95 protein-coding genes and 4 tRNA genes (2 of these 99 cut by a window edge) are annotated in these 115343 nt (G+C 57.5%); 57 read left to right on the top strand and 42 right to left on the bottom strand.

Translation table 11 applies throughout. From position 1 onward, the window contains the following. From GJU83_RS02090 to GJU83_RS02080, 3 genes are all read left to right on the top strand, one after another. Nucleotides 1–316: the final stretch of a glutamine--tRNA ligase/YqeY domain fusion protein gene (locus GJU83_RS02090; RefSeq protein WP_136631965.1), read on the top strand. 1364 nt of this gene lie to the left of the window's left edge; 316 of the gene's 1680 nt are visible here — the last part of the coding sequence; its start codon lies beyond the left edge, outside the window; it ends in the stop codon at nucleotides 314–316. Next, nucleotides 313–1701 (top strand): cysteine--tRNA ligase, encoded by a 1389-nt coding sequence (gene cysS, locus GJU83_RS02085; RefSeq protein WP_153633558.1) that lies wholly within the window; start codon nucleotides 313–315, stop codon nucleotides 1699–1701. Before GJU83_RS02090 ends, cysS begins: the two co-directional genes overlap by 4 nt. Before the next feature lie 150 nt (nucleotides 1702–1851). Beyond that, nucleotides 1852–4032, top strand: coding sequence for a malate synthase G (locus GJU83_RS02080; protein WP_153633557.1), 2181 nt, complete (start codon nucleotides 1852–1854; stop codon nucleotides 4030–4032). A gap of 83 nt (nucleotides 4033–4115) precedes the next feature. Here the strand turns inward: GJU83_RS02080 and folD are convergent, their stop codons facing one another. Next, nucleotides 4116–4973: a bifunctional methylenetetrahydrofolate dehydrogenase/methenyltetrahydrofolate cyclohydrolase FolD gene (gene folD, locus GJU83_RS02075; protein WP_069183299.1), complete on the bottom strand. Its 858-nt coding sequence runs from the start codon at nucleotides 4971–4973 to the stop codon at nucleotides 4116–4118. A 233-nt stretch (nucleotides 4974–5206) separates the two neighbouring features. On the opposite strand from folD, the gene GJU83_RS02070 reads away from it, so the two are divergent. From GJU83_RS02070 to GJU83_RS02025, 10 genes are all read left to right on the top strand, one after another. Then, a tRNA-Pro gene (locus GJU83_RS02070) sits at nucleotides 5207–5283 on the top strand. Nucleotides 5284–5315: 32 nt separating this feature from the next. Beyond that, a tRNA-Arg gene (locus GJU83_RS02065) sits at nucleotides 5316–5392 on the top strand. 76 nt (nucleotides 5393–5468) lie between these two features. Next, nucleotides 5469–5544 (top strand) — tRNA-His (locus tag GJU83_RS02060). Nucleotides 5545–5623: 79 nt separating this feature from the next. After that, nucleotides 5624–5708: transfer RNA gene (locus GJU83_RS02055), tRNA-Leu, on the top strand. 222 nt (nucleotides 5709–5930) lie between these two features. After that, nucleotides 5931–7235 carry a trigger factor gene (gene tig, locus GJU83_RS02050; RefSeq protein ID WP_153633556.1) on the top strand — a complete coding sequence of 435 codons (1305 nt, stop codon included), beginning with the start codon at nucleotides 5931–5933 and terminating at the stop codon, nucleotides 7233–7235. Nucleotides 7236–7406: 171 nt separating this feature from the next. Next, complete coding sequence (gene clpP, locus GJU83_RS02045; RefSeq protein ID WP_069183301.1) at nucleotides 7407–8042, top strand: ATP-dependent Clp endopeptidase proteolytic subunit ClpP; 636 nt, start codon at nucleotides 7407–7409, stop codon at nucleotides 8040–8042. A gap of 76 nt (nucleotides 8043–8118) precedes the next feature. Continuing rightward, the gene (gene clpX, locus GJU83_RS02040; RefSeq protein ID WP_008174598.1) at nucleotides 8119–9402 is read left to right on the top strand and encodes an ATP-dependent Clp protease ATP-binding subunit ClpX; all 1284 of its coding nucleotides are present in this window, start codon (nucleotides 8119–8121) and stop codon (nucleotides 9400–9402) included. Nucleotides 9403–9563: 161 nt separating this feature from the next. After that, complete coding sequence (gene lon, locus GJU83_RS02035) at nucleotides 9564–11981, top strand: endopeptidase La (RefSeq protein ID WP_153633555.1); 2418 nt, start codon at nucleotides 9564–9566, stop codon at nucleotides 11979–11981. A 238-nt stretch (nucleotides 11982–12219) separates the two neighbouring features. Continuing rightward, nucleotides 12220–12492, top strand: a complete 273-nt coding sequence (locus GJU83_RS02030; protein WP_008174603.1) for a non-specific DNA-binding protein Hbs — start codon at nucleotides 12220–12222, stop codon at nucleotides 12490–12492. A 156-nt stretch (nucleotides 12493–12648) separates the two neighbouring features. After that, on the top strand, nucleotides 12649–14493 hold the full coding sequence (locus tag GJU83_RS02025) for a SurA N-terminal domain-containing protein (RefSeq protein WP_069183303.1): 1845 nt from the start codon (nucleotides 12649–12651) through the stop codon (nucleotides 14491–14493). Nucleotides 14494–14571: 78 nt separating this feature from the next. Here the strand turns inward: GJU83_RS02025 and GJU83_RS02020 are convergent, their stop codons facing one another. From GJU83_RS02020 to GJU83_RS02005, 4 genes are all read right to left on the bottom strand, one after another. Then, nucleotides 14572–15000, bottom strand: a complete 429-nt coding sequence (locus GJU83_RS02020; RefSeq protein WP_083231773.1) for an early set domain-containing protein — start codon at nucleotides 14998–15000, stop codon at nucleotides 14572–14574. A gap of 72 nt (nucleotides 15001–15072) precedes the next feature. Next, nucleotides 15073–18237: a pullulanase-type alpha-1,6-glucosidase gene (gene pulA, locus GJU83_RS02015; protein WP_153633554.1), complete on the bottom strand. Its 3165-nt coding sequence runs from the start codon at nucleotides 18235–18237 to the stop codon at nucleotides 15073–15075. A 217-nt stretch (nucleotides 18238–18454) separates the two neighbouring features. Beyond that, nucleotides 18455–19783, bottom strand: coding sequence for a carbohydrate porin (locus GJU83_RS02010; protein ID WP_228715142.1), 1329 nt, complete (start codon nucleotides 19781–19783; stop codon nucleotides 18455–18457). 275 nt (nucleotides 19784–20058) lie between these two features. Continuing rightward, nucleotides 20059–20931 carry a MurR/RpiR family transcriptional regulator gene (locus tag GJU83_RS02005; protein ID WP_069183306.1) on the bottom strand — a complete coding sequence of 291 codons (873 nt, stop codon included), beginning with the start codon at nucleotides 20929–20931 and terminating at the stop codon, nucleotides 20059–20061. Nucleotides 20932–21142: 211 nt separating this feature from the next. Here GJU83_RS02005 and zwf point away from each other — a divergent pair, with 211 nt between their 5' ends. From zwf to GJU83_RS01990, 3 genes are read left to right on the top strand one after another with little or no spacing between them, the layout of a single operon-like run. Next, entirely contained in the window at nucleotides 21143–22618 is a 1476-nt protein-coding gene (gene zwf / locus GJU83_RS02000) for a glucose-6-phosphate dehydrogenase (protein ID WP_069183307.1), read from the top strand. After that, on the top strand, nucleotides 22611–23324 hold the full coding sequence (gene pgl / locus GJU83_RS01995; protein WP_083231793.1) for a 6-phosphogluconolactonase: 714 nt from the start codon (nucleotides 22611–22613) through the stop codon (nucleotides 23322–23324). The genes zwf and pgl overlap by 8 nt, the downstream gene beginning before the upstream one ends. Nucleotides 23325–23353: 29 nt before the next feature. Beyond that, nucleotides 23354–24001, top strand: coding sequence for a bifunctional 4-hydroxy-2-oxoglutarate aldolase/2-dehydro-3-deoxy-phosphogluconate aldolase (locus GJU83_RS01990; protein ID WP_069183684.1), 648 nt, complete (start codon nucleotides 23354–23356; stop codon nucleotides 23999–24001). A gap of 609 nt (nucleotides 24002–24610) precedes the next feature. On the opposite strand, the gene pyk is transcribed toward GJU83_RS01990, so the two are convergent. Both pyk and gap read right to left on the bottom strand, forming a co-directional pair. After that, nucleotides 24611–26059 (bottom strand): pyruvate kinase, encoded by a 1449-nt coding sequence (gene pyk / locus GJU83_RS01985; protein ID WP_069183309.1) that lies wholly within the window; start codon nucleotides 26057–26059, stop codon nucleotides 24611–24613. A 68-nt stretch (nucleotides 26060–26127) separates the two neighbouring features. Next, nucleotides 26128–27132 carry a type I glyceraldehyde-3-phosphate dehydrogenase gene (gene gap / locus GJU83_RS01980; protein ID WP_069183310.1) on the bottom strand — a complete coding sequence of 335 codons (1005 nt, stop codon included), beginning with the start codon at nucleotides 27130–27132 and terminating at the stop codon, nucleotides 26128–26130. Nucleotides 27133–27301: 169 nt separating this feature from the next. On the opposite strand from gap, the gene edd reads away from it, so the two are divergent. Both edd and GJU83_RS01970 read left to right on the top strand, forming a co-directional pair. After that, the gene (gene edd / locus GJU83_RS01975; protein ID WP_069183311.1) at nucleotides 27302–29122 is read left to right on the top strand and encodes a phosphogluconate dehydratase; all 1821 of its coding nucleotides are present in this window, start codon (nucleotides 27302–27304) and stop codon (nucleotides 29120–29122) included. Continuing rightward, nucleotides 29119–30084 (top strand): glucokinase, encoded by a 966-nt coding sequence (locus GJU83_RS01970; RefSeq protein ID WP_069183312.1) that lies wholly within the window; start codon nucleotides 29119–29121, stop codon nucleotides 30082–30084. The genes edd and GJU83_RS01970 overlap by 4 nt, the downstream gene beginning before the upstream one ends. A gap of 21 nt (nucleotides 30085–30105) precedes the next feature. On the opposite strand, the gene GJU83_RS01965 is transcribed toward GJU83_RS01970, so the two are convergent. Beyond that, nucleotides 30106–30846, bottom strand: coding sequence for a nitroreductase family protein (locus tag GJU83_RS01965; RefSeq protein WP_069183313.1), 741 nt, complete (start codon nucleotides 30844–30846; stop codon nucleotides 30106–30108). 92 nt (nucleotides 30847–30938) lie between these two features. Here GJU83_RS01965 and GJU83_RS01960 point away from each other — a divergent pair, with 92 nt between their 5' ends. Next, nucleotides 30939–31559, top strand: a complete 621-nt coding sequence (locus tag GJU83_RS01960) for a uracil-DNA glycosylase family protein (RefSeq protein WP_069183314.1) — start codon at nucleotides 30939–30941, stop codon at nucleotides 31557–31559. On the opposite strand, the gene glpD is transcribed toward GJU83_RS01960, so the two are convergent. The 5 genes from glpD to GJU83_RS01935 form a co-directional block, all read right to left on the bottom strand. Then, complete coding sequence (glpD, locus tag GJU83_RS01955) at nucleotides 31560–33062, bottom strand: glycerol-3-phosphate dehydrogenase (RefSeq protein WP_069183315.1); 1503 nt, start codon at nucleotides 33060–33062, stop codon at nucleotides 31560–31562. Nucleotides 33063–33154: 92 nt separating this feature from the next. Then, the gene (locus GJU83_RS01950) at nucleotides 33155–33919 is read right to left on the bottom strand and encodes a DeoR/GlpR family transcriptional regulator (RefSeq protein WP_069183316.1); all 765 of its coding nucleotides are present in this window, start codon (nucleotides 33917–33919) and stop codon (nucleotides 33155–33157) included. A gap of 107 nt (nucleotides 33920–34026) precedes the next feature. Next, nucleotides 34027–35277, bottom strand: coding sequence for a substrate-binding protein (locus GJU83_RS01945; RefSeq protein WP_069183317.1), 1251 nt, complete (start codon nucleotides 35275–35277; stop codon nucleotides 34027–34029). A 176-nt stretch (nucleotides 35278–35453) separates the two neighbouring features. Then, nucleotides 35454–36332 (bottom strand): aldo/keto reductase, encoded by an 879-nt coding sequence (locus GJU83_RS01940; protein ID WP_069183318.1) that lies wholly within the window; start codon nucleotides 36330–36332, stop codon nucleotides 35454–35456. Nucleotides 36333–36339: 7 nt separating this feature from the next. Beyond that, nucleotides 36340–38163 carry an alpha-amylase gene (locus GJU83_RS01935; protein ID WP_069183319.1) on the bottom strand — a complete coding sequence of 608 codons (1824 nt, stop codon included), beginning with the start codon at nucleotides 38161–38163 and terminating at the stop codon, nucleotides 36340–36342. 261 nt (nucleotides 38164–38424) lie between these two features. Between GJU83_RS01935 and malE the strand changes: the two genes are divergently transcribed. The 3 genes from malE to malG all read left to right on the top strand — a co-directional run bounded on the left by malE (nucleotide 38425) and on the right by malG (nucleotide 42180). Continuing rightward, entirely contained in the window at nucleotides 38425–39624 is a 1200-nt protein-coding gene (gene malE, locus GJU83_RS01930) for a maltose/maltodextrin ABC transporter substrate-binding protein MalE (RefSeq protein ID WP_069183320.1), read from the top strand. Nucleotides 39625–39737: 113 nt separating this feature from the next. After that, the gene (gene malF, locus GJU83_RS01925; protein ID WP_069183321.1) at nucleotides 39738–41279 is read left to right on the top strand and encodes a maltose ABC transporter permease MalF; all 1542 of its coding nucleotides are present in this window, start codon (nucleotides 39738–39740) and stop codon (nucleotides 41277–41279) included. Nucleotides 41280–41289: 10 nt separating this feature from the next. After that, nucleotides 41290–42180, top strand: a complete 891-nt coding sequence (gene malG / locus GJU83_RS01920) for a maltose ABC transporter permease MalG (RefSeq protein WP_069183322.1) — start codon at nucleotides 41290–41292, stop codon at nucleotides 42178–42180. Nucleotides 42181–42377: 197 nt separating this feature from the next. Here malG and malK read toward each other — a convergent pair whose 3' ends face one another. Together malK and GJU83_RS01910 are read right to left on the bottom strand one after the other, a co-directional pair. After that, nucleotides 42378–43493 (bottom strand): maltose/maltodextrin ABC transporter ATP-binding protein MalK, encoded by a 1116-nt coding sequence (gene malK, locus GJU83_RS01915; protein ID WP_069183323.1) that lies wholly within the window; start codon nucleotides 43491–43493, stop codon nucleotides 42378–42380. Between the two features lie 31 nt (nucleotides 43494–43524). Beyond that, nucleotides 43525–45138, bottom strand: a complete 1614-nt coding sequence (locus GJU83_RS01910; RefSeq protein ID WP_069183324.1) for an alpha-glucosidase family protein — start codon at nucleotides 45136–45138, stop codon at nucleotides 43525–43527. A 218-nt stretch (nucleotides 45139–45356) separates the two neighbouring features. On the opposite strand from GJU83_RS01910, the gene GJU83_RS01905 reads away from it, so the two are divergent. Then, a complete protein-coding gene (locus tag GJU83_RS01905; RefSeq protein WP_227514486.1) occupies nucleotides 45357–46370 on the top strand; it encodes an FAD:protein FMN transferase in 1014 nt (337 codons plus the stop codon). Nucleotides 46371–46392: 22 nt separating this feature from the next. Here the strand turns inward: GJU83_RS01905 and GJU83_RS01900 are convergent, their stop codons facing one another. From GJU83_RS01900 to GJU83_RS01890, 3 genes are read right to left on the bottom strand one after another with little or no spacing between them, the layout of a single operon-like run. Beyond that, the gene (locus GJU83_RS01900; protein ID WP_069183325.1) at nucleotides 46393–47952 is read right to left on the bottom strand and encodes a general secretion pathway protein GspF; all 1560 of its coding nucleotides are present in this window, start codon (nucleotides 47950–47952) and stop codon (nucleotides 46393–46395) included. Between the two features lie 12 nt (nucleotides 47953–47964). Continuing rightward, complete coding sequence (locus GJU83_RS01895) at nucleotides 47965–50430, bottom strand: LamG domain-containing protein (protein WP_227514487.1); 2466 nt, start codon at nucleotides 50428–50430, stop codon at nucleotides 47965–47967. Between the two features lie 31 nt (nucleotides 50431–50461). After that, a complete protein-coding gene (locus GJU83_RS01890) occupies nucleotides 50462–51697 on the bottom strand; it encodes a hypothetical protein (RefSeq protein WP_069183686.1) in 1236 nt (411 codons plus the stop codon). A 197-nt stretch (nucleotides 51698–51894) separates the two neighbouring features. Between GJU83_RS01890 and GJU83_RS01885 the strand changes: the two genes are divergently transcribed. From GJU83_RS01885 to GJU83_RS01815, 15 genes are all read left to right on the top strand, one after another. Continuing rightward, nucleotides 51895–54558 carry an HzsA-related protein gene (locus GJU83_RS01885; RefSeq protein ID WP_227514488.1) on the top strand — a complete coding sequence of 888 codons (2664 nt, stop codon included), beginning with the start codon at nucleotides 51895–51897 and terminating at the stop codon, nucleotides 54556–54558. 22 nt (nucleotides 54559–54580) lie between these two features. Beyond that, entirely contained in the window at nucleotides 54581–55333 is a 753-nt protein-coding gene (locus GJU83_RS01880; RefSeq protein WP_069183328.1) for an SH3 domain-containing protein, read from the top strand. Further along, complete coding sequence (locus GJU83_RS01875; RefSeq protein WP_069183329.1) at nucleotides 55303–55947, top strand: outer membrane beta-barrel domain-containing protein; 645 nt, start codon at nucleotides 55303–55305, stop codon at nucleotides 55945–55947. The genes GJU83_RS01880 and GJU83_RS01875 overlap by 31 nt, the downstream gene beginning before the upstream one ends. 11 nt (nucleotides 55948–55958) lie before the next feature. Beyond that, nucleotides 55959–56462, top strand: coding sequence for a TlpA family protein disulfide reductase (locus tag GJU83_RS01870; RefSeq protein WP_136631838.1), 504 nt, complete (start codon nucleotides 55959–55961; stop codon nucleotides 56460–56462). 18 nt (nucleotides 56463–56480) lie between these two features. Then, nucleotides 56481–56717: a DUF4266 domain-containing protein gene (locus GJU83_RS01865; protein ID WP_069183331.1), complete on the top strand. Its 237-nt coding sequence runs from the start codon at nucleotides 56481–56483 to the stop codon at nucleotides 56715–56717. Then, nucleotides 56704–57864 (top strand): DUF3570 domain-containing protein, encoded by a 1161-nt coding sequence (locus tag GJU83_RS01860; protein WP_069183332.1) that lies wholly within the window; start codon nucleotides 56704–56706, stop codon nucleotides 57862–57864. The genes GJU83_RS01865 and GJU83_RS01860 overlap by 14 nt, the downstream gene beginning before the upstream one ends. 19 nt (nucleotides 57865–57883) lie before the next feature. Beyond that, nucleotides 57884–58435: an AraC family transcriptional regulator gene (locus GJU83_RS01855; protein WP_069183333.1), complete on the top strand. Its 552-nt coding sequence runs from the start codon at nucleotides 57884–57886 to the stop codon at nucleotides 58433–58435. 20 nt (nucleotides 58436–58455) lie between these two features. Beyond that, nucleotides 58456–60390 carry a hypothetical protein gene (locus tag GJU83_RS01850; RefSeq protein WP_227514489.1) on the top strand — a complete coding sequence of 645 codons (1935 nt, stop codon included), beginning with the start codon at nucleotides 58456–58458 and terminating at the stop codon, nucleotides 60388–60390. Then, entirely contained in the window at nucleotides 60383–63268 is a 2886-nt protein-coding gene (locus tag GJU83_RS01845; RefSeq protein WP_174805001.1) for a tetratricopeptide repeat protein, read from the top strand. The genes GJU83_RS01850 and GJU83_RS01845 overlap by 8 nt, the downstream gene beginning before the upstream one ends. After that, nucleotides 63255–63824 carry a tetratricopeptide repeat protein gene (locus tag GJU83_RS01840; RefSeq protein ID WP_069183334.1) on the top strand — a complete coding sequence of 190 codons (570 nt, stop codon included), beginning with the start codon at nucleotides 63255–63257 and terminating at the stop codon, nucleotides 63822–63824. Before GJU83_RS01845 ends, GJU83_RS01840 begins: the two co-directional genes overlap by 14 nt. 15 nt (nucleotides 63825–63839) lie before the next feature. Then, nucleotides 63840–64145 (top strand): hypothetical protein, encoded by a 306-nt coding sequence (locus GJU83_RS01835; RefSeq protein WP_069183335.1) that lies wholly within the window; start codon nucleotides 63840–63842, stop codon nucleotides 64143–64145. 139 nt (nucleotides 64146–64284) lie between these two features. After that, the gene (locus GJU83_RS01830) at nucleotides 64285–64992 is read left to right on the top strand and encodes a MotA/TolQ/ExbB proton channel family protein (protein WP_069183336.1); all 708 of its coding nucleotides are present in this window, start codon (nucleotides 64285–64287) and stop codon (nucleotides 64990–64992) included. Between the two features lie 25 nt (nucleotides 64993–65017). Then, nucleotides 65018–65530: an ExbD/TolR family protein gene (locus GJU83_RS01825; RefSeq protein ID WP_023009970.1), complete on the top strand. Its 513-nt coding sequence runs from the start codon at nucleotides 65018–65020 to the stop codon at nucleotides 65528–65530. Beyond that, on the top strand, nucleotides 65527–66027 hold the full coding sequence (locus GJU83_RS01820; protein WP_064228964.1) for an ExbD/TolR family protein: 501 nt from the start codon (nucleotides 65527–65529) through the stop codon (nucleotides 66025–66027). The genes GJU83_RS01825 and GJU83_RS01820 overlap by 4 nt, the downstream gene beginning before the upstream one ends. Nucleotides 66028–66032: 5 nt before the next feature. Continuing rightward, a complete protein-coding gene (locus tag GJU83_RS01815; RefSeq protein ID WP_069183337.1) occupies nucleotides 66033–67031 on the top strand; it encodes an AgmX/PglI C-terminal domain-containing protein in 999 nt (332 codons plus the stop codon). 24 nt (nucleotides 67032–67055) lie between these two features. On the opposite strand, the gene GJU83_RS01810 is transcribed toward GJU83_RS01815, so the two are convergent. The 4 genes from GJU83_RS01810 to GJU83_RS01795 form a co-directional block, all read right to left on the bottom strand. Next, entirely contained in the window at nucleotides 67056–68420 is a 1365-nt protein-coding gene (locus GJU83_RS01810) for a sodium:solute symporter family transporter (protein ID WP_069183338.1), read from the bottom strand. A gap of 63 nt (nucleotides 68421–68483) precedes the next feature. Then, a complete protein-coding gene (locus GJU83_RS01805) occupies nucleotides 68484–70178 on the bottom strand; it encodes a diguanylate cyclase domain-containing protein (protein ID WP_228715179.1) in 1695 nt (564 codons plus the stop codon). Nucleotides 70179–70278: 100 nt separating this feature from the next. Further along, nucleotides 70279–72081 carry a PHA/PHB synthase family protein gene (locus GJU83_RS01800; RefSeq protein WP_069183340.1) on the bottom strand — a complete coding sequence of 601 codons (1803 nt, stop codon included), beginning with the start codon at nucleotides 72079–72081 and terminating at the stop codon, nucleotides 70279–70281. Between the two features lie 9 nt (nucleotides 72082–72090). Continuing rightward, nucleotides 72091–72423, bottom strand: a complete 333-nt coding sequence (locus GJU83_RS01795; RefSeq protein ID WP_069183341.1) for a phasin family protein — start codon at nucleotides 72421–72423, stop codon at nucleotides 72091–72093. Nucleotides 72424–72566: 143 nt separating this feature from the next. Here GJU83_RS01795 and GJU83_RS01790 point away from each other — a divergent pair, with 143 nt between their 5' ends. The 7 genes from GJU83_RS01790 (at nucleotide 72567) to GJU83_RS01760 (ending at nucleotide 81247) form a co-directional block, all read left to right on the top strand. Beyond that, the gene (locus GJU83_RS01790) at nucleotides 72567–72887 is read left to right on the top strand and encodes a TraR/DksA family transcriptional regulator (protein ID WP_069183342.1); all 321 of its coding nucleotides are present in this window, start codon (nucleotides 72567–72569) and stop codon (nucleotides 72885–72887) included. Nucleotides 72888–72931: 44 nt separating this feature from the next. Continuing rightward, nucleotides 72932–73627 carry an ABC transporter ATP-binding protein gene (locus tag GJU83_RS01785; protein WP_228715141.1) on the top strand — a complete coding sequence of 232 codons (696 nt, stop codon included), beginning with the start codon at nucleotides 72932–72934 and terminating at the stop codon, nucleotides 73625–73627. A 21-nt stretch (nucleotides 73628–73648) separates the two neighbouring features. Further along, on the top strand, nucleotides 73649–76018 hold the full coding sequence (locus tag GJU83_RS01780; protein WP_153633552.1) for an ABC transporter permease: 2370 nt from the start codon (nucleotides 73649–73651) through the stop codon (nucleotides 76016–76018). Nucleotides 76019–76050: 32 nt separating this feature from the next. Next, a complete protein-coding gene (locus GJU83_RS01775) occupies nucleotides 76051–77256 on the top strand; it encodes an efflux RND transporter periplasmic adaptor subunit (protein WP_153634392.1) in 1206 nt (401 codons plus the stop codon). 98 nt (nucleotides 77257–77354) lie between these two features. Next, nucleotides 77355–79103 (top strand): N-acyl-D-amino-acid deacylase family protein, encoded by a 1749-nt coding sequence (locus GJU83_RS01770; protein WP_153633551.1) that lies wholly within the window; start codon nucleotides 77355–77357, stop codon nucleotides 79101–79103. A gap of 20 nt (nucleotides 79104–79123) precedes the next feature. Continuing rightward, nucleotides 79124–79729 (top strand): DUF2238 domain-containing protein, encoded by a 606-nt coding sequence (locus GJU83_RS01765; RefSeq protein WP_153633550.1) that lies wholly within the window; start codon nucleotides 79124–79126, stop codon nucleotides 79727–79729. A 51-nt stretch (nucleotides 79730–79780) separates the two neighbouring features. Continuing rightward, entirely contained in the window at nucleotides 79781–81247 is a 1467-nt protein-coding gene (locus GJU83_RS01760) for an SLC13 family permease (RefSeq protein ID WP_153633549.1), read from the top strand. 11 nt (nucleotides 81248–81258) lie between these two features. Here the strand turns inward: GJU83_RS01760 and malT are convergent, their stop codons facing one another. After that, on the bottom strand, nucleotides 81259–84015 hold the full coding sequence (malT, locus tag GJU83_RS01755; protein WP_153633548.1) for an HTH-type transcriptional regulator MalT: 2757 nt from the start codon (nucleotides 84013–84015) through the stop codon (nucleotides 81259–81261). A gap of 250 nt (nucleotides 84016–84265) precedes the next feature. Between malT and GJU83_RS01750 the strand changes: the two genes are divergently transcribed. From GJU83_RS01750 to GJU83_RS01735, 4 genes are all read left to right on the top strand, one after another. Continuing rightward, nucleotides 84266–85066: a C39 family peptidase gene (locus tag GJU83_RS01750; RefSeq protein ID WP_153633547.1), complete on the top strand. Its 801-nt coding sequence runs from the start codon at nucleotides 84266–84268 to the stop codon at nucleotides 85064–85066. A 54-nt stretch (nucleotides 85067–85120) separates the two neighbouring features. Beyond that, on the top strand, nucleotides 85121–86131 hold the full coding sequence (locus GJU83_RS01745; protein ID WP_069183349.1) for a flagellar protein FilC: 1011 nt from the start codon (nucleotides 85121–85123) through the stop codon (nucleotides 86129–86131). 38 nt (nucleotides 86132–86169) lie between these two features. After that, on the top strand, nucleotides 86170–87795 hold the full coding sequence (locus GJU83_RS01740; protein ID WP_153633546.1) for an OmpP1/FadL family transporter: 1626 nt from the start codon (nucleotides 86170–86172) through the stop codon (nucleotides 87793–87795). A gap of 63 nt (nucleotides 87796–87858) precedes the next feature. Continuing rightward, the gene (locus GJU83_RS01735) at nucleotides 87859–88887 is read left to right on the top strand and encodes a MalM family protein (RefSeq protein ID WP_153633545.1); all 1029 of its coding nucleotides are present in this window, start codon (nucleotides 87859–87861) and stop codon (nucleotides 88885–88887) included. A 4-nt stretch (nucleotides 88888–88891) separates the two neighbouring features. Here the strand turns inward: GJU83_RS01735 and GJU83_RS01730 are convergent, their stop codons facing one another. The 3 genes from GJU83_RS01730 to GJU83_RS01720 are packed head-to-tail and all read right to left on the bottom strand — an operon-like array spanning nucleotide 88892 to nucleotide 91308. Continuing rightward, nucleotides 88892–89923 (bottom strand): polysaccharide deacetylase family protein, encoded by a 1032-nt coding sequence (locus tag GJU83_RS01730; RefSeq protein ID WP_153633544.1) that lies wholly within the window; start codon nucleotides 89921–89923, stop codon nucleotides 88892–88894. Nucleotides 89924–89969: 46 nt separating this feature from the next. Continuing rightward, complete coding sequence (locus GJU83_RS01725; protein WP_153634391.1) at nucleotides 89970–90635, bottom strand: DNA-J related domain-containing protein; 666 nt, start codon at nucleotides 90633–90635, stop codon at nucleotides 89970–89972. Nucleotides 90636–90663: 28 nt separating this feature from the next. Further along, nucleotides 90664–91308 carry a TetR/AcrR family transcriptional regulator gene (locus GJU83_RS01720; protein ID WP_136631822.1) on the bottom strand — a complete coding sequence of 215 codons (645 nt, stop codon included), beginning with the start codon at nucleotides 91306–91308 and terminating at the stop codon, nucleotides 90664–90666. A gap of 72 nt (nucleotides 91309–91380) precedes the next feature. Here GJU83_RS01720 and ttcA point away from each other — a divergent pair, with 72 nt between their 5' ends. Continuing rightward, on the top strand, nucleotides 91381–92295 hold the full coding sequence (ttcA, locus tag GJU83_RS01715; protein ID WP_136631821.1) for a tRNA 2-thiocytidine(32) synthetase TtcA: 915 nt from the start codon (nucleotides 91381–91383) through the stop codon (nucleotides 92293–92295). Nucleotides 92296–92299: 4 nt separating this feature from the next. On the opposite strand, the gene GJU83_RS01710 is transcribed toward ttcA, so the two are convergent. The 9 genes from GJU83_RS01710 to ccoN form a co-directional block, all read right to left on the bottom strand. Continuing rightward, nucleotides 92300–92989, bottom strand: a complete 690-nt coding sequence (locus GJU83_RS01710; RefSeq protein WP_153633543.1) for a sulfite exporter TauE/SafE family protein — start codon at nucleotides 92987–92989, stop codon at nucleotides 92300–92302. Continuing rightward, nucleotides 92986–93246 carry a cbb3-type cytochrome oxidase assembly protein CcoS gene (gene ccoS / locus GJU83_RS01705; RefSeq protein WP_069183354.1) on the bottom strand — a complete coding sequence of 87 codons (261 nt, stop codon included), beginning with the start codon at nucleotides 93244–93246 and terminating at the stop codon, nucleotides 92986–92988. Before ccoS ends, GJU83_RS01710 begins: the two co-directional genes overlap by 4 nt. Nucleotides 93247–93284: 38 nt before the next feature. Next, on the bottom strand, nucleotides 93285–95732 hold the full coding sequence (locus tag GJU83_RS01700; protein ID WP_153633542.1) for a heavy metal translocating P-type ATPase: 2448 nt from the start codon (nucleotides 95730–95732) through the stop codon (nucleotides 93285–93287). Then, nucleotides 95729–96244, bottom strand: coding sequence for a FixH family protein (locus GJU83_RS01695; protein ID WP_069183356.1), 516 nt, complete (start codon nucleotides 96242–96244; stop codon nucleotides 95729–95731). Before GJU83_RS01695 ends, GJU83_RS01700 begins: the two co-directional genes overlap by 4 nt. 44 nt (nucleotides 96245–96288) lie before the next feature. Next, nucleotides 96289–97719 carry a cytochrome c oxidase accessory protein CcoG gene (ccoG, locus tag GJU83_RS01690; protein ID WP_153633541.1) on the bottom strand — a complete coding sequence of 477 codons (1431 nt, stop codon included), beginning with the start codon at nucleotides 97717–97719 and terminating at the stop codon, nucleotides 96289–96291. 127 nt (nucleotides 97720–97846) lie between these two features. Further along, a complete protein-coding gene (gene ccoP, locus GJU83_RS01685; RefSeq protein ID WP_153633540.1) occupies nucleotides 97847–98737 on the bottom strand; it encodes a cytochrome-c oxidase, cbb3-type subunit III in 891 nt (296 codons plus the stop codon). Further along, entirely contained in the window at nucleotides 98734–98919 is a 186-nt protein-coding gene (locus tag GJU83_RS01680) for a CcoQ/FixQ family Cbb3-type cytochrome c oxidase assembly chaperone (RefSeq protein WP_064230202.1), read from the bottom strand. The genes ccoP and GJU83_RS01680 overlap by 4 nt, the downstream gene beginning before the upstream one ends. 4 nt (nucleotides 98920–98923) lie before the next feature. Continuing rightward, a complete protein-coding gene (gene ccoO / locus GJU83_RS01675; RefSeq protein ID WP_153633539.1) occupies nucleotides 98924–99532 on the bottom strand; it encodes a cytochrome-c oxidase, cbb3-type subunit II in 609 nt (202 codons plus the stop codon). 15 nt (nucleotides 99533–99547) lie between these two features. Beyond that, on the bottom strand, nucleotides 99548–100978 hold the full coding sequence (ccoN, locus tag GJU83_RS01670; protein ID WP_153633538.1) for a cytochrome-c oxidase, cbb3-type subunit I: 1431 nt from the start codon (nucleotides 100976–100978) through the stop codon (nucleotides 99548–99550). A 220-nt stretch (nucleotides 100979–101198) separates the two neighbouring features. Between ccoN and GJU83_RS01665 the strand changes: the two genes are divergently transcribed. Next, the gene (locus GJU83_RS01665) at nucleotides 101199–101846 is read left to right on the top strand and encodes an alpha/beta family hydrolase (RefSeq protein WP_174805000.1); all 648 of its coding nucleotides are present in this window, start codon (nucleotides 101199–101201) and stop codon (nucleotides 101844–101846) included. Nucleotides 101847–101849: 3 nt separating this feature from the next. On the opposite strand, the gene GJU83_RS01660 is transcribed toward GJU83_RS01665, so the two are convergent. Then, nucleotides 101850–103691, bottom strand: coding sequence for a sensor domain-containing diguanylate cyclase (locus GJU83_RS01660; RefSeq protein ID WP_153633537.1), 1842 nt, complete (start codon nucleotides 103689–103691; stop codon nucleotides 101850–101852). A 112-nt stretch (nucleotides 103692–103803) separates the two neighbouring features. Here GJU83_RS01660 and rlmM point away from each other — a divergent pair, with 112 nt between their 5' ends. Beyond that, nucleotides 103804–104880, top strand: coding sequence for a 23S rRNA (cytidine(2498)-2'-O)-methyltransferase RlmM (gene rlmM, locus GJU83_RS01655; protein ID WP_153633536.1), 1077 nt, complete (start codon nucleotides 103804–103806; stop codon nucleotides 104878–104880). Here rlmM and GJU83_RS01650 read toward each other — a convergent pair. Next, a complete protein-coding gene (locus tag GJU83_RS01650) occupies nucleotides 104877–105167 on the bottom strand; it encodes an antibiotic biosynthesis monooxygenase family protein (protein ID WP_069183365.1) in 291 nt (96 codons plus the stop codon). The two genes, rlmM and GJU83_RS01650, sit on opposite strands and share 4 nt — an antisense overlap. Before the next feature lie 86 nt (nucleotides 105168–105253). Between GJU83_RS01650 and tusA the strand changes: the two genes are divergently transcribed. Next, a complete protein-coding gene (tusA, locus tag GJU83_RS01645) occupies nucleotides 105254–105493 on the top strand; it encodes a sulfurtransferase TusA (protein WP_069183366.1) in 240 nt (79 codons plus the stop codon). 16 nt (nucleotides 105494–105509) lie between these two features. Here the strand turns inward: tusA and dsbD are convergent, their stop codons facing one another. After that, nucleotides 105510–107402 carry a protein-disulfide reductase DsbD gene (gene dsbD, locus GJU83_RS01640; protein WP_153633535.1) on the bottom strand — a complete coding sequence of 631 codons (1893 nt, stop codon included), beginning with the start codon at nucleotides 107400–107402 and terminating at the stop codon, nucleotides 105510–105512. Nucleotides 107403–107589: 187 nt separating this feature from the next. Here dsbD and GJU83_RS01635 point away from each other — a divergent pair, with 187 nt between their 5' ends. Genes GJU83_RS01635 through pdxB form a run of 3 tightly spaced genes read left to right on the top strand, consistent with a single transcriptional unit; the run spans nucleotide 107590 to nucleotide 110603 of the window. After that, entirely contained in the window at nucleotides 107590–108144 is a 555-nt protein-coding gene (locus GJU83_RS01635) for an elongation factor P hydroxylase (RefSeq protein WP_153633534.1), read from the top strand. A 6-nt stretch (nucleotides 108145–108150) separates the two neighbouring features. After that, the gene (locus tag GJU83_RS01630) at nucleotides 108151–109434 is read left to right on the top strand and encodes a DEAD/DEAH box helicase (RefSeq protein WP_069183369.1); all 1284 of its coding nucleotides are present in this window, start codon (nucleotides 108151–108153) and stop codon (nucleotides 109432–109434) included. Nucleotides 109435–109451: 17 nt separating this feature from the next. Continuing rightward, nucleotides 109452–110603 carry a 4-phosphoerythronate dehydrogenase PdxB gene (gene pdxB, locus GJU83_RS01625; protein WP_153633533.1) on the top strand — a complete coding sequence of 384 codons (1152 nt, stop codon included), beginning with the start codon at nucleotides 109452–109454 and terminating at the stop codon, nucleotides 110601–110603. A 46-nt stretch (nucleotides 110604–110649) separates the two neighbouring features. Here the strand turns inward: pdxB and htpX are convergent, their stop codons facing one another. The 3 genes from htpX to GJU83_RS01610 form a co-directional block, all read right to left on the bottom strand. After that, the gene (gene htpX / locus GJU83_RS01620; protein WP_069183371.1) at nucleotides 110650–111531 is read right to left on the bottom strand and encodes a protease HtpX; all 882 of its coding nucleotides are present in this window, start codon (nucleotides 111529–111531) and stop codon (nucleotides 110650–110652) included. A 95-nt stretch (nucleotides 111532–111626) separates the two neighbouring features. Then, complete coding sequence (locus tag GJU83_RS01615; protein WP_069183372.1) at nucleotides 111627–112097, bottom strand: hypothetical protein; 471 nt, start codon at nucleotides 112095–112097, stop codon at nucleotides 111627–111629. 11 nt (nucleotides 112098–112108) lie between these two features. Next, nucleotides 112109–113323 (bottom strand): pyridoxal phosphate-dependent aminotransferase, encoded by a 1215-nt coding sequence (locus tag GJU83_RS01610; protein WP_136631795.1) that lies wholly within the window; start codon nucleotides 113321–113323, stop codon nucleotides 112109–112111. A 251-nt stretch (nucleotides 113324–113574) separates the two neighbouring features. Between GJU83_RS01610 and GJU83_RS01605 the strand changes: the two genes are divergently transcribed. Beyond that, the gene (locus GJU83_RS01605; protein ID WP_153633532.1) at nucleotides 113575–114066 is read left to right on the top strand and encodes a glutathione peroxidase; all 492 of its coding nucleotides are present in this window, start codon (nucleotides 113575–113577) and stop codon (nucleotides 114064–114066) included. On the opposite strand, the gene GJU83_RS01600 is transcribed toward GJU83_RS01605, so the two are convergent. After that, nucleotides 114055–115343 carry the 3' portion of a hybrid sensor histidine kinase/response regulator gene (locus tag GJU83_RS01600; protein ID WP_174804999.1) on the bottom strand. Its footprint extends 1060 nt past the window's final position, so 1289 of the gene's 2349 nt are visible here — the last part of the coding sequence; the start codon falls outside the window, past its right edge — the gene reads right to left on this strand; its stop codon occupies nucleotides 114055–114057. The two genes, GJU83_RS01605 and GJU83_RS01600, sit on opposite strands and share 12 nt — an antisense overlap.

The following is a 115343-nucleotide window of genomic DNA, read 5'->3' as shown; positions in this document are numbered from 1 at the left end:
CGGTGTTATCCACTGGGTTTCTGCCACCGATAGTGTGGAAGCAGACATCAATCTATACGACCGTCTGTTCAACCATGAATCCCCGGACAGTGACAAGGAAGGTGATTTGATGGATCACCTGAACCCGGAATCACTGGTGGTCCTGAAGGGTGCCCGGGTAGAGAAGAGTCTTGCCGCGCCCCGTACGGATCTTCCGTACCAGTTCGAGCGGGAAGGCTATTTCTTCTGCGATCAGGCCCATACCGAGGCTGCCGGTCGGCCGGTGTTCAACCGCACGGTTACGCTCAGGGATTCCTGGGGTAAGGGGGGCAAGTGATCCGCATCTACAACACGCTGACCCAGCAAAAGGAAGAGTTCCGGCCGATTGAGCCGGGCAAGGTGCGGATGTATGTCTGCGGGATGACCGTCTACGACTACTGCCACCTGGGCCATGCACGGGTGCTGGTGGCCTTTGACGTGATTACCCGTTACCTGCGCCACCGCGGCTATGACGTAAACTACGTTCGCAACATCACCGATATTGACGACAAGATCTTGCGCCGTGCGGATGAGAACGGTGAGCCCTACAACGAGCTTACCGACCGGATGATCAGGGCGATGCACGAAGATGAAGCCCGTCTTGGTGTGCTGTCTCCGGACGAAGAGCCCCGGGCGACTGCGTACATTGACGAAATCATCGCGATGATCCATAAGCTGATTGCCAGTGGCCACGCCTATGCGGCGGATAACGGTGATGTCTATTTTGCCGTTGATTCCTTCGAGGAATACGGCAAGCTCAGCAAGAAAAAACTGGAGGATCTGCTGGCGGGCGCGCGAGTTGACGTGCAGGAAGCCAAACGCAGTCCGGCGGATTTCGCGTTGTGGAAAGCGGCCAAGGCAGGGGAGGTCAGCTGGCCCTCGCCCTGGGGCGATGGTCGTCCCGGCTGGCACATCGAGTGTTCGGCCATGTCTACCTGCTGCCTAGGCGACACCTTCGATATTCACGGCGGTGGTCCGGACCTGCTGTTCCCTCATCATGAGAACGAGATCGCACAGTCTGAATGTGCCACCGGCCACACCTTTGTTAATACCTGGATGCACGCCGGCGCTATCCGGGTAAACAAGGAAAAGATGTCCAAGTCCCTCGGCAACTTCTTCACAATCCGGGAAATCATGGAGAAGTACCCGGCAGAGGTGGTTCGCTACTTCCTGGTGTCCAGCCACTACCGCAGCCAAGTGGATTACTCAGAGGAAAATCTGGCCGAGGCTGGCCGCACGCTCACCCGGCTCTACCATGCGCTGAGGGGAGTTGTGCCTGCCAAGGCTGCTGATGTGCCGGAATCCGAGCACGACGAGCGGTTTGCCGAGGCGATGGACGATGACTTCAATACCGCCGGTGCCATTGCTGTCCTGCACGCGGTTGCCAACGAGATTAATCAACATCGCCGGGATGGCCGTGAAGAGGACGCCAAGTACAGCGCGGCGATTCTGGTCAGGCTGGGCGGTGTTCTGGGTTTGCTGCAGCAGGACCCCGAGGCGTTCTTCCAGGCGGACACGGGTAGTGAACTCAGCGCAGAAGACATTGAAGCGATGATCCAGGCCCGGGCCGATGCCCGAAAGGCGAAGAATTTTGCCGAGGCCGACCGGATCCGCGACGAGCTACTCGAGAAGGGTATTATTCTGGACGATTCCCGAGAGGGGACGAGCTGGCGTAAAGCCTGAATTTCCGGGAGATGCTGGTTGGTCAGACCAGTTTTGCGCGTGCAGGCATGATCTTGTAAGGATTTTCCCTTACAATGCGGCGCTCAAATTAGAATGCCCCCTCAAGATGAAGGGGGAGTCGGGAAACGTAACCCACTGAGGCAGACAACGATGACAGAACGCGTACAAATCGGCGGCATTCAGGTCGCAAAGAATCTGTATGATTTCGTGAACAATGAAGCGATCCCGGGCACAGGGGTCGGTGCCGATAAATTCTGGGCAGAATTCGACAAGATCGTGAACGAGCTGGCGCCACGCAACCGTGAGCTGCTGGCCAAGCGTGATGCGATCCAGGAAAAAATGGACAGCTGGAACCGTGATCACAAGGGTCAGAAGCTGGACATGGCCGAGTACAAGTCCTTCCTGAAAGACATCGGTTATCTCGTTGACGAGCCTTCCGAATTCAAGATCTCCACCTCCAATGTGGATCCGGAGGTGGCCACCATGGCCGGCCCGCAGCTGGTGGTTCCGATCATGAACGCCCGGTTTGCGCTCAACGCGGCGAACGCGCGCTGGGGTAGCCTGTACGATGCCCTTTACGGTACCGATGCGATCTCCGAAGAAGGCGGCGCCGACAAAGGCCGTGGTTACAACCCGGTTCGCGGGGCCAAAGTTATCGAATGGGCCCGTAACCTGCTCGACAGCTCCGCGCCTCTGGCCTCAGGCAGCCATAAAGATGCTGCCAAGTATCTGGTTGAAGGTGGCAAGCTGGTCGTCAAGCTGCAGAATGGTGAGACCACCGGTCTGAAAGACGAAGCCGGCTTTGTCGGCTACACCGGTGCTGCCGACGCGCCCACCGGCGTGCTGCTGGTCAAGAACGGCATGCACTTCGAAATCCAGATCGACGCCAGCCACCCGATTGGCAAAGACGACGGCGCTAACGTCAAAGACGTGCTGATGGAGTCTGCTCTGACCACCATCATGGACTGCGAAGATTCGGTAGCGGCCGTAGACGCTGACGACAAGGCACTGGCTTACCGCAACTGGCTTGGCCTGATGAAGGGTGACCTGCAGGAAACCTTTGAAAAAGGTGGCGAGCAGCTGACCCGCAAGATGAACGCTGACCGCACCTACACGGCAGCCGACGGCAGTGAGCTGAGCCTGAAAGGTCGAAGCCTGATGTTTATCCGTAACGTCGGCCACCTGATGACCAACCCTGCCATCCTGCTGAAGGACGGCAACGAAGTGCCGGAAGGCCTGATGGACGGTCTGATCACGTCGCTGATCGCCATTCACGACATGAAGGGCAACGGCAAGTTCCAGAACAGCACCAAAGGCTCCATGTACATCGTGAAGCCGAAGATGCACGGACCGGAAGAGGTGGCGTTCACCAACGAATTCTTCGGCCGTGTTGAAGATGCGCTTGGTCTGCCGCGCTTCACCCTGAAGGTCGGCATTATGGACGAGGAGCGTCGTACCACGGTTAACCTGAAAGCCTGTATCCATGCCGCCAAAGAGCGCGCCGTATTCATTAATACCGGCTTCCTGGACCGCACCGGTGACGAGATCCATACCTCCATGGAATTGGGTCCGTTTATCCGCAAGGGCCCGATGAAGCAGGCAACCTGGATCAACGCCTACGAGCAGTGGAATGTGGACATTGGCCTGGAAACCGGTTTCCGTGGTGTTGCCCAGATTGGTAAGGGCATGTGGGCCATGCCTGACCTGATGGCCGGCATGCTGGAAGCAAAAATCGGCCATCCGAAGGCCGGCGCGAACACAGCCTGGGTTCCGTCTCCCACGGCGGCCACGCTGCATGCAACTCACTACCACCAGGTGAACGTGGCTGATGTCCAGAAGCAGCTGGAAAGCCGCACTCGTGCAGCACTGGAGGACATTCTGACAGTGCCTGTAATGGATGATCCGGCCTCCCTGAGTGCCGAAGATATCCAGCAGGAACTGGACAACAATGCCCAGGGTATCCTCGGTTACGTTGTTCGCTGGATCGATCAGGGCGTTGGCTGCTCCAAGGTACCTGACATCAATGATGTGGGCCTGATGGAAGATCGCGCCACGCTGCGTATCGCTTCCCAGTTGCTGGCCAACTGGCTGCATCATGGTATCTGCTCCGAAGAGCAGATCATGGAAACCATGAAGCGCATGGCTGCGGTGGTCGACAAGCAGAACGCCGGTGATTCGGCCTACCGCCCAATGGCCGGGAACTTTGATGACAGTGTCGCCTTCCAGGCAGCGCTGGATCTGGTTCTCAAGGGCCGCGAGCAGCCCAACGGCTACACCGAGCCGCTGCTGCACGCCTACCGTCTGAAGGCGAAAGCCAAGTACGGACAGTAAGCGCTAAGCATAAAAAAACCCCGCCTCGGCGGGGTTTTTTGTGGCTTGCTGGATTAGGCGGAGCCGTAATCCAACACCTCGGCTCAGTCCTTGTGCAGAACATCCGCGGCATACAGTGTATTCTGCAGCAGGGTGGCAATGGTCATCGGCCCGACGCCACCGGGAACCGGTGTGATGTAGGCGGCGCGCTCTGAAGCCGCTGCGAAATCTACATCGCCATGCAGCTTTCCGTCTTCCATCCGGTTGATGCCCACATCAATCACAGTTGCTCCCGGCTTTACCCAGTCGCCCTTGATCAGGCCGGGCTTGCCGACTGCAGCGACCAGGATGTCGGCTTCCCGGACAAACTTCTCAAGATCTGGTGTGAAGCGGTGACAAACCGTTGTCGTGGCACCTTTCAATAGCAGCTCCATGCTCATGGGGCGACCGACAATATTGGAAGCGCCGACAATCACGGCATGCTGGCCCTTGTAAGGCGTGTCAATGCTGTCGAGCAGGGTGATAATGCCAGCCGGTGTGCATGGGCGCAGGGTGGGCTTGCGCTGCATCAGGCGGCCGATGTTATACGGGTGAAAGCCGTCGACGTCTTTGTCCGGGCGGATCTTGACCAGAATCGGGTCTGCATCCAGATGAGCAGGCAATGGAAGCTGTACCAGGATTCCATCTACGGTCGGGTTTTCATTCAGCTCATCAATCAGCGCCTCGAGTGCTTCCTGGGAAGTGTCTTCCGGCAGATCGTATGAGAGGGAGAGGATTCCGGCCTGGTCGCACGCCTTGCGTTTGTTGCCTACGTATACATGGGATGCGGGATCGTTGCCGACCAGTACCACGGCCAGCCCGGGGGCTCTCAGGCCTTGCTGGGTTCGTGCTTCCACCCCTGCGGCGACTTGCTGTCTTACTTCGGCGGCAATCTCTTTTCCGTTGATCAGTTTGGCGGTCATGTCTCGTCTTGTCGGTTGGGCATCGGTAAATTGGAGGTGGGGCATTGTCTCATGCTTCCAGGCGAACTCCAATTGAACGGGCGCCTGACCGGGCGCGGAGGAACTTTCGGCACCGCACTTTGTCATTGAAGAGGCTGTTGTTTCAGGGAATTTGGAAATCCGTGTTGACGGAACCCTCCGGCGCCGGTAATATGCGCGCCAACTTTGCTGAGGCACTTGTTGTTCAGTTCAAACGGGGTATAGCGCAGTCTGGTAGCGCGCCTGCTTTGGGAGCAGGATGTCGGGAGTTCGAATCTCTCTACCCCGACCATTTTCTGAATGTTCAGGTGGGCGAACGGTCAAGCGCCCGTAGCTCAGCTGGATAGAGCATCCGCCTTCTAAGCGGATGGTCGCAGGTTCGAGTCCTGCCGGGCGCGCCATCAAGTCGTCGGCTTGGTCCGCGCCGGAGCGACCGTAACCAGCAAAGTTGAAAAGTAAAAGGCATGTCCCGATGTGGTGGACGTAGCTCAGTTGGTAGAGCTCAGGATTGTGACTCCTGCGGTCGAGGGTTCGAACCCCTTCGTCCACCCCACTTTTCTTTCAGAGTTGATTCCGCGTTTGTTGAATAGGTTGATGGCAGTCTGGCCATCGGGCATTCTTCATTCTGTTGTGCGCGAGTGGCGGAACTGGTAGACGCGCTGGATTTAGGTTCCAGTGGGGCAACCCGTGAGAGTTCGAGTCTCTCCTCGCGCACCACCCCTTTCTTTTTTTTCGTTCGTCCCCATTTATGTCTTCAAGATTCGGCCGGTTCCGTGATTGGGCAGCATCAAACTGCTTTGCAGGGTGATTCTCTCGGCGGTGCAAAGCATGATAAACTACCGGCTTTTAATTTTCGGTCCTTTCTTGGGAATCGCCCCGAAATCGGACTTTTAGGTTTAATTTCATTCACATACCGAACCTGTAATTTGAGGATCTTCCATGCAAGTGTCTGTTGAAACGACCTCCAACATCGAGCGTCGCATGACGATTGGTGTGCCCGCCCAGGAAATCGACCAGGCGGTCCAGAAACGCCTGCAGGAAACCGCGCGTACCGTGCGCCTGAACGGTTTCCGCCCGGGCAAGGTGCCCATGAGCGTCGTCAAGCGTCGTTTCGGTGACAGCGTCCGCCAGGAAATCGTTGGCGAGGTTATGCGCGACAACTACATCAAGGCACTGCAGGAGCAGGATATCAACCCGGCGGGCTGGCCGAAGTTCGAGCCCAAGACGATGGAAGAGGGCAAGGATCTGGAATTCGTTGCCATCGTCGAAGTGCTGCCCGAAATCGAACTGGGCGATCTGAGCAAGATCTCCGTTGAAAAGCTCACTTCCGAGATCACCGACAAAGACGTCGACAACATGATCGACAACCTGCGTCGTCAGCAGGCCACCATGAAAGAAGTCAAGCGCAAGTCCAAGAACAAGGACGTGTTGACCATTGACTTCAAAGGTTTCATCGATGGTGAAGAGTTTGAAGGCGGCGCCGCTGAAGGCCATCGCCTGACTCTGGGCTCCGGCCAGATGATTCCGGGCTTTGAGAAAGCCATCGTTGGTGGAAAGGCCGGCGAAGACATGGAAATCGAGGTGACCTTCCCGGAGGATTACCACAACGAAGAGCTGGCAGGTAAGCCGGCCAAGTTCGAGATCAAGATTCACAAGGTCGAAGAGCCGCAGTTGCCCGAACTAGACACCGAATTCTTCAAGAAGTTCGGTATCGATGCTGAAGACGAAGCGACCTTTCGCGAAGAAGTCAAAAAGAACATGGAGCGTGAGCTCAAGCAGGCGGTTTCTAACAAGGTCAAGAACGACGTTGTTGACGGACTGCTGGAAACCACCGAGCTGGATATTCCGTCTGCTCTGGTTGACCAGGAAATCGATCGCCTGCGTCAGGATGCCGTTCAGCGCTTTGGCGGCCAGGTTGATTTCCAGCAGCTGCCGAAGGAAATTTTCCAGGAGCAGGCGGAGCGTCGCGTGAAGACCGGCCTGCTGTTCCAGGAAGTGGTCAAGAAGAACGACCTGAAGGCCGATCCGGCAAAAGTAGACGAAAAGATCCAGGAAATCGCGTCTACGTATGAACAGCCTGAAGAGGTTGTTGCTCACTTCAACAGCAACCCGGAGCAGAAGAGCCAGATCGAGTCTTCTGTTCTGGAGGATGCGGTTGTTGACCATGTGCTGGAGCAGGCGAAGGTCAAAGAGAAGAAGGTCAAGTACGAAGAGGCCGTTCAGGCCGGTCAGCCCCAGCGCTGATTTTGCCCGGGATCGGTCAAAAGCCGGTCCCGATGGCCGACCCAGAGAACAGCCGGCATGTCCGGCTGTTTTCATCTGGGGCCGCTGCTGGCAAAGTATAAGGTGCAATACTTTTGAAACTGCCGTGGAGCGAGTCCACGACCCATTGTCCATAAGGAGTTCAGGCGCATCATGACGCAGAAACCAATCGATGGTCCCGCAATGGTTACCAATTCAGGACTGGTGCCGATTGTTATCGAGCAGACAGCTCGCGGCGAGCGGTCGTTCGACATTTATTCCCGCTTGCTCAAGGAGCGGGTAATCTTCATGGTGGGCCCGGTAGAGGACCACATGGCGAACCTGATCGTGGCCCAGCTCCTGTTCCTCGAGTCTGAGAACCCGGACAAGGACATTCATCTTTATATCAACAGCCCGGGCGGTTCGGTCACTGCGGGTATGTCCATCTACGACACCATGCAGTTCATAAAGCCGGACGTAGCGACCCTGTGTGTAGGTCAGGCTGCGAGCATGGGTGCATTCCTGCTCGCCGGCGGTGCGGCCGGAAAGCGGGCCTGTTTGCCCAACTCCCGCGTGATGATTCATCAGCCGCTGGGTGGTTACCAGGGGCAGGCAACGGACATTGAGATTCACACCCGGGAAATCCTGAAGATCCGGCATACCCTGAACTCCATCCTGGCCCATCATACCGGGCAGGATCTGGAGACAATCGCCAAGGATACCGACCGTGACAACTTCATGGATCCGGGCCAGGCAAAAGAGTATGGGCTGATTGATTCAATACTTGATAAGCGCGTACCGAATAAATAATACTGGAACTAATCGCATCATACTTGGCCGGCGTATCAGGCAGTGACGCCGGCAAAACGAGATCAGAGGTATTTCAATGGCAGATGAAAGAAACGGCAGGGGCGACGATAACGGCAAGTTGCTTTACTGCTCGTTTTGTGGAAAGAGCCAGCATGAAGTCCGAAAGCTCATTGCAGGGCCCTCGGTGTTCATCTGCGACGAGTGCGTCGACCTGTGCAACGACATTATCCGGGAAGAGATCCAGGAGAACGCGCAGGAAGAGCCGAGCGATCGCCTTCCTACACCGGCCGAGATCCGCAATACCCTTGATGAATACGTCATCGGTCAGGACCGGGCCAAGGTTGTGTTGTCTGTTGCGGTCTATAACCACTACAAACGTCTTCGTTACGGCGAGGGCAAGGGTGATGTCGAGCTCGGCAAGAGTAACATCCTGCTGATCGGCCCGACCGGCAGTGGTAAGACGCTGCTTGCAGAGACCCTGGCGCGGATGCTGAATGTTCCCTTTACCATTGCCGACGCCACCACGCTGACGGAAGCCGGTTACGTGGGTGAGGATGTCGAGAACATCATCCAGAAGCTGCTGCAGAAGTGCGATTACGATGTCGACAAGGCCCAGCGCGGTATTGTCTATATCGATGAGATTGACAAGATCTCCCGCAAGTCAGACAACCCGTCTATTACTCGGGATGTCTCCGGCGAGGGTGTTCAGCAGGCACTTCTGAAGCTGATCGAAGGCACCGTTGCGTCGGTCCCGCCACAGGGTGGTCGCAAGCATCCGCAGCAGGAATTCCTGCAGGTTGATACCGGCAACATGCTGTTTATCTGCGGTGGTGCTTTTGCGGGCCTCGACAAGGTGATTCGCGAGCGTACTGAAAAGAACAGCATTGGTTTCTCTGCATCGGTCGCCAGTCAGGATGATGCCAAGAATACGGGCGACGTCATCAAGGACGTGGAGACTGAGGATCTGGTGAAATACGGCCTGATTCCAGAGTTCGTGGGCCGTTTGCCGGTCGTGGCAACCCTCAACGAACTGGACGAGGAAGCGCTTGTTCAGATTCTGACCGAGCCCAAGAACTCCCTGACCAAGCAGTACCAGAAACTGTTTGATATGGAAGGTGTTGAACTGGATTTCCGTGAAGACGCCTTGCGGGCGGTTGCCCGGAAGGCCATGGAGCGCAAAACCGGCGCCCGTGGTTTGCGTTCCATCATGGAAGCGACGCTGCTGGACACCATGTACCAGATTCCCTCCGAGCATGACGTAACCAAGGTTGTGATCGATGAGAGCGTAATCAGTGGGGATTCCGAGCCCTTCAAGATTTACGCGAGCAGTGATCACGCCAAGGCTGTGCCCGAGGATTGAGTCTGGCTCATCGGTTGAAATGAAAAGGGGCGGCGACGCCCCTTTTCGCGTTTTGTATCCCGAGTTTCCTGCCCTGTTTCGTTTGGTAAAAAGATTGCAATTTTTGCGGGCGCCCCAATGAAGGGTGATATGCTGAAAGAAATACCGTCAGAGGATTCCCAATGACCCGTATACCCGAAAATGCCGTGCAAGAATACCCGCTGCTTCCGCTGCGTGACGTAGTGGTGTTTCCGCACATGGTGGTCCCGCTGTTCGTGGGCCGAGAAAAATCCATTCAGGCTCTGGAAGCCGCAATGGAAGGAAGCAAGGAAATCCTCCTGGTAGCCCAGAAAGACGCTTCCACCGATGAACCCGGCCCGAAGGATGTGTTCGAGATGGGCACCCTGGCCACGGTCCTGCAAATGCTTCGCCTGCCCGACGGCACCGTCAAGGTGCTGGTGGAGGGTAACGCACGGGCCACCATCAGCGATATTACCGAGGGCGAATTCCTGTCCGGTGGCGCAGTCCTTATGGATGAAGAAGGCTTGCCCGAGCGCGAGCAGGAGGTTCTGGTAAAGACTTTGATGGATGAGTTTGAAAAGTACGTAAAACTCTCCAAGAAGGTACCCTCTGAAGTCTCCAATGCGCTTACCGGTATTGAAGAGTTGGAGCGCCTGGCCGACACCATGGCCGCGCACCTGGAAATGCGTATTCCTGAAAAGCAGGAGCTCCTGGAAGCTCTGGACATCCGCAAGCGCGTGGACCTTCTGCTGGGCAAACTCGACGGCGAAATCGATCTGATTGAGGTCGAGAAACGCATCCGTGGCCGCGTCAAGAAGCAGATGGAGCGCAGCCAGCGCGAGTACTATCTGAATGAGCAGATGAAGGCTATCCAGAAGGAAATGGGTAACCTGGGCGAAGGCAATAACGACTTTGAAGAACTGGAACAGAAGCTCGAGGAAGCCGGCCTTCCGGAAGAAGCCCGCAAGAAAACCGAAACCGAACTGAACAAGCTCAAGATGATGTCGCCGATGTCTGCGGAGGCGACCGTCGTTCGGGGGTATATCGACTGGATGCTGGCCATTCCCTGGAAGAAGCGGAGCCGTGTCCGTCACGACATCGAAAAAGCCCGGGAGATCCTCGATAAGGACCACTACGGCCTGGATGAGGTCAAGAAGCGTATTCTGGAATACCTGGCGGTTCAGAGTCGTGTGAAGAAGGTCAAAGGCCCGGTGCTTTGCCTGGTGGGACCTCCTGGTGTTGGTAAGACTTCACTCGGGCAGTCCATCGCCCGCGCTACCAATCGGAAATACACCCGCATGGCCCTGGGCGGCGTTCGCGATGAAGCTGAAATCCGTGGTCACCGGAAAACCTACATCGGTGCGCTACCGGGCAAGCTTCTGCAGAAGTTGTCCAAGGTGGGCGTGAAAAACCCGCTGTTCCTGTTCGATGAGATCGACAAGATGGGTATGGATCACCGTGGTGATCCGGCATCAGCGCTGCTTGAGGTTCTGGACCCGGAGCAGAATCACACGTTCAACGATCACTATCTGGAAGTGGATTACGATCTCTCCGATGTGATGTTCGTGTGCACCTCCAACTCCATGAACATTCCGCCGGCGCTGCTGGACCGGATGGAAATCATCCGGATCCCGGGGTATACCGAAGACGAGAAGGTCAACATCGCCCTGCGGTATCTGTTGCCCAAGCAGATCAAGGCGAACGGGCTGCGCAAGGACGAGTTGAAGCTGCCCGAGGATACTCTCCGCGACCTGATCCGCTACTACACCCGTGAAGCCGGCGTGCGCGGCCTGGAGCGTGAGATCGCGAAGATCTGCCGCAAGGTGGTACGCGACCATGTGGAGAGTGGTGAAAAGGCGTCTGTGACCCTGACTCAGGACATGCTCGAGGACTACTCGGGGGTCAAGAAATTCAAGTACGGCCTCGCCGAGGAAAAGAACGAGATTGGTCAGGTGACCGGTCTGGCGTGGACCCAGGTGGGCGGCGAACTGCTGCACATTGAATGCGCGCTTACGCCTGGCAAGGGCCGGGTGGTCAAGACCGGTTCCCTGGGTGATGTGATGCAGGAGTCCATCCAGACAGCCTTGACGGTGGTACGCAGTCGCGCGCCCGGTCTGGGTATCGCGGATGACTTCCACGAGAAACACGATCTGCACGTCCACGTACCGGAGGGTGCTACACCGAAAGACGGTCCGAGTGCGGGTATCGGTATGTGCACGGCACTGGTTTCGTCTCTGACCAAGATTCCGGTTCGCGCCGACGTTGCGATGACCGGTGAGATCACTCTGCGCGGTCGTGTACTGGCCATCGGCGGTCTGAAGGAAAAGCTGTTGGCGGCGCATCGGGGTGGCATCAAGACAGTGATTATTCCTGATGAAAATGTCCGGGATCTCAAAGAGATACCGGAGAACATCAAGGAATCGCTGGAGATTCGCCCGGTGAAGTGGATTGACGAAGTGCTGGATATTGCGCTGGCGTATCCACCCGAGCCCAGGGCCGAGGATTCGTCCCCGGAAACCGGGTCTGGTAAGCCGCGTGACGAAGACGGTGACGCGTCAGAACGCATAAATACACATTAAAGCCTTGATGAGTTGTTGACATGCCTGAGAGCCCATTGGTATAACTGTTTCGCCGTGAAGCAGCCAATACCAAGGGCTCCCGCGCAGTTAGTGCCTATTCCGAATGCCGGTATAAAGCCGAAAGGAATAAGAAAACTGAAGAATGGAATTCTCTGACCGCTTATGCGATAGTCGAGAACGTCCGAGAAAAAACAAACCAACCTATAACATCTTCAACCTGAAATCGAAGGGGTTTAGTGTGAACAAGTCCGAACTTATCGATGCAATTGCAGAGTCCGCAGATATCTCCAAAGCCGCCGCTGGCCGTGCTCTGGACGCAATGACCAACTCCATCACCGGTGCCCTGAAAAAAGGCGATCAGGTAACTCTGATCGGTTTTGGTACCTTCTCCGTTAAAGAGCGTGCTGCTCGTACCGGTCGTAACCCGCAGACTGGTGCCGAGATCAAGATTCCGGCCTCCAAAGTGCCTGGGTTCAAAGCAGGCAAGGCCCTGAAAGACGCCGTTAAGTAACGGTTCTTTCTCCGGTGGCTCCTGTCACAGGGGGCCACCCAAGAAGAATTCAAGGCGCATTCCACTCAGGGTGCGCCTTTTTACGTTAGGTCCGCCCGTAACAGCGCGCTGAAACGAATAACACTGCACGACCTTGAACAGGGATCCGGGAGAAACATGCTTCAAGATATTCGGGAAAATGCCCAGGGCACGATTGCCAAGATCATCATTGGTCTTCTGATTGTGTCGCTATCCATCTGGGGAATGGACGCCATTGTTGGCGGCTTCTCTGGCGAGCCAGAGGTGGCAACGGTCAACGGCGAGGATATTACCGAGCGGGAGTTTCTCCGCGTGGTGCAGATGGAGAGTCAGCGCCGGCTATCCAGAATGGAAACCCCCGATCCTTCCATGCTCAACGAAGACCAGATCCGCACGGATGTACTGGATTCCCTGATCCAGGAGCAGGTCCTGATCCAGGACGCCAACGCACAGGGTCTGGAACTCAATGATGCGGATATCGATGCCTTGATCACCCAGATGCCGCAGTTCCAGGTGGATGGACAGTTCAACCGTGACCGTTTCGTTTCCACGGTGCGCAACATGGGCATGGGTGTCGGTGAGTTCCGGGAAGCCATGCGCAAGCAGTACGTGGTTAACCAGATCCGTGCCGGCATCGTCCAGAGTGGTCTGGTTGCCGATGAAAACGCCGAGCAACTGCTCCAGATCCAGAATCAGACCCGGAGCTTCCGGGTACTGGATATTCCCGCCAGTTCCGTGGCGGATAGCATCTCGGTTACGGACGCCGACATCGAAACCTTCTATGAAGAGAATTCAGGGGCGTTCCAGAAGCCGGAGCGGGTCGATGCCGCTTATATTACCTTGTCCCAGGGTGCCCTCGCTGAGAGCATCGAAATTGACGATGCGGAGCTTCAGGCCTATTACGAGCGGCGGTCGGCTGATCTGGCGAGCGAGGAGCGTCGTGCGTCGCACATCCTGATCGAAGACGGCAGAGAAGCAGACGAAACCATGGCGACGATCCAGGAGCGCCTGGCGGCCGGTGAATCCTTTGCCGATCTGGCCCGGGAGTATTCGATTGACGCCGTCTCTGCGGAGGACGGCGGCGATCTGGGTTACGCTGGCCGCGGTATTTACGCCGAGGCCTTTGAGGAGGCGTTGTTTGCCCTTGAGGAAGGGGAGATTTCCGAGCCGGTTCGTACGTCCTTCGGTGTCCATCTGATCCGTCTGGAAGATGTTAGAGAGTCCGAGGTGCCGTCTCTGGCTGAAATGGAAGAGCAACTCCGTCGTGAACTGGCTCGCGAACAGGCCAGGGAGCGTTTTGCGGAAGTCCGTGCCGAACTTGCCGACTCTGCCTATGCAGCCGATGACCTGGCCGGCCCTGCGGAAGAACTGGGTCTGGAAGTGCGAGAGGCCACGGGCATCACCCGTGACGGTGGCCAGGCTCCATTTGATCATGCCGGCCTGGTTCGACAGCTGTTCTCCGAGGATGTCCTGGAGGCCGGCTACAATACCGAGCTGATTGATGTGGGTGACAACGTCTCCGTTGTCGCGCGGGTTCGTGAGTACCACGAGGCCGAGCAGTTGCCGCTGGACGAGGTTCGTGATCAGATCCGTGCCACGCTTGAGCAACGCAAGACCCGTGAAGCGCTCTCCGAAAGGGCCGATACGATTATCGCTGAGCTTGAAGCTGGCAATACCCCCGAGGGTATTGGAGAGTGGGCGAGCTATGAGGGTCTTGCCAGGAACGCCTCGGATGTTGGGCCTGCCATCATGCAACAGGTTTTCTCTCTGCCCCGTCCTGCCGACGATGCCCGTTACGGCAAGGCTGTGACGCCGAATTCAGCCGCAGTGATCGCTTTGGACGAGGTTACCGACGGTCAGGTGGCCGAAGAAAGCACCGAGCTGAACCAGCTCCGTGAGTTCCTGGCGTCGCTTGAAGGCCAGCGTGAATACGCCGCTTACCAGCAGTTCCTGAGGAATCGGGCAGAGGTCGAGAGACCCTGATGTCCGCTCCATGAAAGAGGGCGCCTAATGGCGCCCAGAGAAAGCGAAAAGCCCGGTGCCTATGCCCGGGCTTTTCTGTTATTCGGCCTTCTTGATGTAGACCTGAGGCACCTCACCGGAGGTGTCAAAGAAAAAACCGTAGACCGCCGACTCCGGCGGGGTAAAGCGGAAGTTCTCGAACACGGCGGAACAGTTCGCGTTTACCGGCGTGTCGAGCTCCACCACCTTGTCGTCGGCCTCCGAGAGATAGCCGCAGTTTGTGCCGCTGCTCCAGTTGGCATCGCCAAACTTGAACTCGTAAGGCTGGCCATCCGCTTTCAGTTCCACTTCAGTCCGGTACAGTCCGCTGTCGACCTTCTTTACCTTGTATTCGGGCAGTGCATCCCACCAGGCAAACTGGCCTCTGAGATAGAGGGATTCGCTGTAATCCCGCTCACCTCCGGTGGTCGCACAACCAGTGACGGCCAGGACGGAAGCGAGCGCGAGAGTATGGCGTTTCATGTTCATGGGTATTCTCCTTCTTTTTGTAGAAGCCACCGGGCCAACCGGTGGCCATATCGTTGTCTGAGCAGCCGCTGTTTAGCGGGTAAAGACGCCAACGGAAAGCGCCGGAACGGAGAAATCGCCGCCCGATGCGCTCGCAGTCTCTGTTGGTGATGTGTCCGCCATAACAGCAAAGGTTCCGCTCAGCCCCGTGCTCAGGGTCTGGGTGCTATTACTAGCGTTGATAACGACGACAATCTCATCGTTGGCGGCATCGAGGTCGGGCAGGCCGTTACTAGTGTCATCCAGCAGGCTGTAACCGATCACTCCCGGAATCTGGCCTGTACCGGTATTCAGAAACCGCAACCGGTTCTGGATGGCCTCGGCCGTTTGTAGGCGGAACAGCGGGCAGTCCCTGCGGACGGTCAGAAGCTCGCGGACCTGTTGGTTGGTGTAGGCAATCGCTTCAGGTGTAGGCGCCGCACCCGCGCCTGCTGACTGAATCACTTCGGTGATCAGATCCCAGTTTGAGCCGTCCTTGTCCTGACGAGGCAGACCCCGGTTCCAGGCAGAGCTCTGGTAACTGAAGTCCACTTCGTTGTACCAGTCGCCGGAGTCGTAGCTGTCCCGTTCCATGGATTTTGAGCGCAGCAACTCCGAACCCATGTGCAGGAAGGGGATGCCCTGGCTGAGGATGGGCACGGCCAGGCTGACCACCTGCATTTGTGCCCGCTCCATGGTCGTCGCTGCGTAATCCGCCTTATACTGGTTGTTGTCCCACAGGGTCTGGTTGTCGTGCTTGGAGACGTAGTTGATGATTTCCTGGGGATCGTCGGTGTAGCCGGCATTCTGCCCGTTGTAGTCGATCTGGCCGCCGCTCAGGATTTCTCCGTTGCCAGTTTCAAAGCTGAAATCCTTCAGGCTGCCGGCGATACCGATGCGCACCCAGTCACTGACCTGGAGCAGGCGGTTTTTCTCGTCGTCGCTGCCAGTGTTGCGGTCGTTTGGAAAAGTGAAGAGGCCGTTGCCGAAGCCTTGGTTAGCGCGGATGGCATCGCCGCCGTCAAACGGGCCGCCACCACGGACGGCATCCCGGAGCCGGTCGTTGAAAGACCCTATGCCGGTGCCTGCCATATTCGACTGGATGGCGTTCTTGCCCCGGGCATTGTTGGCCACTTCGCCGAAGTTCCAGGCTTCCCCGTAGAAATAGGTGTCAGGATCAACCGCCTTTACCGCTGCGAGGGCTTTTTCCATATTGCCAAGCATATGGTGGCCCATGAGGTCGAAGCGGAAACCCGAAATCTTGTACTGGTCGGCCCAGGTTACCAGTGAGTCCACCATAAGCTTTTCCATCATGGCGTGCTCGCTGGCCGTGTTCTCGCAGCAGGTGGATTGTTCGACCGCACCGGTTTCCGGATTCTGGCGGTGGTAATAACCGGGAACCAGCTTGTCCAGAACGGAATTTTCGGCCAGCCCGGATGAATTGGTGTGGTTGTACACCACATCCATGACCACGTTCAGGCCAAGTGCAGTGGCCGCCTGCACCATTTCCCGGAATTCGAGGATGCGCTGGGTGCCGTCTGTGTCGGAGGCGTAGCTACCCTCCGGAACGGTGAAATGTACCGGGTCGTACCCCCAGTTGAAGCTGTCCAGGTCGCGGAAGGTGTTGTAGAGGGCCTGGGCATCGCCAGTCAGCGGATCGAATTCGCCCAGCACCTGACGAATCGTTTTGCCACTGGCGCAGTATGCCTGATAGGCGCTGGCAGCCTCGTCGGACAGATCGCACAGGCGGCTGAAATCATCGTTGATGTCGACAACCCCGGTGGGGTCTTCGTTGACGGTGGCAATGTCGAAAGCTGGGAGCAGATGCAGATGGGTGACGCCGGCATCGGCCAGGGATTTCAGGTGCGCGACACTGTCGACGCTGCCGTCTGCTGGCGCGGTGAATGCACGGTATTTGCCTCTCAGTGCTGGATCGAGGGTTTCATCGGTGGCACTGAAATCACGAATGTGGGTTTCATAGACAACCACGTCCTCCGGAGCCAGCATGGTCGGTGTTGACAGCGAGTCCCAGCCTGCCGGCTTGTGGTTGCTTGCCAGATCCACAATCTGGGCATACTGGCCGTTAGTTGAGAGGCTGAGTGCATAGGGGTCTGAAACCATCGTGGTCTCGATGGCGCCCGTTCTGGGATGGTAGACAGTCACTTCGTACTGGTAGAACTGCTGATCCAGTTCCGCAAAACTGCCGCTGTGGGTCCAGACGCCATCGACCTCAGACATGCTGATCGGGTAGCCCGGAAGCAGCGAGCCTGAATCGTCGAAAACGTGCAAACGCAGAGACTGGGCGGTGGGCGCCCAGACGGCGAAATTCACGTCGGCGCTATTTACCACGGCTCCCAGCTCACCGTTATAGGTAAACAGGTCATCCAGAACACCCGGGATCTGGACACCGGTGGCCATAACCAGGTCGTCGCTATTGTTGAAGCCGGCAGCGACCAGTTGGCCTTTCAGGGCGGCTTTGATGTCAGAGTTACCTGCCTGAACCTCAAAGGCTGGCCAGTCACTCAGGTGCGGGAATTTTTCCGCAAGGGCTGGCGCCAGGGTCGTTGCCGAAAGCGTCAGGGGCTGTCCGCCGTCAAGCGTTTCGTTTTCGGTAACGGTGATTTGCGCATTCTGGTCATGCCTCAGTTCAACCCGGGCCAGGCTGCCTGCGTCCTTGATCACTACCGTGGTTTCATCAAGCCAGTGAGCCTTGGCTCCGGCGATGGTAACAGCCTCCGCCTCAATCGGAGTCTGCGACAATTCCTGGCTGCCGCTCAGGGTAAAGATGCGATCGCCAAGGGCGCCAAAGTGCCAGCGGTGGTCGAGGCCGCCCAGGTCTTTTTCATCACCTTTGTGCATGATGAAGTTCATGCACTCTCCGGCTTCGCGCATCGGGATCAGGTACCAGGCTCCGTAGGTGTCGCTGACACCATCCGGTAACCGGGGACTGCTCCATTCTGTGGGAACGCCTTCGGCAAGGCCGTCGCAGCCGTCTGCGGGGTTGTTCCAGAGATGCAGGCCCCAGCCGCTGTAGTTGTCGTCAGGTCGTTTGTAGTAGAGCAATGCTTCGTTTTCGCCCGGCTCCAGGAGGGCATCGGTCTGGCTGCCACTACCGGTGCCGTCGTCCGGCGCAGGGTTGTCGCTTCCGGAATTGCAGCCGGCCAGCGCCAGCGAAAACGCCAGTGCAAGGCTGCCCGCAACCAGTTTTTGCTCAGGCATGGGAAATCCCCTTTTCCATTGTTTTTGTTTGGTTTAGAACCCTTTCGGGTCAGATTCATAGTTGCGTGATAAAGCCGGAAGGACATCCTTCGGCGGGCAATTTTTCGGGGCGTAGATGGAATAGTGCCGGGGTAGTAGAAAGGGGGCAGCACACAAAAAAAGGGGCCGGCAAAAGCCGGCCCAGAGGAGGTCCAACGAGAGTGTGGGTTTTAGAGCCTTACCACCAGGCTTCGATCTGGGCGCCGATCTGGATATCTCCATCGACACCTTCACCACCGCGCGCTGCTTCGGCTTCGTCACCAAAGAAGGTTGCGGCGTAGGCACGGATTACCGGGCGCGCCCAGTATCCGGGGCCAGCTTGCCACTGCTGGGCGATCGCGAATTTACCGAGGTCCTGGGATTCGGTGAACCAGGGGCGGTCGGTGTCGCTGTAGCCCACTTCGATTGCGGTGCTCATCACCGGCGACCAGTTGTAGATCGGGCGGGCAACAATGCTCAGACGCTCGCCGTCTTTGGCGGCAGGATCATGCGATTCGGCCTGCTCGTAGACCACGGAATGGCCCAGATCCCAGCCTTTGCCAAGCTTGATTACACCATGGTTGAGTACGCGCCAGCTGGATTCGAAGTAGCCGGCCACGTTGCCGTTGTCCACCCGGCCACCACTGGCATTCTCGGCCAGCGCAAAGCCCATGGAATCGGCGCCGTACTGAACCGCGAACTTGTTGAAACCGCCCATCACGCCGGAAGAGAACTCGGCGGTGAAGAAATAGCCGTTCTCATCATTAATACCGGCGTCTTTCTGGGCGTCTGTGAGGTCGGCCATGGCGTAGATGCCGATCAGCTCCAGGTTATTGCCGCCTGCCAGAGGGAAGGAATAGCGCACGTCGACCTTGTTGTTCTGAACAAAATTGTCACCGTCGCTGGTATCGGAATTGGTGTAGGCCAGTGAGAGTTGGCCGGAGCCCGCCGTGATGTTCTCGATACCGGCACCGTAGCCGGCGTTACTGACATAGAACAGGTCCAGCTGGTGGATATCCTTCCGCTTGTAGAATCGCTTACCGGCCCACAGGGTGGCCCCGGGCAGTGATTCGATCACGTTATTGGCGGATACATAGAGCTGGCGAAGTGCAATATCACCACCGCCGTAGGGGTCGGAACTGTTCGACGTGGTTTCCTGGTTACCAAAATCCACGTTGTTGATGTTGTTGAAGCCGTTCAGGGCCTGGTAGTCGTTGCCCTGGCGGTTGGCACTGTAGGCCAGCATGGAATCAAAACGGAAGGTTTTGCCGTCCTGGCTGAAGAGTTCATCACCCAGTGACAGTTCAGAATAGGTGTCGCACTCATCGGCCAGACGTCCAACGTAGTGGCCGGTGGAACCGCTGCCGAAACAGGTTTGCTCGCCACCGCTGCCAATATTGGTGGACACGCCGGCCCGGGCATAGCCATGGAAATCGACAGCAACGGCTGGCGTTGCCAGGACTGCGGCGGTGATTGCGGCAGCCAGGGGAAGCTTGTTTGCGGTAAAGCGCTTTTTGTTTTGCATCATCTGTGTCCTGTGCTTTTTATCTTTTTTAAATGTCAGGGAAGCGGAATCTCCGGATGCCGAGATTGGATTGGCAATGGCCGGATCAGGCTTCCGGTTCCCGCGATTGCAGCTTCTGCCAATCAGACATTGGGAAACCGGATTTCATAGTGTTGTAACCTAGGCGGTAGTACATCATCCGCCCCGAAGAATTTGGGGGGTGAGTTTTCAGGGGGAGGAGGGGCGTAGGAGGAGGAGCCCCTCTGTTGTTCGCTTTGCTATCTTTCTTTTGGTTGTATTCAGCTCGGCGGAAAGCGTGTTGGTTTGAGGCTTTCCTTGATCTTTTTGAGGTGCCCGAGGAAATCCGCGCCGCGTTTGAGGGTTACACCGGTTGCCAGGATGTCGATAACGCTGAGGTGAATGATGCGTGAAGACATTGGCATGTAGACCTCGGTGTCCTCCGGAGCGGTCACGCCCAGTACCACCGTGCAGCTTTCCGCCAGGGGTGAGTCGGGGTTAGTGATGCCAATCACAGTGGCGCCGTTTGCCCGCGCCAGTTGCGCGATATCGACAGTTTCCCGGGTGCGGCCTGTATAGGAAATAAGGACGATCACGTCACCGACGTTGGCGCCGGCCGCAACCATACGTTGCATCAAGGCGTCGTCGTAAGACATGACCGGGATATTGAAGCGGAAAAACTTGTGCTGAGCGTCCATGGCTACAGCCGCAGATCCGCCCATGCCAAAGAAATTGATCTGCTTGGCCTGGATCAGGTAATCGATCGCGGTGGCCAGGGCTTTCGGGTCGAGCGCCTGCCGGGCTTTGTCCAGGCTGGCAATGGTACTGAGCATGATCTTGTCGGCGAATTCGGCAACGGTGTCATCCGGCTCCACATTCTGGCCGATGTAAGGGGTGCCGGTGGCAATGCTCTGGGCGAGGCGGATTTTGAAATCCGGGAAGCCCGTGGCAGAGAAACCGCGGCAGAAGCGGTTGACCGTTGGCTCGCTCACATCGGCGGCTCTGGCCAGTGCAGCTATGCTGTAACGGGTGGCCGCGCTGGGGTCGCGGAGAATGGCCTCGGCCACTTTGCGCTCGGATTTGTTAAGGCTGTCCAGTCTGGACTGGATGTCCTCAAGCAGATTGTCGTCACGGTGCGCCTGGTTCGCGGCCATCAATGGTACTCCCTGAATCATGGGCGGTCGGTGTCTTGAAAACGCGGTGATTATACCGCTTTTTTACCGGTTTTGGGGTAGTAAAAGTATCACGAAAAGCAGTTTTTTCTTGGAATATTGATTTTTGAATGTCATTATTTGTTTAAAATTACTACATTGAGTCCGGTCGTCGAGTTTTTGCGACGGACTGCCCACCAGAGAGAAGGAACCAATGGTCAACAAGATCAATACCCGTTGTGACCTCATGCTATTCGGAGCGTTGGGGGACCTAGCCCAGCGAAAACTGTTTCCGGCGCTGTACCAGCTGGAGCGAGCCAACCTCCTGGCCGACGGTAGCCGGGTGCTGGCCATTGCCCGCACAGAGGCGGATACCGAGACCGTGCGCCAGCAGTTGTTTGACAAGCTGAAGCAGCATGTAAAGCCGGAGGAGTTCGACGGTGAACTGGCCAAGTCTTTTCTGAAACGGGTTGATTACCAGATTCTGGATTTTAACGAACCGGAGGCCTTTGGTGTGCTCAACGATTGGCGGGATGACGCCAACAATGAGCTCATCGTATACATGGCCACCCCGCCGTCCATGTATGGTGTTATAGCCCGAAACTTGCGCTCCGCCAGTTGCTGTACCGAGAAGACCAGGGTGGTGGTAGAGAAGCCGATCGGCCACGACCTGGAGTCCTCAAAGGTGATCAACGATGAGCTGGGCGAGGTCTATAACGAGAATCAGCTGTTCCGGATTGATCATTACCTGGGCAAGGAAACCGTCCAAAACCTGATCGCCCTGCGATTTGCCAACAATCTGTTTGCCTCGCAATGGGACCAGAATCATATATCCCATGTGGAAATCACGGTGGCCGAGAGCGTGGGCATCGAGGGCCGGTGGGGTTACTTTGACAAGGCTGGCCAGATTCGCGACATGATCCAGAACCATCTGTTGCAGCTGCTGTGCCTGATTGCCATGGATCCGCCTTCAGACCTGTCCGCCGACAGCATTCGCGATGAAAAGGTGAAAGTCCTCAAGGCATTGAAGCAGATAACGCCAGACATGATGGACAGCTATGTGGTCCGCGGGCAGTACACCGCCGGCACCAGCAATGGCAAACCTGTGCCCGGCTATCTGGAAGAGGAAGGGGCGAACAAGGGCAGCGCTACTGAAACCTTTGTTGCCCTGAAAGCCGAAATCGATAACTGGCGTTGGTCCGGCGTGCCCTTTTACATCCGCACGGGCAAACGCCTGCCGGAGAAGCTGTCTCAGATAATCATCCACTTCAAGCCGGCACCGCACTACATCTTTGATCCCGACCAGAAGCATCTGGCCAACAACAAGCTGATCATCCGACTGCAGCCCGATGAGGGGATGGCTCTGAAGATCCTCACCAAAGACCAGGGGCTGGACAAAGGCATGCGCCTGCGCCAGGGCCCGCTGGAGCTGACATTCTCGGAGACCTTTGCCACCGACCGGATACCCGACGCCTACGAGCGTCTGCTATGGGAGGTGATGAAAGGCAACCAGTACCTCTTTGTCCGCCGTGACGAGGTGGAGTTCGCCTGGCGCTGGGTAGACCAGGTTATCCAGAACTGGAAAGACAGCGGCGAACCGCCCAAGCGTTATGCCGCTGGAACCTGGGGGCCGGTTGCCTCCATCGCCATGATCACCCGGGATGGGAGAAGCTGGTATGAAGATGTCTGATCTGCGCTTGCCCCAGGGTGTTCGCGACTGTTCAGGTGAAACGCCTGAGGCTGTGGCCCTGAATCTTGCGGATGCGGTTGCAGAGTTTCTGGCTGCCCGCCTGAGAGAAGCGCCCAGGGCGAGCCTGGTGTTATCCGGCGGCTCCACGCCGCTGCCATTTTTCAAGGCGCTTTCCAGCAAGAATCTGGAATGGGGCAGGGTAGACGTCCTGCTGGCGGATGAGCGTTGGGTGGACGAAAGCGATGACGCCAGCAACACCCGTCTTGTTCGGGAGAATCTGCTGCAGAACCAGGCGGCGTCGGCCCGATTCCTGTCGCTCAAACAGCCCGGTGCCACACCTGCCGAAGGCCTGGAACGGGTCAAGGCCGAGCTGGCGGATCTGGCCCTGCCCATCGACGTACTGATTCTCGGCATGGGCAACGACGGCCACACGGCGTCGCTGTTCCCGGATGCACCGGAGCTGAAGAGTGCCATGGATCCCGAGTGTCAGGACATCGTTGCCGCTGCTACGCCCGCGTCGCAACCCCAAAAGCGCATCACCCTTACCTGGCCGCCCCTGAGAGATGCCCGCTTCAAGGCATTGCATCTGAAGGGCGAGGACAAGCTGCAGACACTGGAGCGTGCCCTGTCAGAACCGGACGAGGTTCTCGAAATGCCCATCAGAGCTTTCCTCAAGCCTGGCCTCCAGCTGTTCTGGAGCCCCTGAAACGCCCGACCTTTGTTATGGAGAAAACCATGAATCAACTTTCCGACTACCATCGCGAGCGCGTCAGGGCAGTACTGCAATCCTCACCCCTGGTGCCAGTTATCGCTATCCAAGAGCTCGAAGACGCCGTGCCGCTTTGTCAGGCACTGGTTGATGGCGGCATCAACGTCCTGGAAATCACCCTGCGCACCGAACACGGCCTCAAAGCCATCGAAGAAGTCCGCAAAGCCATCCCGGACGCCTGGGTGGGCGCAGGTACCGTGACCAGCATTGCCCAGTATCGGCAGGTTGAAGCCGCTGGCGCCCAGTTCGTGATCACCCCGGGCGTAACCGAAGCCATCCTGGAATTCGGCGTGACCTCCGAAGCCCCGCTGTTGCCCGGCATCGCTACCATCTCCGAGATGATGGTGGGCTATAACCTCGGCTACCGCGAATTCAAATTCTTCCCTGCCGAAGTCGCCGGCGGCATCCCGGCCCTAAAAGCCTTCAGCGGCCCCTTCCCGGATGTCACTTTCTGTCCAACCGGCGGCATCCGCCGAAACACCGCAGCCGACTACCTGGCTCTCGGCAACGTCCAGGCCGTTGGCGGCACCTGGTTGACCCCTGCGGATGTGGTGGCGGCCAAGGACTGGGCACAGATTACCGAGATTGCGCGTGGGAGTCTTGCTGATCTCTAATTTCCGACTTGGTTTCCCAGACTGGAAGTTTTGGAGTGGGCGCATTTTGGGGCAGGGCTTCCGGGAAACGCTACGAGCACCCCTTCGGGGTCCAGCCAGCAATCACAGATTGCTGTCGTTCGTCTGTCGCATGAAGCTTCGCTTCATAAACGCTCCGCCTCACCCATGTGCGCTTGGCGCTGGCCGTCCCTGGCCAGCGACATTCCCGGAAGCCCTGCCCCAAAGCGCTTGTCAAACTTTCCGATAACGCCATTAGTCACCGTGATTTCGTAGGTCGGATTAGCCGCAGGCGTAATCCGACGGACTCGTCGTGGGTTTCCCGGTTTAAAGACTGTTTGTCGGATTACGCCCACGGCTAATCCGACCTACATGACTACAATGACATTCGTAGCAATCGAAAAACTGTCACGCAGAGATAACTGAAAGCTTTGAAGGAGGGAGTGGGGCTCCCCTTTCCAAAAATGTCTGTGGCCAAGGATGGCCACAGCCAAGCGCACATGGATGTGCTCGTAGCGTTTTTTGGAAAGGGGAGCCCCACTGCCGCCGGCACAAGACTCTCAGGCTACAAGGTCGTGCACCGACGACAGCGGGCTAATCAGGAAGTAAAAATCAGCGAATGTCAGAACCAACCCGGACAATCTTCATGGTATTGGTCCCACCCTGAGCATTCACATAATCACCCTTGGTAATCACCACCAGATCACCATCCTTGACTGCCCCGCGATTTACCAGCTCCGACACGGCCAACGCATTCGTCCGCTCGTTCGGGATCTTGGCAGAATCGAAAGGCACCGTCTGAACGCCCCGGAACAAAACGACCCGATGCTGCGTGGAGTGATGGCGCGAAAACGCAAAGATTGGCAGGCTCGACTTTATGCGTGACATCAACCTCGGTGTGGCGCCGGTTTCGGTCATGCAGATGATGGCCGAGACACCCTCAAGGTGGTTGGCGGCGTACATGGCCGAAAGCGCGATGGCCTCGTCCACCGCTTCCATGCTCTCGTGAATCCGGTGCTTGGACTGATGCATCGATGGATGCTTCTCGGCACCAAGGCAGATGCGCACCATGGCTTCCACGGCTTCCTTCGGATAATCACCCACCGCGGTCTCGGCAGAGAGCATCACCGCGTCGGTGTAGTCCATCACCGCGTTGGCAACGTCTGAGACTTCGGCTCGTGTTGGCATCGGGCTGGTGATCATCGACTCCATCATCTGCGTGGCCGTAATCACCGCGCGGTTAAGAACCCGGGCGCGGGAGATGATGTGCTTCTGGACGCCAACCAGCTGTGCGTCTCCGATTTCCACGGCCAGGTCGCCGCGGGCAACCATCACGGCATCGGAGGCTTCGATGACCGCGTCCAGGGCTTCCACATCGTCGGCAAGCTCTGCCCGTTCGATTTTCGCCACCAGGCCGGCGTCAGAGCCGGCTTCCTTCAGCAGCCGCCGGGCGATGTGCATATCCTCGGCGGTGCGAACAAAAGAAACCGCCACGTAATCGGCACCGAGTTTGGCGGCTGTGACGATGTCCTGCTTGTCCTTTTCCGTCAGTGCTTCAGCGGACAAGCCGCCGCCACGCTTGTTCAGGCCTTTGTTATTGGAGAGCGGGCCGCCAATCAGAACCGTCGAGGTGATGCTATGGTCGCTCACCGACTGAACTTCCATCTCTATGCGGCCGTCATCGAGAACCAGGATGTCGCCCGGTTCCACATCTTCGATCAGTTGCTCGTAATCGATCCCGACTCTTTCTTCGGTACCGGCCTCCTTGTCCATGGCAGCATCGAGGATAAACGTCTGGCCGGCCTGAAGGGTGACCTTGTTCTCCGCAAAGCGGGCGATGCGAAGCTTGGGGCCCTGCAGATCGGCGAGCAGCGCGACGAACCGGCCCTGGGCTGCAGCCGCTTCGCGGACACGGCGGGCTCGTCCGATGTGCTCCTCGGCGCTGCCGTGGGAAAAGTTCAGTCGGGTAACGTCTACTCCGGCGGCAATTATAGCTGCGAGGGATTCCGGCGAGTCAGTGGCGGGGCCGAGGGTGGCGACGATCTTGGTACGCCTGAGCATGGTTTGTGTCCTTTGGTTCTTCAAAATGGTCTCGAGCAGGGTAGCGGAATCAGCTGGGCCGGCCAGTTTTACTGGCCGGCCTTGATCAGGGCGAGTGCATTATCCAGCATGCGGTTCGAGAACCCCCATTCATTATCGTACCAGGCCATGACTTTTACGTGACGGCCCAGAACGCGGGTGTGGTTGGCGTCAAAGATGCTGGAGAGCGCGTTGTGATTGAAGTCCACGCTGACCAGCTTCTCGATATTATAGCCAAGAACCGGGTTCTGCTCGGCCGCCGCTTTAACCGCTTCGTTGACTTCCTCTGCGGTTGTCTCCCGGCTGGCAATGAAGCCGAAATCCACCAGTGACACATTGATGGTGGGAACGCGAACGGCCAGGCCATCGAGTTTGCCGTCCAACTCCGGAATGACCTTGCCAATGGCGGCAGCGGCGCCGGTCTTGGTTGGGATCATTGACTGGGTGGCTGAGCGTGCCCGATAGAGGTCGGAATGGTAGACGTCGCTCAGCTTCTGATCGTTAGTGTAGGAGTGGATGGTGGTCATCAGGCCACTCTCGATACCAATGGTCTTGTGCAGGGCTTCAACCACCGGAGCCAGGCAGTTTGTGGTGCAGGACGCATTGGAGATGATGTCGTGGTCGGCGGTCAGTGTTCCGTGGTTAACGCCGTATACCACCATGGCATCCGCATCAGGGCTGGGTGCCGAGATGATAACCTTGCGGGCGCCGGCCGTCAGGTGTGCAGCCGCCTTGTCGCGTTTGGTGAAGAGGCCGGTACACTCGAAAACGACATCAACACGGTGGTCTTTCCAGGGCAGTTCTTCGGGGTTGCGGAGAGCGGTAATGGCAATCCGGTCCCCTTTAACGGTCAGGGATTCTGCGTCGTGACTGACGTCGGCGTTAAATCGGCCATGAACGCTGTCATACTTGAGCAAATGAGCGTTGGTTTCGGCGTCGCCAAGGTCGTTGATGGCAACAACCTGGAGCTGGCTCCGGTAGTTATTTTCATACAATGCTCTGAGAACATTGCGACCGATGCGGCCAAAACCGTTGATTGCGATACGGATTGTCATCGTCTGACTCCTTGGGTGGTCGTTTTTTGTTCGTTTAACCTCAGTAATGTAGTAAATATAACAACAAAAAAAGAATAAATGAACGATTAAACGGTGGTAATGCTAAAAAAAGAAAGTAAAATTACATCTAAAAACGACCACTCTAATAGATTATGCAATGGAGCCCACCATGCACCCGACCGTAGACAAGGTTACCCAGAGAATTATTGAGCGCAGTCGCTCAACGCGGCAGGATTACCTGAACCGCATGAACGCTCTCAAAGCCCAATCCCCGCACCGGAGTTCTCTGTCCTGCGGCAATCTGGCCCACGGTTTTGCGGCCTGTAGTCAGGGCGACAAAGACACCCTGAAGTTCATGAACAAGGCCAATGTGGCCATGGTAACGGCCTATAGCGATATGCTTTCGGCCCACCAACCTTACGAAAAGTTCCCCGATGTTATTCGGGAGGCGGCCCGGGGGATGGGGTCCGTGGCCCAGGTGGCCGGAGGCACGCCTGCCATGTGTGATGGCGTAACCCAGGGCCAGCCGGGTATGGAGCTGAGCCTGTTTTCCCGGGACACCATCGCCATGAGTACGGCCGTGGCCCTGAGCCACAACATGTTTGATGCCACGATGCTATTGGGCATCTGCGACAAGATTGTTCCGGGCCTGCTGATCGGCTCGCTGAGCTTCGGCTATCTCCCTACCATTCTGGTTCCGGCAGGCCCGATGCCTTCAGGTCTGCCGAACAAGGAAAAGCAGCGGATTCGACAGCTTTACGCCGAGGGCAAGGTTGGCAAGGATGAATTGCTGGAGGCCGAGAGCAAGTCCTATCACAGCCCCGGCACCTGCACGTTTTACGGCACGGCCAACAGCAACCAGCTGTTGGTCGAAGTCATGGGGCTGCATTTGCCGGGATCGGCTTTTGTAAATCCCAATACCCCGCTGCGCGAAGAGCTCACCCGTGCCGCAACCGAGCAGGTGATCAAATTGTCGAAGCCTCACGGAGGCGAGCTTGGTCTTGGCGATATGGTGGATGAGAAGAGCATCGTCAATGCGCTGGTAGCGCTGCTGGTTACCGGTGGCTCCACCAATCACACCATTCACTGGATTGCCATTGCCCGGGCTGCCGGTATCATCATCGACTGGAATGACTACGCCGAGCTTTCTTCCGTGGTCCCCTCCATGACCCGCATCTACCCCAATGGCCAGGAAGACGTGAACGCGTTTCACGAGGCGGGAGGTACCCCGTTCCTGATCCGGGAGCTGCTGAGCGGCGGGTACCTGCACAATGACGTAAACACGGTCGTGGGCTATGGCCTTGAGCGCTATACCGAGATGCCGGAGCTGGAGGATGAGAGGCTGGTGTGGAAGCCGGCGCCGGAAAAAAGCCTTCGGCCGGATGTGCTCAGCCCGGTTGCGGAGCCGTTTGCACCCGATGGTGGGCTACGGGTGCTCGATGGCAATCTGGGCCGGGGCGTGATCAAGGTTTCTGCCGTTGCTCCGGAACACCGGATAGTTGAAGCGCCGGCCGTGGTGTTCAACGACCAGAACGAACTAAAGGCAGCTTTCGAGGCCGGCGACCTGGATCGGGATTGCATTGTGATCGTGCGGTTCCAGGGACCCAAGAGCAATGGCATGCCAGAGCTGCACAAGCTTACCCCTTACCTGGGCGTGTTGCAGGATCGCGGGTTCAAGGTCGGACTGGTGACGGATGGCCGTATGTCCGGCGCGTCGGGCAAGGTGCCCGCGGCGATCCATGTCTACCCGGAGGCGCTGGATGGTGGGCCGCTGGCCAAGGTCAAAAATGGTGACCAGGTTTGTCTGGATGCCGAAAAGGGGATTCTTGCCGTCCGCGTGGATGAGCAGGAGTTTGCCGGCCGGGATTCTGAAAATGCGGACCTGACCGGGTATCATCACGGCTATGGTCGGGAATTGTTTGGCTGGATGCGACGTGCGGCCAGCAATCCCGAGGAAGGCGCCAGCTTTTTCTGGAATCATGAGGCATGACAGAAACACATTACTCACTGGTCGGTGACATCGGCGGCACCAATGCGCGTTTCGCGCTGGTAGAGAAGGGCAGTGTGCAGCCCGGGGCTATCGAGATTCTGCCCTGCGGGGAATACGCCAATCTCGATGACGCCGTGCGGGATTACCTGGCCCGGGTCGGAGTTTCAGAGGTGGATGGAGCCTGTCTGGCTGTTGCCTCACCGGTTCGAGGCACCCAGGTTCGCATGACCAACAATCACTGGCGCTTTGATATCGAAGAGGTCCGGGCGCAGTTTGGCTGGTCCAGGTTCAAGGTGATCAATGACTTTACCGCCATGGCGCTCGGCGTTCCCCATGTTCCGGACGAACACCTTGTGCATGTGTGTGGTGGGCCGGGCGACAGCCGTCGCCCTCGACTGGTTATGGGGCCTGGAACCGGGCTCGGTGTTTCGGGCCTGGTGCCCATTGAGCATGGCTGGGTACCGTTGATGACCGAAGGCGGCCACGTGGATTTCGCCCCCACCGACGATACCGAAATGGCGGTGCTGCGGATTCTCAAGGCCCGATTTGGGCGGGTGTCCGTAGAGCGTATTCTTTGTGGTCAGGGCCTGCTGAATCTGTATCAGGCCCATGCCGAGATCCAGGGCGTGGCCGCACCACTGGATGCGCCGGAAAAAATCACCGCGGCTGCGGTGGAAAACACCGACAGCCTGGCTCGACACACGCTTCGCCACTTCTGTGAAATCCTCGGCCGTGTAGCCGGTAACGGGGTTCTGACCCTGGGCAGCACCGGCGGTGTTTATCTCTGCGGCGGAATCCTGCCCCGTTTCCTCGAGTTCTTTCTGGAAAGTCCCTTCCGGAACGGCTTTGAGGATAAAGGCAGAATGCGCCCGCTGCTCGAGTTCACGCCGGTCTATGTGGTTACTGAGCCGTACACCGGGCTGCTGGGCGCTGCCGAGGCACTGGGCAATCCGGAGGTTTGATGCCGGATTGCCTTTGCTGGTTTAGAGGTAGTGGACCAGCTGGCTCTGATCGAAACGGTACTGGCGGTTATACACACCGTTTTCCGCCCGGCGGCCGGCGGCCAGTACCATGGTCACCAGTCCTTTTCCGGGCAGGTTGAGCAGTTTCTTGACACGATACTCGTCAAAACCCTCCATGGGGCAGGAATCATAGCCGTGGGCCCGGAGTGCAAGCATCAGGTTCTGGGCCGCCAGGGCGGTGGATTTGGTGGCCCAGATTTTCATCTCGCAGGTTGAGTAGGGGCCCCGGGGGACAGGCCGGGTGATTCCCACGGCAAGGCCTGCCGCTTTCTTCGCTAACCCCAGAATCCCGAAGGGGCCCTGGTTGTAGTGAATGGGGGCGACTTTGCGGTAGTACTTTTCAACGATCGGCGGCAGCTTTTCTTCTGGCCAGTCTTCCAGGGCTTGTCGGGCATGAGCTCGCCAGCTATCCGGTCGGGCAACCACCACGATCAGCGCGGCGGCGGTTTTCGCGGCATTCTGGCCAAGACAGGCGTGGGCAAGTTTCGCCTTCAGCTCCGGAGTGCGGACAACGAAAAATTCCCAGGGCTGAAGGTTGCTGGAGTTTGGGGCAAGTGTTGCCAGCTCGAGGCAATCCTCAAGCACCTTCTCCGGAATAGGCTCATCGGTGAAACGCCTGATGGAGCGGCGGGTGCGAACGACTTTTCGGAACTCCTCGACATCAATTTCCGGCAGAGGAAGAGGGCCTGCTTTGGCATTCATGGTGTGTCCTTCGAGACTTGTTGTGTCGTGATTGTGCCTCTATCGTTACGGGAAATGCCCGTTTATGCAATCACCCTGACAATGGAACGTTCATGAAAGAGGATCTCTCCCGGCTTCCCTTCGACGACCTGGTTCGGCGCGTGCGGGCGTGTACGATTTGTGCGGACGTTCTTCCACGTGGCCCAAGGCCGGTCATCCAGATATCGGAAAGCGCCCGCATTCTGGTGGTCGGGCAGGCGCCGGGCAGGCGAGTGCATGAAACCGGGTTGCCCTTCAATGATCCCAGCGGCGATCGGCTTCGGCAATGGATGGGGATAACCCGGGATACCTTTTATGACGAACAGAAGCTGGCGATCCTGCCCATGGGGTTTTGCTATCCGGGTACCGGCAAATCCGGGGATCTTCCGCCGCGACCAGAGTGCGCGCCGGCCTGGCGCAACCTGTTGCTGGATCGTCTGCCACACATAGGGCTGACGCTGGTCATCGGGCAGTATGCTCACGCCTGGCATCTTCCGGGTACCGGCAAATCCGTTACGGAAAATGTCAGGCGGTGGCGGAATTATTGGCCAGATCTGGTGCCCTTGCCGCACCCGAGTCCCAGGAACAATGGCTGGTTACGAAAGAATCCCTGGTTCGAGAATGAGGTGGTCCCGGGTTTGCAGCTCCTGGTCAATAAAATGCTGGACGCGGATGGTCGTTCTGGAATCGAATGATCAGTGACGGGGTAGTGCTGTCTCCTTCAGGTAGTCTCGCAGTAGTTCCCTATTCTCATTAGAGATGTAGAGGCCTTGCTTGGTTCGTCTCCAAAGTACATCGTCGGCGGTAATGGCCCATTCATTGGCAACCAGATAATCCACTTCGCTCTGGAAGAGAGTTGGTGTGAAAGCCGTTCCAATGTCAGCCAGAGAATGGTTCCCCTCAAGAAAATCGAAGGTGCTGGTGCCGTAGGTTTGCACATAACGTGATATGGCCGCATCGGGCAGCCAAGGGAATCGTGTTTTAATCTGCGCTCCGAGTCCCTGCTGATTCACGAAGTCGCCTCCTGGCAAAACCGCGCTTCGGGTCCACGGTTGCCCGGCATCAGGAAAATAGTCGCAAAGCCTGTTCGTAACGGCTTCTGCGAGCTTGCGGAAGGTGGTGATTTTGCCACCGAAGACTGAAATCAGGGGGGCAAGGGCAGCACCCTCGCTGACCTCGAAAGAATAGTCCCTTGAAGCCTTCTGGGCCGGCTCCTCCTCATCGTCCATGAGTGGCCGAACACCTGAGTAAGACCAGATCACATCAGAGGTGTCGAGCTGCCGTTTAAAATAGGTGTTCACAATATCCAGGAGATAGTGAGTCTCCTCGGGGGATATGCTGGCGGCTTTCGGATCTCCGTCGTATTCAACATCGGTGGTGCCGATGAGTGAGAAATGGTCTTCGTACGGGATCACAAAGACAATCCTGTCGTCCTCATTCTGCAGGATGTAGGCTTCCGTACCCTGGTTCAGGCGGGGCACAACAATGTGGCTACCTTTGACCATCCTGATCTGTTTCGGCGCCTTCATGCTGAGGCTCTCGCCGAAGAGACGGCTCACCCATGGCCCGGTGGCGTTGATAATGACTTTTGCCGATATGGTTTTCTCTGAATCGGAGAGCACGTCTTTCAGTGTGGCGATCCATCGGTCTTGGCCGCGCTCTGCTTTCACGCATTTCGTACGCGTCAGGATTTGTGCCCCTTTCTGTTCTGCTTTTTTAGCAGTCAGAACGACCAGCCTGGCATCGTCTACCCAGCCGTCCGAGTACTCGAAACCCTTGGTTATTTCGGGTTTGAGGGGAGAGTCCTCTTCAAAAGAAATTGATCGGGAGCCGGGGAGGATTTCCCGTTTTGCAAGGTGGTCGTACAAAAACAAACCGGTACGAATCATCCAGGCTGGCCGTAGATGAGAGCGGTGAGGAAGCCTGAACCGCATGGGCCACATGATGTGCGGAGCGTTTCGTAACAGCGCTTCGCGCTCTGCAAGGGCTTCCCGGACCAGGCGGAACTCATAGTGTTCGAGATAACGGAGGCCGCCGTGAATCAGTTTGCTGCTACTGGAGGAAGTGGCAGATGCGAGGTCATCCATTTCACAAAGCAGGACCTTTAGGCCTCGTCCTGCTGCATCCAGCGCGATGCCAGAACCATTCACCCCGCCGCCAACTACAAGTACATCGTAGACATCCTGATCTTGTGCCACTTTTCACAGTCCCTGAACGAGCATTGGTTGATGGAACTGATTATGGGGAATGGTGCGGTGTTCGTAAAGGAAAAACGCGAAGAAAAACGAAACTAATCGCCGGTGATGTGAACCTCTACTCCATTTACTTCAAGCAGTTTGCGAATCTTCTCTGGTGGCCGAGCATCGGTGAACAGATGGTCTGCCTGGCCAATGTTCCCCAGGCGCACCATGGCATTTCGACCAAACTTGGAGTGGTCAGCGGCCAGGAGCACTTCAGTAGAGTTGGCAATGATCGATTGGGCAACACGAACTTCCCGGTAGTCGAAATCCAGTAGGGAACCGTCGTGGTGAATGCCGCTGATGCCTATGATTCCATAATCCATTTTGAACTGATTGATAAAATCCACGGCGGCCTCCCCAACGATGCCGCCATCGCGATTACGAACCTCACCGCCAGCAATGATGATGTGGAAGTCTTCCTTCGCCGAGAGGATGGAAGCAACATGGAGGTTGTTGGTGACGATGCTCAGGCCGCGCTTTTGTAGTAGTGCTTTGGCAATGGTTTCAGTGGTAGTGCCAATATTGATGAACAAGGATGCATTGTCCGGTATGTGCTGCACAAGTGCGTTTGCAATCCGTTCCTTGGCTTCCAGGTTCATGATTTTGCGCTGCTGGTAAGCAGTATTGGCCGTGCTAGAGTCGACGCCCGCGCCGCCATGGTGCCGGCGAAGCCGATTTTGCCTCGCCAGCTCGTTGAGGTCTCTCCTGATAGTTTGTGGCGTTACGCCAAACTCTTCGACGAGTTGCTCTGTCGTTAAGAATCCGGATGCTTGTATCAAGTCCATGATCTGTTCAAGACGGTGTTTCTGGGACATCCTGGAGCCTTGTTGTTATGTTCGGAATCGAAAGTTTACGCAAACCCTTGGAAAATTCAAAAAAAAGCCCCGCCATTCAGGGCGGGGCTCGCAACGCGTGATTCGATCTAGAGGCTCAGAGGCTTGCCAGCCTCCCGGCGCCGCTCTTCCCATTCTTCCCGGGTCTGGGCTGCCTGATCGCCGGGCATCGAATCGATGATGCTGAAATAATCGGAACTGTATTCGTCAGCGATGATGGTGTTGCGTGGTTTCACTTTCACCACGTACACAGTCTGGATATTCTGGTGATCGAAGTCCCGCCAGTACTGCTCGTCCTTCAGGAACGTGTATCTGTGTCCCTCGAGGGCCCGTATGAGGCGGGCGGTATTGGTGGTTCCGGTACGCTCCACAGCATCCTTGTATTGGTAAACGATGCTGTAGGCAGAGGCCGCAGCGGTGGATGGCCGCATTTCATATCGCGCTGAGAAGGCCTCTACAAATTCCTTGCCTCGCGGGTAGTTCAGCTCGTAGGGTGCGTTCCACACCCAGGGCGAGCCGCCGATAACGCCTTCCATAATGGTGGGGCCCACCTGGCGCGCCATTCCGAGGGTGAGATTGGGTACAACTATCTGCATTTTCTTGGTTAGGCCCATTTCATAGGCGACATTCAGGGCTCGCACCATGTCGTCACCGAAAAGAACCATCATCAGAACCTTGGCATCGCTCGCTTCCGCCTGCTCCAGCGCTTCACGGAAGTCGGTAATCAGTGCTCGGGGGAAAGGCGTTTTCACGCCCTGGTGGCGCTGGGTGTCCTCGGTTCCCGAAAATTTTCGTACCGACTCTTCCACGGACCAGCCCCAGGTGTAGTCAGCGGTGATGTAGAAGTAGTCGTCGTTGGCGTGATTGGTTGTGAGGTATTGGCTAAGCGCCTTGGCCGTCATCCATGCGTTGTAGGGCTCCCGGAACATGTGTGAGTGACCCTCGGCCCCGGTGGTGGCGTTCGAGTAGGTGAGGGTACCGAAGTAAATCCGGTCGCGATCCCGGGCGGCTTTGCCCGAGGCAATGGCAACGGCGCTGGACACGCCGCCGAACACCATCTGGACGCCTTCACGGTCGATAAGCTCTGCGGTGTTTTTTGCGCCCTGAGCAGGTTCGCCACGGGTATTTCTGATCACCAGCTCCAGCTGGCGACCCATGACACCGCCGGCCTTGTTGATTTCGTCAACGGCCAGGAACGCGCCCAGACGCTGTTGCAGGCCCTGATCCTTGTAGCGACCGGTTTGCGGATAGTTCAGGCCGATTTTCAGGGTTTCGGCATAGACAGTGGAGCTCACCAGCAACAGCAGGCAAGCAGAAAAGAGTACTTTTCTGATCTTCATTCAGGTTGGCCTCCGGAGTTGCAGCGCCAATGGAGGGAGAGGGCTGCGAATCTTTTTTGATTATTTGTTAAGCAGAGCTAGTGTCAGCGCTGATTATGGAGTCAACAATGGGACTAAAGTGGAATTTTCGGTAACAAATTGTAGGTCGGTGACTTCTATCAACTTTACGATGCCCCTCAGGGCACCGCGGTTTGACGCATTGCCTCCAGCAGGGCGAACCAGAGCGGTCTGGGGAGAGTTGTGCGGGCGCCCTTGAGCGCTGCCTCAATTCTCGCCTCACGCATGGAGCCAAGAACCGGAATCGGGGCACCCGGAAGCTGCCGCAACCACGCGATGGCCAGCCCCGTCGCGCACAGTCCGGTTTCTTCTTTGGCGGTTTGCAGCAGGCTTTCTGGAACCGAGCCGGGCAGGGCACCACCAGCCAGTGGTGACCAGGCAAGCCAGCGCAGGCCATCGCTAAGGTGGGCCTCAAAGGTGCCATCGAACAACGGTGATGCATGGTTGAGTGACAGCTCGCTCTGATTACACACCAGGGGCAGGCGGGTGTTTTTCTGAAGCCAGCGCCACTGCTCCGGCAGGAAATTGGATACCCCAATGTGCCGAATCTTGCCAGCGCTGACGGCCTGCTCCAGGGTTCTCGCCAGGGTTTCCGCGTCCAGCAGCGGATCCGGCCGGTGAATCAGGAACGTGAGGATTTGCTCAACCCGCAGCCGGCTGAGAGACCTGTCGATAGCCCCGGAAAAATAGTCTGCTTCGGCCCGATAGTGTTTAGTGGTCCACTGGCTGGTGTCCTGATGGGCAGGCACAATGCCGGCTTTGGAAATAACCTGTACTTTCTGACGCAGTTCCGGCGAGGCCATCAGTGCCTCGCCGAAAATACGCTCACACTCGCCATCGCCGTAGATGTCGGCATGATCGAAGACAGTCAGTCCTTCATCCAGCCTCCCCTGGATCCAGTCTGCCAGCCGTGCCGGCTGGCACAGATCTGCATGGTCGAGCAGACGCATCATGCCGGGAACAAGAGGGGTGTCTTCCAGAAATCTCGAATAACTCATGGTCAGGTCACTTTTTCCCGAACGCAATCACCACCCGGTCATCGCCGTTGGTTCTTGAGAATACATAGGGTTGCTGGCTGATCAACCGGTGCTCGCCTGCGCCAATCACGGGATGACGCTCACGGAACTGCCCCAGTTTCTGCCAGTGCGCAAGGATACCGGACACCTCGCCATTCTCAATGGCATTCCAGTTCATGTCCGAGCGGGTGCCCTGATGCGGATCCGATCCGGTTGGCCCGAACGCCCGGCCCGACTCATCACCATAGAACACCTGAACTGCGCCAGGCGTAAGCATGAGAGCCGCTGCGGCCCGCTTCTGTAGAGCGGGATCATTGCCTGCAATCTGGCTGAACAGTTTGGTGTCGTGGGAGGAGATGTAGCTCATCACATTGAAGTTTTCTTCGCCGTGCAGTTTGCTGGCGTAATCACTGTAGATGGGTTCCATGGCGGGCAGGCATTGCGCGCCGGCCCGGGCCTCTTCCTGCAGGTCGAAGTTGATCACCGCATCGAAGCCGGCATCAAAATAGGCGGTCCTGCGAACCGAATGGGGGAATACCTCGGCAACCATCCAGAACTCCTCGGCCGGCAGGTCGGCGTCGGGATTGCGGCTGCGGTACTCATCCAGGGCTGCCTGGGCCTCCTCTTTGAGCGCGAGCCAGGCCTCCGGTTCCACATGCTTGGCGGTATCCACCCGGAAGCCGTCCACTCCGAATTCCCGGACCCAGTCGGTCAGCCAGGTGATCAGGTAATCCCGAACGGTGGCATCGTCCAGTTGCTGGCTTCTTGAGCTGGCTTTATTCCGCAGGAACACCGGCAGATCCACGGGCTTTTCGGCCTCTGTCTTGAAATCCGGCAGAAACGCGAGAGAGCCGCGCTGGGCATCCACGGAGGCGTTCGGCGGCGTGTCGTAGTCGGCAATACCGGCCCGGACCCAGTCTTTGCCCCACCAGTTGCGCCAATCCGGATGGTCGTAATCAATGAGGGCATGGTAGGCGTGGAAGTTTTCCCAGGATTCCGGTTGCCAGTCGCCCCAGCGCTCGGGCAGATGCTTTTCGAATCCCTCAAACAGCGAACCGAATTCAAAGGTCTGCATATCCTGCAGGGAACTGTAGCCTGGGTGGTTCATAACCACGTCCATGACCACCCGGATGTCTCGTTTATGGGCTTCCTGGACGAGAGTCCGGAATTCCTCCCGGGTACCAAAGTTGGCATCCGGGACCGTGAAGTCCAGGGCGTAATAGCCATGGTACCCGTAGTGCTGGAAATCGCCCCGGTCGCCACCGCCTACCCAGCCGTGCATCTGTTCGAACGGAGGCGTGATCCAGAGGGCGTTGACCCCCAGTTCCGACAGGTAATCCAGTTTCTGGGTCAGGCCTACAAAATCACCGCCATGGAAGGTACCGATTTCATCCTTGCCGTCTGGTTGGCGTCCATAATTCTGGTCGTTGCCGGTCGTGCCGTTGGCAAACCGGTCTGTTACGGCGAAATAGACGGTCGCACCGCCCCAGCTAAACTGGCCCGCCTTGGCGTCGACTGATTCCAGTAACACCAGCCCCTCGGCGTTGGCACCCGGCGCCATGGTTACCTCACCATCGATAACCCGGGCAGTGTTTCCCGTGTAGAAATCCCGGACCAGTGTCCCGTCCGGGAATGCGGATCCGACCGGAATCGTCATTTCGGCTGACGCCGCTTCGCAAAAGACATTGGTATCATTGGCTGAGGGTGGCCCGGCCACAACTGTGGGTTTGCCCGGGCCGGAGGCACAACCGGCTGTAATCAGGGCTGAGGCGATACAAGCTGAGAGTTTCAGGTGTCTGGCGCGAGGGCTCATGGCAATTGCTCCGTTTCGGTTTTCATTCTTGTGGATGCCATCAAACCAGACTCCACCCCGGGGTGGTAGAAGGAATTTTCTACGCCTGTCTACTCCCCTCTACTACGCCTCGGGGAATGAAATAAGGGGTGATGCTTATTACCCGGAATTGCCACACAGTGCCAATACTCGCAAAAGAAAGTTTGCGTTCAGTCCGGCCCGACAACCTCGTGAATGGCCGGAAAACAAGAATAAGGCAAGAACATACAGAGGAATCACCTGATGAATCGTCGAACTTTTATCCGCAGCACTCTCGCAGCCTCCATTGTTGCCGCTACCTTCGGCGTCTCCGCGCCGGCCCATGCCGAGATCGAAGAGGGCAAGCTTCTGGTCTGGATCAACGGTGACAAGGGCTATGACGGCCTGCAGGAGGTGGGGGACTGGTTCACTCAAGAAACCGGTATCCCGGTTGAAGTCGCCCACCCGGACAGCGCCACCGACAAGTTCCAGCAATCTGCCGCAACCGGCAATGGCCCGGATATTTTCATCTGGGCCCACGACCGTTTCGGCGAATGGGCCCAGAGCGGCATTATTTCCGAGATCAAACCGTCCCAGAGCGTGATTGACGCCAACTATGACTTTACCTGGGATGCGGTCACGGTGGGCGGCAAGATGTACGGCTACCCGATGGCGGTCGAGTCTATAGGCCTGATCTACAACAAGGATCTGTTGCCTGAGCCTCCCAGCGCCTTCGAAGACATTCCTGCCCTTCACCAAGAGCTGGCGGAAGACGGCAAGCGCGCCATTCTGTGGGATTACAACAACACCTACTTTACCTGGCCGATGCTGGCGGCAGCTGGCGGATACATTTTCGGTGAAAACGCCGATGGTTCCGTGGATGTGAAGGACACCGGCGTGAATACCGAAGGGGCCATCAAAGGTGCCAACGCATTGACCCGGCTGATCGAGGAGGGCGTGATGCCCCGCGGAGCCGACTACAGCGCCATGGAGTCCAGCTTCAACAAGGGCGAGACGGCCATGATGATTAATGGCCCCTGGGCCTGGGGCAACCTTGAGAAAAGCGGCATCAACTTCGGTGTAACCACCATTCCGACGGTGGATGGCCAGCCCAGCAAACCGATGGTGGGTGTTATGGCCGCGACCCTGAACTCTGCCAGTCCCAACAAGGATCTGGCGGTTGAATTCCTGGAAAACTACGCGCTCTCCGTCAAGGGCCTGAAAATGGTGAACAACGACGTTCCCCTGGGTGCTGTGGCCAACAAGGAATTCATGGATGAACTCTCCTCCGATCCCAATATAAAGGCGACCTTCGAGAATGCCCAGCTGGGCGAACCCATGCCGAACGTACCGGCTATGGGTGCCTTCTGGTCGTCCATGGGGCCGGCCCTGCAAAACATCACCTCCGGACGCCAGTCCGTTGAAGATGCCCTGAACGCGGCAGCACAGCGAATTACCCGGTAACCAAAGGGTATACCGGTGTCGGAGGGGTTTTTTCCCTCCGACACTGGGCCGCCTGGACGTGCATGAACATTCGCCGTTGCCGACGTGCGACGGTAATCAACGGGCTGACTACAATGATAACGGAAACCCTGTCCTCTCCCGGTATTGAAAGCAGACACTCCATGACCCGAGTATTTCTTAAATGGGGCGCGCTGGCGGCGTTGGTCGGTGCCGCGCTCTACCTCATTCTGGCACTCTATGCCCAGCGTGAGTTTGTCTTCGCCATGCTATTTCTGGTGCTCACCGCGTCGGCTGTTGCAGTGTTCGTCAGCAAAAAGCTGTACGCCCACCGTTACATTTTTCCGGCCATCGCTGGCATGGGGCTATTCGTCATTTTTCCCCTGATGTACACCGTTGGCATAGGCTTCACCAATTACAGCGCCAGCAACCTGCTGAGTTTCGAGCAGGTGCAGGAAAACCTCCTTAGCCGGACCTATCAGTCTGAAGCGGTTCGCTACGACTACCAACTCTACAAAACCGACGAAGGCTATGTGTTCTGGCTTGAGGGAGAACACCAGAACCTGACTTCAACACCGGTAGACCTGGAGGCCGGCGAACGTTCGGCACCCGTGTTGCCGGTGTCGGGCAAGCCGGAGGGTGAGCCCCTGTCCATTCGCGAGATCATACAGCTCAGGGGGCAACTCTCGGAACTGACCCTGATCACCGAAGACGGGCGCGAGTTGAGTCAGGCCAGCCTGCGCTCATTCGCGGCGATTCATCCCCAGTTTACGCTGCATGACAATGGCAGCCTGACCAATAACCAGACCGGCGTCACCTATTTCCCGGACCAGGAAACCGGCTTCTACCGGGACGCCGATGGCAATGCCCTGTCGCCTGGCTGGACGGTCAATATCGGTTGGGACAACTATCTCAAGGTGGTGACCGACCCTTCCATTCGCGGGCCATTCTTCGAGATTTTCGTGTGGACGCTCTCGTTTGCGGTCGCCACGGTTGTCTTTACCCTGGCGCTGGGCCTGTTGTTGGCCAACCTGCTGCAGTGGGACCAGATTCGCGGCAAGGGCTTTTACCGCACCATGCTGATCTTGCCATACGCGGTGCCGGCGTTTATCTCGATTCTGGTGTTCAAGGGCTTGTTCAATCAGAACTTCGGTGAGATCAACCTGGTTCTGGAGGGCCTGTTCGGCATTCGTCCGGACTGGTTCAGCGACCCGGCGCTGGCCCGCACCATGATTCTGATCGTGAATACCTGGCTTGGCTATCCCTACATGATGCTGTTGTGCATGGGGCTTCTGCAGGCTATCCCGAGGGATCTGTATGAAGCGTCGGCCATGGATGGGGCAGGGCCGGTGAACAATCTGTTCAATATCACCCTGCCGTTGATCATCAAGCCGCTGATGCCGCTGCTGATTGCCAGCTTCGCATTCAACTTCAACAACTTCGTCCTGATTGCACTGCTGACCGGGGGCGCCCCGGACATCATCGGCGCGAGCACGCCGGCAGGTACCACCGATCTTCTGGTGAGCTACACCTACCGCATTGCTTTCCAGGACTCCGGACAGAACTTTGGTCTGGCCGCCGCTATTGCCACCGCGATTTTCCTGGTGGTGGGTGCGTTGTCCCTGATCAACCTCAAACTGTCCAAGATCAAGGTGTAAGGAGCTTCTTATGGCCATGGTTGAACCCCGCTCCACCAAATACCGCGTGCTGGCATCCCACCTGGGGATGCTGGCGTTTATCGCGATCATTCTGTTCCCGCTGTTGATGGTCATTTCCATCTCGTTCCGCAGCGGTAACTTTGCATCCGGCAGCCTGCTGCCGGAGAACCCTTCCCTGGAACACTGGTACCTGGCGCTGGGTATCCCCTACACCGGAGAAGATGGTGTGACCACGCAGCCGCCATTTCCCGTGCTTCTGTGGTTGTGGAACTCGATCAAGATCGCTGTTGTTTCGGCGGTGCTGATCCTGGCCCTTTCTACAACCAGTGCCTACGCTTTTGCCCGCATGCGCTTCGCCGGCAAGGGATTTGTCCTGAAATCCATGCTGATCTTCCAGATGTTCCCGCCGGTGCTCTCCCTGGTGGCGCTGTATGCTCTGTTCGATCAGATCGGCAATCATGTCAGCTGGCTAGGGCTGAATACCCACGGTGCGGTTATCGTGGCCTCCCTGGGTGGCATGGCGTTGCATATTTGGACCATCAAGGGCTACTTCGACTCCATTGATCGCTCCCTGGAGGAGGCCGCTATCGTGGATGGCGCCACCACCTGGCAGGCCTTCCGGTACATCCTGCTGCCGCTTTCGGTGCCGATTCTGGTGGTGGTGTTCATCCTGGCGTTCATCATGACCATCATGGAGTACCCGATGGCGTCGGTGCTTCTCGTGGATACCGATAAACTGACCCTGGCGGTGGGTGCCCAGCAATATCTGTATGAACAGAACTATCTGTGGGGCGATTTCGCGGCAGCGGCGGTGCTTTCCGGTCTGCCGATTACCGTGATCTTCCTTTACTGCCAGAAGTGGATTGTCGGCGGTCTCACCGCCGGTGGTGTGAAAGGGTAGGCGACTTCTCTTTACGCGATCCCAGCGTCTTCCAGCGTTAGCTTTCGCGACCCGGTCAGGTTAATTCCCCCCTGCTGACCGGGCTTTTTTTGTCACAAAAAAAGGGCCGGTACGTGACGGAACCGGCCAAAGAGTAGCCCCGTTAGGGGTAACGACAGATCGAAACAGAAAGGGGCCGGGTGGCCCCTGGGAGTGGGTTAGAAATCGATGCAGGGCTCTCGGTAGAGACGGGGGCAGGCGTTACCATCCTGGCGGAACAGGTGGCATTTGTTGGCGTTCATGCCCAGGGTCATTCGGGCGCCTTCCTGAATCGGGTTGGAGCCGTCGGTGCGCATTGTAATAACGCCATCGACGTTATTGACGTCCAGGTGCACCAGGGTCTGGTAGCCCAGGCGTTCAACCACGTGCACTTCCCCTTCGAGATACATGTCGGCTTCCTGGTCTTCGCTCAGGTGCTCCGGGCGGATGCCGAGGGTAACGTTTTCGCCTTCGGAGAGCCCGGCGCCGTTCACCGGCAGTTCCAGTTGGTGGTCACCCGGCATGACGATGGTGACGGACTGGCTGCTGGCGGAAGCAACAGAGCAATCAATGAAGTTCATCTTCGGAGAGCCGATAAAGCCGGCGACAAAACGGGTAGCCGGATAATGGTACAGCTCCATGGGCTTGCCCACCTGGGCGATGGAACCATTGTCCAGGGCAACGATTTTGTCGGCCATGGTCATGGCCTCTACCTGGTCGTGGGTCACGTACACCATGGTGGCGCCGAGGCGTTTGTGCAGGCGGGAGATTTCAATGCGCATCTGGACCCGCAGGGAGGCATCAAGGTTTGACAGCGGTTCGTCAAACAGGAATACCTCCGGTTCCCGGACAATGGTCCGGCCAATTGCCACGCGCTGGCGCTGGCCGCCGGAGAGGTCCTTGGGCTTGCGCTCCAGGAGTTTGTCCAGTTGCAGCAGGTTGGCGGCATCCTGGACGCGACGGTTGATTTCGGTCTTGTTCGTTTTGGCCAGTTTCAGGCCAAACGCCATGTTCTCTGCCACGTCCATGTGGGGGTACAGGGCATAGGACTGGAACACCATGCCCACTTCCCGCTCCTTGGGCGGCAGGTTGTTGACCCTGTCGTTACCGATGTACATGTCGCCGGAAGTAATGTCTTCCAGGCCTGCTATCATGCGCAGCAGGGTGGACTTGCCGCAGCCGGAAGGCCCGACAAAGACCACGAATTCTCCGTCCTGAATGTCCAGGTTTACGTCTCGGGTAACCTGGACTTCGTCATAGCTCTTGCAGATATTGCGTAAAGTGACGCTGGCCATATCTCGTGTCTTCTTGTTAGGTCATTGAATGTCAGAGCCGGGCGATGTCGACGCCCCAGGGCCCGAGTGTCAGATCCTTGCCATGCCACTGGCCGCCCACGAAATCCGGGGTATCAGGTTCGGGCGTTCCGGCTCCGGGCATTGGAATGGTGACGGCGGCCTCGCTCAAATTCAGTGCCACCATCACGGTTTCATCACCCAGACTGCGGGTGTAAACCAGGGTATTCTTCGGGCTCTTGCTGAACTCGATGTCCCCTTTGAGCAGGATGGGTTGGTCTTTTCTCCAGCCCAGGAACGCCCGGTAAGCGGCGAGCACGGAATTGTCCTCGGCGTGCTGGACAGCGACAGCTGCGTTGTAATGATCATCATAAACCGGCAGCCAGGGGCGTGCATCGGAGAATCCGGCGTGGGATTCCTCGTGGTGCCAGACCATGGGCGTGCGGCAACCATCCCGGCCCTTGTATTCCGGCCAGAAGGTAATGCCGTAGGGATCGACAAGATCTTCGTATTGCAACTCGGCCTCGGTCAGGCCCAGTTCTTCACCCTGGTAGATGCAAACGCTGCCGCGCAGGGTCAATAGCATGGCCATGTAGGCCTTGAGCTGCTGCTCCGAGGTTGCGTTCCAGCGAGTGGCCACTCGGGCGACATCGTGGTTGCCGATGGCCCAGCAGGGCCAGCCGTCGGTCAATTTGCCCTCAATGGTGTTCACGGTCTTGTGGAAGAAATCCGCACCGTGCTGCTCTGTCAGCAGATCGAAGGAATAGGCCATGTGCAGTTTGTCGCCACCGCTGGTGTAATCGGCCATGGTCTGAAGGGAATTGTCGTCGCCGATCTCGCCGACCGTGGTAGTGCCCGGGTACTGGTCCAGCAGCGCACGAAGACGCTTCAGGAAATCGATGTTTTCCGGTTGGGTCTTGTCGAACTTGTGGAACTGGTAGGCGTAGGGGTTTTCCTTGCGCACGCCGATAGAGCCTTCAGCAACAGCCTTGCTGGCAGGGTTGTCTCGCAGCTTGGGGTCGTGGAAGCAGAAGTTGATGGCATCCAGGCGGAACCCGTCGACACCGCGGTCGAGCCAGAATTTAACGTCCGACAGAACCTGCTTCTGAACCTCCGGAGTGTGGAAGTTCAGGTCCGGCTGGCTGGTCAGGAAGTTGTGCAGGTAATACTGCTTTCGGCGACTGTCCCAGGCCCACGCCGAGCCACCAAAGACCGACAACCAGTTGTTCGGCGGCGTACCATCGGATTTCGGATCGGCCCATACGTACCAATCAGCCTTTGGGTTGTCACGGTTGGCACGACTCTCAACGAACCAGGGGTGCTGGTCCGAGGAATGGCTCAGTACCTGATCGATCATGATCTTCAGGTCCCGCTTGTGGGCCTCGGCGATCAGCTCGTCAAAATCCTCAAGCGTGCCGAAAATTGGGTCCACATTGCGATAGTCCGAGACATCATAGCCAAAGTCTTTCATCGGGGAGGTAAAAAACGGAGACAGCCAGATAGCGTCCACGTTCAGGCTGGCAATATAGTCCAGCTTGGCGGTTACCCCCGGCAGGTCGCCGATACCATCGCCGTTGGAGTCGTAGAAACTTCGCGGATAAACTTGATAAATGACGGCGCCACGCCACCAGTCCGGGTTCTTGATCATGTAGCCTCGCTTGTACTTCTGGCGGTGAGAAGTTGTTATTGTTGAAAGTGGTAGTTGCATTCCACCCAAATAGACTCGATTCATACTGCGGCTGGCTCGCGCTCCATTCATCCTCCTGCGCCACTTTTTGTTGGCGTAGACGGGGGGAGGAGGGGGGAGTAGTAGTGGGGAGCCACCGATGGCGGTGAACACTGGATAACACACATGGAAAACCCAGAATGATGCATGCAGGATTTCGAGAGCGTTCAGTGCGTGTCCTGGCAGTGGCATCCTGTCTCTGGCTTATTGGCTTTGCGGGCGCTGCCAGCGCAGAATGGTACCGGTTCTCAGACACCGCCATGACGACGCCCATCGAACTGGAATTCTGGGCAGAGGATGAGGATCTGGCGGAGAAGGTCGGGGAAGAGGTGCTGGCGGTTTTTCATCAGGTTGATGAGCAGATGAGTCGCTACCGGGAGGACTCGGAAGTTTCCCGACTGAACCGCAACGCCGCCAATGGTCCCGTAACCGTCAGTGACGACTTGTTCGCGGTGCTTGAGAAAGCGCGGGAGGTGTCGGTGCTCAGTGATGGCGCCTTCGACATCACCTTTGGTTCGGTCGGTTACCTGTACGACTTCAGAGCCGGCAAAAAGCCCACGGAGGAGCAGCTACAATCTGGCTTGCCCCGGGTGAATTTCCGGGATGTGATTCTTGACCAGGGTGCGCAAACCGTTGAATTTCGCCAGGAGGGGATCCTGGTGGATCTGGGCGGCATTGCCAAGGGCTATGCCGTTGATCTGGGGATTGAGCGCCTGGTCAGCTCTGGTATCCGCCATGCGCGGCTGAGTGCCGGAGGCGATATGCGGTTACTCGGAGACAAGCGGGGCCGACCCTGGTACGTGGGCATCCGGGATCCCCGCTCAGAGGGGCGCAATGCCGTGGTTCTGCCGCTGCAGGACGTGGCGGTGTCCACCTCTGGCGACTACGAGCGGTTTTTCATGGATGAAGCGGGAGATCGGGTCCATCACATTCTGTCTCCCGAAACCGGCAAATCCGTTCAGGGGGTCCAGAGCGTGACGATTATTGGCGAGGATGCGTTGACAACCGACGGCCTTTCCACGGCAGTCTTCGTGCTCGGCCCCCAAAAGGGACTGGAGATGATCGAGCGTTTAAAGGGTATCGATGTGGTTGTTATCGATGACCAGCGCATGATGCACGTGTCAGAAGGGCTCGTTCCACCCCAATCCGACTAGGGGGTGGAACGAGCGGTTTCGGTTAGTTTCCGATTGTACCGTTCACGACATTCGAGAAGGCTATCAGGCTGTCCTGAGAGGTGCCGTTGCCCAGCCCGTGGCCGTTGAAACGACTGCCAAAGTCAGCCTGTTCCCCGTGTAGTGCCATGTAATTGAGCAACACGGTCTGCACCAACTGGTTGACGTTGTTGGCCGCGGGGCTGGAAGCGGTTTCCACCGATGCATCAGAACGCATGAAGCCGATCTGCCTGCGAATCGGAGTGGGGCGGCCAGCAGGGTTGTAAACGAGGAAGAAAGATGCGGCCGTCTGCTGGTTGTCGCCGGTCCATTCGCCCTTGCCACGACCGTCCATGGAATCATCAATCCGACCGTTGCTCGACACCGAACCGTCACTGAATACATAAAGCATCAGTGGCATGCCCACCCGAGCAGCGTATTCCAGGCAGGCGCCCATACACCGGCCGGCCTGTTCGTCACGACGTTCGCCCGTTCCGCGCTCACCGGTGTGATAGTCGTAGCCGCCCATGGTTATCGTACCGGCGCCGGCGTAGCCGCTTAGAACCAGCTTCATGACAGAGGCAGTTTTACGGAATTCGCGGTTACTGTTGAACTCATCGCGGCTGAAGATGCCTGTGGGGCCAACGATTTCGAGATCCAGCTCCGGATCCAGGTCCGCCGGGTTGCCGAATCGGTCGGCAAGATCGGCGCTCTTTACGTAACCGCAGCGGACCAGGTCCTTGACCACTTCATCCGTGGAGATACTCGTGTTGACCTGATTCATCTTGGCGTCACTGATCCGCTGGATAGACTCCATGACTGCAACAGCATCTTGCTGATCCAGAATCCCGATCAGGTCGCCCACGTCCACCAGCCCAGTGACGTCTGACGGCCGGTCAATCTTGGTGGGGCGAACCTCCGGATTAATCAGATTCATGGGCGCCAACGAGTTACCGCCGGATTCAGAGCTTTGGGAGCCCACCAGAGAGAGCAGGGAGCCATCAGCACCTGCGCGATGGATACCATACATCGGGTTGTGGGGGTTGTTGCCAGTGTCGTTTTCCGAGCGAGCCGCAATAATGGCGCCGTCAGTTGCTGCGCGGGTTCCGGCACTGGTGCTCTGCAGGATGCCTCGCAGGAAGCCGCTGTCCGAATGGAAAGCAAGACCCAGCTCGGTGTTCACGAATGCTGGGTCGTTGGGCAGCATGTCTCCCGGAAGGCCGAGTTTGTTGTAACCTGCGGTGCTCAGGAAGTCCATTTGCCCCCCGGATTTGCCCATCAGCACGTTAGAACCGGCAATATTGGCGCCGCCTGCCAGGTCGAAACAGATGAACGGGATCTTGCCTGCGCCCTGAACCGCTATGCCACAGCTTTGCTTCAAGGTTTCCAGATCGGAAGAGAGCGCTGCGGACGCCATTCTGGGATTACCGAAGAGGCTGAACAAAGACGCCCCAAACACGGTTGCCGAGCCTGCCATAAGGCCCTGCGCGATAAACTCGCGACGTGTTCTTGGCTTGCCGTGGTCGTCGTGGAGCAGTGGGCTGCCGTTGGCCAAAGGCTTTTTACGTGACTTGCGTATAAACATGATCGGCTTCCTCTACTGAACCAGGGTGGTGGCACTGCCAAGCACTGCTGCGCAGCTTGCCTTTACGACCGTTTCTGTGCGGTCAGGCTCGCAACCCGCGCCACAGCTGGTCAGTCTATCCATGAGCGAACTGAGCTCAGTTTCGATTGTGCTATCACCAGGCTGTGATGCCAGGTTGCTGCCCACGAACCGGGACAGCAGCGGCCCGGTTACGAGGCTCTTGCCGCCGTGGTCGAATGCCGTGCTGGCCGGGGCGGAGAAATCGAACCCGGGGAACATCTGGTCCCGAAGCTGCGCATTGGAGACCAGGGCATCGCAATACTGAATGGCCATCTGAGTAACCGCCATCTGATGAGAGGACAGGAAGCCCTGGATAGTCTCCACCGTGGGCAATTGCTGCTTTACGGTGGTGTACGTGTTGAATACGGCCTGATTGGTCGTGGGAACACCGGTCATTCGCGACATGGACTCGTTGATCTCGTCAAAGGTCTTCAGGCCGATCTCCGATGACGGTTCCAGATCTGCAGGCTCCGGCTGCGGAGGCAGCGACGGCTCTGACCGGGCAAAGCTGTTACTTCCCAGTTGGTCGAAGGTCAGGAAAAACTCATCATTTCCTGGCCCGTTTTCCAGCGCAATGATGGTGCCTAAAGAAGAGAGCGGTTGCCCGGTCCCGGGCTCGTAACTGTCAGCATCCAGGACAACGTCCAGGTTGGCCCAGGCCTGTCCCACCGTCGCTTCTTTGCCATTGATGCCCAGTCGCATGCCTCGCAGCGCGATGTTTGACGGTTCGGCGGTGTCATCCAGGCTGATGAAGAAAGGACTGGTGAACCGGTACGCGTAACTGTCGAACTGGCTGACTTCGAACACAATGAAACTCTCGGGCACGTCGATCAGGTGAGAGACGCCGAACAACAGGTAGAACTTCTGGCCTACACCGACTTCGAAGTTGGCCTGGACCTGCTCCGGTGTCAGCGCACGATTATGGATGGCAACCATCCGGATCGCGCCCTGCCAGGGCGAATTGCCATCCGTTTCGTTGCCCAGCACCAGGGCGAAGCTGTCGTCCCATTCTGTCAACAGTCCACCGTCGTCCGGATCAACATCCCCGGTTGGAACGCCATTCACGAAGATCTGACGCCCGGTCGCCGGGGTGTAGTTCACCACAACGTGCTGCAGGGTTGCCTGCAGAAGCATGTCGGCGTCCTGGGTTGCGAAAGGCGTATTTTCGTCACTGGTGGTGCTGCGGTGCAGTACCTCGTAACGCTGGAGCGACTGGCTCAGGGTAACGTTGCGCGTGGTGGATGAACCCGAGTAGGTCACGATGCGGGCATCTTCCTGAGTAATATTTCCCGGGGCGACCCAAGCTTCGATGCTGTATTCACCGGAGGCGGTCAGCAACGTGTGGAGCTTGCGACTCGCGGTGGTGCTGCCCTGGGCCTTACCGGCCGGGACCATAAAGCCCTGTTCGTTTTCGCCGGCCGGGCCAAGGTCGATGCCCCAGCCGCCAACCCAGTCGACATTTCCGCTGAGGGTAAGGTCCAGCGCCGGCGATACGCCGCTGGTGTCAAAGGCTGTCTGGCCTTCGCCGAACTTGAATTCGTACAGGGCAATCACGTTGTCCTCAAAGCGGCCTCCGGAGTTGGCAAGCAGGCCGTCTGCCTCGAGGTTGAGTGCTTTGCTCGCTACCATCGCCGGGTCCACGGGCTGGGCGCTCAGGTCCTGAACCATTTCAAGAATCTTCAGCTCCATCAAATCGGCGGAAGCTTCACAGTCGTCGTCCCAGCAGTTATGGAAGTCATAGCGCAGGCGCTCAACCAGGCGGGATGCGCCCGGGTTCATCGGATCAATGCGGCTTTTCGCCTGATCGTAGGCGGTGGTGACATCGGCACTGGCGATGTAGGGGGTCTGGCCTCCGTCCCCGTGGCAGTCACTGCAATACTGTGTGAGTACTGGGTATACGGTGCTGGAGAACAGGCCAGGGGCGCTGGGCAGGGCAACCGTGGCACCCGGCTCTTTGAGGGCCGGTGCGCGGAGTTCGACAGTTTTTGCAGAGCCTTCAGAGCCGCCGGCCCAGTTGGAAATGTAGGTGGTAAGAATGTCCACACACGCCGAAGTGCTCTGCAGCCAGCAATTATGGCCACCGGCTACCTTGGTCACCATTGTGGACTGGGATGGATCTGAAAGATTAACAATCGAGTTTGCCTGGGCATAGGCAAGGTTGACGTCCTGCTCGTTGACGAACGTAGGTGCCTGACCACTGGAGCCATGGCACGCGCCGCATTTATCCTGGGTAACCAGGTTGTCCCAGACGGTGCGTTTGAAGTTGGCTACATCATCCGTCGCAGGAGCAGGCCCGTTGTAGGTAACCGTACCGGAATTCTGGGAGGTATTCGGCAACTGTTCCGTGGATTCGCCACCACAGGCTGACAGCAGAAGCGCCAGGCCAGTGACAGCAAGAACCGATTTGAGGGAGCTCATGGAAATTCCTTTAAATGTGTTCATAGCGTCCTCACTCCCCCATGCAATACACAGCGGATTCTGCGAATACCTGCTTCAGGTCGTATCCCTGGCTTGCGAAGCTGGCAACCATACTGCTTACCTGTGAACGGTCCGCGCTGTCTGATGGCGGTCGGAGACAGACATTCTCGAACACCTTCTTGACCTGGCACTCTGCAAAGGCGTCTGAATGGGCGAACTCCCTGCCCAGGCTCTTGGCACCGCTGCCGGAACCCGGCAACGAGGGATCCCATCCCAGACGGCGATTGGCGCCCTGGCGCCAGTAGTTATCCCAGCTGTCGTCGGGCGTCACATAGCCCTGTTCGAAAGTTGCAGAATTGATGTGGTACTTGGCCTGAACTCGGGAGCCGGTTTCAGGATCCGTTTCGCCCATAGCGTTGTAGACCAAGCGGCCCAGCTCGCCATCAGGATCAGCATTGGCGTCGTATTCGTAATCGTAATAGGCAAACGCCTGGGCCATCGGGTCCATGCCGCTGTGGCAGCCAACGCAGTTGTTCAGGAATACCCGGCTGTCCCCTCCCGGGCTGCGGGACACGTCCTGGCGAATGCGATCTGGCGGCAGAGTAACGTCCGCTACCTGCTCAAGGTCGTTGCACATGTGGTTGATCAATGTGAAACGGAACATGGCACGGTTGGTACCGGCGCTGAAGAACGCCCGGGCTGAGGCTCTGGACGTAATCACGCCTGCCGTGGCAGCAGGGGGAAGGCCTGTGTAGGTCGACTGATTCACGCTTATCAGATTGTTCTTGAGGCTGGCTCCGCTGGTCTCCAGCAATTCGTAATGGTTGTTGTTGCTAGTGGAGTAATTTGGCAGGTTCAGGGAAGGATCCCCGATGTACAGAACATCGTCATAAAGGACTTTGCGGAAGTCTTCCCCGTCCCGGACCAGGCCGATCACTGTGGCGATATAGTCATTGAGCGGCACGAACTTTGACATTGCTTCGTTCGTCCAGGGAGCTGCAAAATTCTTCAGGGTGACGTCGTAGAAGGCGCTGTCGTCCATGGCGGTGAACGCTGCGTCGATAGCGTTGCCCGAAACAATGTCACTTTCCATGGCATTGAGGACTGCGGCGGAAGGTGGCACGCCGGCAATCCGATCGTGGATTCGCTTGGCCTGTTCCCTGGGGCCGGCCTGAGCAAGGCTTGCCTGTCCAGACACCAGTGCGACGAGAACTGCGGTACTGCAAGCCTTACTGAGACGGCTTCTGATCCTGTTCCGGGCGGTCATGTCCTTTCCCTCGGTTTTCATTAGCATCTGCACATTAATGCTTTTTGACAATTGTTAAAAGTTTACGGCTTGCTATATCCTTCGTTTTGAGTCGTAGGCCACGTTATTACATTGCGTTACGTAAAACCCTTGGAGCCTGCCATCGGAACCGACTTAATTTATGTCATGGAATGTCATCCGAAACAGGGTTTGTCACGTTGGAAATTAAGTCACCCAATCTGAACATCTGTCGCAGTGCTCGTCTGGCTATCGCGCTTGGCTCGTTTACTGTGCTTTCTGGCTGCCTTTCGAGCAGCGACAGCCAGCAGGCGGATCCGGTTGTTGTCGAGAACCCGGTGGCGTATGTCGAGCGAGCTCTGCTTTTTGATGAGAACACCGGCGCCCTGGTGGAGGACAACCTCGCAGACCCTTCGGCCTTCCGTCCCGGTGCCAGGCTGCTACTGAAGGCCAGTGCGACGGCCGACGCTGAAACACGGGATATTGCTTCCAGAGCGTTCGCCGGGCCGGAATTTCTCGATGACAACGGCCAGTTGCGTTACGACGTTAAAGATCTCCATGTCTCCCATGATGGCGCCAGATTGCTGTTCGCCATGCGCGCTCCTGAAATCGAGGACGCCGATGACGAGGATCAGCCAACCTGGAATATCTGGGAATACGACGTTAGTGCAGACACCCTGCGTCGGATCATTGGCTCGGACGTTACCGCACGCGCAGGCCAGGATGTTGCTCCCGCCTATCTGCCCGATGGCAGAATCGTTTTCTCCTCTACCCGTCAGCGGATCTCCAAGGCGGTATTGCTTGATGAAGGCAAGCCTCAATACTCCGGCCTGGACGAAGAGGGCGACAGCCCTGCGTTTGTCCTGCATGTGATGGACGATGATGGCGAGAACATCGAACAGATTACGTTCAACCAGAGTCACGACCTCGATCCAATGGTGGCTGACGACGGCACCATTGTTTTCAGTCGCTGGGACAATGCCGGCCAAACCCGAAACAACGGTGTAAACCTCTATCGCGTTAATCCCGATGGCACCGGGTTGAGCTATCTCTACGGTCGTCATTCCCACGATTCCGTGCCTGAGGCGAACGGCATTCAGTATCTCCAGCCTCGTAAGTCGGACAGCGGCAATCTGCTGGTTCAGTTGCGTCCCTTTGAGAGTGATGATTACGCCTCTGTGCTGGCGGAGGTAGACGTCGAGCAGTTTGTCGAGGCCAATCTCCGCATCGACGGAACCGAGGGCACGGGTCAGCAACCTCTGGTTCCCGGCGTGGGTCTGGACGGGCAGCTATCGTTGAAGGGCAGCTACGCATCGGTTTCTCCCTTGCTGGACGGGACCAACCGTTATCTTGTGAGCTGGACTCCCTGCCGTTTGCGGGAGGTAGCAACCGACCGGATTGTGAATTGCACGGATGATCGCCTGGAGTCGGAAGCGTATCTGCCCGCAGAGCCCGTCTACGGTCTCTGGCTTCTTGATATCAACAGCGAAACGCAGCGGCCGGTGGTTCCACCGGTGGAAGGTGTCCAGTTTGATGAAGCGGTCCTGATGAAAGAACGGCCCTTGGAAGGCTTCATTCCTGAATCGCAGTTTGCTGGTCCAGAAGGCGCGCTGAAGGATGCCGGTTACGGCGTTCTGCACATTCGAAGTGTGTATGATATCGATGGTGTCGATACCACTCCTGCAGGCATCGATGTTATGGCCGATCCGCTGCAGACACCGCCCGAAGATCGTCCCGCCAGATTTTTGCGTCTGGAAAAACCCGTCGCCATCCCCGATGAAAACGTCCGGGATTTTGATAACAGCGCGTTTGGCCGGAGCCGCGCTCAATTGATGCGGGAAATCCTGGGTTACGTGCCGATCGAGCCGGATGGCTCCGTGAAGGTGGCAGTGCCGGCCAATGTCGCGTTCGCCATCAGTGTGCTGGATGAGCAAGGCCAGCGAATCGGTGCGCGGCACCAGAACTGGCTCACGGTGCGTCCCGGTGAAACCCTCGAGTGCGCAGGCTGCCACAACCCGAACACTCCTACGCCCCATGGCAGGCCGGATGCCGGACCTGATCCTGTATGGGGTGGGGCAGCAACCACCGGTATTCCGTTTCCGAATACCGACCCGGGCCTGTTTGCCGATATGGGTGAAACCATGGCAGAGGTGTTTGCTCGCATCAACGATATTCGCCGACCGACGCCGGATGTCATCTATGCCGATGAGTGGTCCGGTGATGCGGTGGATCCCAAGCCTGACAGCTTTTCCTATGCCTATGGCGAGCTGCAGACCCCGCAGCCCATATCCGGCGTTTGCGCCAGCGACTGGGCGCCGAATTGTCGGATTGTCATTAACTACGAGCAGCATATTCATCCGCTCTGGAGCCTGAATCGGGAGGTGTTGGATCCGAATACGATGGCAGTTGTGGATGACTATACCTGTACCAGTTGTCATACCGACACCGATGCGGCCGACGCTCAGCAGGTGCCGGCTGGACAGCTGGATCTGGGCGATGGCCCGTCACCCGATGAACCGCTGCACTTCAACGCTTACCGTGAATTGCTTTTCCCTGATAGCGAGCAAGAACTTGTTAACGGAGCCCTGATCGACGTACTCGTGGACTCGGGAGAGGTTTTGAGGGACGAAGAGGGCAACCCCATTCTGGATGCCAATGGCAATGAGCAACCCATCCTCGTGACAGTGCCTGTGCAGGCTTCAATGTCTGTCAACGGCGCCCGTGCCAGTAATTTCTTTGATGTGTTTGCCGAGGGGGGAACGCACCGCGATTTCCTGACACCGTCGGAGCTCAGACTGATCGCGGAATGGCTGGATGTTGGCGGCCAGTATTTCAACAACCCGTTCGATGCCCCGGAAGACTGATCTAAGGACTGACACTCGCGCCATGCCCATTGCCATTCTCGTGTTTCTGTTGTTTTTTCCGGCCCAGAGCTGGGCTGGTTGGCTGTGGGGTCAGGGTGACGAGGACGTCGCGCAAGTGCATGTGACCGAACCTTACATTGAATGGCGAACCGGCCCGGCAACTGGCTATCCGGTTTTTCACACCAGCGAGCAAGGAGAGTGGCTGACCATTCTTCAGCGCAAGACAAGCTGGCTCAAAGTTACTGATTCCCGGGGTCGGGAAGGCTGGGTAGCTGTTGCCGATATCGCACAGACAGTGGACGCCACGGGTAACCGGGTGGATCTTCAGGTCCCGGATTTTGATTCTTTCAGTGATCGGAGGTTCGAGGCCGGTTTAATGATGGGCGAATTTGATGGTGCCGCCGTCACCGCCGGTTACGGTGGTTTCTGGATGACTCGGAACCTGTCTGCCGAGCTGTGGGCCTCCCAGATTCTGGGCAGTGCGTCGGAGATTCGGAAGGTCGATGCCAATCTGGTGCATCAGCCATTTCCACACTGGCGGGTATCCCCCTTCTTTACCCTCGGGGTCGGGCATATCTGGGTGGATCCCAAGGCCACCCTGGCTGAGCCGGAAGAGCGGGACAACGCTATCGGCCATGCCGGCCTTGGCATCCGGGCCTACATCACCGATCGATATTTCATCCGTGCCGAAGTGAAGGACTACAAAGTGTTCACTACCCGGTCCACCAACGAAGAAGCGACAGAATGGAAAATCGGACTAAGCATCTTTTTCTGAAACCAGCGTGCCTCGCGGCAGGGCTATGTGTAGCGGGTGTTGCCCAGGCCCAGGATGATCGGCCGCTGATCGAGCCTGACGTAACCCCGGTACCGGTTACCGAGGCAATGATCGACACCGAGAACTTTGAAATCGGCGCGTTTGTGGGTGTCCTGAACATCGAGGACTTCGAGTCTTCACTGCTCTATGGTGGCAAGCTCACCTATCACCTCAGTGAGTCTTTCTTCTTCGAGGCCGGAATCGGCTTCGCGGAGGGCGGAGAAACCAGTTTCGAAAAGTTGGCGGGTAACGTTGAAGTGCTCACCGATAGTGAGCGGGATTACAGCTATTACAACATCAATCTGGGCTACAACGTGCTGCCGGGGGAGGCCTTCCTCACCGAAAACTACGCGTTCAACACCAATTTCTATCTGATTGCAGGGGCAGGAGCCACCGATTTTGCCGGTGATACCCGCTTTACCCTGAACGCCGGTGCGGGCTACCAGGTGCTGTTGACGGACAGCGTTGCCGTTCACATTGGCGTGCGACAGCACTACTACCGAATCGACGTTCTGGGGGCCGAGAAAACCTCCATGAACACCGAGGTCAGCACTGGCCTGTCCGTCTTTTTCTGAATACAGGAGCAATGGTTATGAAAGCATCCATTCAATCACTCGCAGTCGCAGGCATTCTGGCCTGCCTGAGCCCGTTGGCGGGCGCCGAGGCAATCAATGTTCCGGCTCCGGATTTCACTCTTGAAAGCCGTTCCGGAGAGAACCTGAGGCTGGAAGATCACCGTGGGGAAGTGGTGATGCTGAACTTCTGGGCTTCCTGGTGTGGGCCCTGTCGCCAGGAGATGCCACTGATGGATGAGTTGTATAGCCAGTACAAGGATCTTGGCTTCACGATTCTGGCAGTGAATGTGGATGAGAATCGGGAGGAGGCACATCGTTTTCTGGACAAGGTGCCCGTGAATTATCCGATCCTCTACGATCCGGAGAGCTCGGTTAGCGAACTGTACGAAGTGCAGGCCATGCCCACCACGGTGATGATTGATCGTGATGGTAATGCGCGGTATCTCCATTACGGATACCAGCCGGGTTACGAAGACGAGTACGAACAGCAGATTCGCGAACTGGTGCGCGAGTAATTTTCGGACGGGACGTTTATGCGTAGTTTGTCGATCTTCACTGTCTCCGCTCTTCTGGCCGCCACGTTCGCGGTTTCCGGATGCAGCTCAGTCAAGCCCTGGGTGAAACCTTACGAGCGGGATAATCTGGCGGACCCGGTCATGAGCCTGAGTCGTCATGGCAAAGCGGATTCCTACATGCACCACGTCTATCAGGCTCGGGAATCTGCCCGGGGGGCTGAAGGCGGTTCGGGAGGTGGTTGTGGCTGCAACTGACAGAAGACAGTTGGTGCGGTCAGGGTGCCTCCTGCTTGCACTGGCACTGTTTGGGCATTCTGCGATTGCAGCCACCCTTCCTGTCGACAACGTTGACGTTCTGTATCACCGCTATGACGGCGGGGGCATGGTTATCGATGGCCCATCGGTGTTGGTTCGAAAGGGTATCGGTTCCCAGGTTTCCCTGTCCGGGCAGTACTATGTCGATTCCGTTTCAGCGGCCTCGGTAGATGTTCTGGCCACAGCCAGCCCTTATGAGGAAGAGCGCAACGAATACACCTTTGGCGTCGATTATCTGCACGATAAATCCATTCTGAGTCTGGGCTTTACCAACAGCACGGAAAACGATTACGAAGCCAATACCGTCTATTTCTCGGTGAGCCAGGAATTCTTCGGAGGCATGTCCACGGTTACCATGGGCTATGCCAGTGGCTGGGACGAAGTGGGCCGGGTTGGCAACGATTCCTTCAGCGAAGAGGCCGATCGTCGCAACTATCAGCTGGGCCTTAGCCAGGTTGTTACTCGCAATAGCCTGGTAGGTGTCGATCTTGAAGTGGTCACGGATGAGGGCTTTCTGCAGAACCCCTATCGTCAGAATCGCTACATTGATCCCAACGATTCCACTGCGTTCCTCTACCAGCCGGAGCGTTATCCGGAAACCCGAACCAGTACTTCCGTGGCTTTGCGAGCGTTGTACTATCTACCGTACCGGGCATCGATCCGAGGGGAATACCGCTATTTTTCCGATACCTGGGGCATCAATGCCCATACTGTCGAACTCGGATACGTTCACGGATTGAACCAGCACTGGACCCTTGAGGGCTCAATCCGCTTTTACAGCCAGAATGAGGCGGATTTTTACAGCGATCTTTTTCCGTTCGAGAACTCCCAGACTCATCTTGCACGGGACAAGGAGCTCAGCTCTCTCTCGGGGACAACCCTGGCAGCGGGCGCCGTCTATGAATGGAAGCAGACGTCGCTTCCCGGCATTGATCGCCTGCAGTTCAGCCTTCTGCTGGACTGGCTGAATTTTGATTATGACAACTTCCGGGATGTAACCGCACCCGGCGACTATCTCCCCGGAGAAGAACCCCTTTATTCCTTCGACGCGCTGGTCACCCGGGCGTCGTTGATTCTTGAATACTGAGCATGCAGGAAGAACGACCATGGCCACTTGCTTGAACCATCGATTTCCGGCTCTTTTGGCAGCACTGACACTTGCACTGACAGGGCCCGTGTTCGCCCAGACAGATACCGGAGCAGATGACGATGATACGGCCGTCGCCGAACAGGTGGAGGCGTTGAAAAAGAAGGTGATCCGGCTTAACCGGGACTTGTTCATCCTTGAAGAGGATCTGTTGTTTCCGGCCAACACCCAGGTTGCGGTGTTTCTCAGCGTGGATGCCGGAAAGTTCCTGAAGCTCGATGCAGTGAAGCTGAAGGTCAATGACGAGATCGTCGCCTCTCATCTCTACACGCAGCGCCAGGTGACGGCTCTTGAACGCGGCGGCATGCAGCGGCTGTACGTGGGTAACCTGAAAACCGGAGTTCACCAGATGACGGCGTTCATCGAGGGAATCGGTCCGGATGAGCGTCCCTACAAGCAGGCCGCGTCCCTGGAATTTGAAAAGGGCACCGGTACGGCCGCTCTGGAGATCCGCGTTGAGGATCGCTCTTCCAACTATCAGCCTTCCGTATCCATCGTGGAGTGGGAGTAAATCGCGTCGTGGGATTGATCGTGATCACGTCGTTTCGAGCGCTTCCGGTTTTTTTCACCGGTGCTTTGCTCTGGCTGACGATGGTTTCTCCGGCTCAGGCCGAAGATGTTCAACCAGAGCGTGCGAAGGACCTTCGTTACGGTTGGGTACTCTATGAATACCATCAGGGCAACGCCTTCGAGGCACTGACTCAGCTGGCGGTTGCCCGGGAACAGGGTGGCATTGAGGGTCACGGTGACCACCCGGCTCTGGTAGAGGGCGGGCTGATGCTCTCCTGGGGAATGACTCGTGAGGCCAGCCGTTTGTTCACGCAGCTGCTGGGCGATGAAGGTTCGGGCAGCACGCTCTCGCCCGATGTCCGCAATCAGGCCTGGTTCTACCTGGGCAAGGTGTTCTACCTGGAAGGTGATTACCAGCTGGCCAGCGAGAATCTGGGTCGCGTGGATGGCGACACTCTGGCTGAGGCCAACCATGACCTGTTCCGCGAGTGGATTTATCTGCAAGCCCGGCTGGCCATGATGTCTTCGAGGTTCGGAGAGGAATCGGGACTTGCGTCGCTTCGCGCGCAACTGGAAGACACTGATATCTGGTCCCTTTACCTCCGCTACAATTCGGCGGTTTCGGCTCTGGCTGCGGGAGAAGCAGTCGCGGCCGAGTCGGAACTGCAGAAACTCATTGCCATCATCGAACAGTCTATCGATGTTGCAGAACCAGAGGACGAGCGCGAGGGACTATTGGGCCGGGCCCGCTTGTCACTGGCCAGGCTGTATCTCAGGGACAATCGGTTCGACATGGCGCTGGAGGTTCTTGGGAACATACCCCTGGACGGGGTATTTGCCGATCAGGCCCTCTTTGACTACGCGGTAGCTGCCGCCGGGCAGGGCAGGCCGGAGCGGGCACTGGATGCTCTCAATACCCTCGCGAATCGCGATCTGTTTCTCCCCTGGCGCCAACAGGTGCCGTTTGCCAGGGCCTACGTTCTAGAGCAGATGAACCGGCCGAAGAGTGCATTGCCCGCTTTTCAAAAGGCAGCCGATCATTACCAGGCCCGGATCGGGGAGCTCGATGGAATCCGGGATAGACTCAGTGAAGAGAGCCTGATGGCGCAGCTGGATTTCAGCCGTGATAGCGATGGGATTCTCACGGATTCCTACGGGCGACTGCGCGTGGAGCCGACCGATTTCGGCATGGCGGAAGTGCTGGCATCGGAGACGTTCCAGCAGGCCCTGGCCGAACTGAACGAACTCTACCGGATGCAGTCCTTCATTGCTGAACGGCAGTCCCGGTTCGAATCCTTCCGGATCATGCTGCAGACCCGCGAACAGCAACGTCAGGTTCGCATTGCCCAGACCCGTCGGGAGCTGGAAAACCAGCAAGCTGACCAGTGGCAAAAGCTACATCAGGCGTTCAGAGACAAGATATCTGCTGCGGTGTCCGAGGAAGACGCCGGTTTCTTCATGACCACAAAGCAGAAAGCACTGAGGGACAAGCTCGATGAGGTTGAAGAAACCCTGGCGGGCTTGCCTGACGACGCGACCACCGCCAGCCAGCGCGCGACCTATCAGAGGATGCGTGCCTACTTCGACTGGTGGATTGCTGATGATTACGGGGTGAACCGTTGGGCGGCGCAAAAGCAGCTGCGTGAGCTGGATAGTGAAATGGAACGCTTCCAGGTCCAACGGCAGCGCGTTGAAGCTCTGATGGCCGACGACAGCCGCCATGCCGAACTGGCTCGACGTATCGCTGCCAGTGAGCGGGAACTCGCGAACCTTGGGGCAGAGGTAGCCGATGCACTGGGGAATGCCCGGAAAGCTCTCGTGCGCCAGGTAGACAACATGCTTGCAGCCCAGCAGGAAGAACTGAACGGGTATTTGGTGGCTTCCCGCCATGCCCAGGCGAGGCTGGCGGATCAGCTGTTCCGTGCATCGCAGAGTGCAGGTGTTGCAGATGAATAACTGGGCGCCTGGAAACATCGTTAGAGGGCTTGTTATTGCCGGCGCCCTTGTCATGGTCAGTGGCTGCCAGATGTGGCAGTCGATAATGCCCGTCGGCGACGAGGAAATGCCCCGGGTGCGTGAGGGCACCCTGGCAGCGCTGCCGGCTACCGACATTCGGCAATCCCCTGAAGGTCTGGAAGCTGACAGTGGGCCAGCGAGCGATGTCTCCATCGAGACGGTGATGGAAAGCTACAACGCGCTGTTGCCGCTCGTGGACGATCCCCGTAAACAGGTCACGATACGGCATCGATTGGCCGATCTGGAGTTCCAGCGAGCGGAGCGGAAAATGGCGGATACAGCCGTCGATGAGCTCTCCGGTGCGATTGATGCCTATCAGCGTCTTTTGTCTGAATATCCAGAACGCGAGGGCAATGACCAGATCTACTATCAGCTTGCCAGGGCCTGGGAGCTTCGGGGTGCGACGCCCCAGCAGCTGGAGGCGCTGAATACGCTGGTCCGCCGTTATCCGGATTCGGAATACTGGATTGAAGCCCAGTTCCGTCGGGGCGATCTGCTGTTCATCGATGGCCGGTACCAGGATGCTGAGCAGGCCTTCGACGAGGTTACCCTTGCCAGCCAGGAACGCATGGCCGATGCCTCGTTCCTTGTGAACGCGCATTACATGAAAGGCTGGAGCCTGTTCAAGCAAGCGCAATATCAGGAGGCCCTGTTCAGCTACGTTGAAGTACTCGATCTGGTGATGCCCGATGGGCAACCGGTTGAAGATGTGGACCAGCGGAGCCAGACCCTGATCGAGGATCTGTTCAGGGTAGTGGGTCTGTCACTGTCATACCTGGACGGAGCGGAAACCCTTCAGGCGCTGTTTCGCCAGACTGGTGGGCGTCCCTACGAAATTCTGGTCTACGACCGCTACAGTGAGCTCCTGCTGGAAAGGGAGCAGTACACTGACGCGATCGATGTCTATGAAGCTTATATAGAAGACCATCCGGCAAGCCCCTGGGCGCCACGCTACCACATACGGATCATCGATACCCTGGAGCTCGCCGGCTTCACCCGGACTATTCCTGATAGAAAGGCTGGCTTTGTCAGCCTTTACGGTATCTACAGTGATTACTGGCAGTCAGCAGACCCCGATGCGATCGCCTTCATCGAACAGCAACTGGAACAGCTCTTGCCAGAGTTGGCAGACCGTCAGTATCTGCTGGCAGGGGAGGCCACAGATGATCAGCAGGCGGATGGTCACTACCGCAATGCCGCCCGTTATTACGCAGAATTTGCAGCCACATTCCCCGATCACCCCCGGACACCTGAGCGTCTTTTCCTCCTCGGAGAGACCTATCTGGAACTGGAAGACTGGCCGGCAGCCATAGCAGCGTTTGAGCGGGTTGCTTATGACTACCCCGGGGACAGGGTGCCCGAGCGCGCCGCTGAAGCAGGCTATGCCTCTGTGCTGGCCTTCCGGGAGTACGCAAAGACATGGGACAACCAGCCCGTATCGGACCAGAGGGCCTATCAGGAGTTGCAGCAATTGAATCGGCTGCGATTTGCAAACGCGTTCCCGGATGATCCCCGGGCTCCGGCCGTGTATTACATTGCACTGCAACGGGAGTTTGATCAGAACAACTGGGAAGAGACGGTCAACATGGCAGCCCGTCTTGTTACCTGGCAGCCGGCACCTCCGTCTGACCTGACCACCGAAGCCTTGTTACTGTCTGGCCACAGTCTGTCTGAACTGGCGCGATACGCGGAGGCGGAGCAGGCCTATCGTGATGCCCTCGCCACCATGGCTGAAAACGATGAACGCAGAGGTAGTGTGCGCGAGAATCTCGCCGCAGCAGTCTATCGGCAGGCCGAGCAGCTGGCAGATGCCGGCAATGTGGAGGCGGCAGTCAGCGAATTCCTGCGAGTCGGTAGTGCCGTCCCCGAGTCCGTTTTGAGGGCAAATGCGGAATACGATGCTGCCTCACTTCTGATCAGCGCCAATCTGTGGGATCAGGCTATCAGTGTGCTGACCAGTTTCCGGAGGGCTTTCCCGGATCACGAACTGATTGACACTGTCCCCGCAAAACTGGCGCTGGCCTATCGGGAAACGGAGCAGTGGGAGCGAGCCGCAGATGAACTTCAGCAAATGGTAGCCCTGGCGACAACGCCCGAAGAGCGTCGGGAAAATCTGCTGATTGCCGCAGAACTCTACGATCAGGCGGGCAACCGGGAAAAGGCGATCGACACCTGGCGCGACTATGCCAACAGCCATCCCGAGCCGGCGGATGTCTATATGGAAGCGGCCAATCGACTGTCCGAGCTCTATCAGGAAGAGGGGGACACAGAAAGACGGGAATATTGGCTGCGCAAGCAGATGGAAACGGTGGACGACGCCCCTGAGGAGGCGGACGATCGCATGCGTTACCTTGCGGCTTCAGCCTCGGCGACCCTTGCCCGGGAGGCTCTTGCCCGGTATGACAGCATTCGCCTGACGCTCCCTCTGAACGAGAGCTTGACTGCGAAAACCGATGCGCTGGAGAGGGCGGTGAATGCCTATCAGAAAACCGCCAGTTATGGACTCTCCTCGTTCTCGACCGAGGCGGGCTATCAGATTGCCCATATCTATGGACGCCTCGGCGCAGATCTGATGGATTCTGAGCGGCCTACCGGATTGAGCGAGCTTGAACTGGCCCAGTACGAGCTGTTGCTGGAAGAGCAGGCCTATCCATTCGAAGACAACGCCATTGATATTCACGAGCAGAATATCCGGCGGGCCCGGGAGGGCATTTTCGATGAGTGGGTCAGGCGCAGTTACGAGGCCTTGAAAGTGCTGTTGCCAGGGCGCTACCGGAAAGAAGAAGTAACCTCGGGGATTGTCTATGAGCTCGATTAAGACCTTCGGAATCTGTCTTGTCGTGATATCCGTGCTGTCTGGATGTGTGACCGCCCCGCCGCAGCCGGAGTCAGACGAACAAGCCGAGCAGGCGGTTCTTGAGGCGTCATTCAGCGAAGCAGTAAAAGCTATGGAGCGGGGAGACGTTGCCGAAGCCCGGTCCCGATTCGAGCAATTGGCCAGCGACCACCCGGAAAAGGCAGGGCCCATGGTCAACCTGGGAATCATTGCTTTCAACGAAGGCGACACCGAGACCGCAACGAAATGGTTTGAGGCGGCGCTGGCGGTAAATCCCGACCATGTCCAGGCGTTGAATCATCTGGGCGTGATTGCCCGGAATGCCGGAGAATTCGATCAAGCGGAGCAGTTTTATCGCGCCGCACTGTCCTCGGATCCGAAATACGCCCCGGCGATCCTTAATCTCGCCTTTCTGCTCGATATCTACCTGGGGAATCCTGCTGGTGCCGTTGAGCTTTACGAGCGCTATCAATCGGTTGCCAGCGAGCCGCACCCGAGACTGGAAGACTGGATCTTCGATGCGAAAAACCGAATCTGACGGGAAGAAGGTGATATGAAACGTCTCGTATTGCTCACTCTGGCTGCGTCCGCGCTGCTGCCTGCAGCGCCCATGCTGTATGCCCAGGACGCCCCGGGTGTTGTAACCATTGAAGGCACCCGCATCCGTGGTGACCAGGAAGTGCCTACTGTGATGTATCTGGTGCCCTGGCAGCCACCGCAAGTCGACGAGTTGCGAGCGCCGGAAGAACGCCTGATGGTCGACCAGGGCCTCGCGCCGCTGGAGCGCTATGAATTTCAGCGGTTCATCAGCTACCACCAGGCGTTTATCAAACAGAATCAGGCAGAAACCGGGGAATAGGATGTGATGCCTGTCACATCCTGTGTGTGTACCTGCGCAAGATTAAACAAACCCTCACACAGACTTTCGCGAACTTACCCGCACAGGGGCAGGACGCGCATAGACTGATCTGAAAACCGGACCATGGAGTGCCCAGAAAATGATCGATACCGCCGTTCGCTTCTTCCAGGAAGGTGGCTTTTTTATGTTTCCGATCGCCGTTGTGCTGATCATCGGACTCATTGTTGCCATTGAACGTTACGTCTACCTTTCCGCCCAGAAACTGACCAACCGTCGGGATTTCAACCGCCTCCACCAGATGATTGCAAAGCGCGATCTAAAGGGCGCACTGAATTATACTCAGGAGTCCGGTAGTGCCATGTCCACCATGATCGGCTTCGGCCTCCAGCGTCTGGCCCGCCGCCAGGGTCGCGAAGAGATCGAATACGCCATGGAAGAGGGGCTGCTGGATGTTATGCCCCGGCTGGAAAAGCGCACACAATATTTGGCAACGCTGGCCAACATTGCCACGCTGCTGGGCCTGCTTGGTACCATCATCGGTCTGATTGCCGCCTTTACCGCAGTAGCCGCAGCGGATCCGGCCCAGAAAGCAAGCCTCTTGTCCCAGAGTATCTCGGTCGCCATGAACACCACGGCGTTTGGCCTGATGTCAGCCATTCCGATGCTCCTGATCCATTCGCTGCTGCAGACCAAGACCAACGAGATTGTTGATAGCTTCGAGATGGCCGGCATCAAGGTTCTGAACCTTCTCAGCGATGGCTCCGGCAATAAGTCCGGTGCACAAACTCAGGGTCAGACTGCCGCTGCGCCGGCACAGGTAGCGACACCGGCCGGTAGCCCGGCCTGATAACCAGCCAGAAGGATGTCAGGCCATGAGACGGAAGCATCGTCGCCTACAAAGTGAGGCAGATCTCGACATCACGCCCTTCATGAATCTCATGATTGTGCTGGTGCCGGTACTGCTGCTGAACATGGTGTTTGCCCACACCAGCGTTCTGGAACTGAACTTCCCGACAGGCGAGAGCCTGTCGGCAGAGCAGGCCGAAGAACTGCAGATCCAGGTTGTGATCTATGAAGATCGGCTGGTTGTTGCAGATAACCAGGGCGGCGTCATCAAGGACATACCCCGGCGTGAGGGCGAGTATGATTTTGCTCTGCTCAAGGATGTCATGAAAGAGATCAAGAGTCGGGTGCCGGACAAGAAGGATGTGATCATCATGCCGTCCCGCCAGACCTCCTATCAGTCCCTGGTTTCCGTGATGGATACGGTACGCTCCTATGAAGCCGTAGTGGCTGGGAGTGTTGTAGAGGCCGAACTGTTCCCCGAAATCTCCCTCGGAGATGCGCCTGCCCAGGCCTCGGGCTCCGCGGAGGTGAGTTCATGAAAGAATCCGCGAAAGCCCGTCGTCTGAAGCGTCATTACCGGCGCAACAAAAGCCAGGGAAAAATGAACCTGGTGTCGCTGATGGATATTTTTACCATCCTCGTGTTCTTCCTGATGGTGAACTCTTCGTCTGACGTGCAGGTACTCAACCAGAACAGCACCATCAAATTGCCCGATTCGACTGCCCAACAACCCCCGGGTGATGTATTGGCATTAACGGTGACCGACAGGGATATTCTGGTCAATGGTCGACTGGTGGTAAAACGCGACGCCTTCCAGACCTTCGACGGGCAGGTTGAGCCATCCCTGAAGCAGGAGCTCGACTACCAGGCCAGCCGGTCGTCGGCGCCAGCGCCGGATGCAGGGCGTCCGATTACCATTCTTGCGGACCGGGAACTTCCTTACGAGCTGCTCAAGAAAATCATGTCCACCTGTGTGGACGCCGGTTATGCCAGCATTTCCCTGGCGGTTAATCAGCGTACGGAACAGGGAGCCTGAGCCTTATGGATTACCGGTATGGATTGCCCTGGAATCAGGAACGCGGTGAGCGAAAGCGGCTGCTTGCCGCAGCCGTTGTTGTGGTGCCTTTGTTCCTGGCTTTTGCAGGCTATGTCAGTTGGATAGAACTGCCAGAGCGGGACCGTGAGGAACAGGAGGCCTTGCCACCCCAACTCGCCAAACTGATCATCGAGAAAAAGGAACCGCCAAAACCGGTTGTGCCCGAGCCTGAGCCAGAACCACCGAAACCCGAGGAAAAGCCCGTGGAGCAGGCGAAGCCTGAGCCCGAACCGGAGCCCATTCCCAAACCGGTGGTTCCGGAACCTGAGCCGGAACCACAGGTAGCAGAAGAACCTGAGCCCAAGCCGGAACCGAAACCTGAAGAGGTGGCCAAAGCCCGGGAAAAGGCCAAGAACACCGGTATTCTCGCGATGGGGAACGAGCTGTCAAAACTCAGCTCCCTGGCAGAGTCGGTCAAGCTTGATGGGCCGGTAGCGAAGACTGCTGAACCAATTGCGCGGAAAACCGGCGATACGCTCGCAACCCGTGCTACGGAAAATACCCGGAGCAGTGGTGTCAACGAAGAGGCTCTGAACCGGGAGGCTCGTCAGGTTGCGCTTGCTGAGCGCGAGCGCGCAGAGGTTGCGGAGACAGAGCGGGTTGCCGCAGTGAAAGAAGCTGCCCGAAAGGAGAAGCAGGAGACCGCCGCCCGAACCCGAAGCAAGGAAGAGTTGCGTCGAACCATGGACGCCAACAAATCGGCAATATACAGCATCTACAACCGGGAGCTGCGACGGAAGCCTTCGCTCCAGGGGAGTATCACACCGGAATTGGTCATCGAACCTAACGGTGCGGTGTCCAGTTGCTCAGTGGTTGAATCAACGCTGAATGAGCCGGCGCTCGAGAACAAGATCTGTAACCGGTTGAGGCTGGTGGATTTCGGGGCGCGGCCGGGCGTCGACCAGACCAAGATCAGGTACCCGATTGAATTGCTGTCCAGTTAACCGACTGGACAGCATAACCTCCGCCTAGCGTTTCGGGGTCACAACCGCAATCGCGAGACTCACCAGACCGGAGCCTGCAAGGGCTCCAACGAATGGCATAAGGGTCGGAATGCTGCCCGGAAAACTCGAAGCTTCCAGACCTGCCATCAGGCTTCCACCGGAAATCCAGCCTGGCAGAATCGCTCCGAAAAGCCCTGCCAGGCAGCCCAGAATCGCCGCCCGAGTGGTCATCTTTCTCCAAAGCCCCATCAGCACCGGCAGCACCGCCGTGGCGCACAGCAGGTCGGCGATCAGAAACAGCCGTAGTACGGAAATGCCCTGAAGCGCTACCAGAACGACCGGAATCATCAGCAGCACAGTGAACCAACGGGCGCTGATTATGGACAGGCCCTGTTTCTCGGTAACCGCCAGGGAAGCAAGCGCGTTCTGCAGGGTATCCACCGACGAAGCGACCAGGGTGATGGCCAGAATAAGAGCCGGTAAAGCAAGCCATGCCGGAGCATCAGCGAGCAAGGCAAAGAACGGAATTGGAGGGCTGCCCAGGTCGGCGCCACTCATGGCGGCCAGGATTCCGAGCCCGCCCACTACGGCGACAACGCCGATGGTGACTGCGCCGCCTAGCAGAGCCCCACGACTGAGGGCACCGGTGTCACGGGCTGACCACAATCGTTGCCAGTATCCCTGGTGGAACAGGTTGGCGGCGGTTACCGCGATTACCAACGTCAGCGCCACGCTCAGAGATGCAGAGGTTGGTATGTCCGGCAGGGCGGCGGGTGTTGCGTCCGGGAGTTTGCCCAGGGCGACGAAACTGACAATGGCGAGCAAGCCGATCAGTAATAATGCCTGCCACTGATCGGTGACGATGCTTGCCCGGAGGCCGCCGACGGCCGTGTATATCAGTGTGGTGACCGCCACGCCAATAACCACAATGCCACCGTCTATGCCGGAGAGCAGCGCGGTAATGGCACCGATGGCGGTGAGCTCCGCGGTCAGGAAGCAGAGCATGTAGAGTACCGAGATCATTGAGACATAGCGGCGCACGCCATTGCCATAGCAGGCGTTGGCGAACTCGCCGATACTGCGTCCCTCGGGCAGGAATCGGCGGATGGCTGGGCCACAGAAGGCGAACACAATGAACGGCAGGGCGGCACCCAGGGCATAGCCTGCCAGCGCCAAAGGCCCGACCAGTGCACCTACCTCAGGCGGTGCAAATAGAATCCAGCCACCCATGCCGGAGGCAAGAAAAGAGAGTCCCAGGGCCCTGGCCCCCTGGCTGTTCCGCGCTGTTACGTAATCATCCAGGCCGCCGTCTGCAAGTCGGGCCCTGAGTCCCAGCCAGGCAAAAAGGATCATGGCAACCGCAATCGCCGCAAGGGTGGTATAAAACATCGGGGGATTCTCCGCCATTCTTCGAGCGGGCTATAGTGCCACAATGGCAAAGGCGGGGCGAGATCAGGCGCCCGCAGCAACCTCGGGGGTGAACAGCCGGAACAGATTGCGACCGTCCTGTTTGGCCCGGTACATGGCGATGTCCGCACCTTGCAGCAGCTCGGATGCCGTCGAGCCATCCTGGGGGTAAAGGCTGATGCCAATGCTCGAACCTACACGCTGAGTCGTGCCATCTATGCGATAGGGTTCCTGGTTCTGGGCAATCAGGCGTTCCGCAACCCGATAGGCATCTTCAACATTCTCCAGATCGGGCAGCAGGACAATAAATTCGTCCCCACCCAATCGGGCAAGGGTATCGTCCTCACGCAGACAGCTCTGGACCCGACTCGTGAACTGAAGCAGCAGTTCGTCGCCTGCGGCGTGACCAAGTTGGTCGTTCACGTTTTTGAAATGATCCAGGTCCATAAACATGACGGCAAGCAGTGAGGATCGTCGGTGGGCATGCCGAATAGCGTGCTCCAGTCGGTCTTCAAGCAAGCGTCGGTTCGGAATGCCGGTAAGCGCGTCGTAATAAGCCAGCTGGCGAATCTGATCCTCATTTTTCCTGTTCTGGGTGATATCGGTGAACAGGCCGGCGTAGTGGGTGGTGTTACCCTCGTTGTCGGTAATGGCGGTGATTGTCAGCAGCTCGAGGTAGAGTTCTCCGGTTTTGCGCCGGTTCCAGATTTCACCCCGCCAATAGCCATGGGTAACCAGAGAGTTCCACATCCGCTGGTAGAACTCGGTGTCGTGTCGTCCTGACGAGAGAATCTGCGGTGTTTTGCCGATAACTTCGTCCTGGCTGTAGCCGGTCAGGTGTGTGAATGCAGGGTTAACGAACTCAATGTTCACGTTCCTGTCCGTCACCATGATGCCCTCGAAAGAAGACTCGATGACTCGCTCTGCCAACTGGAGAGTCTTTCGGGACTGGGCAATGGCGCGGTCTCTCTGCTCAAGAGCGTCTCGCAAATCGTCCAGATACATCTGTTCGGCGCCAGCGAGCATATCGTTGTAGCCAATCAGACCGGTCACCTCTCCCTGGCTATTGATCACTGCCAGATGGCGAATCCGGTGGTTGATCAGAAGGTCCCTGGCGTGAATCAACGGGTCCGACTCGCCAACGGTTAACAGCGGCCGGGTGGCGAGGTCAGAAGCCAATGCGTTACCGGTATTACGTGCAATCAGGCGCACAATATCCCGCTCAGTCAGGATCCCGAGACCGCCGTCGTGGCAATCCACCACGATGGCATCTGCCTGCTGACGGTGCATGATCGCAGCCACTTCGGAGAGTGGCAGCTTGCCATCAGTGACGAGCGGGGGGTGGGTAATCGCAGTACTTACTTCCCGCAAGCGCAGGTAGGGTTCCAGCCCCTGATTCAGGGCTAGGTCAGTCTGGGAAAGAATGCCGGACGGGGTGCCGGACTCATCGACGATCAGAAAATGGCGTTTGCCGGTTTCCCGGAAACGCAGTGCGGCTTCGCCAGCATCCATGTCGCAGGGGAGTGTCAGCACCGGGGCACTCATAACGGAACTGACCGGTCGCTCAAAGCTTTCCGGTCTGGAGAAATCGACGGTCAGGGCATCCCGTTCGGTCCAGATGCCGATAACCTTGTCATTATCAGAAATCAGAATCGAACTGACCGAGTTTTCAGCCATACGCGCGGCCGCCTCCGCGATTGACGTTTGCGGAGGGCAACGCAACAGAAGACCGCTGTGCATGATGCGGGATATCGGTAGCGGTCGCCCCATGGTCACTCCTGGTTTTTGTCGTTTTTGGGTCGGGCGTCTTGTTCTTGCCTTTAGAGGTAAAGCGTTTGGGTTACTGTTTAGCAGCATCGGCTGCCTTGACCTTCACATAGCTACCCGGAGCATTTTCAATGGCGGGCAATTTGCCTTCTCCAGGTACTCGGGCCGGTACGTCTCCATCGGAAAAGCGCCCGATCCACTCAAGCCAGTGGGGCCACCAGGAGCCCGGATGGTGTTCGGATTGCTCGAACCAGGCGTCTGCGTCCGGCACCAGTGTGTCGTTGGTCCAGTAGCCGTACTTTTCCTTGTAGGGCGGGTTAATCACGCCAGCGATATGGCCTGAGCCGGAGAGCACAAAGCGGACATCGCCGCCGTGGGCCAGGGCTCCCTTATAAGTTGTTTTCCATTTGGCGATGTGGTCCTGCCGGGCAGACAGGAAGAACGAGGGCACCTCGATCTCGGACAGGTTGATGGATTCCCCGAGCAGGTTCAGGGAATCCGGTTGCACCAACCGGTTATTCAGGTACATCTGGCGCAGATAGTAACTGTGCATGCGTGCAGGCAGATTGGTGCCATCGGTATTCCAGTACAGCAGGTCAAACGCCGCAGGCTTCTCGCCTTTGAGGTAGTTATTGGTCCAGAACGACCAGAACAACTCGTTTTCCCGCAGCAGATTGAATGTGAACGCCATGGCACGGCCGTCGAGGTAGCCCTTGCGTTCAAGCATTCTCTCAATGCCCCGGATCGAGTGATCGTTGATAAACACCCCGATTCCACCGGGATCCGAGAAGTCCAGCAGGGTGGTCAGATAGGTGGCGCTGGCTACCGGATCGCGGCCTTTTTTCTTCAGCCAGGCCAGTGTTGAGCCCAGCAGGGTGCCACCGATACAGTAACCGATCACGTTCATCTGTTCTTCGCCGGTGGCTTCGGTTACAGCCTCCATGGCAGCCAGCGGCCCGAGCTCCATATAGTCTTCCCAGCCTTTGTCCCGAAGGGAAGGGCCAGGATTGCGCCACGAGATAATGAAAACAGTCTGCCCCTGGTTCACTAACCACTGAATAAAGGAGTTCCTGGCCGTCAGGTCCAGGATGTAATACTTGTTGATCCAGGGCGGCACAATCAGCAGGGGGCGTTTGCTGACGGTTTCGGTTGTTGGCGAGTACTGGATCAGCTGCATCAGTTCGTTCTGGAAGACCACCTTGCCCGGCGTGGTTGCTAGGTTACGCCCAACTTCGAAGGCGGAGCGATCCGTCATGCCAACATTGAACAGGGATGGGTTCTGGCGCAGATCTTCGATGAGCTGACGCCCACCGTCGACCAAGTTCATCCCCTTGCGTTCCCAGGTAATCCGAAGCACTTCCGGATTGGTGGCCGGGAAATTGGAGGGTGAGAGCGCACTGGTCAGTTGCCGGGCGTAAAACAGCATCTGATCCCGCCCGGCCTGGGGCAACCCTTCCATGCCGGCGACCCAGTTCAGGAACGTGCGGGAATTGATCAGGTACGCCTGGTGAAGCACATCAAACGGCAGATGCTTGTGCCAGTCTTCGGCCTGGAAACGCCGGTCATCGGGTTCGGGTTCCACAACGGGCTTCTTGTCCTTACCCATCAGCCGGGCGAGGGTGTAATACCCCAGCGCGGCATGTTTGCGGGCCAGATCCAGCTCCGCGCCGGCGAACCGGAGCGGATGGAGAAGAAGATCCTCGGCCATTGTCCGGTAAGCGTCGGACATTTCCGTGATCGTGGAGAGGGTTGCATCATCCAGGACGCCAGCGTCTCCCAGCAATTTCTCCAATTGCTGCTGTCCCTGGCGGACGTTCGTTTCAAAAACGTTGACGAGCTGACCAACCGCTTTCCCGAGCGTATCCAGACCGAACATGGGTATCCCCTATTTGGCAGCTTTCGGGCTGGCCTTGGTGACTTCTTCCGGCGCTTTTTCGAACACCTTCTGAATCTGCTCCCGGCTTTCATTGAAGTAGTCCTGCCAGGCTTTCCAGTCTGCCGTGAACTGCTCGCTCAGGGATTTCAAAGTTTCCGCCTGATCGCCAGTAAGGCTTTTCAGGCCTTCCAGATCACGCACTTCAGACACCTTTTTGGCCTGCTCCATGGTGACATCGGCATAGCGGCGGAAGGCGTTCATCTGCATTTCCGCGGCCTTTCCGAACTGCTCAACCAGGGTCTCGTTCAGTCGGGTCGCCTTTTCAAAAAGCTCAGTGTTCATGGTCACAACTCCTTTGCATGAAGAATCGATGGAGTTCCATTCTGCCTCAGCCGGCGTGACGCAATTTTGACAAGCATCAATCCCGGGTTCAGCTTATGCTTTACTGTAAGAGAATGTTTTCCCGGCAAGGCAGGAGGCACCACATGACTGACCGGAAATCCGAACTGGAAACCTTGAAGGCAGACCTGACGGCCCGACTTTCCCGCTATGAAGCCCATCAGCACCGGGAGGCTGGTGCGCTGGACAAGGATTTCGAGGAACAGGCTACCCAGACCCAGAATGACGAGGTGGTCGACTCGCTCGAAACGGAAACCCGTGCAGAGTTGGTGCAGATTGAACACGCCCTTGCGCGTATCGAGAACGGTGTGGGCGACGAGTGTGAATCCTGCGGCGAAGCCATCGACCCGCGCCGTTTGCAGGTGCTGCCCTATACCACGGTCTGTGTCGACTGTGCCGAAGACTGACTGACACAGTGAAACCAGGGACGGCAGGCAGTTCAGAACTGCCAGTGTTTCATACACGAGGGCTGACCAAGACTTACGATCAGGGCGAGGTTCAGGTGCATGCGCTACGTGGCGTCGATCTGGACCTTTTTGGCGGCGAGCTTGTCGTCATGCTTGGCGCCTCCGGTTCAGGTAAATCCACGCTTCTCAACATCCTGGGTGGGCTGGACGTTCCCACCTCCGGGGAGGTCCACTACCGGGATATAGACCTCAGCAAGGCCGGCGATCGGGAACTGACCCGTTACCGTCGGGAACACGTCGGTTTTGTATTTCAGTTCTACAACCTGATTCCGAGCCTGACTGCCCGTGAAAACGTGGCGGCTGTTACCGAGATTGCATCCAACCCCATGGCGCCCGAGGAGGCTCTTGCCCTGGTGGGCCTTCAGGAGCGCATTGATCACTTTCCCGCTCAGTTGTCGGGTGGTGAGCAGCAGCGAGTTGCCATTGCCCGGGCTGTCGCCAAGCGTCCGGCTGTGCTGCTTTGTGATGAACCCACGGGAGCGCTTGATTCAGCCACCGGCGTGCTGGTCCTTGAGGCGCTGGCGACGGCAAACCGGGAGACCGGTACCACGACGGTTATTATCACCCACAACGCTTCGATCGCGGCCATGGGCGACAGGGTCATAACCCTTTCCGATGGCAACATCAGCGGCGAACACCGCAATTCTGAGCGCCAGGATCCCCGGACCCTGTCATGGTGAAAAGACTGAGCAGGTAAGTTGATGGGCAGAAACGCACTCAACATCAAACTGCGGCGCGAACTCTGGCAATTGCGTGGCCAGGTGGTGGCCATCGCTCTGGTGATCGCCGGTGGTGTAGCCGTGTGTGTCATGTCCGTTCTGAACTATTCCTCTCTTATGGAGACGCGCGCGCAGTACTACGAGCATCACCGGTTTGCCGAAGTGTTTGCAGCCGTCAAACGTGCCCCGCGTCATGTCCTGCAGGAGATTTCGAAGATCCCCGGGGTGGCCCGCGCCGAAGGCCGGGTTGAGGGCATCGCCAAGCTTGAGATGCCCGGATATACGGATCCCGTGTCGGCCCGCCTGGTGTCACTGCCACCGAACTCGCAACCCGATATCAACCGACTTTTCATCCGTGAGGGACGACTGCCGATGGCGGGACGCAACCAGGAGGTCGTGGCCATCGGAAGCTTTGCCGAAGCCCACGATCTGTCCCCCGGTGACCGGTTTACGGGCATCATCAATGGCAGGCGCCAGTCGCTGGTCCTGACCGGTATTGTCGAATCGCCGGAGTTTATTTATGTGATTCCTCCGGGGGGGATGCTGCCGGACTATGAGCGTTATGGCGTGCTGTGGATGAACAGGGAAGCGCTGGCTGCGGGGTTTGATATGGTCGGGGCTTTCAACAGCCTTGTGGTGACCCTGCGATCCAACATGTCGGATGCCACAGTGATTGATCATCTGGATCGGTCCCTGGCCAGGTACGGGGCGACAGGCGCCTATGGCAGGGAGCATCAGTTCTCGCACAGGTTCCTCAGTGACGAACTGGACCAGTTGAAGACCATGGCGACGGTGTTTCCCCTGATTTTCATGTCGGTCGCCATGTTTCTTCTGCATGTCGTCATCAGCCGTTTAATCAGTACCCAGCGGGATATCATCGCGGTGCTCAAGGCCTTTGGATACGGCAACCGACAGATTGCCTGGCACTACAGCAAACTGGTGATACTGATTGCGGTGATTGGTCTGGCGGTGGGGCTCGCACTTGGATTTTGGCTAGGTCGGGGGCTGGCGGAGCTCTACATGGATTACTACCGGTTTCCGGGGCTGTTGTTCCGTATTCATCCGGGTTGGTTAGTGTTGCTTGGCCTGTTGACGATACTGGTGGCCTGGGCAGGGGCCTGGAGGGCAATTCGTCAAGCCGCGGCCTTGCCCCCGGCCGAGGCCATGAGACCAGAGGGGCCGGCAAGGTACCGGATTGCCGGTGCCGAGAAGCTGCTCTCCGGTATTCGTTTCTCTCAGCCGTCGAGAATGATTGTGCGTCAGCTGGATCGACGTCCCGGTCGAACCCTGCTCTCAATAAGTGGCATTGCGATGGCAACCGCCATCGTGATGGTGGGCAATTTTCAGTTTGATTCCGTGTCCCTGATGGTTCACACCCAGTTTGCGCGGGTGCAGCAACAGGATCTGGCGGCGGCGTTCATAGATCCGGTCAACAGCTCCGCTATTTACACGCTTCAGCGACAGCCCGGTATTCTCTATGTCGAGGGAAAACGACTGGTGCCGGCGCGGCTCACGTTTGGTCACCGTCAGTGGCGCAGCGCCGTAACCGGCATCCCCTCGGATGCAAGACTCCAGTTCGTTGTGGACAGCAATCTGGCGCGGGTCCAGTTGCCAAAGGAAGGCTTGTTGCTGACGGATTTTCTCGCCCAAGAGCTGGGCGTTACTCCCGGGGAGATTGTCCAACTGGAAGTGCTGGAGGGTGACCGACGGACAATCCAGGTCCCTGTTGCAGGCATTACGAGTGAATTTCTCGGTGTGGGTGCCTACATGAACCTGGATGCTCTCAACCGGGCTCTGGGCGACGGCCCCCTGATCAATCAGGCCATGATTAACCTTGATCCGGAAAGAGCCGGCGAGATCTATGACAGTCTGAGGGAAACGCCCGGTGTTCTGGGGCTCAGCATTCGCCAGGCCATGCTGGACAGCTTCTATGACACCCTGGCCAAGACCTTCCTGACGTTCACTTTCTTCAACAGCCTGATGGGCGGCATCATCGCATTCGGTGTTGTTTACAATACCATCAGGATATCCCTGGCCGAAAAGGGTAGAGAACTGACCAGTCTCCGGGTGCTGGGGTACACCCATAACGAAGTTGCGCACATACTGCTCGGCGAGGTGGCGTTGCTGATCATGCTGAGTGTGCCGCTGGGTTGGTTGATCGGGCAGGGACTGGCATTGGCCATTGTTACGGCCATGCAGACAGAGCTCTACCGGGTACCTCTGACCATCACCAGCCAGACGCTGGCAATTTCAGCGCTGGTCGTGGTGATGTCAGCGATGGCGTCCGGAGTGATTGCGTGGTGGCGCCTGAAAGCGCTGGATCTGGTTGCTGTGCTGAAAACCCGGGAATAAAAGCATCTGGAAGCAGGGGGTGAGTGAATATCATGACGGTAAAAGGGTTTTCTGGAAAATGGCTGTTCTGGGGCGTATTTGCGCTGCTCGCCCTGGCGGCACTGGTGTATACGGTCCGTCCGGAGCCCGTGTGGGTCGATCTGGCGTCCGTGAGCCGTGGTCCCCTGGAAATCACCATCAAGGAAGAGGGCAGAACACGGGTCCGCGATCGTTACGTGGTGTCATCCCCGGTGGCGGGCTACCTGCATCGGGTACCTCTGGAAGTGGGGGATGCCGTTATACCAGGCGAGCTGCTTACCGAAGTGGATCCGATGCCGGCAAGTACCCTGGATGCCAGAAGTCGGGCTGAAGCGGAAGCAAAAGTGCAATCAGCTCGTTCCGCTCTGAATTCAACGCGCCAGAAAGTGGCGGCAGCCGAGGCGGAAGCCGATCTGGCAATCCGCGAGCTGTCGCGATTGAAGGCTCTCAGCGATGACCACTTCGTGTCCGATGAACGGTTACAGCAGGCCCGGGCGGCCGCAGACCGGGCCCAGGCAATCCTTCGGTCGGCCCGTTTTGATGAGGAGGTGATGGCCCATGAGCTGGCCGCAGCAAGGACTCGTCTGGAGGTATCGGCGGCCCGGGAGACCGGCAATGGCAACGTGGAGAGAGTGCCTGTCCGGTCGCCGGTCAATGGTTCTGTGCTGGGCGTTGCCCGCAAGAGTGAAGGCGTCATCCAGGCGGGTGAGCCCATCCTTGAGTTGGGTGATCCCGGCGCACTGGAAGTGGTCGTGGACGTGCTCAGTTTCGATGCGGTCAAGCTTAGCCCTGGGGTAAGTGTGCGATTGACTGGGTGGGGCGGGGGCAGTCTTGATGCCAGAGTCCGGCGGGTTGAGCCGGTGGGCTTTGAAGACGTGTCGGCCCTGGGGGTCGAGGAAAGGCGGGTTCAGGTGGTTGCGGACATTACCAGTTCCCCCGAAGCCTGGCAGAGCCTCGGTGACGGTTACCGTGTGGATGCCGAATTTCTGCTATGGCAGTCAGACAATGTCCTGCAGCTTCCGGAATCCGCGATCTTCATCGGTGACGGGCAGCATCAGGTGTTCCGCGTGGTCGATGACAGGGCGGTCCTGACCAACGTGTCGGTAGGGCGTACCAATGGATTTCAAACGGTGATTCAGGAGGGGCTGGCAGACTCGGATAGAGTGGTGCGCCACCCTGATCGCCAACTTGAAGACGGCAGCAGGATCAGGGTTCGTTAATGGCCCATATTGCAGGGCCCGCCCACTAAAATGAGAGGACATATCACGTTCTGCTGGCTAGACTGACGACATAAAACAACAAAAAGGAGCCTGGCGAGGTGAACCAGTTCGATACTCTGATTGTCGGTGGTCGTTATTTCGATGGTACCGGCGGTCCCTCCCGCATAGCCCACGTGGGCATCAAAGAAGGCCGGATTGCCCGGATATTTGATGAACAGCCTGACACCGGTCTGGCCACTCGCACGATCGACGCCAGCGGTTGCTGGGTAACGCCGGGATTTCTCGATACCCATACCCACTACGATGCTGAGTTGCTGGTAGCGCCCTCTCTGTCTGAATCTGTGCGTCACGGTGTCACCACAGTGCTTATCGGCAGCTGTTCGCTGAGCATGGTCTGTGCCGATCCGGAAGACGCCTCGGATATTTTTACCCGGGTGGAGACCGTGCCGAGGGAAAAGGTGCTGCCCATACTGCGACAGCACAAGTCCTGGAAGACACCCAAAGAGTGGGTGGAGTTCATGGACCGGCACCCACTGGGGCCCAATGTCATCAGCTTTCTCGGTCACAGTGACCTGCGGACGGCAGTCATGGGTCTGCATCGCGCCACCGACCGGGGTGTGACTCCGACAGCAGAAGAGCAGCGAAAAATGGAACGTCTGCTTGAGGAAGCGCTGCAGGAAGGCTTTCTTGGGCTTTCCACCATGTGCCTGAAATGGGACAAGGTAGATGGTGACCGGGAATGGTCCAAGAGTCTGCCAAGTACCTACGCCCGCTGGCGTGAGGTCAGCCGTCTGAATGCCCTTCTGCGCCGTTACGGGCGGGTGCACCAGGGCGCACCCAATGCGGCCAATCCTCTTCAGGTTACCCAGTATTTGAAAGAGACCCTGGGTTGGTTGAGAAAGCCCCTGAAAACCACTTTGATTGCCATGATCGATTTGAAGGGCAATCCCACGGTCAAACCCATGGCAAGCCTGGTGGGGTGGCTGGCCAACAGCTTTGGCGGTAACTTTCGCTGGCAGCTGTTGCCCACGCCGTTCACCGTTTATGCCGACGGTATGGATATCGTGTTGTTTGAAGAATTCGGTGCCGGTGAGATGGCCCTCGATATCCGCGATCAACTCGAGCGCAACGAACTCCTTAAAGACGAACAGTACCGACGGAAGTTCAGGAAATTCTACAAGGAAAAGCTCTCGCCCCGGGTGTGGCAGAGGGATTTCGGCGATGCCGTGATTCTCGACTGTCCGGATAAAAGCGTGGTTGGTCGCAACTTCGCCGAACTGGCGGCTGATCGCGGCATTCATGTGGTCGATTTCTTCCTCGACATGGTGGTTGCCCACGGCCGCTCATTGCGCTGGTTTACCACGGTCGGCAATCACAGAAAGGATCGGCTCCGGAAAATGGTTACCAACCCCGGCGCCTTGATCACCTTTTCCGATGCCGGTGCCCACATCCGGAATATGGCTTTTTACAATCTGCCGTTACGGTTTCTCAAGCTGGTTCGCGAAAGCCATGAAGACGGTGAGCCAGTTATGTCGCTGGAACGTGCCGTACACAGGCTGACGGGCGAGCAGGCAGATTGGCTGGGGGTTGATGCGGGTCATATAAGGGAAGGAGACCGGGCTGATATAACGGTACTGGACCCCCATGGCCTTGATCAGGATCTGGAACAGGTCGAATGGGCCGAAATGGAAAACTTCGGGCTGGAGCGAATGGTGAACCGGGTGCCTGGATGTGTCAGAGAGGTGTTGATCAACGGCCGAGCTGCAGTAACGGATGGTGAGGTGGAAGCTGCATTGGGCAGAGAACCCGGATACGGCCACTTCCTGCGCGCCGGGGCGTCTGGGTAGTTTCGGATAAAAGGAAACCTATGAACCAACGATTTGCGCCCGCAGTCTGGGTGGTTGTCTTTCTTTCAGTCTTTGTCTGGTCTGCCATCGGGCCGAAGGATCGGGCGACCTGGGTACTTGAGGTTCTGCCCGCGGTCATTGGATTTGCACTGGTTGTCTGGTGTTTCTTCCGTTATCCGCTGACGCCGCTGGTCTATTTCCTGATTCTGATCCATGCCGTCATCCTGATGGTTGGGGGGCACTATACCTATGCGGAAGTGCCTCTGTTCGACTGGTTTCGGGACTGGTTTGATTGGCAGCGCAATAATTACGACAAGCTCGGCCACCTGGCGCAGGGTTTTATACCGGCAATGGTCGGCAGGGAACTGGTCATTCGATTCGACGTATTTTCCGGCCCCCGCTGGGCCGCATTTTTCATCGTCTGTTTCTGTCTGGCATTGAGCGCCTTCTATGAGTTGATCGAGTGGTGGGTGGCCTTGCTCAGCGACGAAGCCGCCGAGGCTTTTCTGGGCACCCAGGGGTATGTTTGGGATACCCAGTCGGATATGGCCTGGGCGTTGTCCGGCGCGATCCTGGCTCTTATCCTGCTCGGGCGGTTGCATGATCGCCAGCTTCGGAAGCTCTGACGTTTTTCTTGCCCACAAATTTTGAGAGTCTAAATAACGGAACAGAATGGTATGTCCGAAGAGCTCAGCGCAGACAACCAACCCCGGGGCTTGCCCCGCAGCCAGGTAATCGGGCTGATCCTTGGCGCCGCGTTTCTCTTGGCAACCATCCTTCTTCCACCCCCCGAAACCATGGCGGCGGAAGCCTGGGCCGCCCTCGGCCTGATGCTGCTAATGGCGACCTGGTGGTCCACCGAGGCCATTCCGATTCCGGCCACAGCTTTGCTGCCAATCGTTCTGGTCCCGGCGCTCGGGCTTGGCACGGTTGGTGAAGCCACAGAGCCCTATGCCAATCCGATCATCTTCCTGTTCCTTGGGGGATTTACACTGGGGCTTGCCATGCAGCGATGGAACCTGCATCGGCGGATCGCACTGCTGACGCTGAAGGCCGTGGGCAGCAAACCCCGCAGGCAGATTGCCGGATTCATGCTGGCAACGGCTTTTCTGAGCATGTGGGTCAGCAATACCGCAACGGCCATCATGATGTTGCCAATAGGCCTGTCGGTGGTGGCAATGATGGACAGCAATGACAATCCCGAGGGTATTCGGCGTTACGCCACAGCCCTCCTGCTTGCTATTGCCTATTCCGCCAGTATCGGGGGCATTGCCACGCTGATTGGCACACCGCCAAATGCCTTGCTGGCGGCCTACCTGAGCGAAAACCAGGGGGTTTCCGTGGGCTTTGCCCAATGGATGCTGCTGGGGGTTCCGGTCACGGTCGTCATGCTGGCCCTTGCGTGGTGGTGGCTGACCCGGCGCGACTTCGGATTGGGTAATACTGCAGGTGGTGCTGAAGCGATACGCGAGGAGCTTGATGCCCTGGGGCCACTGGGAAAAGGGGAAAAACTCGTGGCCCTGGTGTTCTTGATCACGGCCACCGCCTGGATCTTCAGACCGTTGTTGTCCGAGAACCTCATGCCCTGGCTGAGTGACACCGGCATCGCCATTGCCGCGGCCATTGCCATGTTCCTCATACCCGTCAATACCCGCAGCCGAGAATTCGTTCTCGACTGGGAGACCGCGAAGGGAATTCCCTGGGGCGTGCTGCTTCTGTTCGGTGGCGGGCTGGCCATGGCTGGCGTGATCAGCAGTTCAGGTCTTGCTGAATGGATCGCCCAGAGCCTGGGTGTAGCCGGCGCTCTGCCAACACTGGTTATGATTGTGCTGGTGGCGGGCATCATCATCTTTCTGACGGAAGTGACCAGCAATACGGCAACGGCAGCGGCGTTTCTGCCCTTGTTGGGGGCACTGGCCCTCAGTCAGGGAGTGTCACCATTGCTGTTGACAGTGCCTGCTGCGATCGCGGCCAGCTGCGCCTTCATGATGCCTGTGGCCACGCCACCCAATGCCATCGTGTTCTCCAGCGGCCATATGCAGATCAGCGATATGATCAGAGCCGGATTTGCCCTCAATCTGATGGGTATTGTGGTGGTGACACTGCTCAGTTATCTGCTTCTTGGTGTGGTTTTCTCCATGTAGGCCAGCCGAGCCTAGTCTCCCTGGATCTTGCTCAGGAGGTCTTTGGCCAGTTCAATGGCCTCTGAACGATGGCTGATGTTCTGCTTCTGATAAAGGCTGCGGATGTGTGTCTTCACCGTTGTCGAGGCCACTTTCAGGTGCTCCGCAATCTGGTCATTGGACAGTCCGGCATGTATCAGGCTGAGGATCTGCCACTCCCGGCGGGTGAGCGGCGATGTGCGGATCAGTTCCGGGACATCCGGCCGGTCGATGATGTCCTGGATAATCGCTTCATCCAGCGAAATCCGGATGGCGCGGCTGAAGTCCCGCTGTTGCTGGGCCAGTTGAATCAGACGCTCTGCCCGCTGGAGTTCCATTCCTTCAATGGCTTCATCGTTGATCAGCGCCTTAAGCAGTACAATTAGCTCTTTACCCAACCGCAGGAAGCTGCCGACAGCACCTGTGGTACTTGCCAGTTCCAGCGCTGTTTTCATGTGATCGAGGGCCTGTTCGCGTTCATCCAGTTGCCAGTAGAGGTAGGCGAGGGCAATGTGGTTGCGATTCAGGTCTGTTTTAAGGCCAAACTCCCGCGCTACCGTGGTTAGCTCTTCGAGGAGTGGTTGTGCCAGTTCGTATTGCCCGAGGCTGATTAACGCCCGGGCCTGGTTGCGGCCGTTGCACTGATAAAAATGGTTAGTGGCCTTCACCGGATCGCAGTGTGGGGCAACTGTGAGCCAACGCTGTATAGAGTCGTGATCCCGAACGGCATCCCAGTATGACAGCATGGTGGCCTGGGCATTGGCCACCCAATCCAGGTGGTAGTCTTCCGCCGCCAGCATTTTCTGGATCTTGGCGATGTAATCCGCACACAGGCTCTGGCGGCCCCGTGCCTGGGCAACCTTGGCCAAGGAGGTGTAACTCTGGACATACCAGCGTTCTCCCTGGGCCTCAAGAATTTCAATGCCCTGAAGCGCGCACCGCTCGGCGCTTTCCAGATGGTGCCACTCCCACATGATCTGGCTGCGAATACGGAAGAGGAATTCCAGGATCGGCAGGTGGTTCAGCTGGTTTTCTTCCGCGTATTGGAAAGCACGTTCCTGAATGTTGTAGGCCTTTTGCAGGAGACCCATCGCGACACTGATTTCGCTTTGCTGGCAGAGCGCCCAGATCACGTTCTGGTGGGCCTGATGGGCCCGGGCGAGATGCTCTGTATCCTGCATTCGGGCCAGGGCTTCCTCAAGTTCTCCGCGCACAAACAGCGCCTCACCAATGACCGACGCGGCGGCAACCCTGGAAGTGGGCAGGAAGCGCGCTTCCTGTTCGATGGCTTCGCGGGCAAGCGTCAGGGCGCGTTCGCCGTCGCCATAATTCATCGCCACCTGGGCGCGAATGGCACTGAATTCGCCGTGAACGGCGCGCTGCGTGTCCTCGTTCAGTGATGCCCTCAGACGGGCTTCCGCTGCTGAGAGCCAGTTTTCGACTTCATCAAACTTGTACTGCCCCTGGGCAACCCACGCTCTAAGCAGAGTCAGCGTGGGATCCTCGGCGATGATTTCCTGTGGCAGCGTGTCCAGGCAGCGTTGAAGCAGGTGAAACTGACCTTCGGTAAAGAATTTGCGCCCGTGGATGGAGAGCACGCGGGTAATTCGCTCGGGATCTTCCGCAGCAATGGCGTGTTTGGCAGCCTCCTCCGCATGGTCCAGTTCAAGCCAGGCGTCGGCGGCCCGTTGATTGAGGTCTCTCTGGTTCTCGCGAGTGGTGCAGGTGAGCAGATGGCGCAGATAAACCGAGAATAGCGGATGGTACCGGAACCAGAGTGCTGAGTTATCCACGGGGGTTATGAACAGCCCCATGGACAGCAGGCTGCTGAGCAGTGCCTGTCCGTCCGCGTCGTCCATGACCCGCATTACCATTCCCGCGTTAAACCGGTCGAGGATGCTCGTGCGCATGAGAAACCGCCTTTGCTCTTCGCTCAGGTCGTTGCCCACCAGCTCATCGAAGTAATCGAAGATATTCTGGTTACCGTGTTCCAGCTGATCGACAAACTCGCTGAATTCGACACTGGTGGCGGATGAAGCGGCGAGCAATTGCAGGGCGGAGATCCAGCCTTCAACCCGGCGGACCGCCCGCTCAATATCTTCACGCGCAATCTCAAAAGGCAGCCGGCTCTGGAGATACTGCTGGGCTTCGTCCGCTTCAAAACCGAGGGCCCGGCTGGTTATTTCAGTGAGACGCCCCTGCATACGGAGCTGGGCTACTCCCACCGGCGGCATCGTTCGGCTGATGAGAACCAGAGTCAGATACCCTGGCAGATGCCGCAGAAGAAAGCGTAGCGCTTCATGGATTTCGCCGTTGCTGATCAGGTGATAATCATCGAGCACCAGGTAGAGCGGCTCGTCATCCTGGGGCAGGGCGGCGAGTAGGTCAGTCAGGAAAGATTCGAGGCTGTCATAGCCTTCGGTCTGGAGTCTTTCCAAAACCGGTTGGCAGCTCCCCTCGGTGGCGCTGGCAAGGGCATTGGCCAGGTACCCTGCAAAACGGCCCGGGGCGTTGTCACTGGCTTCCAGGCGGAACCACGCTGAACGTGCCTCAAGGCTGGCCAGTCGCTCGGCAATGGTGGTGGTTTTGCCATACCCGGCCGGCGCATGAACCAGGAGCAGACTCACCGGCTCAAGGCCATGCAGAAGATCGTTGAACTTCTCTCTTGGAAGCAGTGCAGGTGGGGACACCGGGCTCTGGTTCTTGGCAGTGATAAAGGTGATCTGTCCCGGGTTCAGAGTTGTTGTCATCAGGATCTACATCAGGAATTTGAGTGTCAGGACTGGTGTTGATACCCCCTTTTGGCCCGTTGAGTCAACCCTCGAGGCTTCTTCGATCAGCGCCTTGAACCAGTTCTCAAATCCACCTCGCAAGGCCCCTCCTGCAGCGACAGATTTGAGGCACAGTTATCTTTCAGGGCGCAGGCTTTTCGGTATCTTACCGTAACAACATGTAACCCGATTTATAACGTGGCCAATAAAAACAGGGACTTCGTCTGACATGCTGCTGGTGCTCGCCGGATCCATTCTTACATTCACCATGGTGCAGGAAGCCACCGTGGTGGAGCCTTTCGAGAAGGGCCAGATCGTTATCGAGCAGGATGTGGATTCCAGTCCGGTTGAGCTGAGGTCCGACGTCAGGGTCGAGCCGCTGGTTGAGCAGAAATTCCGGAACATCGTGCGTCAGGCCTATGACTACAGCTGCGGTAGTGCCGCGCTGACCACCGTACTGAATTTCTACCTCGGCCGGACTTTGTCAGAACGACAGGTCATGGAGGGGTTGCTGCATTACGGCGAAAGCGAGCGCATTGTTGAGCGACGCGCGTTTTCCATGCTCGACATGAAGCGACTGGTTACCGCACTCGGCTATCCATCAGGTGGCTTCCGGGCCACCATTGATGACCTCAAGGACCTTGATCACCCGGCAATCGTGCCTATCCATCACGCGGGCTTCAAACATTTCGTTGTGTTACGAACGATCCGCGACGGGCGCGCCTACCTGGCCGATCCTTCAGTAGGCAACATCTCTTTCACCCTCGCCCAGTTCGAGGAGAAGTGGGATGACAACGTGCTCTTCATTGTCTTTCCGGGCAGTGACAAGCCGCTGGACAACCTCGAGCTGAAGGAGGAAGACCTTCGTTCTGTGGATGACCAGACAATGACACTTCTGGCGCTGGAACGGATACCGGCGTTTCACGAGTCCACCCAGAGGCGGATCCAGAATCTGCTGGAACGCCAGAAAAACAATCCCGACGGCAGTGTAGAGAACACCCGAAAGCAGTTGCACTACCGTCGAAACTAATTCACCGGGCAATCCCCCGGTCAGGAACACTACAAATAAAATAAGGGAGTCAGGATGAATCGTTGGTTTGTGCGAGGTTTTATCCTTGTTTCCACGGCAGGTCTGCTTCCGGGCATGGCCCTGGCGCAGGAAGGAAGTGTGGATCAGGCGCGGGAAGCGCTGGCCAAGCAGGAGGGAGACGAGGACGCTTCACAACAGCTTGAGGAGGTGTTCCAGGCTGCAGAGAAGAACTACTCGTTGCAGAAGAAGGGCTCCCATTCCCTGAACTATTCATTCGACTATTCCTATACCGCAGACCAGCGGCTGGATCTGGCCATCACCAATGGATCAGTCAGAAATCTGGACGTGGTGCCATCGGCAACCCACAGCTTCACGAATTCCTTTTCCTACGATTACGGCCTGTTGGACAACCTCACGGTGGGTACCCGGATTCCGTTGGTGGTCAAATATGATACCCAGGACGAGTTAAACGTTTACGATTTTGGCGATATCTCCTTTACCGGGCGCTGGCAACCGTTTGCCTACGTGCCGGGCAAGATGTCGACAACCCTGTTCGGAACCCTGTCCACCAAGACCGGTGTCAGCCCCTATGAGATCGATATCAACGAGCAGCTGTCTACTGGCAGCGGATACTACTCCATCGGGGGAGGGGCCAGTCTTTCGAAGGTTCTCGATCCGGTGGTGGTTTTCGGTTCTGTTAGTGCCACCTATAACCTGCCGGCAGAAAACCTGCAGCAGGTGCGAGGCGCACGCCTGCTGGAAGAAGTAGATCCCGGTTTCGGACTGTCCGGCTCGGCTGGTTTCGCCTATTCCCTGTCTTACGACATTTCATTGAGCATTTCGGCCCAGCTCAGTTACAGCGATGAAACCATTCTCACCTTCTCCAATGGCGACCAGGCTGTTGCACAGGACCAGATGACCGGATTCCTGAGCATGTCACTGGGTACCCGTGTCAGCGATACAACGATTGTGAATACCAGCCTGGGTATTGGCCTTACCGAGGACGCACCGGACTTCTCCCTGGGGGTCTCCCTGCCCATTAACTTCTCCGGACTCAAAGAGTGATTGGTGTCGTTGACGATCTACGGGAAGGGAAGGATTTCATGGGACAGAAAAGCCACAACCGTCAGATTCTCGCGGCCCTGATCGCCACGACCATCTCCTGTGGCGCGCAGGCCCAGCTGGCGCAGAACCTGACCATTCATCCCAAGGCGTTGGCGCTCGGCAACGCCGTGACCGCCGATCCTCCGGGGATCATGGCGATTCACTACAATCCTGCGGGCCTGACAAAACTGGACGGGCGTCAGCTGGAAGTGAACCTGATGAGCGTCTATCTGGACATTGACGCGGATTTCACAGCGCCAGAGGGCTATGAGATTTTCGGCATCGACGGGCTTGAGATTGACCCGCAAACGGGGAAGCAACGGGATCCGGTTGCCAATACCCACAGCCATACCAACAACGTGGCGCTGTATTTGCCCGGCTACGGAATTCTGCGTGCGCCTCCGGGACCGGCCCTGGCACCCTCAGCGGGGATCAGCATCAACCCGCCGGGCTCCAAGCTGACCTTCGCTAATGCCTTCTACCTGCCGCTGGCGGCCGGTTTCTACCGCGACAAGGACGACCCCGGTCGCTATCAGCCCCAGGCCACGGCGCTGCAGCGCACCACCTACCTGTCACCAACGGTGGGTTACGAGATCAATGACGATTGGTCGGTGGGAGCCGGAATACACCTGTCCCATATGGGGATCGCGGCGGATCAGTACATGCGCGCGCCGAACCTGTTGCTCGGGGTGGCTGAAGTCCTGCAGGACGCCTTCAACTGTGAGAGTGGTGATGAGCCGCTCCAGCCCTGGCTGGCGCTTTGTGGTGGTAATGTTGGCCCCTGGGACGACATTGGCGCACTGAACATCAATGTTCAGGAAACCCTGTCCCCGACCTATGCTCTGGGTGTCATGTGGGAGCCGACGGACTGGTTCAGCTGGGGTGCGAGCTACACCTCGGAAGCCGAAATGAATATGAAGGGCACCTTCGAGATCCAGTACACCGACGACTGGTCCGGCTTCTGGCAAAGCGTGAACGGATCAGTCCTCGGAGCCATCACCTCGGCGATCCTGAGCCTGCCGTCCGGCGCGCCCAAGGAATCCGGGAACGTCAGTATGGATCTGGTGTATCCCCAGCATTTCCAGACCGGCATCAGTGTTGACGTGCATCCGAAACTGACCCTCAATGCCGACATTGGCTGGACCGATTACAAACAGTGGGATGCTTTCGTTTTCCGGTTTGACCGTAATCTGGAGTTTCTCAATGCGGCCCGGATTCTGTCCCCAGACAATGCCACGCCCAATACCCTGAGGTTGCCGCTCGGTTTCAAGAGCCAGTGGAACTGGGCGTTCGGCATGGAGTTTCACGCGTCTTCCCGTCTGGACCTGCGAGCCGGCGTGGAGATACGGGATTCCGTTATCCCGGATGATCAGCGACAGGTAATGGCTCCCTTCGGTGGGGCAAACCTGTACAGCATCGGTATGGGCTACCAGTGGGACAAAGACACAGAAATTGACATGAATCTCAGCTACCTTCACTCGGTAGAGTCGATTCCCGCCGACACCAGCTGTAACGTAAACTGCGACAACATCACCAATATTATCTACAACCCGTATGCGGGTCTCGATATCAAGACGTCGCTCAGGGTTGTCATGGCAGGCCTCAGTTTCCGGACCAAGTTCTGAGTGATGCCACTAACCGAAGGGTAGTCATTCGCAGTGATTAACGGCTCTGTAGGTAAATCAGCCTTGTTTCTCTTTCTGGCAGCGCTTCTCGGAGGCTGCCAGATAGGTGGCTCCACGGTTTCAGAGCGGGAAGGCTATTTTACCTGGGTCGACGAACAGGGCAGGGTGCGATACTCCCCCATTGCCAGAGCAGGGAGTAGGGACTCTGATTCAGACGCTAGTGAGCAGCTCGATCCGGAGGTAAAGGCAGAGCCAGAGCGGTCCGGAAATCCGGCCAGCTCAGAGTCAGGGCTGGAGGAGGAAACCGAGTACACCCTTGAAAACTACCCTGATGCTACCGAGCTTGAGAAGGACGGCTACGTTCGACCCGGGGAGAGGCAGCCTTATTTCACCTGGCGCGATGCTGAAGGCAATGTCCGGGTTAGCTATTACCAGCCCGATACCCGTTCTGACGTTGAAAAAGGGCTGGTTGAGCCGCCGGTCCAGATTACCGAAGCCAGCGTGTACCATGCCGGGCCGGATCAGGCAGACCAGACGCCGGTGGAGGGTTATGACCCCGACGCCTTTGCCATACTCGGCATTGAGGCTCCAACCGATAACTTCTTTGCCCGATTTTCAGCCACCTGCTGCGAGTCACTGGATGTTCAAAGTCGGCAAGGGTGGCAATCAGGAAGGGAGTTCGGCGTTACCCTTAGTGAGGATTCAGCAACCCATCCGTTTCTCACCGGAACCAGTCCCTACCAACTGATTGCACTTCCCGACCCCGACGAGCAGGCAAGTCTGGTCATCCGCCTGCGCTCCTACGCCAGGGACGGCGTGTTTGTGCCCTCCCTGGTATTTCTGGATGAGACGATGGCGCCGTTAAGGCTGGTGACAGACCTGGTCATGGATTTTACCCCGGAGAACTGGCACCGACGCGGCTACCTGGAGGCCTGGGTACCTGCATTCCCCCGCCAGGGAGAGCGTTGGCTGGTCGTTTTTACCAGGGAGGAAGATTTGAAGGGCCAGACTGTTACCGAAACCAGTACCGGCCCCCGGAAAATCCCCCATGTCAGTCATGGTGAGATTGGCCTGATGCAGTTGGAGGAGTGAGGCGTCAGTCCTCCGGCTTACTCAGATCCAGCCACTGCTGGGACAGCCAGTAGTAGCTGCCATCACCGACAGGGTGCGTGCAGTTATAGCGGAACCGCCGGCTGTTAAAGGCCTCAGGGGCTTTCACTTCCACATTGCCGTCGATGACATCAAAGTCGATTCGTCCCTGACCGGACGCAAAGCATGTCAGTCGGTTGGCATCAATGGGGTCGACGAGCGGGAAAACCAGTGTGGGCGGATTCTCGGAGATCACGCCATCTGGCAGCTCTCCGGTATTAACAGGGAAGGCTTTACTGCGTAGCTTGTTCTCAAGGTTCCCTAACTGACCATAGGCGTTCGCCATCGGAAAGCGAGGCAGCCGGGTTTTCTCTGTTTGTTGTCCGATGGCTCCGGATTGCTGGCCAAAACCATACCAGCCTCGCTCGGCAATTTTGCGTTCCAGTGCCTGGTCAAACTCTCCGTACGGGTAAGCGAACATTGGTGCAGGCGAATCCAGCTCCTCTTCAAGGGATTCCTGGGCCGAATCGAGGCTGTTAGTAACCCGGGCCTGCCAGTCGCTTTCGCTCTCGTTTGGCTTTCGGGCAAGGTGTCCATGGTCTGCGCTGTGGTTGGCAATGGTAACACCCGGACGCTCGGCCAGTTCCCGAATCTGATCCCAGGTCATATAGCCGTTTCGGCCAACGGCTTCGGTGTTTACAAAAATGGTAGAGGGGTAGGCCTTTTCGGCCAGAAGTGGCGCCGCGGTATGGTAGACGGAGTCATAGGCGTCGTCGAAGGTAATGGCGATGCGATTACCTTGCCCATCGGTACCGGCCAGTGCTGCTTCTGTGCCTTTGTGCAGATCCACAATCTCCAGCTCCAGATCCGAGATCATATCCAGCTGGCCTTCGAAAAGAGACACAGACGTGCTGGTGGCGGGCGGCGTTGAATCACTGACATGATGGTACTGCAGGACAACGAGATCTGCGCGCGCTGCGGTGCCAGTCGCCATCAAAGTGACGATCATGGAAGATTTCAGGAATGCTTTGAGCTGCATATCGTCTCCTGTGTTTCTGTGTCCTGGCTCAGTTGGAGCGGACCGGTCAGATGCTATGCCGAAAATGGGCTTTCAGTACCGCAAAGGCCTGATTGAGATGCTGAATGGTTTCGGTCTTGCCGCCGCGGTCTGGATGGGCGTGCATCACGGCCCGGCGGAAACGCTTCTTGACCGTTGGGAAATCCCCGGGCAAGGCCTGGAATCCAAGTACTTCCGCCGCAGCCTTCGCTTCGGCTTGCGCAGGCGCCTGGCCAGGCGAACCTGCCCAGAAATCATTCATCATCTGTTGAATTGCTTCCTCGGGCAGACGGTACTGGGACAGGTCCAGATAGAAATGGCGGAGTGTGTCGACACCGTCCGGAACACCCTCGCCACCGACCACCGTCTGCGCCTCGATGCGAATATTCAGAGGCGAAATTGTGAGGCTCTCGCCGGCCTCAGACAACTGGTCCCGCAGGCGGTAGAGCACATGGAACAGAAGGAAGTGAACCGGGTAGAGCTTTTCCGGTTCGCTGAACACAACGGCTCCAAGCAGTTCCCACGGCGGTTTCTGAAGGGCCTTGATCAGCGATAATTCGTTCATGCCTGCCGGTGCCGACCGGAGCTCGTGCTCAACGGCCACCAGAAGATGCTGAATCTGTTGTTCCAGGCAGTCGTCTTCATTTACGGCGCCCGGGTAAGCGGAGCGCGTTGGAGCATGGCGGTCTGTCATGGGACCCATGTTAGGGCACTCCCGGTCATCAGGGAAGTGCCGCCAACCTCGGGAGGCCGCCGATGAACAGAGCGCTCGAAAACCGCGTTGCCCTCAGCGCTTCGGCCTCTGCTGACTCCGGGTTCCTGTGCGCGCGTCGTGCGAGCGTCAGGCTGGTCTCGTAGGCGACCCCGAAAAAAGCGGCGCACAGGTACTCATGATCGATTCGGGGAAGCAGGCCTCGCTCCATCGCCTCACGGACGTCATCCTCCAGAGAGAGCATGGTCAGACCGAGAATGTCCGAACCGAACAGCTCCCGAAGCGCGCGATCATTACGGTGTGCCAGCTCATAAACCAGCGGATCCCTGGCAGTCGCGGTGAAAAGTGCCAGATAGGCGTAGTGGATAAAATCCTCGGTGTTATTGGCCGCGCGCCGGTGGCGAGTGAGATTGTCATTCAGATTGGTCAGGAAGTCCGTGAGCAGAGCGGCGAAAATGTCCTGCTTGCTGGAGAAATAATTGTAGAAAGTGCCGGCGGCAAGACCCGTGCGCCGGACGATGTCACGGATGGTTGAGTTCTCATAGCCCCGCTCCCTGAAACATTCCCGTGCGGCATGCAGGATTGCTCCGCGGTTCCGAATCCGGTTCTGTTCCCGTTTGCCTGCGACCTCTTCGCTCGATTGCAACATATCCATGTCGGTATCCTGTCCCTGAATCCATGTGACGCGTATAATCGCACGTCCATTTGCCCTATGAACGTAGTGTGTATGTCCGAAGCAATGATCGCCAGTTCCGAACAGTCCCTCAACCCAGAGCGGGAGCGCCGCCAGAAGCTGGAGTTGAACAAGCTGCAGAAACGTCTGCGCCGCGAAGTCGGGCAGGCGATTGCCGATTTCTCGATGATTGAAGCCGGCGATAAAGTCATGTGCTGCCTCAGCGGCGGCAAGGACTCTTACGCCATGCTCGATATTCTGCTCAACCTGCAGAAGAGCGCCCCGGTTTCGTTCGAGCTGATAGCCGTCAACCTTGATCAGAAACAGCCCGGATTTCCGGAAGAGGTGTTGCCCGAATACCTGTCCTCCATGGGTATCGAGTATCACATCATCGAGAAGGACACCTACAGTATTGTTAAGGAAAAAGTGCCGGAAGGGAAGACTACCTGCGGTCTGTGCAGCCGACTACGTCGTGGAATTCTCTATAATTTTGCCGAGGAGCACGGGGTTACCAAGATAGCCCTTGGTCACCACAGAGACGATCTGCTGGAAACCCTGTTCCTGAACATGTTCTATGGCGGCAAGCTCAAGTCGATGCCTCCGGTTCTGCACAGCGACGATGGCCGCAATACGGTTATCCGGCCGCTGGCCTACAGCCGGGAAAAAGATATCGCCCGTTATGCGGGGCTGCGGCAGTTCCCCATCATTCCCTGCAACCTGTGCGGTTCCCAGGAGAATCTTCAGCGCCAGGTGATAAAAGACATGTTCCAGGCCTGGGATAAGCAGCACCCCGGTCGGCTGGAGACCATGTTCCGCGCCATGTGCAATGTGGAGCCCTCGCACCTGGCAGATACCAATCTGTATGATTTCAAGGAAGGCAAGCGCCTCGGTGGCAAGCGCCAGGCCGTTCATACGGCGGAACCCGAGGCACAAACAGACTTCGGGCGTTTGGATGTACTGAACATCTAGCCGGCTAGTGTCCGGCCAGATGCAGGAAAGGCAGTGTCCAGAGGCCGAACAGGATCAGCAGGCCGCCGGTGACTTTGCGAAATAACCGGTGGCTCTGCAAGCCGCGAATCCAATTGGCTGCGAACCCCGTGGCCAGCATCGAGGGCAGGGTGCCAAGCCCGAAAAACAGCATGGTCAGCGCTGCGGAGCCCACCGTGGGCTGCAGTGCTGCCCACCCCAGCGTGCTGTAAACCAACCCGCAGGGCAGCCAGCCCCATAGCGCTCCCAGAGCAAGTGCCTGGCCGCCGTGATTCACCGGCAGTAAGCGGCGGGTCAGGGGTGAAAGTCGTGCCCAGATTGGTGCGCCTACCCGCTCAACGTATCGGATCCCCTGCCACCATTGCCCCATGGACAGCCCCATGAAGATCAGCAGAAGCCCGGCCAGGGTGCGAAGCACGAGGCCTGCAGAGGCCCATTGGCTGGCGGCCGAGGTGCTGGCCAGCGCGACCAGGGTGGCGATCAGCACATAACTGCCGATTCGTCCGAAGTTGAAAGCCAGAAGCATGACGGTTTGCCGGAACCGGAAACCCCGACCCACGGGAAGCGCCATTGACAGGGAAGCGCTGATACCGCCGCACATTCCGAGGCAGTGCGTACTGCCAAGCAGTCCGATCAGGAAGGCGCTCGGATAACTGAGGTAGAGTTCCGGATTCATCCTTTCTGGGAGTTATCCTCATCCGGATTGGCGGCCTTGCTGGCCTCCGATACTTGTTCAGGGGTTTGTTCTTCGGCAGCCGGCTTATCGGTGCGAGCGTCGTCCGGGATCATGTCCTTGTCGTCATCGTAAAGAATCCGATGGGCGGGGCCTTCGAGATCATCGTACTGACCGTTCTTGACCGCCCATGAAAACAGAACGATGCCCAGAGCCACCAGTATGAGCATCACCGGTACCAGGAACATTACGATTTGCACGGCGAAACCTCGTAGGAAAGAGTATAGGGTTTACGGTATCAGGACAGGGCCTGGGCGCCAACCGCCGGGTTTTGCTGAACCGTTTGCTTCGGTGCCTTGCCGAGCCTCAGCGCGTTCAACACAACGACCAGGGAACTGAGGGACATACCGATTGCTGCAAGCCAGGGCGGAACCATGCCTGCTGCTGCAAGGGGCAACGCGCAGACATTGTAGGCAAGTGCCCACCAGAGATTCTGTCGGATGATTCGCCGTGTTTGACGGCTGGTTTTCAGGGCTTCGACCAATTGCAGTAACTGGCCGTTCAGCAGAACTGCATCAGCTTTCAGTTGAGTCAGGTCTGCGGCTGTCCCCATGGCAACGGAGATTCCTGCGCCGGCCATGGACGGTAGATCGTTCAACCCGTCGCCGACCATCATGATTTGCCGGCCCTCAGATTCCAGCTTCTGCAATACCGCCAGCTTTTCCTCCGGAGAAGCCTGCCCGATTGCTTCATCGATGCCCAGCATGCCCGCCACCTGCTCAACATGGCCTGAGCGGTCGCCACTGAGCAGCAAAGTCCGAATGCCGGAATCCTGGAGGGCCTTGATGGCAGCTCGGGCATCATCCCGGGGTTGGTCGTCGAGCCTGAAGCAGGCCAGCCACTCGCGATCTGATGCCAGCCAGATCTCCATGCCATGTTGCTGCCCGGATTTGGGTGCGGGTGCGCCTACATGCTGTTCGACAAATCCCCGATGGCCAATGAACACCGTCATAGTGCCCAGGTGGCCTGAGAGCCCACCACCCAAATGATTTTCCACATCTTCAACTGCGGCGGTAGTCCGACGATGGAATACTCTGGCGATCGGATGTTCAGAGTATTTCTCGAGGCCGGCCGCAAGCTGCAGGCAGGTCTCCTCATCCATGCTACCGACAACCTCTGTCCCGGTGAGACTGAGCTCCCCTCGCGTCAAGGTTCCGGTTTTATCGAACACGACGGTATCGATGGTGTTCATTGATTCCAGGGCATGGCCCCTCGTCGGCAAAAAACCAAGGCGACGGAGCCTGACTGTTGCCGAGGTGATGGCGGTCGGGGTTGCCAGCGACAGCGCGCAAGGGCAGGTTACCACCAGTACCGACAGGGTGATGTCGAAGGCGTTGTCGGCGCCAGCCAGCCACCAACCGATCCAGACCACCGGAGCCAGTATGAGTACCCGCCCAACAAATTTCCCCGCCATACGGTCGGCCATCATCGCGACCTCGGGCTTTTCCGATTGCACCCGGTCCAGCACCCGGAGAATACCTGACAGCCGGGTTTGTGCGCCGGCCTTCACCACCCTTACATCAAGCGGATTCTCGCCGTTGACACTGCCGGCATGAACGGTATCCCCGGGGTAGCGGGTTTCAGGCAGATATTCTCCCGTCAGCGCAGCCTCGTTGAGAGTGGACTCTCCCCGCACGATTTCTCCATCCACCGGCACAGTCTCGCCGGGCCGAACCCGAACGATATCGCCGGGCCGAATCTGGTGGGCCGGCAATATGTCCGTATCATCACCGGTGACTCGTGTGGCAACCGTCGGCTGGAAACCTGCAAGGGCGTTTCCGGTTAACCCCGCGCGGTAACGGGCCTGCACCTCAATATAACGACCGAGCAGCAGGAAGAAGGTAAACATGCATACGGACTCGAAGTAGACTTCCTCGCCGCCAACAATGGTTACCCAGGCGCTGGCAAGGTAGGCAAGCCCGATAGCAATGGCAACCGGCACATCCATGGTCAGATGCCGGCTCCGTATATCCCGGCGCGCGTTTCGGAAAAAAGGGGCAGCGCTGTAGAGAACCACGGGGGTGGCAACCAGCAAACTGAACCACCGGAAGAAGCTTACAAACTCCGGCGACAGATCGTTGACCAGCTCGAAGTACAGGGGAAAGGCCAGCATCATGCTCTGGAAAGAGCCTATGCCCGCGATGGCGACCCTGATAAGCATGGACCGGTGTTCGGCCTTAAGGGCCTGTTCCGCCTCGTCTGCCTGGTAGGGGCGCGCTGTATAACCCAGCTCATGAATGGCAATCAGAAGGTCGCTGAGCGGCGCCTGATCGGGGGACCAGACCAGCCGGGCTCTCTGTGTGGTGTGGTTTACCGAAAAGGAAACAACACCGGGCTGTTGTTTCATGTGGTTTTCAAGCAGCCAGATGCAGGCCGCGCAGGTAATCCCGCCAATCAGCAGCTGGGCTTCCTGTGCCCCTTTGACAGGGGCAACAAAGGATTCCTGAATCAGGGGATGGTCAAGTTCCCTGATACGGTTCAATTCTGCTGCGGTCAGTTGCTTCGGTGTGACAGCCGGTTTTGTCCGAAAATCATAAAAACCGGTCAGACCCTCACTGTGGATGGTCTGGCAAACCGCCTTGCAGCCCTGGCAGCAGAAGTGGCGATTTGTGCCATCAAGCTCAAGGGTAATGGGCGGCTCACCATCTGCCGGTTCACCGCAGTGAAAGCAATCCAGGCTGGTCAACCTTGGGCAGACTCCCCGGCCTTGACCGTTATGCCGCTCTCGGAAGGCAGCCAGGCTTCTCCTTTGAGACGCCACTCGTTGGCCGGACCACGGAGGTCGTAGTACCAGCGGCCGTCAATATCGTTATGGAGCTTTCCGGCAAATCGTCCCGGGGCAACCTGCTGGAACTGGATTGTGCGGTCCTTGTCCGAAAGCGTTGGATGGAACAGGTTGAGAATCAGATAGGGGAAATCCGCCGGACCGTCAACGGTATTCAGATCCACGGTGATGTTCCGGTTCTGAAAATCGATCCGGGCTTCCATCCCCAGATCCACAGCTTTCTGGTCCCGGGCAATGGACATATTGATACCGCGGCCTTCCTTGGACCAGTCGTCGGTGACCATTGCATTTTCAGTGCTGACAGCAATCGTAATGGCAACGGCGCAATAAATAATGGATGCGCCCGGGAATATCAGCAGGAACCAGAACCAGGGCTGGCGGTACCAGGGTGCTACGGGTGTTTCAGTTGTCATAAATCGGTGTCTCGTTAATGCGGTCAGGTCCGCGCAATCAGAAATCAGCGCGTTGGACCGACAAATCGGCTTTCAGTTTCAAGGCTGAGCGAAGAATCCGTCTCGGATTGCGCCCTGAACAGGATATCGTTGTTGGACTCGGTAATGGATTCCGGAGGCACATCGACAACGGTCGGCAATGAGCGGTTTTCCCCGCTTTCAACGGTTACCGAGGTATCAGTCAGGATCCGGATCCCCTCCAGGCCGGTCACGGCGAGAGTGAAGGTCTGGGGAACCTCTGTCATATTGGCAATTTTCAGCGTGTAGGAGTTCTCGATTCGACCTTCGCCATTGAAACTGTAAAGGGCGCCGCGATCACGGAGCGCATCCATTTGCGCCGGTACCCGGGTGACTATTGTGAAAATAATGGCCGCAACCATCAACGACAGGACCGCACCATAGCCAAAGGTTCGTGGCCGCAGGAGCTTCGAGGTCTTACCCTCGAGTTCATTCTCCGTGGTATAGCGGATCAGGCCCCTCGGGTAGTTCATCTTATCCATGATTTCGTCACAGGCATCAATGCAAAGGGCACAGCCGATACACTCGTACTGAAGCCCGTCTCTGATATCGATACCCGTTGGGCATACCTGGACGCACTGGCCACAGTCGATACAATCGCCGAGGCCGGCCTCTGCCGGATCCACGCCCTTTTTGCGGCCACCCCGTGGCTCGCCGCGGTTTGGATCGTAGGAGACCACGCGGGTGTTGGGGTCAAACATGACGGACTGGAAGCGGGCATAAGGACACATGTACAGGCAAACCTGCTCACGCATCCAGCCAGCGTTCAGATAGGTGGCGACAGTAAAAAAGGCCACCCAGAAATAGGCCCAGCCATTGGCCTGCAAGGTAAACAGGTCTGCGATCAGTTCCCGGATCGGGTAAAAGTAGCCGACGAAGGTCAGGCCGGTAGCCAGGGCGATCAGGAGCCATACCGTGTGTTTGGCGGATTTCTTGGCAATCTTGCTGGCGGAACTGGGAGCTTTGTCCAGTTTCATCCGCTTGTTTCGGCTGCCTTCTATGCGCTCCTCAACCCACATGAAAATGAACGTCCAGACTGTCTGCGGACACGTGTAGCCACACCAGACCCGGCCAAACAGGGTGGTAATGAAGAACAGGCCAAAGGCACAGATAATCAGCATTCCCGATAGCAGGATGAAATCCTTCGGGTAGAAAGTGGCTCCGTACAAATGGAACTCACGGGCAGGGAGGTCAAAATGGATCAGGGGTTGTCCGTCCAGCGTGAACCAGACGAACGCAAAGTACATGCCCATTAGCAGCGTCAGGCTGACATTACGAATACGCTGAAAGAAGCCTTTGACTTCCTTGACGTAAATCTTCTTGCGGCTGGCGTAAAGCTCGACGGTTCCGGATTTATTATTGTTGTCGGAGGGGTCAGAGGATGGGTCAACCTGTTTGACCGGAATCTCACTGCTCATCGTTACCTCCAGGAAAAGGGTAATGCGGGGCAACAGGCTTTTAGTCTGCTGATCTTTTCAAGCCTGTGCCCGCACGCAGACACAGGGTTGAAAAGACCGGGCCGGGGTCAAACCCCGGCCGGCTGACTCAGTTCGAGAGGCTGTAAACGTAAGCCGCGAGAATCTGAATCTGATCGTCTGAAAGCAGGCGATCCTGAGCTGGCATCTGGTTCTGGCGACCGTTCATGACGGTCTCCTTGATCCACTCATAGGTGGAGCCATAGAGCCAGGTGTTGTCGGTCAGGTTGGGCGCGCCCAGAGCCTGCATACCTTTACCCTCGGGGCCATGACAGGCCACGCAAGCCTGGGCAAAGACCTGTTCGCCCGCTTTGGCAGCCTCGGCGTCTTTTTCACGACCACTGAAGCTCAGAACGTAGTTCACAACCTGGTCAACCTGCTCGTTGGTCATGCTGGGCATGGTGCCTTTGGCTGGCATGTTACCCATACGGCCGTTATGGAGGGTTTCCAGAATCGCCTCAGGGGTACCGCCCCAGAGCCAGTCGTCGTCCGTCAGGTTGGGGAAACCAACCTGGCCACGAGCGGCGGAGCCGTGACAAACCGCGCAGTTGTTGGCGAACAGACGCTGGCCAATTTTCATGGCGTCGTCATTCTCTGCCAGCTCCGGGACGGGGGTCTGGCCGTACTGGGCGTAGATTTCGCCGTATTTCTCTTCGGCCTCTGCTACTTCGGCTTCCCATTGATTAACGGCGGTCCAGCCCAGAAGGCCTTTCCAGTTACCCAGGCCCGGGTAGAGCGCGAGGTACCCAAGTGCAAAAATGCACGTTGCGATAAAGAGATAGAACCACCACTTGGGTAGTGGGTTATCGTATTCCTCAATGCCATCAAAGGAATGGCCCATGGTGCGATCGGTTTCGGTATCGGTCGTCTGGCTCTTGCGGGTCGCCCAAAGCAGCCACCAGCAGCCGAATACGGTACCGAGCACGATCACACTGATCCAGATGCTCCAAAAGGTACTCATTCTTTTTTCTCCGTTTTTTCCTGTTCGAGCGTACGCTTTTCCACGTCGTCATCGTCGAAGGGCAGGTGGGCTGCCTCGTCGTTGGCCTTCTTGCGGTGGGCGCTGTACGCCCACCAGACGATTCCCAGGAAAACCGCCATTACCAGAAGTGTGTGAATACCGCGTAACTCATTAATATCCATGGGTTCACCGTTTGTCTGAAATCACTGTACCCAGCTGTTGCAGGTACGCGACCAGAGCCTCGATTTCGAATTTGCCTTCTACCTGGGCAGACGCTTCGGCAATCTGATCATCGGTGTAGGGCACGCCCAGCGTCTGGAGGGTCTCCATTTTTGCGGCGGTCTTGGTGTGATCTACCCGGTCTTCGAACAGCCACGGGAAGGCTGGCATGTTCGATTCGGGCACAACGCTGCGCGGATCATAAAGGTGCTGGCGCTGCCAGGCGTCCGAATAACGACCGCCTACACGGGCCAGATCCGGACCGGTGCGCTTGGAACCCCACAGGAACGGGCGGTCATAAACGAACTCGCCCGCAACGGAGTAGTGGCCATAGCGCTCAGTCTCCGCCCGGAACGGACGGATCTGCTGGGTATGGCACACGTGGCAGCCTTCACGGATGTAGATATCCCGGCCTTCCAGTTCCAGGGCCGACAGGGGCTCAAGACCCTCCACCGGTTCATTGGTTTCCTTCAGGAAGAACAGGGGCACTACTTCGGCGAGAAAACCGCCGCTGATGGTCAGGACGATCAGCACGATCATCAGACCAAGGTTCTTTTCAACTATTTCGTGTTTCATCTGATCTCTCTCCCGTTACGCCGGCTGGGTTGCCGCGTTGTCCTGCGCAATCGCATCTTTCTGGCGAACGGTCATGTAAACGTTGTAAGCCATGATAAGCATGCCGGTCAGGAAGATAGCGCCGCCAAGGAAGCGGACGAAGTAGCCGGGGTAAGAGGCCTCCAGTGCTTCAACAAAGCTGTAGGTCAGAGTGCCGTCCTGGTTGACCGCACGCCACATCAGGCCCTGCATAATGCCGTTGACCCACATGGCAACGATGTACAGTACGGTACCGACTGTCGCCAGCCAGAAGTGGGCGTTGATCAGGGCTGTGCTGTACATGGCCTGAACACCCCAAAGCTTGGGAATCAGGTGGTAAACGGCACCGATACTGATCATGGCAACCCAGCCCAGGGCACCGGAGTGAACGTGGCCGATGGTCCAGTCAGTGTTGTGGGAAAGCGCGTTAACGGTCTTGATGGACATCATCGGACCTTCAAACGTGGACATGCCGTAGAAAGACAGTGAAACCACCAGGAAGCGAAGAATCGGATCGGTACGCAGTTTGTGCCATGCGCCCGAGAGGGTCATCATGCCGTTGATCATGCCGCCCCAGGAAGGTGCAAGCAGAATCAGGGACATGACCATGCCTGCGGTCTGTGCCCAGTCTGGCAGTGCAGAGTAGTGCAGGTGGTGACCACCGGCCCAAACGTAGGTGGCGATCAGAGCCCAGAAGTGAACGATCGACAGACGGTAGGAGTAAACAGGGCGATTGGCCTGTTTGGGAACGAAGTAGTACATCATGCCCAGGAAGCCGGCCGTCAGGAAGAAGCCTACCGCGTTATGGCCGTACCACCACTGCATCATCGCGTCGGTGACGCCTGCATACGCAGAGTAAGACTTGAAAGCACTGGCGGGCAGCGCCATGTTGTTACCGATGTGCAGGCATGCAACGGTAATGATGAATGCGCCGTAGAACCAGTTGGCCACATAAATGTGGGGGGTGCTGCGCTTCATGACCGTTCCGAAGAACACGAGCGCGTAGGTTATCCAAACAATGGCGATGGCAATATCGATCGGCCATTCAAGTTCGGCATATTCCTTGGAAGAGGTAAGGCCGAGCGGCAGGGTAATTGCTGCGGCGACAATGATCGCCTGCCAGCCCCAGAAGGTGAAGGAAGCCAGCCCATCGGAAATCAGTCGGGCCTGACAGGTGCGCTGCACCACGTAGTACGAGGTAGCGAACAAGGCACTTCCACCAAAGCCGAAGATAACGGCGTTGGTATGCAGCGGCCTGAGACGGCCGAAGTGGGTAAAGGGCAGGTCGAGGTTGAGGGACGGCCAGACCAGCTGTGCTGCAATCAGCACACCCAGCGCCATACCTACAATACCCCATACCACTGTCATGATGGCGAATTGTCTCACCACCTTGTAGTTGTATGTCAGGTTTGCATTTACTGTGCTCATAGCCTTACCAATGGGTTTATAGTGGGGAAATATGCGGGCGCAAGTATGGAGAAACGGTAAGCTGTTTGCAATGACTCAGGTCAACTCCTGACATCCGTCAAATGCGCCGAAATCAGCAACATGGCTTCCTTTTCAGTACTGTTATTGGAGTTGTTTCAGCGTAGGGAATATGTGTTGCCTGAGTGCAATGATAGTCGCTTAAAGGGGTGAGGTGAATTCTGTGGAGTTGATTAAGACCAAAGGCTATGAAAGTCATTCTAAAGTCGTGCTGATTCTGGCGCACGGTGCTGGAGCGCCGGCCGACTCGACCTTCATGGAAGACCTGTCTGTGGCTCTTGAGCGTGAGGGTATTGGAACTATTCGCTTTGAGTTTCCCTACATGCAGAAACGTCGCCAGGATGGAAAGAAGCGTCCGCCAGACCGGGAGCCGGTACTGCTGGAGTACTTTTCCGGGGTGATTGACCGGGTTCGGGCAGAGCTAGGGAGCGGCAGTCTGATTCTGGTTGGGGGTAAGTCCATGGGCGGCCGCATGGCGAGCATTCTCGCCAGCCGTCGGGACGATATTGATGGCGTGATCTGTTTTGGCTATCCATTCCATCCACCGGGGAAGCTGGACCGTTGGCGAACCGCACATTTCCGGGATCTGAACTGCCCGATTCTGGTGCTGCAGGGAACGCGGGACCCGTTTGGCAAGCCCGACGAGCTGGAGGACCACCAACAGGAACTCGAAGCCATCGATTTGCGTTGGCTGGAAGGCGGCAACCACGATTTCCAGACCCTGAAAAGTCAGCCTCAGACCCAGAGTGCGCTGATTGCGCAGGCTGCCCGGGAAACCCGGATCTTTGTAGATGAGCGGTTTGAATTCTGAGTGTTACTCCGCCGCGATCGTGTCAGACAGCTGAGCGCGGTTGCGACCCTCGCTTTTCGCACGATAGAGCGCTTCATCCGCTCGCTCGAACAGCTGGTTCTGGGTCTCACCGGGGTTGAGCGACGCGATTCCAGCACTCAGCGTCATTCTCACCTCGGTGCCATCCGGACCCAGAAGCGGCGTGCTGGCGATGTCTTGCAGCAAGGCCGAACAGACGTTCAGGGCGCCTGCGGCATCGGTTCCCGGTAGCAGCAATGCAAACTCCTCACCGCCAAAACGGATGGCGACATCCCGCGGACGCTTTACATGCCGGGTCAGCATTTCGGCTATGAATTGAAGGCAGGTATCGCCGAAGCCGTGGCCCCAGGTGTCGTTTATGCTCTTGAAGTGGTCAGCGTCGACCAGGGCCAGGGTCAATGGTTGGGAGGTTCGACGGGCCTCGGCGCATAGCTCGGGGAATATGTTGTTCAGGTGTCTCCGGTTATGCAGGCCCGTAAGGGCGTCGTTGAGACTCATTGTCGATAATTTCCGGTTGGCCTTTTCCAGTTCCCTCATGGTATTTCTCAGCTGCGCTGTGCGCTCGTGCACCTTGAATTCCAGCTCTGTCCTTGCATTGTGTTCCACATCGAGGAGCTTTTGGTTGAGCAGGCGCCATCTCTGGACCATGGCATAATTCAGTAGAATCACCTGTCCACCAACCGCTGATTGCATGAGGGCTTCCCTTGCCAGGAAGTCTGTAAGATAGCCAAATGCGGCCAGGGCGTAGATCAGTCCTCCAACCAGCATGATCAGCCACGCCATCAGGTACCAGATGGCGGGTTGATAGCCCTGCTTCCAGCGGACGGCCGCAATGATGAACAGGCTCGAAATAACCGTCATCGCCAGCACCGTGTTCAGCAGAATGGTCTTGTTGTAGGGCAGGATCAGTGTGAGAAGCAGAAACCCGATGCAGAACCAGGCCTGCCCCTTGAGCACGGTCTCGGAGATGGTTCGCCTTTCCACTTCCAGGAACGAACGGCCAAAAAGTATCATGGCAAGGGCGCAAAGCGACAAAGATAGAGGGATTGAAGTGTTGGCAAAGCTGGCGTTGTCTGGCCAGAAGTACTGATTCGCAAAGCCGCCCATGGCGAACAGGAACAGCCCCAGTGCCGCCAGGTAGAACGCGTTGTAGAAGTAATAGCCGGTCCCGGAGCTGAAAAAGAGTAGCAGGTTGAAAACCGCGAATACGAGGAGGGCTCCGTAGAAAAGCCCGTGGGTCAGTGTCAGGTGATTGCTGCGGGCAATCACTTCTGCAGCAGTTTCAAAGCTGAGCGGCACGTTGAGAGCGCCATTGCTGTGGATCCGGATTGTTAAAGACCGTGTCTCGCCGCCATCCAGGGTGACGGGGAGTAGAAAATACCGGTAGTCTACCGCTCGTGATGCGAAAGGCCGCTGATCACCGGTAGCAAGGGTTTCCGTAATTCCGTCGCCCGTTTGCCAGAAGGTCACTTCGTCCAGCAGGGGATAGTTGACCTTAAGGTACCAAGCGGAGCGTTCAGTTCCGGGGTTCCTGACTTCCAGGTGGACCCAATAAACGGATTTGGTGTGACTGAAAACCAGGTCCCGCCCGTTCGCTGGCGTCCACTCGAGATCTTCAGGAAGCTCGGTCGGATCCTTTGCCTGATGGCCGGGTGCGCCCGGCGGCGCGCTGTAATAGCAAACATATTGCATCAATGACGCGCGGGTAGCAGGATCGGTCGCATCGAGTGTGGGGCAGCCAGACGGCCGGGATCCTGCGTCTGGCAGTGCCAGCGCAGGGATCAGCAAAAGGCTGAGAATGGCAATCAAGCGCAAAACGGACGTCATTCATGGCTTCCCGCGTCTATCAGAGCGGCAAGTGTAGCCAGAGAGGACAATTCGCGCTGTTAAACAGATTCAACTTTTACGGGTTGGTTTTCAGCCCTCTTTCAGGAAATGCATGGAACAGATTCTCGTGTTTTGCCGGCCCGGCTTTGAAACCGAAGCGGGTCGTGAAATGACTGACTCAGCCGCGGAAAAGGGTATTTTCGGCTATTTCGAGCCTGTAAAAGACCAGGGGTTGGTGCGTTTTTATCCGGCTGCGCCCGAAACCGCGGAAGATGTGATGGCCCGCCTCATGCTTGAAGAGCTGGTATTTATTCGGGACTGGATCGTCGTGCTCGGAGAATTCAGCTTGCCCGAAACTGACAGGGTGGGTGCCGTGATAGAAGGGCTTCGGGATCTCGGGCGAGGCTATCCCGGATGTGCGCGGCTTGAGGTCAGGTTGCCAGAAAACAATGCCGACAGCGATCTTGGAAATTTTGCCCGAAAGTGGGTATCGCCGCTCTCCCGGGGCCTGCGCGGAGCCGGCCTGCTCAAGGCCGACCAGAATGCCCAGGCTCCGGCGCGTCTGGAAATTCTTCTGCAGGACTTCTCTTCGGCGGTTGTCGGTTTCAGCCTCACGGATAACCGGGCCCGTTATGTTGGTGGTATTCCGCGGCTGCGGCTGCCAGCATCGGCGCCCAGTCGGTCTGCGCTCAAGCTTGAAGAGGCCTGGAAGGTGTTTTTACCGCCGGAACAAGAACTTGAATACCTTGGTGGTGGCAAGAAAGCCGCAGACCTGGGGGCCGCACCCGGTGGCTGGACCTGGCAGCTTGTACGCCAGGGTATGATGGTAACGGCCGTGGATAACGGTCCCATGCAGGCCGAACTGATGGCGTCAGGGCAGGTGGAGCATGTGGAAGCGGATGGTTATGGCTGGCGTCCCAGGCGGGGGATCGACTGGATGGTTTGCGATATTGTGGACCAGCCGCGGAAAACTGCAAAGCTGGCGGTGACCTGGCTCGGCGAAGGCCTTTGTCGTTACACGGTATTCAATCTCAAATTGCCGATGAAAAAGCGGTACGACGAGTGGCTAACCTGTCGTGATATCCTCGTGAATGGCCTGAGCCAGGCGGGCATCGGCTTTCGTCTCAAGGCCCGCCACTTGTATCATGACAGGGAGGAGATCACCTGTTTTATTGAACGGACTGGCTAAAAGACGCTCTGTTCCAAGACGGTGATGTGCTCGTCTTCGTCCATCATGGGGATGAGTTCCAGCATGAGCTCGCGACGTTCGTCGGAGTGGAACCAGCGGTCCCAATCCGCTTCGGATCGCCAATTGGCCAGGGTAAACCGGTGATTGGGGTCATGGCTGTCTGCCAGGGTTTCTCCGGAAATGAAGCCGGGTGCACTCACAGCCTGCTGCAGAACCTTGCGGGAACGTTCTTCGTAAGCTTCTTCCAGAGTCTCGGCAATATGGCGTTCAATCAGAACCCGGATCATGACAAACCTCCAAGTGTTTTAATGGTTATAAACAATAATTTAGCAGGTTTTTACGAAAAATCAGGTTCAATGACAGGAGAACTAGTGTGAGCGCAACCGAATACGACCTGGAGCTGGACGCCCGTGGTCTTTTCTGTCCGGAGCCGGTCATGATGCTGCATAACCGGATAAACGATGTTCAGCCCGGTGGCGTGTTGCGAGTTGTGGCCACTGATCCTTCCACGACCCGGGATATACCGAGATTCTGCCAGTTCCTCGGCCACGAGCTGATTAGTAAGGTCGAAGACGATGACCTGTTTGTCTACCTGATACGCCGGGGGCAATAGAAGAGCTGCTCGTTGGTTAAACCTCCGGGCGTAGCGTCCGGAGGTGCCCCAGAAATTCCTCCCGATCCATTTCGCCCAGCACCCTTCGTTGGGGCAGCTCTTCTCCATTGGTGCCATAGAACAGTATGGCCGGCGGTCCGAAGAGGCCGAGTTCGTCCAGCATTGCCTGTTGTTCCGGTGTATTGTCGGTCATGTCGATCTGCAGCAAGGTGTAGGGGGCAAGCGCCTGAATCACATCCGGCTTACTGAACACATTGCGCTCCATGACCTTGCAGGAGATACACCAGTCGGCATAGAAATCCAGCACAACGGGCCTGCCCTGTTCCCGCGCCTGCTGCAACATTGTCCGGATTTCAGCGGGCTGTTCGACGCGCACGAAATCCGCGTGCTGAAGACCCGGGGTGTCAACGGCGCCGGATGACGCCGAGGCTATCGTGAAGGGTGCCAGAGGCTTCAGCGGGTCGTTGGCGCCGCCCACAGCGCCGGCGAGCAGAGCAAGGCCGTAGGCGAAAAGAACCAGGCCAAGTCCTTTACGGGTGCGCTCCCAACCTGCCTTTGCGGCATCAAAGGCGCCCAGCTGGACGCCGGTGATAGCAACAAGAAGACCCCATAATGTCAGCGCCAGCCACCCCGGGACCAGACGCTCAACCAGCCAGATGGCCACCGCCAGTAACATTACCCCGTAGAAGTGTTTCACCGCGGTCATCCAGTGGCCGGTTGTTGGCAGCAGTTTCCGCCCTCCCACGGCTACCAGAATCAAAGGAATGCCCATGCCCAGACCTAGTGCAAAAAGCGCGACACCACCGATTACGGCGTCCTGTGTGGTGGAGATATACAGCAGACTGCCCGCCAGCGGCGCCGAGACACAGGGCGATACGATGAGGGCAGACAGGGCGCCAATACCGAAGATGCTGAACACCCGGCTACCGGTGAGGCGATGGCTGGCGTCATTGAGTGGTTCGCGAATGAAGCGGGGAAGCTGGATTTCGAACAGATCAAACATCGACAGGGCGAATACAACGAACAGCAGGGCAAAGACGCTCAAAACCCAGGGTGACTGCAGCTGTGCCTGAAGGTTGAAGCTGGCGCCGAGCAAGCCTGTCAGCACCCCGGCTGCGGCGTACGTCAGTGCCATGCCCAGAACGTAGCTGCCGGACAAGAGCAGGGCATGACCGGTGGTTCGGGTGTTCCTGCCAGAAACCAGCGATGAAATTATCGGTACCATTGGCAGGACGCAGGGGGTAAAGGTCAGTCCCAGCCCCAGCAGCAGAAACACGCCTGCGATTACGAGGGTAGATTGCTGAGCGAGAAAACCGGCAAGACCGGTGGCGGTCTCGGTGTTTACGGGGACGCTCTGCCCCCCGGAAAAGCCGGCTGCCGAGGCGGCTTGCGAGCCTGAGCCGCCGCTTCCCTGATAGAAAAGTACATCCCGTGTCTGGGGCGGGTAGCACAGTCCCGCCTTGGCGCAGCCCTGATAGGTTACCTGCAGCTCAGCTTCCCGGATGCCGGCAGGAAGGGAGACCGGAACACGGGCTTCAATGGGGTCGAAAAACACCGTGGTTTTGCCGAAGAATTCGTCTTCCGTCACCGTTCCCGGCGCCGAGAAAACCGGTTCGCCGAGAGCGACATTAGAGTCTTTGGCGGTAATGCTGACTCGTTCTCGATAAAGATAGTGCCCGGGTGTGATATCCCAGGAAAGAACCACGGAGTCGGCATTGGTGGTGAAGCTGAAGGGCAGTGCTTCATCTACCGGCAGGAACTCGTTACCCTGGCCACCAAACAGGGAGCTGCCATTACTGCCAAAGGCCCAGGAAGCCGAGGCCCACAGCGCGAGGGTAAGTGCGAGAAACAGGCCAAGCGATTTCGCCCATTGGCGTTTCATCTTTGATACTGCAGCGAAAGCCATCATCGATTGTATGATTTCCCGGTTAGTGTCTCTTTAATCAGAGTCTTTAAAAAGCGGACTGTTACAGCAAAATCGCTGCCGGCCAACGCCAGCAATGGACACGAGGGGACTATCAAAGTTCCCTCTGGTATTGGGGGCAGTAAAGTCGCACAATAGCCACCCAATGAATCACAGTCCGAATGATCTTATCATGCTGTTCAATGACCTTTTCCGGGAAGCATACCGGACAGTTCTGGTCAAAGGCAGCGATGAACCTGAATACTTGCCTGCCAGCGGGCCCGAGGGCCTCGCTCAGGTTACTTTCGCTCACGGCTATTATGCCAGCGCTTTGCATGAAATAAGCCACTGGTGTATTGCTGGTGAGCACCGGCGCACACTTCATGACTATGGTTACTGGTACTGTCCGGATGGCCGAACACTGCAACAGCAAGAGGCTTTCGAGCAGGTCGAGGTTAAACCGCAAGCCATTGAATGGTTGTTTTCGGTGGCTGCAGGTTCCCGTTTCCACATCAGCGTGGACAACCTCTCCGGAGTTGGCGCAGCCAATGAAGCGCGTTTCAGACACAACGTCCGGAGCCAGGCAGGCGAGTATCTGGTGCGAGGTTTGCCGCGCCGGGCCCAGGCATTTTTTGATGCGCTGGCAACATTTTATGGTACCGGAGAAACCCTTGAAGAGCGCTGGCTTGAAGATGCCCGGCGTATCGCTCCGTCTTATTCTGAATCAGGACATTCCCAGGAAAACTGAAACTCTATGACATCTGACCCAAAACACACCGGTGACCTGAGGTTCAGTGATCTGAACCTCGACAAGCGTTTGCTGGATGCCATTACGGCCATTGGTTTTGAATACTGCACACCCATCCAGGCCGAAACACTGCCCTGGACACTGGCCTGTGAAGACCTGATTGGTCAGGCCCAGACCGGCACTGGTAAAACCGCTGCGTTTCTGATTACGGCCATCCAGAGTCTGCTGGAAACCCCGGTTCCCGAGAAAGATCGTTTTGCTTCCGAACCCCGGGTACTTGCCCTGGCGCCGACACGGGAGTTGGCCATGCAGATTGCAAAGGATGCCGAGCAACTGTGCCAGCACACCGGGCACAATGTGGTGACCGTCGTTGGCGGCATGAACTATGACAAGCAGCGGGACCAGTTGCAGAATGAGATCGTCGACATTCTCGTTGCGACTCCTGGGCGCCTCATCGACTTTCTAGGATCTCAGGATGTATTCCTGGACCAGCTCGACATCCTAATTCTGGATGAGGCTGATCGAATGCTCGACATGGGCTTTATCCCCGATGTGAAGCGGATCATCCGCAAGTGTACCCCCAAGGAGGAGCGTCAGACCCTGTTGTTCAGCGCCACCTTCAACCAGGACGTGCTCAATCTGGCCTCCATGTGGACGAGTAACGCAGAGTTCGTGGAAATCGAGCCGGAACAGAAAACAGCGGAGCGGGTTGAACAAACCGTGTACCTGGTGGGGGATGATGAGAAGCTTCCGGTCCTGGTTAATTTCCTGAAACGGCCGGAAGTGGAAAAGGCGCTGGTGTTTGCCAATCGCCGGGACCAGTGCCGCGACCTGGAAGAGGACTTGAGGAATCAGGGCGTAAAGGTGGCTCTGATGTCTGGCGAGATCGCCCAGAACAAACGCCTCAAAACCCTGGACCAGTTCAAGAAGGGCAGTATTCAGGTGCTGGTTGCTACCGATGTGGCCGGCCGTGGCATTCACGTGAACGGCGTGACCCATGTCTTCAACTACAATCTGCCGGATAACGCCGAGGATTACGTGCACCGTATCGGGCGTACGGGCAGGGCTGGCAAGCATGGGGTTTCCATCAGTTTTGCCGGGGAGGATGATTCGTTCGCACTCCCGGCCATCGAGACCTACATCAGCCAGAAGCTCAAGACTGCGGTGCCCGATGAGGCGCTTATGGCGCCCATGGAGAACCCGCCGATTACCCGCAAACGTGGCCGACGACCACAGGGTTCAGGCGGCCGTGGTCAGGGTGGTCGTAATCAGCGTCAGCGCAGGAACTGACAGGGCCGGATACCATCATGTTGATCGTAGCAGACGAGAATATTCCCTTACTGGATTGCTTCTTCGGCGATATCGGAGAGATTCATCGGGTCTCCGGTCGTACCATGTCGAACGCGGATGTCCGTGATGCTGACATACTGCTGGTCCGTTCCGTCACGAAGGTAAACCGTGAGCTTCTGGAGGGCAGTCGGGTCCGTTTCGTGGGCACATCCACCATCGGTACCGATCATGTTGATCTCGACTGGCTCGAGCAGTCGGGGATCCGGTTCTCTGCGGCGCCGGGTTGCAACGCCAACAGTGTCGCTGAGTATGTGCTGTCCGTGTTATCCCTGCATGCTGAACGGCGTGGACTTTCCGACTGGTCCCAGCTTAGCGTCGGTATCGTCGGCGTCGGGAATGTTGGCGGTGAGCTGGCGCACAAACTGGAACGCCTGGGCTTCGATGTGCGCCTCTGCGATCCGCCCAGAGTGGATCGGGAAGAGGGCGATCAGGAGTTTGTGGCGCTTGAGGAAGCCATGAGGTGTGATGTGGTTTCCCTGCATACTCCGCTGACCCGCGAGGGGGATCATCCCACGCTGCATATGATCGGCGAGTCCGAGCTTGCGGCCCTGAATTCGAATCAGCTCCTGATCAATGCTGGTCGGGGAGAAGTGATTGATTCGTCAGCGCTGCTGGCCCGCCTTGAACAGCCCAACCCGCCCACTGTGGCCCTGGATGTCTGGGAGCAGGAACCCAGAATTCACCCCGGGCTGGTTGAAAGGGTCTGGTTGGCAACACCGCACATCGCCGGATATAGCCTGGAAGGCAAGGTTCAGGGAACCGAAATGATCTACCAGGCCCTGAGCCACTTTTTGGGGCTGCCGGTTCGCAAGAAGGCGGGTCAGTTTTTGCCGGAGCCGGCCCTGAGCAAAATTTCATTTACCAGTTCTGCCGATGAAGAAGATGCCATCCGTATTGCGCTGAGAGCCTGCTACGACCCTCGTCGCGACGATGCCAGACTGCGCAATACCATGACCGGATCCGCTGAGGAGCGTGGCGCAGCCTTTGACAGGCTACGGAGGGACTATCCGGTTCGCCGGGAGTGCTCCAGCCTCAAGATCCAGCTCAAGGGCACCAGCAAATCCTTGCAGGACAGTTTCAGGGCTATCGGATTCAAGTTGAAAATCTGATCCTGCAACATCTGAACAAAAAACGGGGCCTTTGGGCCCCGTTTTTTTATAGCTTGGCCTGCTGTAGCGCCTGAATCCTGTCTTCCAGTGGCGGATGCGTCATAAACAGGGCGCTCAGGCCACCACGGGCTCCCCGATTGATACCGAATGCTTGCAGTGAGTCCGGCATCTGGTCCGGTACCTCACTTTCCTGTTTCAGCCGTGCCAGCGCGCTGATCATGGCTGAGCGCCCCGCCAGTTGGGCTCCGGCGATATCCGCCCGGAATTCACGGCGGCGGGAGAACCAGAAGACGATGGTGCTCGCCAGAATGCCCAGGACAATCTCGGCAACGATGCTGACTGCGAAAAAGCCGAGCCCGTGCCCGCTTTCATTCTTGAAAATCACCCGGTCGACAAAGGAGCCGATCACCCGTGAGGCGAAGATCACGAAGGTATTCACCACACCCTGAATCAAGGCCAGTGTCACCATGTCACCGTTGGCAACGTGGCCGATTTCGTGGCCCAGCACTGCCCGTATCTCGTCCTTGTTAAAGCGGTGCAAAAGCCCTTCGCTTACCGCTACCAGCGAATCGTTCTTGTTCCAGCCCGTTGCAAAGGCATTGGATTGGGATGCCGGGAAAATGGCGACCTCTGGCATGCCGATACCGGCATTCCTGGCCAGCTCGGCCACAGTATCCACCAGCCAGCGTTCGGCCGGCGTGCGCGGGGAATCAATGACCCGGGCCCTGGTGCTCCACTTGGCCATTCGCTTGGATATCAGCAGTGACACGATGGCGCCGGCGAATCCGAAGACCGCAGCGAAAGCCAGCAAAGAGCCGTACTGAATGCCATTTTGGGCGAGGTAGCTGTCTACGCCCAGAAGTCGCAGTGTAAAGCTGGCGACAAGGATTACAGCAAGGTTGGTTGCCAGAAACAGCAGAATACGCATGTTGGTTCCCTGATCAGTTCGTCACAGAAGATAAAGCCGTCACTCAGACCGTTATATGCGGACGTGGTTCAATCAATCAACGAGCTTACGGTGATTTAATGATTGCCGTGGTCCGCGAAGAAGGTGGACTGCATGATATGGCTGATTCTGGCGGAGTTACCACTGCGCAGGGCTGTCCGGATCAGATGAATGTGGGTGGAAAGATCTTCCTTGACCGAAGGAGGCAGCGAGCCTGCCGAATTCTCCTCGGCAACGCCGAATTCCCTGGCCAAAGCTTGTGGTGCCGGAGAGCTGAGGCGGATAAACGCGTCCCGTGTCAGTACAGCCTGATCCAGAGCCTCCTGGCGAATGGTATCGACGTACCTGAGCAGGCCTTCCTCAGAGAGCCAGAGCAGGGCGCCAAAACAGGCCATGTGCCGCTTGCTGTGCAGGCCGAACTCGTCCGGCTCATCCGGCCCGGCTATGTCTTCGACAAACAGGTTTATTCGACGCGGGAAGGCGCCATAAAGTTGCACCAGAGCAATCGCCGCATCCTTGTAGAATTCCTCGACGTGAATATCGGCCATGGTTCTCCCCGTTATTGCTGGTATTGGGCCAGGAAGTTTCCGAGCCGGCCCATGGCGTCTTCCAGGGTGTCTTCCCGTGGCAGGAACACCACTCTCAGGTGTTGTTTGTCGTCAATGTTGAACGCAGACCCCTGCACCAGAAGAATTTTTTCCTGAATAAGCAGGTCGAGGACCAGCTTCTCATCATTCACGATCGGGAAGTGCTTCGGATCCAGTTTCGGGAAAAGGTACAACGCGCCCTGAGGTTTGACGCAGCTTACCCCCGGGATGTCGTTGAGCATTCGCCAGGCGATCTCCCGCTGTTCATACAGCCGCCCGTCCGGTGCCACCAGATCATTGATCGACTGGTAACCCCCCAAGGCTGTCTGAATGGCCAACTGGGCCGGCACATTGGCACAGAGCCGCATGTTGGAGAGCATGTCGATGCCTTCGATCAGATCCTTCGCCCGATGCTTGGCACCACTGACAATCATCCAGCCCGAACGGTAACCGGCTGCCCGGTAGTTCTTGGACAGGCCGTTATAGGTGAAGAAAAGCACGTCGTCTGCCAGTGAGGCGGTGGAAACATGCTGGGTACCGTCGTAGAGAATCTTGTCGTAGATTTCGTCGGACAGAATGATCAGGTTGTGCTTTCGAGCCAGTTCGATGACCTGTTCCAGAAGCTCTTTCGAGTACACCGCTCCAGTCGGGTTGTTCGGGTTGATCAGTACAATGGCACGGGTTCGTCGGGTGATTTTCTTGCGGATGTCGTCGATATCCGGAAACCAGTCCTGCTGCTCATCGCACCGATAATGCACGGGCTTGCCACTGGAAAGGGTGACGGCGGCTGTCCACAGGGGGTAGTCCGGGGCGGGAATCAGCACCTCGTCACCGGTGTTCAGCATGGCCTGCATGGTCATGACGATAAGCTCACTGACACCGTTACCCAGGAAAATATCGTCGATGTCGACTTTATCGATGCCCCGCTGCTGACAGTAGTGCATCACTGCCTTGCGAGCGGAGAAAAGCCCTTTTGATTCCACATAGCCCTGGGCCATGTGCATGTTGTAGATGACGTCCTGCTGGATTTCCTCAGGCACGTCCAGTTCGAAGGCGGCTGGGTTGCCGATGTTGAGCTTGAGTACGCGATGACCCTCTTCTTCGAGTCGGCGTGCTTCCCGCAGAACTACGCCACGGATTTCATAACACACGTTATCCAGCTTGGCGGATTTATAGTAGTTCTGCATAAGACCCGGATGTCCTTCTTTTGAGAGCGGAAAATGGCATCTGCCAACACGACAGGCCTTTATTCTAGCGGAGCGAGGGCCAGCGGCAACAGGGGAATTATGATGAATTGTGGCGTGTCGGGGCAGATTTAGCTCACAAACCTGAACCGTTTTTTAAAAATGATGGCCGTACAGCCTGCAATGCCATGGTTTTTTGCTCTGCATTGTGAACAATGGTCCGGGACGAATGGAAATATCAAACGGAGAAGCTTATGGCAGGCGAGACGGTCTACGATTTCACCGCACGGGATATCAAGGGCAATGAAAAAAGCATGGCAGAGTACCAGGGTAAAGTGCTCCTGATCGTGAACACTGCCAGCAAGTGTGGTTTCACACCGCAGTTCGAAGGTTTACAGTCCCTTCACAAGGAACTAGGCGACAAGGGCTTTGAAGTTCTGGGTTTCCCGTGCAACCAGTTCCTGAATCAGGATCCGGGCAATGAGGATGCCATCAGCCAGTTCTGCAGCCTTAACTACGGTGTCGATTTTCCGATGTTCGCCAAGATTGAGGTCAATGGCGATGGCGCTCATCCGCTGTTCCGCTTTCTAAAGCGAGAGGCCAAGGGGTTGATGGGGTCCGAAAAGGTGAAATGGAACTTTACCAAGTTTCTGGTAGGGCCCGATGGTAAGGTTGTACGCCGCTATCCGCCCACGACCAAGCCGGAGGATATCCGGGCCGATATCGAGAAACTTCTACCGGTCTGACACCTCCGCTGAGTCAGAGGGTCGCCAGCGTTCAATCACGGCCCGGAGCTCTTCCCGCTTGTACGGCTTGGTTATGTAGTCATTCATGCCCGATGCAAGGCAGTCTTCCCGGTCGCCTTGCATCACGTTGGCCGTCACCGCAATGATAGGTAGTTGCTGCCATTGCGGATTCTGGCGAATCCTCTGTGTTGCCTCGTACCCATCCATCACTGGCATCTGGCAATCCATCAGCACCAGGTCGTAGTGGTTATTTTCGAGCGCCTGCAGAGCTTTGAGGCCGTTTTCGGCGGGGTCTGCCCGGTGACCGAGCTTTTTCAGCAGGCTGGTTGCCACCAGCTGATTCACCTGGTTGTCCTCTACCAGGAGGATAGACAGAGACGGTTCAGCTGCGTTTTGGTCAATCGTTTCAGCCCTGTGTGCATGCTGATCGTCCGAATGAACCAGGCCCGCGGCCAGGCCAAGGCAGCGAAGTAGTTCGTCCCGTCGCAACGGCAGTGACAGTAGCTGGTGGTTGGCTTTGCCGGGGGTCAGGGTCCCGGTAGCATCGGCAAGAATCACGCCCGGGCCCTGCCAATCGTTGGCAAACTCCAGGGTTTCTTTGTCTTCGGCGCTGGCGAGCGCCAACAGAATTCCGTCCGGGTCCCTGCTTGCTCCGCGGATTGGAATCCCCCATTTCCGCAGCTGAGCCTCGATGGCCGAACGATACGGGTTGTCGGCGGGGATCGCCATGGCAATGCCAATGTCTTTTAACCGTGGGTCCACCCTCGGCAGGTCCTGTGCCCCGGAGGTCTCGTGTATCGGCAATGGCAGGGTAACGGTAAAGTGAGTTCCGCTGCCTTCCCGGGAGTCCACCAGGATCTGGCCATGCATGCGTTCCACTAACTGACGGCAGAGTGTCAGGCCGAGGCCGGTACCGCCATAAAGCCGGGTGGTGTCCACGTCAGCCTGGGAAAAAGGAGAGAATATCCGGTGCAGGCCCTCTTTGGACATGCCTATTCCGGTGTCCACAACGTCAATTCTCAAGCTACCCCCGGAATAGGCTGCCCGAATTCGGACACTACCCTCGTCGGTGAATTTGATGGCATTGCTCAGCAGGTTGTTGAGGACCTGACGTACCCGTGTTGGGTCGCCCAGGAAGTTTTCGGGCAGATCAGGGTCGACTTCGGTAACCAGGAGAATCTGCTTCCGACGCGCCTGTTGGGCGTGCAGTGTGGCGCATTCCTCGATCAGGTGCCGGACACTGAAGGGGATATTTTCCAGGCTGAGCTTGCCGGCTT

This window comes from Marinobacter salsuginis (genome assembly GCF_009617755.1).
GTDB classification, from domain to species: domain Bacteria; phylum Pseudomonadota; class Gammaproteobacteria; order Pseudomonadales; family Oleiphilaceae; genus Marinobacter; species Marinobacter salsuginis.
Note: the sequence above shows the minus strand (reverse complement) of the source record. Positions and strands in the feature narration are given on the sequence as shown.

Excerpts from the sequence above, each read along its gene's own strand:
- GJU83_RS01940 (WP_069183318.1), bottom strand. The coding sequence starts at position 36,332 with ATGAGTTATTCGAGATTTCTGGAAGACACCCCTCTTGTTCCCGGCATG.
- GJU83_RS01650 (WP_069183365.1), bottom strand. The coding sequence starts at position 105,167 with ATGATCCGGGTTCTGATTGAACGCCATATTGCCGAGACTCTGGAAGAA.
- GJU83_RS01695 (WP_069183356.1), bottom strand. The coding sequence starts at position 96,244 with ATGACAACTGAAACACCCGTAGCACCCTGGTACCGCCAGCCCTGGTTC.
- tig (WP_153633556.1), top strand. The coding sequence starts at position 5,931 with ATGCAAGTGTCTGTTGAAACGACCTCCAACATCGAGCGTCGCATGACG.
- GJU83_RS01900 (WP_069183325.1), bottom strand. The coding sequence starts at position 47,952 with ATGTTTATACGCAAGTCACGTAAAAAGCCTTTGGCCAACGGCAGCCCA.
- GJU83_RS01935 (WP_069183319.1), bottom strand. The coding sequence starts at position 38,163 with ATGAGCCCTCGCGCCAGACACCTGAAACTCTCAGCTTGTATCGCCTCA.
- GJU83_RS01815 (WP_069183337.1), top strand. The coding sequence starts at position 66,033 with ATGGATTACCGGTATGGATTGCCCTGGAATCAGGAACGCGGTGAGCGA.
- GJU83_RS01780 (WP_153633552.1), top strand. The coding sequence starts at position 73,649 with ATGGGCAGAAACGCACTCAACATCAAACTGCGGCGCGAACTCTGGCAA.
- ttcA (WP_136631821.1), top strand. The coding sequence starts at position 91,381 with ATGTCCGAAGCAATGATCGCCAGTTCCGAACAGTCCCTCAACCCAGAG.
- GJU83_RS01880 (WP_069183328.1), top strand. The coding sequence starts at position 54,581 with ATGCCCATTGCCATTCTCGTGTTTCTGTTGTTTTTTCCGGCCCAGAGC.
- GJU83_RS02005 (WP_069183306.1), bottom strand. The coding sequence starts at position 20,931 with ATGGCCGCGAACCAGGCGCACCGTGACGACAATCTGCTTGAGGACATC.
- malG (WP_069183322.1), top strand. The coding sequence starts at position 41,290 with ATGGCCATGGTTGAACCCCGCTCCACCAAATACCGCGTGCTGGCATCC.
- ccoO (WP_153633539.1), bottom strand. The coding sequence starts at position 99,532 with ATGAAACACGAAATAGTTGAAAAGAACCTTGGTCTGATGATCGTGCTG.
- GJU83_RS01730 (WP_153633544.1), bottom strand. The coding sequence starts at position 89,923 with ATGCAGCTCAAAGCATTCCTGAAATCTTCCATGATCGTCACTTTGATG.
- GJU83_RS01840 (WP_069183334.1), top strand. The coding sequence starts at position 63,255 with ATGAGCTCGATTAAGACCTTCGGAATCTGTCTTGTCGTGATATCCGTG.
- GJU83_RS01800 (WP_069183340.1), bottom strand. The coding sequence starts at position 72,081 with ATGTTCGGTCTGGATACGCTCGGGAAAGCGGTTGGTCAGCTCGTCAAC.
- GJU83_RS01710 (WP_153633543.1), bottom strand. The coding sequence starts at position 92,989 with ATGAATCCGGAACTCTACCTCAGTTATCCGAGCGCCTTCCTGATCGGA.
- dsbD (WP_153633535.1), bottom strand. The coding sequence starts at position 107,402 with ATGATGGCTTTCGCTGCAGTATCAAAGATGAAACGCCAATGGGCGAAA.
- GJU83_RS01820 (WP_064228964.1), top strand. The coding sequence starts at position 65,527 with ATGAAAGAATCCGCGAAAGCCCGTCGTCTGAAGCGTCATTACCGGCGC.
- GJU83_RS01765 (WP_153633550.1), top strand. The coding sequence starts at position 79,124 with ATGAACCAACGATTTGCGCCCGCAGTCTGGGTGGTTGTCTTTCTTTCA.
- GJU83_RS01775 (WP_153634392.1), top strand. The coding sequence starts at position 76,051 with ATGACGGTAAAAGGGTTTTCTGGAAAATGGCTGTTCTGGGGCGTATTT.
- GJU83_RS01795 (WP_069183341.1), bottom strand. The coding sequence starts at position 72,423 with ATGAACACTGAGCTTTTTGAAAAGGCGACCCGACTGAACGAGACCCTG.
- GJU83_RS01745 (WP_069183349.1), top strand. The coding sequence starts at position 85,121 with ATGAATCGTTGGTTTGTGCGAGGTTTTATCCTTGTTTCCACGGCAGGT.
- GJU83_RS01805 (WP_228715179.1), bottom strand. The coding sequence starts at position 70,178 with ATGCACAGCGGTCTTCTGTTGCGTTGCCCTCCGCAAACGTCAATCGCG.
- GJU83_RS01865 (WP_069183331.1), top strand. The coding sequence starts at position 56,481 with ATGCGTAGTTTGTCGATCTTCACTGTCTCCGCTCTTCTGGCCGCCACG.
- malT (WP_153633548.1), bottom strand. The coding sequence starts at position 84,015 with ATGACAACAACTCTGAACCCGGGACAGATCACCTTTATCACTGCCAAG.
- GJU83_RS01945 (WP_069183317.1), bottom strand. The coding sequence starts at position 35,277 with ATGAAGATCAGAAAAGTACTCTTTTCTGCTTGCCTGCTGTTGCTGGTG.
- rlmM (WP_153633536.1), top strand. The coding sequence starts at position 103,804 with ATGGAACAGATTCTCGTGTTTTGCCGGCCCGGCTTTGAAACCGAAGCG.
- GJU83_RS01895 (WP_227514487.1), bottom strand. The coding sequence starts at position 50,430 with ATGAGCTCCCTCAAATCGGTTCTTGCTGTCACTGGCCTGGCGCTTCTG.
- clpP (WP_069183301.1), top strand. The coding sequence starts at position 7,407 with ATGACGCAGAAACCAATCGATGGTCCCGCAATGGTTACCAATTCAGGA.
- GJU83_RS01740 (WP_153633546.1), top strand. The coding sequence starts at position 86,170 with ATGGGACAGAAAAGCCACAACCGTCAGATTCTCGCGGCCCTGATCGCC.
- GJU83_RS01970 (WP_069183312.1), top strand. The coding sequence starts at position 29,119 with ATGACAGAAACACATTACTCACTGGTCGGTGACATCGGCGGCACCAAT.
- ccoP (WP_153633540.1), bottom strand. The coding sequence starts at position 98,737 with ATGAGTACCTTTTGGAGCATCTGGATCAGTGTGATCGTGCTCGGTACC.
- pulA (WP_153633554.1), bottom strand. The coding sequence starts at position 18,237 with ATGCCTGAGCAAAAACTGGTTGCGGGCAGCCTTGCACTGGCGTTTTCG.
- GJU83_RS01910 (WP_069183324.1), bottom strand. The coding sequence starts at position 45,138 with ATGATCAAGAACCCGGACTGGTGGCGTGGCGCCGTCATTTATCAAGTT.
- pyk (WP_069183309.1), bottom strand. The coding sequence starts at position 26,059 with ATGCTCAGGCGTACCAAGATCGTCGCCACCCTCGGCCCCGCCACTGAC.
- GJU83_RS01875 (WP_069183329.1), top strand. The coding sequence starts at position 55,303 with ATGGAAAATCGGACTAAGCATCTTTTTCTGAAACCAGCGTGCCTCGCG.
- GJU83_RS01990 (WP_069183684.1), top strand. The coding sequence starts at position 23,354 with ATGAATCAACTTTCCGACTACCATCGCGAGCGCGTCAGGGCAGTACTG.
- ccoN (WP_153633538.1), bottom strand. The coding sequence starts at position 100,978 with ATGAGCACAGTAAATGCAAACCTGACATACAACTACAAGGTGGTGAGA.
- GJU83_RS02010 (WP_228715142.1), bottom strand. The coding sequence starts at position 19,783 with ATGATGCAAAACAAAAAGCGCTTTACCGCAAACAAGCTTCCCCTGGCT.
- GJU83_RS01790 (WP_069183342.1), top strand. The coding sequence starts at position 72,567 with ATGACTGACCGGAAATCCGAACTGGAAACCTTGAAGGCAGACCTGACG.
- folD (WP_069183299.1), bottom strand. The coding sequence starts at position 4,973 with ATGACCGCCAAACTGATCAACGGAAAAGAGATTGCCGCCGAAGTAAGA.
- GJU83_RS01905 (WP_227514486.1), top strand. The coding sequence starts at position 45,357 with ATGATGCATGCAGGATTTCGAGAGCGTTCAGTGCGTGTCCTGGCAGTG.
- GJU83_RS01630 (WP_069183369.1), top strand. The coding sequence starts at position 108,151 with ATGACATCTGACCCAAAACACACCGGTGACCTGAGGTTCAGTGATCTG.
- GJU83_RS01680 (WP_064230202.1), bottom strand. The coding sequence starts at position 98,919 with ATGGATATTAATGAGTTACGCGGTATTCACACACTTCTGGTAATGGCG.
- GJU83_RS01725 (WP_153634391.1), bottom strand. The coding sequence starts at position 90,635 with ATGACAGACCGCCATGCTCCAACGCGCTCCGCTTACCCGGGCGCCGTA.
- GJU83_RS01615 (WP_069183372.1), bottom strand. The coding sequence starts at position 112,097 with ATGGCCGATATTCACGTCGAGGAATTCTACAAGGATGCGGCGATTGCT.
- GJU83_RS02025 (WP_069183303.1), top strand. The coding sequence starts at position 12,649 with ATGCTTCAAGATATTCGGGAAAATGCCCAGGGCACGATTGCCAAGATC.
- GJU83_RS01870 (WP_136631838.1), top strand. The coding sequence starts at position 55,959 with ATGGTTATGAAAGCATCCATTCAATCACTCGCAGTCGCAGGCATTCTG.
- GJU83_RS01855 (WP_069183333.1), top strand. The coding sequence starts at position 57,884 with ATGGCCACTTGCTTGAACCATCGATTTCCGGCTCTTTTGGCAGCACTG.
- ccoG (WP_153633541.1), bottom strand. The coding sequence starts at position 97,719 with ATGAGCAGTGAGATTCCGGTCAAACAGGTTGACCCATCCTCTGACCCC.
- GJU83_RS01890 (WP_069183686.1), bottom strand. The coding sequence starts at position 51,697 with ATGACCGCCCGGAACAGGATCAGAAGCCGTCTCAGTAAGGCTTGCAGT.
- lon (WP_153633555.1), top strand. The coding sequence starts at position 9,564 with ATGACCCGTATACCCGAAAATGCCGTGCAAGAATACCCGCTGCTTCCG.
- GJU83_RS01845 (WP_174805001.1), top strand. The coding sequence starts at position 60,383 with ATGAATAACTGGGCGCCTGGAAACATCGTTAGAGGGCTTGTTATTGCC.
- pdxB (WP_153633533.1), top strand. The coding sequence starts at position 109,452 with ATGTTGATCGTAGCAGACGAGAATATTCCCTTACTGGATTGCTTCTTC.
- GJU83_RS01660 (WP_153633537.1), bottom strand. The coding sequence starts at position 103,691 with ATGACGTCCGTTTTGCGCTTGATTGCCATTCTCAGCCTTTTGCTGATC.
- GJU83_RS01835 (WP_069183335.1), top strand. The coding sequence starts at position 63,840 with ATGAAACGTCTCGTATTGCTCACTCTGGCTGCGTCCGCGCTGCTGCCT.
- GJU83_RS01950 (WP_069183316.1), bottom strand. The coding sequence starts at position 33,919 with ATGTCCCAGAAACACCGTCTTGAACAGATCATGGACTTGATACAAGCA.
- zwf (WP_069183307.1), top strand. The coding sequence starts at position 21,143 with ATGGTCAACAAGATCAATACCCGTTGTGACCTCATGCTATTCGGAGCG.
- edd (WP_069183311.1), top strand. The coding sequence starts at position 27,302 with ATGCACCCGACCGTAGACAAGGTTACCCAGAGAATTATTGAGCGCAGT.
- GJU83_RS01760 (WP_153633549.1), top strand. The coding sequence starts at position 79,781 with ATGTCCGAAGAGCTCAGCGCAGACAACCAACCCCGGGGCTTGCCCCGC.
- malF (WP_069183321.1), top strand. The coding sequence starts at position 39,738 with ATGATAACGGAAACCCTGTCCTCTCCCGGTATTGAAAGCAGACACTCC.
- pgl (WP_083231793.1), top strand. The coding sequence starts at position 22,611 with ATGTCTGATCTGCGCTTGCCCCAGGGTGTTCGCGACTGTTCAGGTGAA.
- GJU83_RS02080 (WP_153633557.1), top strand. The coding sequence starts at position 1,852 with ATGACAGAACGCGTACAAATCGGCGGCATTCAGGTCGCAAAGAATCTG.
- htpX (WP_069183371.1), bottom strand. The coding sequence starts at position 111,531 with ATGCGTATTCTGCTGTTTCTGGCAACCAACCTTGCTGTAATCCTTGTC.
- GJU83_RS01635 (WP_153633534.1), top strand. The coding sequence starts at position 107,590 with ATGCTGTTCAATGACCTTTTCCGGGAAGCATACCGGACAGTTCTGGTC.
- GJU83_RS01965 (WP_069183313.1), bottom strand. The coding sequence starts at position 30,846 with ATGAATGCCAAAGCAGGCCCTCTTCCTCTGCCGGAAATTGATGTCGAG.
- GJU83_RS01830 (WP_069183336.1), top strand. The coding sequence starts at position 64,285 with ATGATCGATACCGCCGTTCGCTTCTTCCAGGAAGGTGGCTTTTTTATG.
- malK (WP_069183323.1), bottom strand. The coding sequence starts at position 43,493 with ATGGCCAGCGTCACTTTACGCAATATCTGCAAGAGCTATGACGAAGTC.
- gap (WP_069183310.1), bottom strand. The coding sequence starts at position 27,132 with ATGACAATCCGTATCGCAATCAACGGTTTTGGCCGCATCGGTCGCAAT.
- clpX (WP_008174598.1), top strand. The coding sequence starts at position 8,119 with ATGGCAGATGAAAGAAACGGCAGGGGCGACGATAACGGCAAGTTGCTT.
- GJU83_RS01960 (WP_069183314.1), top strand. The coding sequence starts at position 30,939 with ATGAAAGAGGATCTCTCCCGGCTTCCCTTCGACGACCTGGTTCGGCGC.
- GJU83_RS01610 (WP_136631795.1), bottom strand. The coding sequence starts at position 113,323 with ATGCAGAACTACTATAAATCCGCCAAGCTGGATAACGTGTGTTATGAA.
- GJU83_RS02020 (WP_083231773.1), bottom strand. The coding sequence starts at position 15,000 with ATGAACATGAAACGCCATACTCTCGCGCTCGCTTCCGTCCTGGCCGTC.
- GJU83_RS01810 (WP_069183338.1), bottom strand. The coding sequence starts at position 68,420 with ATGTTTTATACCACCCTTGCGGCGATTGCGGTTGCCATGATCCTTTTT.
- GJU83_RS01825 (WP_023009970.1), top strand. The coding sequence starts at position 65,018 with ATGAGACGGAAGCATCGTCGCCTACAAAGTGAGGCAGATCTCGACATC.
- GJU83_RS01720 (WP_136631822.1), bottom strand. The coding sequence starts at position 91,308 with ATGGATATGTTGCAATCGAGCGAAGAGGTCGCAGGCAAACGGGAACAG.
- GJU83_RS01605 (WP_153633532.1), top strand. The coding sequence starts at position 113,575 with ATGGCAGGCGAGACGGTCTACGATTTCACCGCACGGGATATCAAGGGC.
- GJU83_RS01750 (WP_153633547.1), top strand. The coding sequence starts at position 84,266 with ATGCTGCTGGTGCTCGCCGGATCCATTCTTACATTCACCATGGTGCAG.
- malE (WP_069183320.1), top strand. The coding sequence starts at position 38,425 with ATGAATCGTCGAACTTTTATCCGCAGCACTCTCGCAGCCTCCATTGTT.